The sequence below is a fragment of the Microbacterium sp. UFMG61 genome, from assembly GCF_015354505.1.
Taxonomy (GTDB): Bacteria; Actinomycetota; Actinomycetes; order Actinomycetales; family Microbacteriaceae; genus Microbacterium.
In genome coordinates this window covers 1-115,343 of the sequence record NZ_JACAFP010000002.1, presented here as the reverse complement: position 1 = coordinate 115,343, position 115,343 = coordinate 1, and the positions used below count along the sequence as shown (strand labels likewise).

The 115,343-nt window shown below is 68.0% G+C and carries 101 protein-coding genes and 1 pseudogene (1 of these 102 running past the window's edge); 43 read left to right on the top strand and 59 right to left on the bottom strand.

Annotation, left to right across the window (positions count from 1 at the left end):
* From IXW21_RS02440 to IXW21_RS02430, 3 genes are all read right to left on the bottom strand, one after another.
* On the bottom strand, window positions 1-861 hold the 5' portion of the coding sequence (locus tag IXW21_RS02440) for a dipeptide/oligopeptide/nickel ABC transporter permease/ATP-binding protein (protein WP_194762680.1). Its footprint begins 1,023 nt before the window's first position; 861 of the gene's 1,884 nt are visible here — the first part of the coding sequence; the start codon lies at window positions 859-861; its stop codon lies off the left edge, out of view.
* A gap of 80 nt (window positions 862-941) precedes the next feature.
* Entirely contained in the window at window positions 942-1,886 is a 945-nt protein-coding gene (locus tag IXW21_RS02435) for an ABC transporter permease (protein WP_194762679.1), read from the bottom strand.
* 56 nt (window positions 1,887-1,942) lie between these two features.
* Entirely contained in the window at window positions 1,943-3,508 is a 1,566-nt protein-coding gene (locus IXW21_RS02430; RefSeq protein ID WP_194762678.1) for an ABC transporter substrate-binding protein, read from the bottom strand.
* Between the two features lie 242 nt (window positions 3,509-3,750).
* Here IXW21_RS02430 and IXW21_RS02425 point away from each other — a divergent pair, with 242 nt between their 5' ends.
* Window positions 3,751-4,725: an alpha/beta hydrolase gene (locus IXW21_RS02425; RefSeq protein WP_194762677.1), complete on the top strand. Its 975-nt coding sequence runs from the start codon at window positions 3,751-3,753 to the stop codon at window positions 4,723-4,725.
* A 51-nt stretch (window positions 4,726-4,776) separates the two neighbouring features.
* Here the strand turns inward: IXW21_RS02425 and IXW21_RS02420 are convergent, their stop codons facing one another.
* From IXW21_RS02420 to IXW21_RS18180, 3 genes and pseudogenes are all read right to left on the bottom strand, one after another.
* Entirely contained in the window at window positions 4,777-5,079 is a 303-nt protein-coding gene (locus IXW21_RS02420; protein ID WP_323742157.1) for a hypothetical protein, read from the bottom strand.
* Between the two features lie 45 nt (window positions 5,080-5,124).
* Window positions 5,125-5,237 (bottom strand): annotated as a pseudogene (locus tag IXW21_RS18505) (fibronectin type III-like domain-contianing protein); the annotation flags it as partial.
* Window positions 5,238-5,308: 71 nt separating this feature from the next.
* Window positions 5,309-5,641, bottom strand: a complete 333-nt coding sequence (locus IXW21_RS18180) for a glycoside hydrolase family 3 protein (RefSeq protein WP_228528095.1) — start codon at window positions 5,639-5,641, stop codon at window positions 5,309-5,311.
* 226 nt (window positions 5,642-5,867) lie between these two features.
* Here IXW21_RS18180 and IXW21_RS02415 point away from each other — a divergent pair, with 226 nt between their 5' ends.
* Window positions 5,868-7,109, top strand: a complete 1,242-nt coding sequence (locus tag IXW21_RS02415; RefSeq protein ID WP_194762676.1) for a glycoside hydrolase family 1 protein — start codon at window positions 5,868-5,870, stop codon at window positions 7,107-7,109.
* 76 nt (window positions 7,110-7,185) lie between these two features.
* Here IXW21_RS02415 and IXW21_RS02410 read toward each other — a convergent pair whose 3' ends face one another.
* The 9 genes from IXW21_RS02410 to pcaH form a co-directional block, all read right to left on the bottom strand.
* The gene (locus IXW21_RS02410; protein ID WP_194762675.1) at window positions 7,186-9,465 is read right to left on the bottom strand and encodes a glycoside hydrolase family 3 C-terminal domain-containing protein; all 2,280 of its coding nucleotides are present in this window, start codon (window positions 9,463-9,465) and stop codon (window positions 7,186-7,188) included.
* Between the two features lie 77 nt (window positions 9,466-9,542).
* Entirely contained in the window at window positions 9,543-10,712 is a 1,170-nt protein-coding gene (locus IXW21_RS02405) for a thiolase family protein (RefSeq protein ID WP_194762674.1), read from the bottom strand.
* Window positions 10,709-11,344: a 3-oxoacid CoA-transferase subunit B gene (locus IXW21_RS02400; RefSeq protein WP_194762673.1), complete on the bottom strand. Its 636-nt coding sequence runs from the start codon at window positions 11,342-11,344 to the stop codon at window positions 10,709-10,711. The genes IXW21_RS02405 and IXW21_RS02400 overlap by 4 nt, the downstream gene beginning before the upstream one ends.
* A complete protein-coding gene (locus IXW21_RS02395; protein ID WP_194762672.1) occupies window positions 11,341-12,090 on the bottom strand; it encodes a 3-oxoacid CoA-transferase subunit A in 750 nt (249 codons plus the stop codon). The genes IXW21_RS02400 and IXW21_RS02395 overlap by 4 nt, the downstream gene beginning before the upstream one ends.
* The gene (gene pcaC, locus IXW21_RS02390) at window positions 12,087-12,479 is read right to left on the bottom strand and encodes a 4-carboxymuconolactone decarboxylase (protein ID WP_194762671.1); all 393 of its coding nucleotides are present in this window, start codon (window positions 12,477-12,479) and stop codon (window positions 12,087-12,089) included. Before pcaC ends, IXW21_RS02395 begins: the two co-directional genes overlap by 4 nt.
* A complete protein-coding gene (locus tag IXW21_RS02385; RefSeq protein WP_194762670.1) occupies window positions 12,479-13,249 on the bottom strand; it encodes an alpha/beta fold hydrolase in 771 nt (256 codons plus the stop codon). The genes pcaC and IXW21_RS02385 overlap by 1 nt, the downstream gene beginning before the upstream one ends.
* Entirely contained in the window at window positions 13,249-14,562 is a 1,314-nt protein-coding gene (locus tag IXW21_RS02380) for a lyase family protein (protein ID WP_194762669.1), read from the bottom strand. Before IXW21_RS02380 ends, IXW21_RS02385 begins: the two co-directional genes overlap by 1 nt.
* Window positions 14,563-14,592: 30 nt before the next feature.
* Window positions 14,593-15,153: a protocatechuate 3,4-dioxygenase subunit alpha gene (gene pcaG / locus IXW21_RS02375; RefSeq protein WP_194762668.1), complete on the bottom strand. Its 561-nt coding sequence runs from the start codon at window positions 15,151-15,153 to the stop codon at window positions 14,593-14,595.
* A gap of 1 nt (window position 15,154) precedes the next feature.
* Entirely contained in the window at window positions 15,155-15,973 is an 819-nt protein-coding gene (pcaH, locus tag IXW21_RS02370) for a protocatechuate 3,4-dioxygenase subunit beta (protein WP_194762667.1), read from the bottom strand.
* Between the two features lie 120 nt (window positions 15,974-16,093).
* Between pcaH and IXW21_RS02365 the strand changes: the two genes are divergently transcribed.
* From IXW21_RS02365 to IXW21_RS02330, 9 genes are all read left to right on the top strand, one after another.
* Window positions 16,094-16,846, top strand: a complete 753-nt coding sequence (locus tag IXW21_RS02365) for an IclR family transcriptional regulator (RefSeq protein ID WP_194762666.1) — start codon at window positions 16,094-16,096, stop codon at window positions 16,844-16,846.
* 92 nt (window positions 16,847-16,938) lie between these two features.
* Window positions 16,939-18,120: a 4-hydroxybenzoate 3-monooxygenase gene (locus IXW21_RS02360; RefSeq protein ID WP_194762908.1), complete on the top strand. Its 1,182-nt coding sequence runs from the start codon at window positions 16,939-16,941 to the stop codon at window positions 18,118-18,120.
* A 124-nt stretch (window positions 18,121-18,244) separates the two neighbouring features.
* Entirely contained in the window at window positions 18,245-18,400 is a 156-nt protein-coding gene (locus tag IXW21_RS18175) for an NAD(P)-binding protein (RefSeq protein ID WP_228528093.1), read from the top strand.
* Window positions 18,372-19,502: an FAD-dependent monooxygenase gene (locus IXW21_RS02355; protein WP_323742156.1), complete on the top strand. Its 1,131-nt coding sequence runs from the start codon at window positions 18,372-18,374 to the stop codon at window positions 19,500-19,502. Before IXW21_RS18175 ends, IXW21_RS02355 begins: the two co-directional genes overlap by 29 nt.
* Complete coding sequence (locus IXW21_RS02350) at window positions 19,499-19,996, top strand: MarR family winged helix-turn-helix transcriptional regulator (RefSeq protein WP_194762665.1); 498 nt, start codon at window positions 19,499-19,501, stop codon at window positions 19,994-19,996. The genes IXW21_RS02355 and IXW21_RS02350 overlap by 4 nt, the downstream gene beginning before the upstream one ends.
* Window positions 19,993-20,466: a DUF3237 domain-containing protein gene (locus IXW21_RS02345; RefSeq protein WP_194762664.1), complete on the top strand. Its 474-nt coding sequence runs from the start codon at window positions 19,993-19,995 to the stop codon at window positions 20,464-20,466. The genes IXW21_RS02350 and IXW21_RS02345 overlap by 4 nt, the downstream gene beginning before the upstream one ends.
* 278 nt (window positions 20,467-20,744) lie before the next feature.
* The gene (locus IXW21_RS02340; RefSeq protein ID WP_194762663.1) at window positions 20,745-21,911 is read left to right on the top strand and encodes an IS481 family transposase; all 1,167 of its coding nucleotides are present in this window, start codon (window positions 20,745-20,747) and stop codon (window positions 21,909-21,911) included.
* 115 nt (window positions 21,912-22,026) lie between these two features.
* Window positions 22,027-22,314: an alpha/beta fold hydrolase gene (locus IXW21_RS02335; RefSeq protein ID WP_194762662.1), complete on the top strand. Its 288-nt coding sequence runs from the start codon at window positions 22,027-22,029 to the stop codon at window positions 22,312-22,314.
* 75 nt (window positions 22,315-22,389) lie between these two features.
* Complete coding sequence (locus tag IXW21_RS02330; protein ID WP_194762661.1) at window positions 22,390-23,244, top strand: LysR family transcriptional regulator; 855 nt, start codon at window positions 22,390-22,392, stop codon at window positions 23,242-23,244.
* A gap of 165 nt (window positions 23,245-23,409) precedes the next feature.
* On the opposite strand, the gene IXW21_RS02325 is transcribed toward IXW21_RS02330, so the two are convergent.
* Genes IXW21_RS02325 through IXW21_RS02315 form a run of 3 tightly spaced genes read right to left on the bottom strand, consistent with a single transcriptional unit; the run spans window position 23,410 to window position 26,101 of the window.
* Window positions 23,410-24,201, bottom strand: coding sequence for an amino acid ABC transporter ATP-binding protein (locus IXW21_RS02325; protein ID WP_323742142.1), 792 nt, complete (start codon window positions 24,199-24,201; stop codon window positions 23,410-23,412).
* On the bottom strand, window positions 24,198-25,175 hold the full coding sequence (locus IXW21_RS02320; RefSeq protein WP_194762660.1) for an amino acid ABC transporter permease: 978 nt from the start codon (window positions 25,173-25,175) through the stop codon (window positions 24,198-24,200). Before IXW21_RS02320 ends, IXW21_RS02325 begins: the two co-directional genes overlap by 4 nt.
* Window positions 25,172-26,101 carry an ABC transporter substrate-binding protein gene (locus IXW21_RS02315; protein ID WP_194762659.1) on the bottom strand — a complete coding sequence of 310 codons (930 nt, stop codon included), beginning with the start codon at window positions 26,099-26,101 and terminating at the stop codon, window positions 25,172-25,174. Before IXW21_RS02315 ends, IXW21_RS02320 begins: the two co-directional genes overlap by 4 nt.
* Window positions 26,102-26,403: 302 nt before the next feature.
* Here IXW21_RS02315 and IXW21_RS02310 point away from each other — a divergent pair, with 302 nt between their 5' ends.
* Genes IXW21_RS02310 through IXW21_RS02295 form a run of 4 tightly spaced genes read left to right on the top strand, consistent with a single transcriptional unit; the run spans window position 26,404 to window position 31,194 of the window.
* Complete coding sequence (locus IXW21_RS02310) at window positions 26,404-27,564, top strand: M20 family metallopeptidase (RefSeq protein WP_323742141.1); 1,161 nt, start codon at window positions 26,404-26,406, stop codon at window positions 27,562-27,564.
* Window positions 27,548-28,363 (top strand): GNAT family N-acetyltransferase, encoded by an 816-nt coding sequence (locus tag IXW21_RS02305; RefSeq protein WP_194762658.1) that lies wholly within the window; start codon window positions 27,548-27,550, stop codon window positions 28,361-28,363. The genes IXW21_RS02310 and IXW21_RS02305 overlap by 17 nt, the downstream gene beginning before the upstream one ends.
* Window positions 28,360-29,484 carry an o-succinylbenzoate synthase gene (gene menC, locus IXW21_RS02300; RefSeq protein WP_194762657.1) on the top strand — a complete coding sequence of 375 codons (1,125 nt, stop codon included), beginning with the start codon at window positions 28,360-28,362 and terminating at the stop codon, window positions 29,482-29,484. Before IXW21_RS02305 ends, menC begins: the two co-directional genes overlap by 4 nt.
* Before the next feature lie 51 nt (window positions 29,485-29,535).
* Window positions 29,536-31,194: a PucR family transcriptional regulator gene (locus IXW21_RS02295; RefSeq protein WP_194762656.1), complete on the top strand. Its 1,659-nt coding sequence runs from the start codon at window positions 29,536-29,538 to the stop codon at window positions 31,192-31,194.
* A gap of 601 nt (window positions 31,195-31,795) precedes the next feature.
* Here IXW21_RS02295 and IXW21_RS02290 read toward each other — a convergent pair.
* The 7 genes from IXW21_RS02290 to IXW21_RS02260 all read right to left on the bottom strand — a co-directional run bounded on the left by IXW21_RS02290 (window position 31,796) and on the right by IXW21_RS02260 (window position 39,868).
* On the bottom strand, window positions 31,796-32,092 hold the full coding sequence (locus IXW21_RS02290) for a hypothetical protein (RefSeq protein ID WP_194762655.1): 297 nt from the start codon (window positions 32,090-32,092) through the stop codon (window positions 31,796-31,798).
* A 134-nt stretch (window positions 32,093-32,226) separates the two neighbouring features.
* On the bottom strand, window positions 32,227-34,266 hold the full coding sequence (locus tag IXW21_RS02285; RefSeq protein WP_323742140.1) for a beta-galactosidase: 2,040 nt from the start codon (window positions 34,264-34,266) through the stop codon (window positions 32,227-32,229).
* Complete coding sequence (locus IXW21_RS02280) at window positions 34,259-35,155, bottom strand: ABC transporter ATP-binding protein (protein WP_194762654.1); 897 nt, start codon at window positions 35,153-35,155, stop codon at window positions 34,259-34,261. The genes IXW21_RS02285 and IXW21_RS02280 overlap by 8 nt, the downstream gene beginning before the upstream one ends.
* The gene (locus IXW21_RS02275; protein ID WP_194762653.1) at window positions 35,152-36,042 is read right to left on the bottom strand and encodes an ABC transporter ATP-binding protein; all 891 of its coding nucleotides are present in this window, start codon (window positions 36,040-36,042) and stop codon (window positions 35,152-35,154) included. Before IXW21_RS02275 ends, IXW21_RS02280 begins: the two co-directional genes overlap by 4 nt.
* Window positions 36,039-37,061, bottom strand: a complete 1,023-nt coding sequence (locus IXW21_RS02270) for an ABC transporter permease (RefSeq protein ID WP_194762652.1) — start codon at window positions 37,059-37,061, stop codon at window positions 36,039-36,041. Before IXW21_RS02270 ends, IXW21_RS02275 begins: the two co-directional genes overlap by 4 nt.
* Window positions 37,062-37,122: 61 nt before the next feature.
* A complete protein-coding gene (locus tag IXW21_RS02265; RefSeq protein WP_194762651.1) occupies window positions 37,123-38,112 on the bottom strand; it encodes an ABC transporter permease in 990 nt (329 codons plus the stop codon).
* 52 nt (window positions 38,113-38,164) lie between these two features.
* Window positions 38,165-39,868 (bottom strand): ABC transporter substrate-binding protein, encoded by a 1,704-nt coding sequence (locus IXW21_RS02260; protein ID WP_194762650.1) that lies wholly within the window; start codon window positions 39,866-39,868, stop codon window positions 38,165-38,167.
* A gap of 163 nt (window positions 39,869-40,031) precedes the next feature.
* On the opposite strand from IXW21_RS02260, the gene IXW21_RS02255 reads away from it, so the two are divergent.
* The gene (locus tag IXW21_RS02255) at window positions 40,032-42,308 is read left to right on the top strand and encodes an alpha-galactosidase (protein ID WP_194762649.1); all 2,277 of its coding nucleotides are present in this window, start codon (window positions 40,032-40,034) and stop codon (window positions 42,306-42,308) included.
* An 80-nt stretch (window positions 42,309-42,388) separates the two neighbouring features.
* Here the strand turns inward: IXW21_RS02255 and IXW21_RS02250 are convergent, their stop codons facing one another.
* Complete coding sequence (locus IXW21_RS02250) at window positions 42,389-44,875, bottom strand: glycoside hydrolase family 2 protein (protein WP_194762648.1); 2,487 nt, start codon at window positions 44,873-44,875, stop codon at window positions 42,389-42,391.
* 102 nt (window positions 44,876-44,977) lie between these two features.
* Here IXW21_RS02250 and IXW21_RS02245 point away from each other — a divergent pair, with 102 nt between their 5' ends.
* Window positions 44,978-46,147 carry an ROK family transcriptional regulator gene (locus IXW21_RS02245; RefSeq protein WP_323742139.1) on the top strand — a complete coding sequence of 390 codons (1,170 nt, stop codon included), beginning with the start codon at window positions 44,978-44,980 and terminating at the stop codon, window positions 46,145-46,147.
* Window positions 46,148-46,177: 30 nt separating this feature from the next.
* Here IXW21_RS02245 and ykgO read toward each other — a convergent pair whose 3' ends face one another.
* Window positions 46,178-46,300, bottom strand: a complete 123-nt coding sequence (ykgO, locus tag IXW21_RS02240; RefSeq protein ID WP_036311902.1) for a type B 50S ribosomal protein L36 — start codon at window positions 46,298-46,300, stop codon at window positions 46,178-46,180.
* 72 nt (window positions 46,301-46,372) lie between these two features.
* On the opposite strand from ykgO, the gene IXW21_RS18500 reads away from it, so the two are divergent.
* Window positions 46,373-47,383, top strand: coding sequence for a GTP-binding protein (locus IXW21_RS18500; protein ID WP_194762647.1), 1,011 nt, complete (start codon window positions 46,373-46,375; stop codon window positions 47,381-47,383).
* A gap of 73 nt (window positions 47,384-47,456) precedes the next feature.
* Here the strand turns inward: IXW21_RS18500 and IXW21_RS02230 are convergent, their stop codons facing one another.
* Genes IXW21_RS02230 through IXW21_RS02215 form a run of 4 tightly spaced genes read right to left on the bottom strand, consistent with a single transcriptional unit; the run spans window position 47,457 to window position 51,064 of the window.
* Complete coding sequence (locus tag IXW21_RS02230; RefSeq protein WP_194762646.1) at window positions 47,457-48,080, bottom strand: DUF1684 domain-containing protein; 624 nt, start codon at window positions 48,078-48,080, stop codon at window positions 47,457-47,459.
* A gap of 4 nt (window positions 48,081-48,084) precedes the next feature.
* Window positions 48,085-49,170 (bottom strand): Gfo/Idh/MocA family oxidoreductase, encoded by a 1,086-nt coding sequence (locus IXW21_RS02225; RefSeq protein ID WP_323742138.1) that lies wholly within the window; start codon window positions 49,168-49,170, stop codon window positions 48,085-48,087.
* Window positions 49,167-49,859 carry a ThuA domain-containing protein gene (locus IXW21_RS02220; protein ID WP_194762644.1) on the bottom strand — a complete coding sequence of 231 codons (693 nt, stop codon included), beginning with the start codon at window positions 49,857-49,859 and terminating at the stop codon, window positions 49,167-49,169. Before IXW21_RS02220 ends, IXW21_RS02225 begins: the two co-directional genes overlap by 4 nt.
* Window positions 49,856-51,064: a Gfo/Idh/MocA family protein gene (locus IXW21_RS02215; RefSeq protein ID WP_194762643.1), complete on the bottom strand. Its 1,209-nt coding sequence runs from the start codon at window positions 51,062-51,064 to the stop codon at window positions 49,856-49,858. Before IXW21_RS02215 ends, IXW21_RS02220 begins: the two co-directional genes overlap by 4 nt.
* An 87-nt stretch (window positions 51,065-51,151) precedes the next feature.
* Here IXW21_RS02215 and IXW21_RS02210 point away from each other — a divergent pair, with 87 nt between their 5' ends.
* The 8 genes from IXW21_RS02210 to IXW21_RS02175 all read left to right on the top strand — a co-directional run bounded on the left by IXW21_RS02210 (window position 51,152) and on the right by IXW21_RS02175 (window position 59,131).
* Window positions 51,152-52,174 carry a LacI family DNA-binding transcriptional regulator gene (locus IXW21_RS02210; protein WP_194762642.1) on the top strand — a complete coding sequence of 341 codons (1,023 nt, stop codon included), beginning with the start codon at window positions 51,152-51,154 and terminating at the stop codon, window positions 52,172-52,174.
* A gap of 294 nt (window positions 52,175-52,468) precedes the next feature.
* Complete coding sequence (locus tag IXW21_RS18495; RefSeq protein WP_194762641.1) at window positions 52,469-53,389, top strand: AEC family transporter; 921 nt, start codon at window positions 52,469-52,471, stop codon at window positions 53,387-53,389.
* A 35-nt stretch (window positions 53,390-53,424) separates the two neighbouring features.
* Window positions 53,425-53,898: a hypothetical protein gene (locus IXW21_RS02200; RefSeq protein WP_194762640.1), complete on the top strand. Its 474-nt coding sequence runs from the start codon at window positions 53,425-53,427 to the stop codon at window positions 53,896-53,898.
* 116 nt (window positions 53,899-54,014) lie between these two features.
* Window positions 54,015-55,493, top strand: a complete 1,479-nt coding sequence (locus IXW21_RS02195; protein ID WP_194762639.1) for a cell division initiation protein — start codon at window positions 54,015-54,017, stop codon at window positions 55,491-55,493.
* A gap of 78 nt (window positions 55,494-55,571) precedes the next feature.
* Entirely contained in the window at window positions 55,572-56,450 is an 879-nt protein-coding gene (locus tag IXW21_RS02190; RefSeq protein WP_194762638.1) for an ABC transporter ATP-binding protein, read from the top strand.
* Window positions 56,447-57,280 carry an ABC transporter permease gene (locus IXW21_RS02185; protein WP_194762637.1) on the top strand — a complete coding sequence of 278 codons (834 nt, stop codon included), beginning with the start codon at window positions 56,447-56,449 and terminating at the stop codon, window positions 57,278-57,280. Before IXW21_RS02190 ends, IXW21_RS02185 begins: the two co-directional genes overlap by 4 nt.
* Before the next feature lie 16 nt (window positions 57,281-57,296).
* Entirely contained in the window at window positions 57,297-58,481 is a 1,185-nt protein-coding gene (locus IXW21_RS02180) for a sensor histidine kinase (protein ID WP_194762636.1), read from the top strand.
* Window positions 58,478-59,131 carry a response regulator gene (locus tag IXW21_RS02175; protein WP_194762635.1) on the top strand — a complete coding sequence of 218 codons (654 nt, stop codon included), beginning with the start codon at window positions 58,478-58,480 and terminating at the stop codon, window positions 59,129-59,131. Before IXW21_RS02180 ends, IXW21_RS02175 begins: the two co-directional genes overlap by 4 nt.
* Window positions 59,132-59,190: 59 nt before the next feature.
* On the opposite strand, the gene IXW21_RS02170 is transcribed toward IXW21_RS02175, so the two are convergent.
* From IXW21_RS02170 to IXW21_RS02140, 7 genes are all read right to left on the bottom strand, one after another.
* Complete coding sequence (locus IXW21_RS02170; RefSeq protein ID WP_416361085.1) at window positions 59,191-60,309, bottom strand: fatty acid desaturase family protein; 1,119 nt, start codon at window positions 60,307-60,309, stop codon at window positions 59,191-59,193.
* A gap of 144 nt (window positions 60,310-60,453) precedes the next feature.
* Window positions 60,454-60,738, bottom strand: a complete 285-nt coding sequence (locus IXW21_RS02165) for a hypothetical protein (RefSeq protein WP_194762633.1) — start codon at window positions 60,736-60,738, stop codon at window positions 60,454-60,456.
* A 201-nt stretch (window positions 60,739-60,939) separates the two neighbouring features.
* Window positions 60,940-61,356, bottom strand: coding sequence for a Sec-independent protein translocase subunit TatA/TatB (locus tag IXW21_RS02160; protein ID WP_194762632.1), 417 nt, complete (start codon window positions 61,354-61,356; stop codon window positions 60,940-60,942).
* A gap of 4 nt (window positions 61,357-61,360) precedes the next feature.
* On the bottom strand, window positions 61,361-62,173 hold the full coding sequence (gene tatC / locus IXW21_RS02155; protein ID WP_323742137.1) for a twin-arginine translocase subunit TatC: 813 nt from the start codon (window positions 62,171-62,173) through the stop codon (window positions 61,361-61,363).
* A gap of 3 nt (window positions 62,174-62,176) precedes the next feature.
* Window positions 62,177-62,392 (bottom strand): twin-arginine translocase TatA/TatE family subunit, encoded by a 216-nt coding sequence (locus IXW21_RS02150; protein ID WP_194762631.1) that lies wholly within the window; start codon window positions 62,390-62,392, stop codon window positions 62,177-62,179.
* Between the two features lie 67 nt (window positions 62,393-62,459).
* Complete coding sequence (locus IXW21_RS02145; protein WP_194762630.1) at window positions 62,460-63,452, bottom strand: intradiol ring-cleavage dioxygenase; 993 nt, start codon at window positions 63,450-63,452, stop codon at window positions 62,460-62,462.
* A gap of 87 nt (window positions 63,453-63,539) precedes the next feature.
* Window positions 63,540-64,670, bottom strand: a complete 1,131-nt coding sequence (locus IXW21_RS02140; RefSeq protein WP_194762902.1) for a low temperature requirement protein A — start codon at window positions 64,668-64,670, stop codon at window positions 63,540-63,542.
* 351 nt (window positions 64,671-65,021) lie between these two features.
* On the opposite strand from IXW21_RS02140, the gene IXW21_RS02135 reads away from it, so the two are divergent.
* A complete protein-coding gene (locus tag IXW21_RS02135; RefSeq protein ID WP_194762629.1) occupies window positions 65,022-66,554 on the top strand; it encodes a sugar transferase in 1,533 nt (510 codons plus the stop codon).
* 4 nt (window positions 66,555-66,558) lie between these two features.
* Complete coding sequence (locus IXW21_RS02130; protein ID WP_194762628.1) at window positions 66,559-67,725, top strand: DUF1972 domain-containing protein; 1,167 nt, start codon at window positions 66,559-66,561, stop codon at window positions 67,723-67,725.
* A gap of 22 nt (window positions 67,726-67,747) precedes the next feature.
* Here the strand turns inward: IXW21_RS02130 and IXW21_RS02125 are convergent, their stop codons facing one another.
* Complete coding sequence (locus IXW21_RS02125; protein WP_194762627.1) at window positions 67,748-68,341, bottom strand: hypothetical protein; 594 nt, start codon at window positions 68,339-68,341, stop codon at window positions 67,748-67,750.
* Window positions 68,342-68,484: 143 nt separating this feature from the next.
* Here IXW21_RS02125 and IXW21_RS02120 point away from each other — a divergent pair, with 143 nt between their 5' ends.
* The 4 genes from IXW21_RS02120 to IXW21_RS02105 all read left to right on the top strand — a co-directional run bounded on the left by IXW21_RS02120 (window position 68,485) and on the right by IXW21_RS02105 (window position 73,670).
* Window positions 68,485-69,648, top strand: a complete 1,164-nt coding sequence (locus IXW21_RS02120; protein ID WP_194762626.1) for a glycosyltransferase — start codon at window positions 68,485-68,487, stop codon at window positions 69,646-69,648.
* A gap of 73 nt (window positions 69,649-69,721) precedes the next feature.
* Window positions 69,722-71,140, top strand: a complete 1,419-nt coding sequence (locus IXW21_RS02115) for a polysaccharide biosynthesis tyrosine autokinase (protein ID WP_194762625.1) — start codon at window positions 69,722-69,724, stop codon at window positions 71,138-71,140.
* On the top strand, window positions 71,137-72,459 hold the full coding sequence (locus IXW21_RS02110; protein ID WP_194762624.1) for a lipopolysaccharide biosynthesis protein: 1,323 nt from the start codon (window positions 71,137-71,139) through the stop codon (window positions 72,457-72,459). Before IXW21_RS02115 ends, IXW21_RS02110 begins: the two co-directional genes overlap by 4 nt.
* Complete coding sequence (locus IXW21_RS02105) at window positions 72,456-73,670, top strand: hypothetical protein (RefSeq protein ID WP_194762623.1); 1,215 nt, start codon at window positions 72,456-72,458, stop codon at window positions 73,668-73,670. Before IXW21_RS02110 ends, IXW21_RS02105 begins: the two co-directional genes overlap by 4 nt.
* 144 nt (window positions 73,671-73,814) lie before the next feature.
* Here IXW21_RS02105 and IXW21_RS02100 read toward each other — a convergent pair whose 3' ends face one another.
* The 4 genes from IXW21_RS02100 to IXW21_RS02085 form a co-directional block, all read right to left on the bottom strand.
* Window positions 73,815-79,487, bottom strand: coding sequence for a PKD domain-containing protein (locus IXW21_RS02100; protein WP_194762622.1), 5,673 nt, complete (start codon window positions 79,485-79,487; stop codon window positions 73,815-73,817).
* Between the two features lie 158 nt (window positions 79,488-79,645).
* Window positions 79,646-80,329 carry a hypothetical protein gene (locus IXW21_RS02095; protein ID WP_194762621.1) on the bottom strand — a complete coding sequence of 228 codons (684 nt, stop codon included), beginning with the start codon at window positions 80,327-80,329 and terminating at the stop codon, window positions 79,646-79,648.
* A gap of 47 nt (window positions 80,330-80,376) precedes the next feature.
* On the bottom strand, window positions 80,377-81,315 hold the full coding sequence (locus IXW21_RS02090) for a glycosyltransferase (RefSeq protein ID WP_194762620.1): 939 nt from the start codon (window positions 81,313-81,315) through the stop codon (window positions 80,377-80,379).
* Window positions 81,308-82,021 (bottom strand): CDP-alcohol phosphatidyltransferase family protein, encoded by a 714-nt coding sequence (locus IXW21_RS02085; RefSeq protein ID WP_228528091.1) that lies wholly within the window; start codon window positions 82,019-82,021, stop codon window positions 81,308-81,310. The genes IXW21_RS02090 and IXW21_RS02085 overlap by 8 nt, the downstream gene beginning before the upstream one ends.
* Window positions 82,022-82,170: 149 nt before the next feature.
* On the opposite strand from IXW21_RS02085, the gene IXW21_RS02080 reads away from it, so the two are divergent.
* Entirely contained in the window at window positions 82,171-84,381 is a 2,211-nt protein-coding gene (locus IXW21_RS02080) for a glycosyltransferase family 4 protein (RefSeq protein WP_194762618.1), read from the top strand.
* Window positions 84,378-86,051, top strand: coding sequence for a polysaccharide deacetylase family protein (locus IXW21_RS02075; protein ID WP_194762617.1), 1,674 nt, complete (start codon window positions 84,378-84,380; stop codon window positions 86,049-86,051). The genes IXW21_RS02080 and IXW21_RS02075 overlap by 4 nt, the downstream gene beginning before the upstream one ends.
* Before the next feature lie 49 nt (window positions 86,052-86,100).
* Here the strand turns inward: IXW21_RS02075 and IXW21_RS02070 are convergent, their stop codons facing one another.
* Window positions 86,101-88,632, bottom strand: a complete 2,532-nt coding sequence (locus IXW21_RS02070; protein ID WP_194762616.1) for a right-handed parallel beta-helix repeat-containing protein — start codon at window positions 88,630-88,632, stop codon at window positions 86,101-86,103.
* Between the two features lie 199 nt (window positions 88,633-88,831).
* Complete coding sequence (locus IXW21_RS02065) at window positions 88,832-90,016, bottom strand: glycosyltransferase (protein WP_194762615.1); 1,185 nt, start codon at window positions 90,014-90,016, stop codon at window positions 88,832-88,834.
* Window positions 90,017-90,173: 157 nt separating this feature from the next.
* Between IXW21_RS02065 and IXW21_RS02060 the strand changes: the two genes are divergently transcribed.
* The gene (locus tag IXW21_RS02060) at window positions 90,174-90,647 is read left to right on the top strand and encodes an adenylyltransferase/cytidyltransferase family protein (protein ID WP_194762614.1); all 474 of its coding nucleotides are present in this window, start codon (window positions 90,174-90,176) and stop codon (window positions 90,645-90,647) included.
* 54 nt (window positions 90,648-90,701) lie between these two features.
* On the opposite strand, the gene IXW21_RS02055 is transcribed toward IXW21_RS02060, so the two are convergent.
* Window positions 90,702-91,094, bottom strand: coding sequence for an SIP domain-containing protein (locus IXW21_RS02055; RefSeq protein ID WP_194762613.1), 393 nt, complete (start codon window positions 91,092-91,094; stop codon window positions 90,702-90,704).
* Window positions 91,095-91,178: 84 nt separating this feature from the next.
* Here IXW21_RS02055 and IXW21_RS02050 point away from each other — a divergent pair, with 84 nt between their 5' ends.
* From IXW21_RS02050 to IXW21_RS02040, 3 genes are all read left to right on the top strand, one after another.
* Window positions 91,179-91,442, top strand: coding sequence for a glutaredoxin family protein (locus IXW21_RS02050; protein WP_194762612.1), 264 nt, complete (start codon window positions 91,179-91,181; stop codon window positions 91,440-91,442).
* Window positions 91,443-91,533: 91 nt separating this feature from the next.
* A complete protein-coding gene (locus IXW21_RS02045) occupies window positions 91,534-92,943 on the top strand; it encodes an MFS transporter (protein ID WP_194762611.1) in 1,410 nt (469 codons plus the stop codon).
* Between the two features lie 28 nt (window positions 92,944-92,971).
* Window positions 92,972-94,795, top strand: a complete 1,824-nt coding sequence (locus tag IXW21_RS02040; RefSeq protein WP_194762610.1) for an aldehyde dehydrogenase family protein — start codon at window positions 92,972-92,974, stop codon at window positions 94,793-94,795.
* A gap of 16 nt (window positions 94,796-94,811) precedes the next feature.
* Here the strand turns inward: IXW21_RS02040 and pip are convergent, their stop codons facing one another.
* Together pip and IXW21_RS02030 are read right to left on the bottom strand one after the other, a co-directional pair.
* Window positions 94,812-95,774 carry a prolyl aminopeptidase gene (gene pip / locus IXW21_RS02035; RefSeq protein WP_194762609.1) on the bottom strand — a complete coding sequence of 321 codons (963 nt, stop codon included), beginning with the start codon at window positions 95,772-95,774 and terminating at the stop codon, window positions 94,812-94,814.
* A gap of 10 nt (window positions 95,775-95,784) precedes the next feature.
* Entirely contained in the window at window positions 95,785-96,669 is an 885-nt protein-coding gene (locus IXW21_RS02030; protein WP_194762608.1) for a neutral zinc metallopeptidase, read from the bottom strand.
* 103 nt (window positions 96,670-96,772) lie between these two features.
* Here IXW21_RS02030 and IXW21_RS02025 point away from each other — a divergent pair, with 103 nt between their 5' ends.
* Complete coding sequence (locus tag IXW21_RS02025; RefSeq protein ID WP_194762607.1) at window positions 96,773-97,762, top strand: malate dehydrogenase; 990 nt, start codon at window positions 96,773-96,775, stop codon at window positions 97,760-97,762.
* Between the two features lie 52 nt (window positions 97,763-97,814).
* Complete coding sequence (locus tag IXW21_RS02020) at window positions 97,815-98,285, top strand: recombinase family protein (protein WP_194762606.1); 471 nt, start codon at window positions 97,815-97,817, stop codon at window positions 98,283-98,285.
* Between the two features lie 82 nt (window positions 98,286-98,367).
* On the opposite strand, the gene eccCa is transcribed toward IXW21_RS02020, so the two are convergent.
* The 8 genes from eccCa to IXW21_RS01980 all read right to left on the bottom strand — a co-directional run bounded on the left by eccCa (window position 98,368) and on the right by IXW21_RS01980 (window position 109,002).
* The gene (gene eccCa / locus IXW21_RS02015; RefSeq protein WP_194762605.1) at window positions 98,368-102,342 is read right to left on the bottom strand and encodes a type VII secretion protein EccCa; all 3,975 of its coding nucleotides are present in this window, start codon (window positions 102,340-102,342) and stop codon (window positions 98,368-98,370) included.
* A complete protein-coding gene (locus IXW21_RS02010) occupies window positions 102,339-103,598 on the bottom strand; it encodes an RDD family protein (protein ID WP_194762604.1) in 1,260 nt (419 codons plus the stop codon). The genes eccCa and IXW21_RS02010 overlap by 4 nt, the downstream gene beginning before the upstream one ends.
* A complete protein-coding gene (locus tag IXW21_RS02005) occupies window positions 103,598-104,956 on the bottom strand; it encodes a hypothetical protein (protein WP_194762603.1) in 1,359 nt (452 codons plus the stop codon). Before IXW21_RS02005 ends, IXW21_RS02010 begins: the two co-directional genes overlap by 1 nt.
* A gap of 61 nt (window positions 104,957-105,017) precedes the next feature.
* The gene (locus IXW21_RS18380) at window positions 105,018-106,472 is read right to left on the bottom strand and encodes a hypothetical protein (RefSeq protein ID WP_194762602.1); all 1,455 of its coding nucleotides are present in this window, start codon (window positions 106,470-106,472) and stop codon (window positions 105,018-105,020) included.
* A complete protein-coding gene (locus IXW21_RS01995) occupies window positions 106,462-107,796 on the bottom strand; it encodes a S8 family serine peptidase (RefSeq protein WP_194762601.1) in 1,335 nt (444 codons plus the stop codon). The genes IXW21_RS18380 and IXW21_RS01995 overlap by 11 nt, the downstream gene beginning before the upstream one ends.
* The gene (locus IXW21_RS01990; RefSeq protein WP_194762600.1) at window positions 107,796-108,233 is read right to left on the bottom strand and encodes a hypothetical protein; all 438 of its coding nucleotides are present in this window, start codon (window positions 108,231-108,233) and stop codon (window positions 107,796-107,798) included. The genes IXW21_RS01995 and IXW21_RS01990 overlap by 1 nt, the downstream gene beginning before the upstream one ends.
* 126 nt (window positions 108,234-108,359) lie before the next feature.
* Complete coding sequence (locus IXW21_RS01985) at window positions 108,360-108,641, bottom strand: WXG100 family type VII secretion target (RefSeq protein ID WP_082298072.1); 282 nt, start codon at window positions 108,639-108,641, stop codon at window positions 108,360-108,362.
* A gap of 43 nt (window positions 108,642-108,684) precedes the next feature.
* Window positions 108,685-109,002, bottom strand: coding sequence for a WXG100 family type VII secretion target (locus IXW21_RS01980; protein ID WP_067115405.1), 318 nt, complete (start codon window positions 109,000-109,002; stop codon window positions 108,685-108,687).
* 285 nt (window positions 109,003-109,287) lie between these two features.
* Between IXW21_RS01980 and eccD the strand changes: the two genes are divergently transcribed.
* Genes eccD through IXW21_RS01965 form a run of 3 tightly spaced genes read left to right on the top strand, consistent with a single transcriptional unit; the run spans window position 109,288 to window position 113,339 of the window.
* Window positions 109,288-110,622: a type VII secretion integral membrane protein EccD gene (eccD, locus tag IXW21_RS01975; RefSeq protein ID WP_194762599.1), complete on the top strand. Its 1,335-nt coding sequence runs from the start codon at window positions 109,288-109,290 to the stop codon at window positions 110,620-110,622.
* A 3-nt stretch (window positions 110,623-110,625) separates the two neighbouring features.
* Window positions 110,626-111,975 (top strand): type VII secretion protein EccB, encoded by a 1,350-nt coding sequence (gene eccB, locus IXW21_RS01970; protein ID WP_194762598.1) that lies wholly within the window; start codon window positions 110,626-110,628, stop codon window positions 111,973-111,975.
* On the top strand, window positions 111,975-113,339 hold the full coding sequence (locus IXW21_RS01965; protein ID WP_194762597.1) for a S8 family serine peptidase: 1,365 nt from the start codon (window positions 111,975-111,977) through the stop codon (window positions 113,337-113,339). Before eccB ends, IXW21_RS01965 begins: the two co-directional genes overlap by 1 nt.
* A 39-nt stretch (window positions 113,340-113,378) precedes the next feature.
* Here IXW21_RS01965 and IXW21_RS01960 read toward each other — a convergent pair whose 3' ends face one another.
* The 3 genes from IXW21_RS01960 to IXW21_RS01950 form a co-directional block, all read right to left on the bottom strand.
* A complete protein-coding gene (locus IXW21_RS01960) occupies window positions 113,379-114,047 on the bottom strand; it encodes a hypothetical protein (protein ID WP_194762596.1) in 669 nt (222 codons plus the stop codon).
* Complete coding sequence (locus IXW21_RS01955; RefSeq protein ID WP_194762595.1) at window positions 114,044-114,874, bottom strand: PP2C family protein-serine/threonine phosphatase; 831 nt, start codon at window positions 114,872-114,874, stop codon at window positions 114,044-114,046. The genes IXW21_RS01960 and IXW21_RS01955 overlap by 4 nt, the downstream gene beginning before the upstream one ends.
* Window positions 114,871-115,343, bottom strand: a 473-nt coding sequence (locus IXW21_RS01950) for an FHA domain-containing protein (protein ID WP_194762594.1), incomplete at its 5' end; no start/stop codon positions are given. The genes IXW21_RS01950 and IXW21_RS01955, both read right to left, overlap by 4 nt.

Below are 115,343 nucleotides of genomic sequence, written 5' to 3'. Positions count from 1 at the left end.
CGCGTCAGCTGCATGACTTCTGGGAGCGTTCTCGACCGTCGCGCCAGTCTTCTTGCTCTTCTTGCGACGCAGGGCGACCAACGGCGGCGGCACGGCGGTGCCGCCGGCGAGCACGTCAGCAAGGGAGTTCGCGGCGATGATCGTCAGCGACAGCATCACCCCGGTGGGCACCATCATCCATGGCTGCTGAAAGATGAAGCGCGATGCGGTCTGGATCATCCCACCCCACGTCGGCTCGGGCGGCTGAGGGCCGAATCCGATGAACGCCAGGCCGGCCTGCACTCCGATGCCCGCACCGAACAGCAACACGAACTGCACGATGACCGTCGTGGACATATTGGGCAGGACATGTCGAAGGCTGGCGATCATCGGACGCACACCGTCGACGGCCGCAGCCTCGACGAAGAGTTGCCGGTGGAGCGACTTGGACTGTCCGAAGAGAACCTTGTAGATCGCACCGGTGATGAGGAGACCGAAGATCGCCATGAGAATCGGCATGTTCGCACCGAACGCCGCGATGAACGCGAGGATGATCACCGTCCCCGGCAGCGACAGCACGATCTCGGAGATCCTGTCCATCGCGTTCTCCGCCCACCGGCTCCGCGATGCCCACAGGGTGAGCGGAATTACCACGCCGATCGCCACTACGGGCACGATAAGCGCGATGAAGACCGTGGGGGCCGCAGCGCTAATCAGACGTGCCAGTAGATCGCGCCCGAGTTCATCGGTGCCAAGCAAGTGAGCAGCGGATGGGCCCTGCAGGACAACTGACAGATCCTGATCAAGCGGGCCGTACCGAAGCCACAAGGGTGAAGTCAGCGAGGCGAGCACGAGGCCGAGTAGCCAGACGATCGAGATCACCGCAGTAGGAGACACCAGAACTCGGCTCTTCAGTCGGCGCTCAGTGCGAACGGGCCGCACGATGGATGTGGTGGAAACGGTCATGATGCACGCAGCTTCGGATCGAGGGTCTTTGTCAGCAGCTCAAGACCCAGGTTGACGATGACGACCACGAGAGTCGCTACCAGAACGAGGGCCTGAACGAAAGGCAGGTCTGCGGTTCCGGTTGCCCCCTGCATGGCCTGGCCGATTCCCGGTAGTGCGAAAAGGACCTCGATGATGACTGAGCCGCCAAAGAGCAAGATGAACTGGATCGCCACGCTCGCGATGATCGGCAAGCTTGCTCCACGGAGCGCATGCACATAGATGATCCGCGGCGTCGGGGTACCGATCGCGCGAAGCATCCTGATGTGCTCCTGGGTGAGGGTCTCCGACATCGATGCGCGTGTCTGACGGGCGATTCCCGCTGCGGACGTGATGGCGATTGTCAGGACCGGAAGTGCGATCGATCTCGCCCAAGCACCCGGATCAACATCTAGGGGAACGTACCCGGTAGCGGGAAATACTCGGAGCTGAACAGCGAAAACGTAAACCAGGAGAACACCCACCCAGAAGGCGGGGACCGAGAGGAGTATGCCCGAGAGCGCAGTGATGAACCGGTCTAAAGCGCCACCGCGTACAGCCGCAACTACCCCAAGCACGATACCGACGCCAGAGCTGACCACAGTACCGAAGAACGCGAGGGCAGCGGTCACCGGCAATCTCTTCGCGATGTCGTCACCGATCGACCGCCCGTCTATGAGAGACGTTCCGAAGTCGCCCCGCAGAACCGGCGCTACCCATGAAAAGAACTGCGGAATCCATGGGTCATACCATCCGATGGCTTCGTTGTAAGCCCTGATCTCTTCAGGGGTGCCGCCCTGGCCGAGCGCCACGCCGCCGGGCGTGGAGCCCGAGAGATGGACCAGCATGAACGCGATCCATGAGGCGATCAGCAGCGTAAGGATCGCCCAGGCGACTCGCTTCAGTATGAAGATGAGCATCATCACTCCTTGCGATGTCGGTGCCGACAGTCGCCCATAGGCACCGACATCTGATTAGGTCAGGACGCGGGCTGCAGCGTCGCGAGGAGCGGGAACACCTCTGCCCCCACGAACGAGGGTTCGGCAACCTTCGTGTCGTTGTATCCCCATGGAGCGATCTGCTCGAACAGCGGGATGAGCCAACCGGAATCGACGATCGACCGGTTGAGATCTTGAAGCGCGGCCTCCTGCGCAGCTTCATCGTCACCGGCTGCACTGTACGCACCCGCTGCCGCCTGGATATCAGCGTTCTCGGCGCCGTGAAAATTGGCAAAACCGAAGAGTGCGCCGTACACCGGGCCGACGGGGTTGGTCCACTGGAAGGGGATCGGACCGCCAAGGCCCTCTGTGGAGACCGCGCCGAAGAGCTCCTCGGTCGTCGCCGCGTTCTTCAGATTGACAGTGACGCCGATCTCGCCCCAGTACTTCTGGATTGCTTCCATATCACGCTGGCTACCCGTGCCGATGGTGAAGTCGAACGTGAACCCATCGGGATAGCCGGCTTGCGCGAGAAGGTCCTTTGCCGCATCAGGGTTATACGCGTACTCCTCGTCGAGCTCAGCCAAGTATCCAGGGCTGTCCGCCGGCAAGGCGTTGGCTGTGGGGATCTCACCAGGATGTACTGCAGCAATGTACTCCTCCCGATCGATCGCCATCGACAGCGCCTGGACGACCCGAGGGTCACCCCATTGGGGGGCCGTCGCGCCGACCTTGTCCCATGGAATGAGGTTCTGGACCGTGCCACCGTTCGTGGCCACTTCGACTCCAGCGGATTCGACCTGAGGCACGGAATCCGCGGTGAGCAGTGCCAGGTCCACTTCGCCTGAGATCACGGCATTCGCGCGCGCTTGCGGCTCGGCGATAGGACGAAACTCGTACGAGTCGAAAGCATAGGCGTCCGCTCCGGGGTGCCCGTCCTTCTTCACGAGAAGGTAGGAGTTCCCCTTGATGGTGGCCTTGCCATCGATCGCAAGGGGCCCTGAGCCGTCAGGCGTGGACAGCAAACTCTCGCGATCGGCGGCACCTGCAGGCCCGACGATCATGCCTGCGGGCGCCGTGAGGTTAGCCTCGAAGCCAGGTTTCGCGGTGGCGAACACGAGCGTGACGGTATCCTCGTCCACGACGATCACGTCCGTGATCTCGTTTTCCCCGCCCGCAGCGAACGCGCTGTAGGCGCTCAGATCGGGATTGCCGCGCGCGGCGAGATTCTCCTTGACTAGTTCGGCGCTGAGTGTGGATCCGTCGGCGAACGTCGCCTCGGTATCGAGATCCATGGTCAGCTGTGTCTGATCGCCGTTGAACTCGAACTTCGTGACGAGCTGAGGAACGACCTTCCCATCGTCATCGAGCACGAAGAGGGAGTCATAGATCCCCTCGAAGAACATCCTCTGACCCGAGCCATAGCTAGCGGGGTCGTAGCCGAGCGCCGCCTGATCGGAATCGGACGCGATAACGAGCTTCGCCGTGTCCGGGGCTGCGCCGGACTCCCCGCCGCCTGACCCGCCTGTGCAGGCGGTAAGCGCGAGCGCCGACACGGCAACTGCCGCAACGGCGCCGCTCATGCGGGCGGTACTGAATCGAGACATCTGGATCTCCTGTGATCGATGTGAGTATGGACAACGGTGTCGACGGATGGCTGTCAAGAACGATCCGTTTCGACCTAGCGTGGGTGCAGAGCGACTCTTTGGCAATTCGGATTCGCTCGGGTTAGCGTTAGCAAATGCCTAACATGCCCTTCTGCTCTAGTCTTCACCAGTGAAACCGGGTTTCATAGAATGAACCCCAACGTAGCTGCTGCAGAGATCCGATCACAGAGGAGCGACGACGAATGAACCTTGATAACGCTCGTGGTGAAACGGTAGATGATCAGCCAGCGCGCGTCATCGGCCCTCCCACCTTTCATCCCCCAGGGACTGCTGAACGGCAGCAGCCGAGAGATGCCCACATCTTTCCCTCGCTGACATACTCGATCCCCGACGGTTACCGGCCGCTCCACCTCGACGTCTATACCCCGAAGGCGGCGTCAGGACCGAGTCCGTGCGTTATCTGGGTCCACGGAGGGGCCTGGCTGTTCGGTAGCCGACAGATGCCGCCGGAATATTGGCCCGAAGGCATGCTGTTCCAAAAAGCGATAGACGCAGGGCTAGCCATAGTGGCGATCGACTATCGGCACTCCAGGGAAGCACCGTTCCCGGCACAGATTCATGATGCGAAAGCTGCGGTGAGATACATCCGTCACTTCGCTGTTGAGCTAGGTATCGATCCCGATCGAATAGGCGCATGGGGCGAGTCGGCCGGAGGCCATCTCGTCGCCCTTCTGGGGCTAGCTAAGGATCCCGCACTCGAAGGTTCAGAAGGCATCACCGGACCGAGCAGCGCTGTGTCACCTGTCGTCGACTTCTACGGAGTGTCCGACGTCGACACGATGCCCTCGCTCTTCGATTCGCTCCCCGCTGAAGTCGTCGAGATCTTGCTCAGCGCTGGGGGCCGCGAGCACGCAGATCCCACGACCGTAGTCCTGTCGAACTCGCCCTTGCCTGCAGCCGATGCAAGACGCCTGCTTTCGCCCATCAACAACGTGGGCTCCACTCCGCCGCCGTTTCTCCTGGTGCACGGCGAGGATGACTCACTCGTGCCGATCTCGCAGAGTGAGCAACTATTGGCAGGGCTCAAGGCCGCCGGCGGCGACGCTGAACTCGTTCGAGTGCCGGGAGCTAAGCATGTTTTCGAAGGCTCAGACCCGGAACCGCCGATCGAACGCGCGGTAGCTTACCTCCGCGCTCGGCTCGGCGAAGGAGCTTAGCCAACGCAGCGAGTCGACCGGCTCGACAGTCTCGAGCCGGTCGACTCGCTCTCATTCCGCGCGATACGACTCGATGATCGCGTCGAGCACCTCTGGCCGCAGGGCACCGCCGGCGATCCGTGCGAATCGCACCAGCGGGAAGTCACCCATGATCGCCACGATCCTGTCTGCGTCCCCCATCGCGAGGAATCCAGATGGGGCTTCCTCGTCCAAAATCGCACGAAGCGCCGGCCCGACTGTGGGGTGCACGATCGCCTCGGCGAGTGTCGACTGGTGCGAGACCGTCGGCACGTAGGCGTCACCCTCGACGTGCAGTGACGCAGTCGAGCGGATGTCGCGGCTGGATGCCGCCACATCGAAGACGTACTCGCCGGCCTCGACGACCCATCGCTGCGCAACCGAGTTCCAGTAGGCGAGGTCATCGCGGCGGACGTTAGCACCACCTCTCGGCTCGCACCCGCAGGAATCTCCGCGATCGCGAATGCCTTCAGTTCGCGCGGCGGTCGCTGCACCGACGAGCCCGGAAGGGATGTGTACACCTGAACGATCTCCCTCCCATCGCGGTCTCCGACATTGGTGATCGTCACGCGGACCTCGATGTCGCGCGATGCGCTCGCGGACGCCACCGTCGCCTGGCCGTAGTCGAACGAGGTGTAGGAGAGGCCGTGCCCAAACGGGTACGCGACCTCCAGCCCGCGCGCGTCGTACCACCGATACCAACGAAGAGCCCCTCGCTGTATCGGACGGCTCCGTCGTCGACGTCGACGTCGACATCAAGAGAGGCGGGAGAATCCTGCAAGCGGATCGGAATCGTCTCCGGGAGCTTGTCCGAAGGATTCACCTCGCCGTAGAGGACGTCAGCGATCGCAGTGCCGCCAGCCTGACCCAGCCGCCACGCCTCGACGGAGTTCGGCATCTTTCCCTGGATCGTTGTCTTCGACCAGGAAGCCTGCAGAGAAAGACACCCTCGCCCCGCGTGCGTGGCCCTGAATGCCGAGGTAGCGCCGGTCGAATCGTGCGTCATTGCGGCTTCCGATCTCTTGAACCAAGACCAAACACCCGACTATGGTTGACTCACTGAGTGAAAAATACTTTCATTCAATGAATTCAGAAGGCAAGACAAACGGTTGGAAGGATCAACGATGACCACCACAGATTTCCCGAAGGACTTCCTCTGGGGCGTCGCGACCGCCGGCCACCAGAACGAGGGCGACAACGTCCATAGTGACACCTGGTTCCTCGAGAACGTGACGCCGACGATCTTCCAGGACCGCTCTGGCAAGGCCGCCAACGGCTGGGAACGCTGGGAGTCGGATCTCGACATCGTCGCGGCGATGAACCTGAACGCCTACCGCTTCTCCGTGGAGTGGGCCCGCATCGAACCCACGGAGGGCGAGTTCTCCGAAGATGCGCTCGCGCATTACGAGGCGGTCGTCGACGGATGCATCGCGCGCGGCCTGGCGCCGATCGTGACGTTCAACCACTTCACCTCACCGCACTGGTTCGCCGCCCGCGGCGCCTGGCTCGACGAAGGCGCCTCCGAGCTCTTCGCTCGGTACTGCGGCGTCGTGATGGAGCGTTTCGGCGACAGGATCGCCCTGGCCGTCACCTTCAACGAGCCCGACCTGCCGGAGATGCTCACGTGGGCGGGACTTCCGGACTTCATCGTGGATCTTGAACGAAAGACCCTGGAAGCCGCGGCAATCTCAGCTGGTGTCGAGCGTTATCGCGCAGGCAACGTCATGCTGCACGAGGACTTCCCCGGGATGCGCGCAGGAATGACCGCAGCTCATGCCGCGGGAAAGGCAGCTATCAAGGCACACCGCCCCGATCTCCGCGTCGGACTCTCGCTGGCGATGTGTGATGACGTGGCGGCACCGGGCGGGGAAGCGATGCGCGACCGCAAGCGTGCCGAAGTCTACGACTATTGGCTCGAGCTGGCCCGAGGTGATGACTTCATCGGCGTGCAGAACTACGAGCGCCTTCACTACGGTCCCGACGGAGTGCTTCCTCCCGTCGAGGGTGCGGTGGTGAACGGGATGGGCACCGCCGTCGACGCGGATTCTCTGCGAGGCGCTGTCGAGTACGCCTACGAGGTGAGCCGCGTGCCTGTGCTCGTGAGCGAGCACGGCGTCAGCACGCCCGATGACAGCATCCGTGCCGACTTCATCGCGCCGTCGCTCGCGGGGCTTGCGAAGGCGATCTCGAACGGCGTGCCGGTACTCGGGTATTGCCACTGGACCCTCATGGACAACTTCGAGTGGATCTTCGGATACAGCCCGAAGCTCGGACTGCATGAAGTCGATCCCGACACCTTCGAGCGCACGGCCAAGCCCAGTGCAGACGTGTACGCCGGACTCGTGGCCGCGGCGCGCGGCGTGTGAGACGACGCGCGATCGAGTGATCTCAGCATGACGAAGGATGCCGCGACGCTGCAGCGCCGCGGCATCCCTCGTCTTTTCAGGCCTCAGCTCTGGGAGCGTTTGCCGTCGCGATGAGCCGATCGATCGTCTCCGTGGAGAAGTCATCACCCGGGAACATCGCCATGCGTCCGAGCGGCATCGACTCGATCATCTTCATCATGTCGACGTCTTCCGGCATGATCGACGCCGCATCGCCGGGTCCGTTCGCCGCCATGATCTTCTGCACGATCGGTCCCGCGATGGGGTGTGCGAATGCCTCACCCAGTGAGGACTGACGCGTCAGAGGCAGCGAGAGGACATCACCCTCCATCGGCGCCGTAGCCCGCGCGCGCAGATCCCGACTCGACGCAGCAATATCGAACGTGTAATCGCCACCCTCCACCACCCACCGCTGCGCGGTGACATGCCAATACGCCAGATCGTCGCGGCGCACGACCTGCATCACATCGCGGGTCTCCCCCGGGTCGAGTGCCACTGATGCGAACGCCTTGAGCTCGCGAACGGGCCTCTGAATGGTTGACTCTGCCAGCGAGGTGTAGATCTGCACGACCTCGCGCCCTGCGCGGTCCCCAGTGTTCGTGATGCGGACCCGCACTTCGACGTCTCCGTTTGGCCCGACGGACGCCACGGCGTCGGAATACTCGAACGTGGTGTATGAGAGTCCGTGCCCGAACGGGAACGCCACATCCAGATCTCTCGCGTCATACCAGCGGTAGCCCACGAACAAGCCTTCGCCGTAGCGCACGTGCCCGTCGGTGCCGCCGAAGTTCAAGTACGACGGGTTGTCCTGCAACCGCAGCGGGATCGTCTCCGTGAGCTTCGCCGAAGGATTAACCGCCCCATAGAGCACGTCGGCGATCGCGCCACCGCCCGCTTGACCGAGCAGCCACGCTTCGATGATCGCGGGCACACGGTCGGCGAACGGCAGTGCGACCACACTGCCGTTGGAGAGCACTACGACGACGTTCGGGGTCACCCCGAGAACAGCATCGAGCAGCGCCAACTGGTCGTCCGGAAGGTCGATGTGCTCACGGTCGTAACCTTCGGCTTCGGCCGCTTCGGGAAGTCCGAGGAAGAGCACCGCAACATCCTTCGCCGCCGCGAGCTCTACGGCCGCTCGACGCAGCTCTTCGGAGTCTGCGTCGTCTCGCGAGCTGACCTTGTAGCCCTGCGCATAGAACGAGTTGCCTTGACCGGCGTATTCAGCGATCTCATCCCGGGCGTTGTCAAGCCGCGTGGGAGTGACCTTCGAGGAGCCTGCACCCTGGTAACGCGGCTTCTCTGCGAAGAGCCCGATCACCGCTACCGATGCCGTCGAGCTGATCGGCAGAGTCTCCCTTTCGTTCTTCAGCAGCACGATCCCTCGACCCGCCGCCTCGCGAGCGAGCGCATGGTGAGCGTCGACGTCGAGCGGACCCGCGACGTCACCAGCGCCGGCCTGCGACTTCTGCACAAGATTCACGATGCGGGTCGTCGCGACATCCACAACCGATTCGGCCAACGTTCCATTGCGCACGGCAGCGATGATCTGCGCGTCCGTCTCCCCGCCGTTGGACGGCATCTCCAAGTCCATCCCGGCGGCGATCGACGCAACGCGCTCGTTCACGGCCCCCCAGTCAGAAACTACAAGACCGTCGAAACCCCACTCGTCGCGGAGCACGTGGGTCAAAAGCCACGGGTCTTCCGATGCGTAGACTCCGTTGATGCGGTTGTACGAGCACATGACCGTCCACGGCTGCGCATCCTCGACGACGCGCTGGAATCCCCGTAGGTAGACCTCTCGCAGCGGCCGCTCGTCGACATCGCTCGACGCGCGCATGCGATCGTTCTCCTGATTGTTCGCGGCGAAGTGCTTCACCGAGGCACCGACGCCCTTCGACTGTATGCCGCGCACCAGGGCGGCACCGACCTCTCCGGACACAATCGGGTCTTCCGACACGTACTCGAAGTTCCGTCCGCAGAGAGGCGAACGTTTGATGTTCAGGCCAGGGCCGAGCAAAACCGCGACGTTCTCGATCGCTGCCTCGGTGCCGAGTGCCTCTCCGACGCGCTCCACCAAACCCACGTCCCACGAGGAGCCGAGCCCGACCGCAGGCGGAAAACAGGTGGCTGGAACGCTGTCACCGATCCCGAGGTGGTCACCGGTCTCGCGTTGCTTGCGCAGACCGTGCGGTCCATCCGTGAGCATGATCTTGGGAATACCGGCGCTCTCTACTCCCTTCGTCGTCCAGAAGGTTCCACCGCTCGTGAGCGCGGCCTTCTCTTCGAGAGTGAGCCCGGCGACGATCTCGGCGGGCAGAGGAGTGGATTCAGTCATGGTCTCTCCAGACGTTAGGGTCGGCCCCACCGTGCGTGGACCTGTCTTTCTTGTTTCTTACGGGCATGGTCAGTTGGTCATCTCTCCAAGACGAGCGCGAGCCCCTGTCCTACTCCGATGCAGAGCGCGACGACAGCCACCCCTCCACCTCTCCGGCGCAGTTCGTGAGCGGCTCGGGCGATGACCCGTCCACCTGATGCGCCGAGCGGATGCCCGATGGCGATCGCCCCGCCGTGCACGTTCAGGCGTTCAGGATCGAGGTCGGGCCACCCAGCGAGACACGCCAGAGACTGAGATGCGAACGCTTCGTTCAGCTCGACGAAGTCGACGTCAGCCCAGGAACGACCGGCGCGGGCAAGAGCGCGGTTCGCTGCCTGCACGGGAGCGACGCCGAACACCTCCGGATCATTGCCGAAGACCCCTCGTCCGGCGATGCGCGCGAGTGGCTCAGCGTCGATCGCACCCTCCGCTCCGAGCAACACGGCTGATGCGCCGTCACTGATCGGCGACGAGTTGCCCGCCGTGACAGTCCCGTGCTCGGCGAACAATGTACGCAGTCCGCCCAGCTTCTCGAGAGTCGTGTCGTCGCGGATCCCCTCATCCCGGGCGAGATCGACGCCAGCAACGGAGACGATCTCTCCGCCGAACACACCCTCGGCCCATGCCTGCGATGCCAGCCGATGGCTGCGCAGGGCGAAGGCATCCTGTTGCTCCCTCGTGATCCCGTAGATCGTCGCCAGCTTCTCGGCCGACTCGCCGTTCGAGATCGTCCACTTCTTCGACAGCGCGGGATTCGTCATCCGCCACCCGATCGCGGTGTTCCACATCGTCTGGTTGCCGACGGCGGGCCACGGCTTGGCAGACTTCTCGACCACGAAGGGCGCTCTGCTCATCGACTCGACACCGCCCGCGAGGATGATCTCGGCATCACCCACCTCGATCGCCCGAGAACCCTGGATCACGGCCTCGAGACTCGACCCGCAGAGGCGGTTCACCGTGGCGCCGGGCACGGAGGTCGGGAATCCGGCGAGCAGGGCCGCGAACCGGGCGACGTCACGGTTATCCTCCCCCGCCTGGTTCGCATCGCCCAACAGCACATCATCGATGTGCCCGGGGTCGACTCCCGTGCGCTCGACGATCGCACGGAGCGTCACGGCAGCCAGATCATCGGGACGGATGCCCGACAGCGCACCGCCTGCGCGACCGAAGGGCGTCCGAACGGCATCGTAGATGAACGCTGCGGTCATGAGAGCTCCAGTCCGGTCAGAGTGCGCAGCGTCTCGACGGTGTTGTCGCCGAAGGCCTGCCGCACGACGAAGCGAGCGTCGACGACGTCGAAGACAGCGTGGTCGGTGTAGACCCGGGTCACGCATCCGACACCGGTGAGCGGATAGCTGCACTCGGCGACGAGCTTCGATGAGCCGTCCTTCGCGAGCAGGTCCGTCATGACGAACACCTGCTTCGCACCTATCGCCAGGTCCATCGCGCCACCCACCGCCGGGATCGCGCCGGGCGCCCCCGTCGACCAGTTGGCGAGGTCGCCGTTCTGCGCGACCTGGAAGGCGCCGAGCACACAGACGTCGAGGTGGCCGCCGCGCATCATCGCGAACGAGTCGGCGTGATGGAAGTACGCGGCCCCGGGCAGCGCGGTGACAGGCTGCTTGCCCGCGTTTATCAGGTCGGGGTCGATCCGGTCCGGCTCGGGCGCGGGCCCCATCCCGAGCAGACCGTTCTCGGTGTGCAGGATGATCTCGAGGTCGGCGGGCAGGAAGTTCGCGACGAGGGTCGGTGCGCCGATGCCGAGGTTGACCACGGCGCCCTCGGGAATGTCGGACGCGATGCGTGCGGCGAGCGCGGCGCGGGTGATACGAGTGGTCATCGCGCGACCTCCTCGACAGCATCCAGCGGCCGTCCCTCGATGTCGACTCCGCCGATGAACCCGTCTTCGTCGAGCCAGGCGCGCCGGCCGACCGCGACCACGCGGTCGACGAACAGCCCAGGAGTGACGACGGTCTCCGGATCGATCGACCCGAGCGGCACGATCTCGTCGACCTGCACGATGGTGGTCGCCGCAGCAGACGCCATGACGGGACCGAAGTTCCTGGCGGTCTCGCGATAGACGAGGTTGCCCCATCGATCGGCCGTGCGAGCGCTGATCAGCGCCACATCCGCCGCGATCGGGTACTCGAGCACGTATCTCCGCCCGTCGATCGTGCGCTCCTCCTTGCCCGCGGCGAGTTCGGTGCCGACCCCCGTAGGTGAGAAGAAGGCACCGATGCCGGCACCCGCAGCCCTGATCCGCTCGGCGAGATTGCCCTGGGGCACGATCTCGAGCTCGATCTCGCCCGCTCGGTACAGGCCGTCAAACACCCACGAGTCGTGCTGCCGCGGAAACGAGCACATGATCTTGCGCACGCGGCGCTCCGCGAGCAGGGCGGCGAGCCCCGTGTCCCCGTTCCCGGCGTTGTTGGCGACAATCGTCAGGTCGCCGGCGCCCTGGGCGATCAGAGCATCGATGAGCTCGACCGGCTGCCCCGCGCGCCCGAATCCGCCGATCATCACTGTCGCACCGTCGCGGATCCCCGCGACGGCTGTGGCGGCATCCGGCACGGTCTTGTCGATCACGATGCGCCATCCGCGAAGAAGACCTCGCCGGCGATGCGGAACGCGGTGTTCGCCGCGGGCACCCCCGAGTAGACCGCGGACTGCAGGATGACCTCGCGGATCTCGTCGACGGTCAGCCCGTTGCGCAGAGCCGCGCGCAGATGCATCGCGAGCTCCTCGTGGTGACCATGTGCGATGAGCGATGAGAGCACGGCGATCGACCGCGAGCGTCGATCCAAGCCGGGGCGCGACCAGACCTCTCCCCACGCGACGCGGGTGATGAAGTCCTGAAAGTCGGCGTTCAGGTCGGTGGTCGCGGCGATCGCGCGGTCGACGTGCGCATCCGAGAGCACCTCGCGGCGCACCGCGAACCCCTGTGCGCGACGTTCGTCATCGGTGAGACCGGCCATCACCGGCTCCTCTCATTCAAGAAGTGATCGAGCAGGGCCGAGACCTCGGCGGGGGCGTCGACCGGCGCGAGGTGGGATGCCTCGGGTATCCGCGCCGAGCGTCCGTCGCGCACGCCGTCGGCGATCTCCGCCGCGGAGCTCTCCGGTGTCACCTGATCGTGCTCACCCCAGACCGCGAGCACCGGAGCACCGATCTCTCGCAGGCGCGCGCGCACGTCGTACTCGGCGAGCGCCTCGCAGCATCGTGCGTAGCTCTCGTCATCCGCATCCTGCAGCGCATGCAGAAGTCGCCCCGTCAGATCCGGATGCCGCGCGATCGAGCCCGGTGCGAACCATCGCTGCGCGGATCCGATGATCAGCGCCGAGGTGGACTCCGCCCGCACCGTCGCGGCGCGCTCGTGCCAGCCCGAGGGCTCACCGATCGATGCACCGGAACAGAGGATCGCCGATCGCTCCACGAGAGCAGGATGCCGCAGCAGCAGTTCGAGGCCGACCGCTCCTCCGAGAGAGACGCCGGCGTAGCAGATGCTGCCGGAACCGGCGTCCCTGGCCGCAACGGCTACAGCGTCAGCGAGGTCGCCCACCGAGAACGACTCGACCGCCGGGGACGAGGACCCGTGCCCGGGCAGATCCCACGCGATGACGCGGTGCGTCGCGGTGAGCGCGGGTGCGACCGACTCCCAGAGGATCGTCGACGTGCCGAGCGACGGGCCGAGAACGAGCAGCGGTGCGTCTGGGGGACCCACGGGGTCGGTGAACGAGAGATCCATCAACGCTCCCCGGGGAATTCCGAGGCAGGGTCCCTGCCGACATATCGTGCCGGATCGAGCAGGGCGTCGACATCGAGGTCGTTCGCCTCCGGAAGCGCGCGGATCAGGCTGCGCAGGTCCTGCCCACTGCGGGCTGCGGACTGGACGTCGTCGAACCGTGCTCGACCGATCAGTGGCTCGAGGACGATCGCCAGACGCTCCGTGATGACGAGCCCTCCGGTGAGATCCAGATTGCGGGTACCGGCCGCGACATCGATGCGCAGTCCCTCCACCAGCGAGCCCGCATGGGCAGACGCGCCCAGGGCGAGCCGGAGCATCTCCCGGAGGGTCGGCCACTCGGCGTGCCAGGCCCCATCGGGGCGCTCGTCTGCGGCCTGGGCCGCAGCGAGGTGCAGGGTCGCGGCGAGCTGCGGGGCGCGCAGCGATGCCGAGCGGATGAGCGTCGATTCGACCGGATTGCTCTTGTGTGGCATCGCCGACGACCCACCGCCAGCCCCCTCGGCCATCTCGCCGATCTCCGTGCGGGACAAGGTCGCGACGTCCGTCGCGACCTTCCCCAGCGCGTCGAGGGTCTGCACGAGCGCGTCACCCATCTCGGTGATCGGCCACCGGCTGACCTGCCACGAGCCCTCCGGCTCCTCGAGACCGGCATGCCTGGCGAACGATGCGGCGAGCGCCTGCGCTCCGGCGACCGAACCGGTGATCTGCACGAACGATGCCCGCGTACCCGCGGCCCCGGCGAGCTGCGCCGGGAACTCGAGCAGCGCGAGCCGGGAGACGGCCCGCTCGACGCCTCGGGTCCAGGTGTGCACACGCGTCCCGACGGTGGTCGGCACCGCGTGCTGAGTCAGGGTGCGGGCAACGACCACGTCTGCACCGTGTGTCTCCTCGAGCCTCGCGAGCCCGGCGAGGACTCGGTCGAGCAACGCCCTCAGGCGCCCGACCGCTGACACCGCCACGATCATCAGAGCGGTGTCGACAATGTCCTGGCTGGTCGCGCCCCGATGGATCCAGAGACGAAGGTGCTCGGGTACCCGATCTCGCAGCACGGCGACGAGCGGAATCACGGGATTCCCGCTGGATACCGACGCCGCTGCCAGTGATGCCCCGTCAATCGGACCACCGACCGGCTCCTTTCCGAGCGCGACGGCAAGTACCGCGTGGTCGCCATCCGTCAGCATCCCCGTCTCGCGATACGCCGTGACGAGCGCCAGCTCAGCGCGCACCAGAGCGTCGACCACTGCGTCATCGCGGACCGCGTCATCGAACCCGGTCGCGACCGGCGACAGCAGACCGTCGTCGAATGCGGTCATGGTCTCCCCCACGTGGTCACGCAGCACGCGTCAGTAGACAAGGAACACCGTCTCCCTCTCGCCCTGCAGCCGGATGTCGTGCTGAAGCCATCCGTCAGCGGTGCGCGTCGCGACGAGTGTCGCGCGCTCCTCGGATGAGAGCGAGGCGAGCAGAGGATCCGCATCGAGCTCGGCAGTGTTCTCCGGAAGGTAGATCCGCGTGTGCAGCTTGTCGGGCAGCCCTCGGGCGTAGACGATCGCGGCGAAGAACGGCGCTCGCGTGCCGGAGGTTCCGGGGTTGCGGGTCCAGAACTCGTAGCGCCCTTCGTCGTTCGTGAACGCGCGGCCGAACCCGGTGAAGGTGTGGTCGTCGCGCCGGAACGCCCCGCGATCGCGGGGCACGGATCCGTCGGCATCCGCACCGAAGATCTCGATGAACGCATCGGGGATCGGATCACCCGCACCGTCGCGCACGGTGCCGGCGAGCAGGATCGCGCCGGGCGAGTGCGGGAAGGCGACCTCGTGCATCTTCGGGTACTCCACGCCGTAGGCGAAGAACGGCCCGACCGTCTGGCCGGGGGTGGCACGGTGGGTCTTGGCGGGTGCCGCCATGTCAGTCCTCCTCCTGCTCGAACCAGGTGGCATCGGGTCCGTCGACGACGATGTCGAAGCGGTAGCCCGTCGACCACTCGGGCGAGGTCAGATCGTGGTCGTAGACGCCGATGAGGGCATCCCGGTCCTTCTGCCGCCAGATGGTGTTGTAGATCGGGTCGAGGGCGAAGAGCGGATCGCCGGGGAAGTACATCTGCGTGACCAGCCGCTGCGTGAACGACGAGCCGAACACCGAGAAGTGGATGTGCGCGGGGCGCCAGGCGTTCACATGGTTCTTCCACGGGTACGGCCCCGGCTTGACGGTGGTGAAGAGGTACTCGCCGGCATCGTTCGTGATCGCGCGTCCCGCCCCGGTGAAGTTCGGGTCGAGCGGCGCCGGGTGCTGGTCGCGCTGGTGGATGTAGCGTCCCGACGAGTTCGCCTGCCACAGTTCGATGAGCTGGTTCGCGATCGGCCTCCCCCACGAGTCGAGCAGTCGTCCGCGCACTGTCATGCGCTCGCCCAGCGGCTCACCCGCGTGCTGGATCGTCAGGTCGGACTCGATCGCGGCGACGTCGCGCTGACCGAACGCCGGAGAAAGGAGCTCGATCGTCTCGGGGTCGACCAGCCGGGGATTCTTCGTCGGATGCCGCAGGATGCTCGATCGGTACGGAGCGAAGTCGTGCATGGTCGCGGGCAGCGCTTCACCTGCGGCCTCGCGACGCCCGAGAGAGGCATGCAGGTCGACGATCTCGGTCGTGATCTCGGCCTGCGCCACCTGATCGGGCGATGCGAGCAGCGACTCGGGAGCGGCGGCCATCGTTCCGGATGAGACGGGCATGGGGTGTCTCCTTCGACACGGACGGACGGCGTTCACAGCATCCTCATCTCCTTCCATACCAAAAGGGGACAGAATCCCAATCAATGAGATACGAAGCAGCGACCGTGCCATGATCGATGCATGGCCAACTCCCCCTCGGGCGACTCCGTCACCGAACGCCTCATCCGAGTACTCGAGACGTTCACTCCGTCGCGCACCGTGCAGAGCGCCGCAGAGATCGGCCGCCGAGCTGGACTGCCCGCGTCTTCGGCCCATCGAATCGTGGGCGAGCTCGTCGACGCAGGCATGCTGGAACGCGATGATGACCGACGTATCCGCATCGGGATGCGCCTGTGGGAGCTCGCAACCCGGTCGTCGCATGCGCTACGGCTCCGCGAGGCGGCGCTTCCCTTCATGGAGCGCGTGCAGGCGCGCGTGCGTGAACACACACAGCTCGCGATCCTCGAGCAGGACGAGGCCCTGTTCCTCGAGCGCCTCAGCAGTCCGGATTCCGGATCGAACGTCACCAGAGTGGCTGGGCGGCTCCCACTGCACGCGTCGTCATCGGGGCTGATCCTGCTCGCCTATGCCGACCACGCATTGCAGGAACGCATCCTCGCCGGCCCCCTCACCGCCGTGTCGCGCGAGACCATCACGGACCCCGGAGAGCTGCGACGAAAACTCGCCGAGGTGAGAGCCGCCGGCCACGCGTCAGCCCCCGGCTATATCGAGGCGGTATCGACGGGCGTCGCCGTGCCCGTGCACGACGAGACCGGCGCGGTCGCGGCCGCACTGTCGGTCGTCCTTCGCCGAGAGGATCCGATCGATCCTGCGTTGCACGAGCTGCTCGCCGCAGCGCGCAGTATTGAGCGCGCGCTCGGCGGGCGCCACTGACACCGACTCTCATTGAACGGTAATGCTTCCTCGACAGGGACATACCGACCTGCACAATGGCTGGCGACACACACGTCGAAGGAGACGCCATGATCACCACCGTCCGCACTCGCGTCGCCATCGTCGGCGCCGGCCCCGCCGGCCTCCTTCTCTCGCACCTGCTGGCGGATGCCGGCATCGAGTCCGTCGTGGTCGACAGACGCAGCCGCGACGAGATCGAGTCGACGATCCGTGCCGGGATCCTCGAACAGGAGACCGTCCGTACACTCAGCGAGACCGGGGCGAGCGACCGGGTGCTCACGGTGGGCAATCGGCACGACGGCATCGAGCTGCACTTCGAGGGCGAGGGCCACCGCATCGACTTCTCCTCACTCACCGGCCGCAGCGTCTGGCTGTACCCGCAGCACGAGGCACTGAAAGACCTGATCGCCGCCCGACTCGCCGCAGGGCAGGATCTGCGATTCGAGACCGAGGTCACCGGTATCGGCGACGTCGAGACCGATCGTCCTTGGATTACGGCGACCGCAGGAGATGGCTCGGAGCTGCGGATCGAGGCGGAGTTCGTCGTGGGCGCCGACGGGTCGCGCAGTGGTGTGCGACCCGCAGTCACTGGATCATCCTCCGGTGGATATTTTCGCGAGTATCCGTTCGCATGGTTCGGCATCCTCTGCGAGGCATCGCCGAGCTCGCACGAGCTGATTTACAGCAACTCGCCCCATGGGTTCGCCCTGATCAGCCAGCGCAGCGCGACCGTGCAACGCATGTACTTCCAGTGCGACCCCGAGGCCGACCCGAGCGTTCTCTCCGAGGCCGAGATCTGGGACACCCTGCAGGCGCGCGTCCCTGGTACGACTCTGATCGAGGGCCCGATCTTCCAGCGTGATGTCCTGCGATTCCGCAGCTTCGTCGCGCACGAGCTGCGCCACGGCCGCGCGGTACTCGTCGGCGACGCCGCGCACACCGTGCCCCCGACCGGAGCCAAGGGCATGAATCTCGCAGTAGCCGATGTCGTGCTGCTCGATCGCGCCCTTCGGGCACTGCTACTCGAGAACGACACGCGTCTCATCGACACATTCGCCCAGACCGCCCTGAAGCGCATCTGGAAGGCTCAGCACTTCTCCTGGTGGATGACGAGCATGCTGCACACCGCAGCGGATGCATCCGCTTTCGATCGGCGTCGCCAGGTCGGTGAGCTGCGGTCAGTGGTCGAGTCCGAGGCCGGACAGACGTTCCTCGCCGAGGCGTATACGGGGTGGCCGCACACGGCTCAGTAATGAGCATCCTCGCTGCTGCGGCGGCGCACAGCACGGCGCGTGGGCGACATCGACTTGTCTTCTGAGTAATTTTGTTGCAAAGCTATGTGCGGGACGGGGATGAGCCGTCTACAGGGAGCGATCAATGAAGATCATCATCGTCGGCGCAGGCATCGGCGGACTCGCCGCAGCGATCAGCCTGCACGAGGCCGGACTGCACGACATCACCGTCTACGAGCGCAGCACCGCGATCCGCGGGCTCGGCGTGCGGCATCAACCTGCTGCCGCACGCACTGCGTGAGCTGACCGAGCTCGGCATCGCCGACACCATCGCCGAGCTGGGTGTCGAACCGCGCGCACTGGCGTACTACAACCGCTTCGGGCAGCCGATCTGGCATGAGCCGCGCGGCCTCGATGCCGGCTACCGCTGGCCGCAGCTCTCGGTGCACCGCGGTCGTCTGCAGCTCGCTCTGCGCGACCTCGCCGAGGCGCGTCTCGCCGAGCCCATCCGCCTCGATCACCGCCTGGTCGGCGTCACCACCCACGACGACGGCACCGAGACGGCGACCTTCGAGACATCCGCCGGCACGGTCGAGGCGACAACCGACGTGATCATCGGCGCCGATGGCATCCACTCCGCGCTGCGCGCGTTGCGGTACCCGACCGAGGGCGCACCGCCATGGGGAGGTCTCACGCTGTGGCGCGGAGTGACGCGCATCCCCGCGTTCCTCGACGGCCGCACCATGATCATGGCGGGTGACGCCGACCAGAAGTTCGTCGCCTACCCCCTCGCACCGGTCGACGCCGACGAGCGGATGGTGGTCAACTTCATCGCCGAACGCCGCGTGGAGGTCACAGGCGACGCCGACTGGAACCGGGCGATCGATCCCGCCCCGATCGCCGAGCTGTTCCGCGAGTGGAGCTTCGACTGGCTCGACGTGCCGACGGCGATCGCCACGGCCGACGAGATCCTCGAATACCCCATGGTCGACCGCGACGCCCTGCCGCAGTGGACGTTCGGGCGCACGACACTGCTCGGCGACGCCGCGCACGCGATGTACCCGAACGGATCGAACGGCGGATCCCAGGCGATCCTCGACGCCCGCACCCTCGCCTTCCACCTCGCGACCTCCGAGAGCATCGATGAGGCGCTCGCCGCCTATGAGCGGGCCCGCCGCCCGGCGATGACCGCGCTGCTCGCGGGCACGCGGGCCACGGGTCCCGAGCGCGTGATGCAGCTGGCTCGGGAGCGCGCGCCCCAGGGCTTCGCCGACATCGACGACGTGATCCCCCACGCGGAGCGCCAGCGGATCGCCGCTGACTACAAGACCGCGGCAGGCTTCCTCCCGGAGATCCTCAACGAGCGCGCCTCGCTCACGCCCCCGTCGGCGGTCGCCCGATGAACGAGTTCGATGCCACCAGGCTCGCCGCGGTCATCTCGCCCCTGCGACGCGCGCTGCTCGCAGCTACGCGTGCCCAAGCGCGGCTGCCCGAGCTGTCGGATGCGCAGATCGACGTGATCCGTGCGCTGCCGCGCGGCACCTCGCGGGGTCCGGCCGAGATCGCCGCCCGACTGCGGCTGAGCCGATCGACCGTGAGTAACCTGCTGGGCGCGATGGAGGGCGACGGGCTTGTCGAACGCTCCCCCGCCCCCTCCGATGGGCGCCGGGTCGTGGTGAGGGCGTCGGCGACGGCACTCGACCTGTTCGACCGGTTCGACTCCGCGAACTCCGCTCGCGTCGCTAAGGCGTCGGCGCAGCTCGACGATGACGAACGGGCAGTACTCACTGCGGCCATTCCTGTACTGGAACGTCTCAGCGACGTGCTCGGCGGCGGCACCGCCGAGTCGCTCTATGCCCTGGCCACACCGACCGACGACCCCGAGGAGACCCGATGACCTCGCACGATGCCCTGCCCCTGCCCACCCTCGAGTTCGCCTTCGACGTCACCGTCGATCTCGCGCCACTCGAGGACCACGGCGGCACGAGCGTCGGCCACCGTCGCGTCGTCCCCATCCTCGGCGGACGCGTCACCGGCGCCGTCGACGCCGAGGTCCTTGCCGGCGGCGCCGACTGGCAGATCGTGCGTCCAGACGGCACGATCGAGATCGACGGACGCTACTCGGTACGAACAAGTGACGGGGACCTACTGCTGCTGCACGCGAGGGGGCTCCGCACTGGCACTCCTGACGTGCTCGAGCAACTAGGCCGCGGTAACGACGTCGACCCCAGCTCGTACTACTTCCGCACCACCGTTCAGATCGAGACAGCGGCGCCGGTGCTCGCGCACCTGCAGCGCGCTCTCTTCGTCTCAGCCGCCCAGCGGCAGGCGGATTCGGTGCGCTATCGCGCCTACCGAGTTGGCTGAGGATGGCGGTCACCGTTCCACACGACGCAGGCGCTTCGCTTACGCAAGTCCGCTACTGAGCTGACCCCTAGTAGGCGTAGAACTCGTTACCGGTGCGTTACCGCTGGCATCGCCTCATACATGACGAAGGCCCCGCATCCCTGCGTTTCCGCGGGAATCGGGGCCTTCATGGTGGCGGTGACGGTGGTGTCTGGTTTCAGGACATCGTGAACGGCCGTCTCGGGACATCGTGAACGCCGCATCTGGTGGCGCGGGGATGTCTCGGGACATTGTGAACGGTGGCCAAGTACGAGATCCTGATCAAAGCCGTGACGGTGCAACACCTCTCCTACGGTGAGGTCGCGGCCCGTTTCGGCGTCTCGAAGACGCTGGTCCACAAACTCCATCACCGATGGCTCCTCGAGGGCGATGCCGCGTTCGAGCCCCGATCGCGATGCCCCCACTCCTCACCGACACGAACACCTACCCCGGTTCGTGAACGCGTCCTCGCGTTGCGGGACGAGCTCACCGCCCAGGGTCTCGACGCCGGCGCAGACACGATCAGCGAGCACCTCCACCGAGAACACCTCACCCTGTCCCGGGCGACGATATGGCGAATCCTCACCGCCGCCGGGAAAGTCACCCGTCAACCACAAAAGCGTCCTCGCTCGTCCTGGCACCGCTTCACCGCCGACCGCCCCAACGAGCTCTGGCAATCCGACTTCACCCACGTCACCCTCACCACCGGCACGGACATCGAAGTGATCGGCTGGATCGATGACCACTCCCGCTACCTGCTCCACCTCACCGCCCACCCCCGCGTCACCGGACGAGTCGTGACCGACACCTTCACCACCACCGCCCGCCAGCACGGCTACCCCGCCGCCACACTCACCGACAACGGCATGGTCTACACCACCCGCCTCGCCCGCGGCGGGCGCGGGCGAGGCGACGGAGCCGGGAACGCATTCGAGACCCTCCTCGCCACCCGGGGCATCACCCAGAAGAACGGCAAACCCTTCAAACCCACCACCCAAGGCAAGATCGAACGATTCTGGCAGACGCTGAAGACCCACCTCGCCGCACACCCCGCCGGCACCCTCCCGGAACTGCAACACACCCTCGACACGTTCCGCGACTACTACAACACCATCCGCCCTCACCGCGCTCTCGGGCGGAAAACCCCCGCATTCGCCTACACGCTCATCCCGAAAGCCACACCCACACAACCCGAGGACCCGAACATCTGGCGCGTCCGCTACGACACCATCGACAACGACGGCAAGATCACCCTCCGCCACCACGGCAGACTCCTCCACCTCGGCATCGGACGCGCCCACACCCGCACCGAGATCATCTGCCTCGTCCACAACGACGACGCCACCATCATCACCCTCGACACCGGCGAACTCCTCGCCGAATACACCCTCAACCCCACCAAGAACTACCAACGCAAAAACGGCTGAACCCCCGGATACCGGGGGTTCAGCCGTTCGTGATGTCCTGAGACATCACATCGATGATTTCCGCGCCAGGGTCGCTGCATCACGCTTCACCGGCAGCGCGCTGTACGCCGCCGGCTTGCCCGCAAAGGTGCAGCCGGAGGTGGTGCGCCCCATCTTCCAGTCGATGGTCGACCTCTCCGACAACGCGCCGCTGCTCGACCAGTTTCTCGCTCTGCCTTTCCCGAGGATGCTGATGTTCGGCCACCAGAATGCCGGACTCAGCTACCTGGACCGGCTCGCAGAAGGCGGCGTCGAACTGGCGGAGGTCCCGCACAGCGGACACTTTCCGATGTACTCCAACCCGCCGGCGATGTGGGAATTCATCAGTGACTTTGTGCGTCGTGTCGACCGCCGGATACCCTGAACGTATCGGAACGGCCACCAACGGGAGGGTTTTCGTCTCATCTTCGACCTTCGATCCGCCCGCTACTTCATCGCCGTGGCCGAAGAGCTCCACTTCGGACACGCTGCCGAACGGCTTCACATGTCGCAGCCTCCGCTGTCTCAAGCGATCAAGCAGTTGGAGCGTGACGTGGGAACGACGCTGCTCGAGCGCAGTAACCGAAGAGTCTCCCTCACGCCCGCCGGTGAGGCGTTCCTGACTGCCTGCCGTCGGCTTGTGGAGCACGCCCAAGAAGTGGCGGACATCCCGCGTGTGGTCGCACAGGGCTTCTCCTCGCAGCTCAGCATCGGGGCGGTGGCCTCCGCTCTGCGGTGGCCTCTGCCGCAGGCGATCGCCTTGCTCCGACAGAGTGCTCCGGGCCTGACGATCAGGATTCACGAGATCGACACCGACGAGGTGATCCGCGCACTCAACGACGGCAAGCTCGATGTCGCCGTCGCCCGCCTCGCTGCCTCCCGTGCAGGCATCCGCACCCGTGTCATACTCCGCGAGGAGTTCGTACTCATCACACCGTCCACGCACCCCTCGGTCGGCGAGAGCTCGCCCATCGACCTCGCCTCACTCTCCGACGAGCAGTGGGTAGGCATCTCTCGAGATGTCTCCCCCGACTATCACGATGAGATGGCTGCGGCTTTTCGCGCCGCGGGATTCAGCCCTCGAATGCACCACATCGCGAGATCGATCGCTTCGCAAGTCGCGATGGTCGCCGCCGGCGCCGGCATCTCCATCGTTCCTCGCAGCGCTTCGCGAGAGCTCCCGACGAGCGTGTCCACACGTGCAACGACGAGCGCGACCCAGACAGTGACTCTCGCCGTCTCGACGCGTGAGGACGCGAATCACTATGAGCGACTCCTCCAGGGGTGCATCGAGAGCGTCACCGGCGCCGTCTAGGTCACCTCGCTGACCGTCACACTTGTCTCAGAAGCCGAGCATCTCCGACTCCGCAGGCTCCTTCGCTATGAGAAGTTCGAAAGTGGTCGAGCGATGCGACCTGCTCTCGACCGGCGCCGTTGTTGGCGAGCGATCTGTCGATCTTGGCAAGCCCGAGGACAGACGTCACATCACGCTCTGCAGGAAGCTGCGCGTGCGTTGGCGTTGAGGGTTGTCGATCACGTCTGACGGCGGACCGGCCTCGACGACGACTCCGCCGTCCATGAAGACGACCTGATCGGCGACGCTCCGCGCGAATCCGATCTCATGCGTGACGACGATCATCGTCATGCCGTCGCGGGCGAGTTCCTTCATCACGTCGAGCACGTCTCCGACCAGTTCGGGGTCCAACGCGGAGGTCGGCTCATCGAACAGCATCACTCGCGGCTCCATGGCGAGAGCTCGAGCGATTGCGATGCGTTGTTGCTGCCCACCCGAGAGCTGGGCGGGGTAGTGATCGGCGAAATCGACGAGACCCACTCGATCGAGCAGGCCCCTGGCGCGATCTCGGGCCGCTGCCCGCGAGCGTCCGACCACCCCGACCGGTGCCTCGACGATGTTCTCGAGCGCGGTCATGTGCGGAAACAGATTGAACTGCTGGAAGACCATGCCGATCCCGCGCCTCTGCCTTGCGATCTGGCGCGCAGTCATCTCGTGGATCTTGTCACCCGCCTGTCGATAGCCGATCAGATCGCCGTCGACGACGATCCGACCCCCGTCGATGGTCTCGAGATGATTCACGCAGCGCAGCAGAGTCGACTTGCCCGACCCCGATGGCCCCAGGAGAACCGTGACGGTTCCCGCTTGCACTTCGAGCGACACATCGCGGAGCACCTGGTGCACGCCGAAGCTCTTGCGTACCCGACGAACCTGTACCAGCGCATCGGCCGGGACAGTCGGGTTCTCAACGGCGCTCATTCGGCGACCACCCTTGTGGCCTGCGTCGCCGGGGCCGGCTCGGCGATGTGACTGCGACGGTCCAGCCTCGACTGAAGCCACTGGAGAGGCGTAGGAGGTAGCACGTGGCTCGATCCTCGGCCGTATCGTCGCTCGAGGTAGTACTGCGGAATCGACAGCACAGTCGTGAGGAAGAGGTACCAGATGCTCGCGACGATGAGCATCTCCACCTGCTTGAGGTTCTGCGCCGAGATCATGGTCGCGGCCGTATAGACCTCGGGCACCGCGATCACCATCAGCAGTGAAGTGTTCTTCAACATGGAGATGGTCTCGTTACCCATGGGCGGGATGATCACGCGCATGGCCTGGGGCAACAACACACGTCTGAATGTGTATACGGGCGACATCCCGAGAGAATAGGCCGCTTCTCGCTGACCCCCGCTGACGGAGATCATCCCCGCGCGCACGATCTCCGAGGAGTAGGCCGCCTGGTTCAGCGTGAGTGCGAGAGTGCCCGCCACGAACGCGTTGATCAGGTCGTTCGTGTCCACCTGCCAGATGACGATGTCCGTCAAGGGGACTCCGAGCGTGAGCTTCTCATAGAGCAAGCCGAGGTAGCCCCAGAGCACGATCTGCACGATCTGCGGTGTGCCGCGGAAAATCCACACGTAGAACCACGCCACGCTCGAGAGAACCGGGTTCCTCGACAGTCGCATCGCCGCCACGAGCACCGCGAGGACGGTCGACACGACCATCGAGATGATCGTGATGAGCACTGTCAGGCCGACGCCCACCAGAATCCGCGGATCACCGACGAACCTGCCTACTGTGACGAGGTCGAGGTTCGGGTTGGTGACGACGGACCACAGGAGGCCCAGCAGAGTCAGCGCCACCACCAGAGCGCCGATCCAGCGAAGAGGATGCCGGAGCGGGACGGCGTCGACGTCGCCGGTGTCGGTGCGCAGCGAGTCCTCAGCCGACACGATGACGGTCATTGGCTCTTCCCACCCAGATTCGTCTCGGCCGAATCGACCGCGTATGCGCTCATACGGTTGCGATCGAGGACCTGCTGATACGTTCCCTCGTCCATGAGCGCCTGCAACGCCTTCTGCACCGCGTCGATCAGTTGCGTGTCCTCTTTCAGAACTCCTATCCCGCTGTAGACGGGGTTGAAGCCGGCAGGGTTCTTCGGGTCACGCACGATCTCGTACGTGTTGCCGTCGTCCGTCGTCGCAGCGACGTACTCGGCCACGAGGGCATCGGATGAGTAGGCATCGCTCTTCCCTGCCCTCAGCGCCGTCAGGGCGTCGGGGTCGGTAGGCAGCTCCATCACATCGATCGGATCACCGGGGCATTCAGTCGCTCGCAGCAGCTCTCCTTGGACGGTGGACTTCTGCACGGACACTGTCTTGCCACACAGATCGGTGAGGGTCTCGATGTTCGTCGGATTGCCGGATCGGACGAGAATCGCGAATCCGCCCAGGGAGTAGTCGACGAAGGTGATCGTCTTCTCTCTCTCCGGCGTATCGTTCATGCCGCTCATGATGATGTCGTGTTTGTTGGCTTGGAGCGAGGGGATCACGGAGTCGAACGGCTGCTTCGAGATCACGACGTCGATGCCGAGCTTCTGCGCGAGGAGCCGGCCGAGTTCCGGGTCGAACCCGACCTCCCGGCCGTTGTCGTCGTAGGAGGCGAACGGCGGATAGGGGATGTCGACGGCGATCCCGATGAAGCCCTTCTCCCGGATGTCTTCCGGCAGCAGCTTCGTGAGCGATGGATCGGGCGTTGTCTCGATCTCCTCACCCTGCGGGAGATTCGGTTCGCCCACGTCACCCCCGTCCGAGCCGCTCGTGCACCCCGAGAGGGCGATGCTGACGATCGCGAGGACACCGATCAACGCGCCATTGAGCGTCTTGTGCATGGATTCTTCCTTCTTCGTCGATGGGATCCAGACGTGCGGGTTCAGGTGAGTGGGACGGGTTCATGTCTTCGGCCGCGATCTCAACTGATTGTCAGAGCGTAGGCGCCGGGCACGGCCCCCGTTTCGTGCATTCGACACAAAGCACGAAGGCGGATTGGGAATCTTTCACCATCGGGAGCCAGTCGCCACTCGTCGTCGAATATTCCCAAACTCCATCCGACCGTTCGTGAGATCAGACATTCATAACCGGCACGCGGATCCTCACACTGAGAGTCACGTCCCCACCGACCCGAGGAGCACCCGTGCCCGCACCACTGACGTCCGCACAGCGTGGGCATCACCCGTTCGATGTCGATGTCATGGTCTCGGAGATACGGGAACTGGTGCGATGCGAATCACCGTCGGATGACCATGACGCCGTCGCCAGGAGCGCCCGACTCGTCGATGAGATCGGGGCTCGGTACCTGGGCAGACCCGCGGAGCGCATCGAGATCGACGGCGTCACCCATCTTCGTTGGCGCTTCGGCACTTCACCTCGTGTTCTCATCGTCGCGCACCACGACACGGTCTGGCCTATCGGCTCCATCCGTGATCATCCGGCGGAGGTGCGAGATGGCCTGCTCACCGGCCCGGGATGCTTCGACATGAAGGCGGGGATCGTCATGGCGATGCACGCGATCGCCGATCTGCCCTCTCCTGACGGGATCACCCTCTTCGTCTCCGGTGACGAGGAACCGGGATCCAAGACGTCCCGACCTCTCATCGAGTCGGAGGCGCGCACTCACGCCGCTGCCCTGATCCTCGAAGCATCCGCGCCGGGAGGCGCGTTGAAGACCGAGAGGAAAGGGGTCTCGCGATATCGGGTGAGGGTGCACGGGCGCGCCGCACACGCCGGACTCGATCCCGAGCGTGGCATCAACGCCACCGTGGAGGTCGCCAACCAAGTGCTCGCGGTCGATGGGCTCAACGCTCCTGCGCTCGGAACGACAGTGACCGTGACGCGAGCGGAGGCCGGCAGCGCGTCGAACACGGTGCCGGCGGTCGGCGAGTTCAGCGTCGATGTCCGAGCCCGCACACTCACCGAACAGCAGCGCGTTCACCGCGAGATCATGGCTCTGCTACCGCAGCTCCACGGTGCGACACTCGACATCAGCGGGGGCCCTACGCACCCGCCGTTGACCCGTTCGAGCTCGGCCGGGCTGTTCGCTCGATTCCGTCGAATCGCTGCCCGCTCCGGAGCCGAAGAGGTGATGGGAGCAAGCGTCGGCGGTGCGTCCGACGGCAACTTCACCGCAGGCGTCGGTACTCCCACCCTGGACGGCCTCGGTGCCGTCGGCGGGGGAGCTCACGCCGACGACGAGCACGTCGTCGTCGAAGAACTCGTCCCCCGCACTCGCCTGCTCGCCGAGTTGCTCCGCGAGCTGCAGCACGAGAAGGAGGCGACCAATGGTGCGCATTCCTGACGCCGTTCGGCAGATCGTCATCGACGCTGACCAGGACGCATCCCAGGCCGCACACCGTTCCGGTGTCGAAGTCCGCGAGATCGACGACATGCGGTCGCTCTCCGCTGTCCAACGCCTCTATGAAGCCGTGTGGAGGACAGGACCGACAGGCACCCCGGTGACCGCTGACCTGCTGCGGGCGCTCGTCATCTCCGGCAACCCTGTGTTCGGAGCGTATGAGGGAGGTGAGCTGCTGGGTGCGTGCTTCGGATTCTGCTCGCCACCCGCAACCCGTAACTTCCACAGTCACATAGCCGGGGTTCCGCGAAGCGCCCAGGGCCGCAGTATCGGACTAGCCCTCAAACTGCGCCAGCGCTCGTGGGCGCTCTCCGCTCATATGCAGACGATGACCTGGACGTTCGACCCGGCGATCCGGCGCAACGCCCACTTCAATCTGGCGAAGCTCGGCGCAGAGCCCGTCGAGTACTTCTCGGATCTCTACGGAGCGATGGACGACAGCGTCAACCGCGATGATGCGAGCGACCGACTGCTCGTGCGCTGGCGGCTCGATCGGCGTCTCCCGCACCACGGAGGACGACCTGCCGACCAGGCGTCACCGGCGGACCTCGTCCGCGTGCGAGTACCCGGCGACATCGAAGCGATGCGTCTCGAGGACCCCGTGCGCGCGGCTGCGTGGCGCCTCGAACTGCGCCGCGAACTGGGCGACCGTATGCGCGCCGGAGCTCGCATCGTCGGTTTCGAGCGCGACGGCCACTATCTGATCGACACCGCCACACCGAAGGAGCAGGAGATCGCATGAGACTCACTGGAGTTGAGACCCGAGTGGTGGAGATACCACTCGTTTCGCCATTCAGAACATCGTTCGGCACGGAGACGGTTCGGCAGGTGCTGGTCGTGCGTGCTGTCACCGAAGATGCCGAAGGATGGGGCGAGTGCGGCGCAAGCGAATCGCCGCTGTACTCGTCCGAGTACACGACCGGAGCGGCGGTCATGCTCGAGCGTTTCTTCCTGCCGGCGATTCGGACCGCACAGCAAGCACTCGGCGATGACTTCGCATCGCAGCACGTCTCGCCCGCGCTCGACGCGTTCAAGGGGCACCGACTCTCGAAATCCGCTCTGGAGACCGCGATCCTCGATGCCCAGTTGCGTGCTCAGGGCGTCTCGTTCGCGTCGGCGCTCGGCGCGGTGCGCGACTCCGTGCCGTGCGGAGTCTCCCTCGGCATCACCGACACGATCGATCAACTGCTGGACGACGTCGCCGCATCTCTGGACGCCGGCTACCTCCGGATCAAGCTCAAGATCGAACCGGGGTGGGACATCGGTGCGGTGCGCGCCGTTCGCGAACGCTTCGGCGACATCGATCTGCAGGTCGATGCGAACGCTGCATATCGACGCAGTGATATCCGCCTGCTCGCCGGCCTCGATGCCTTCGACTTGACCCTCCTCGAACAGCCCCTCCCCGCCGATGACCTTCTCGGACACGCCGCCCTCGCGAGAGCCATCTCTACCCCCATCTGCCTCGACGAATCGATAACCTCCGCGCGGGCAGCCGCGGCAGCGATCGAGCTGGGGGCCTGCAGCATCGTCAACATCAAGCCCGGACGAGTCGGCGGTTACCTCGAAGCGCGGCGAGTGCATGATCTGTGCGCGGCCCACGAGATCCCGGTGTGGTGCGGCGGCATGCTCGAGACGGGGATCGGGCGAGCGGCGAATGTGGCTCTCGCCGCGCTTCCCGGGTTCACCATGCCCGGCGACACCTCAGCTTCTGAGCGCTACTACGCGACGGATCTCACTGAGCCGTTCCGGTTGGTGAACGGAAGGATCTCGGTCCCTCAAGGTCACGGACTGGGCGTGACGCCGATCGCGGAGGTTCTCGAACGGTTCACCGTTCGTCGCGCTTGGCATCCCTTGTCCGCATGACGGTCGCTGCTAGCCTTCTAGCGGCGACCGCACGAGGCCGAGGAGTGGCTCATGTCATCGGAACATTCACACCTCCGACCCGAAACCACCGTGGGCCGCGTGCTGACGGAGTTCGGACCGACGATACTGCAGCCCGTGTGCGAGCCGCTGGACGTCCAGCGCCGCGTCAAGACGATCATCATCCAGGATCCCGAAGACGAGCTTGATGTCGGCGAAGGCGCTCTGGTGCTCGGGATCGGACTTCGTTCGAGCGACGCAGTCCGGAAGGCCATCGATGATCTGGGCGATCGATCCGCGGCGGGCCTCATCGTCCGCGCTCCGTTCGAGGCATCCGCTGCCCTCCGCGCCGCGGTGAAGAGTGCGGGGGTGCCCCTGCTTTCCCTTTCTCACGGGGCTTCTTGGGGTCACCTCGCCGCGATGCTGAGAACCCTCATGACACCGCGGAATCCTGACGGCGCTCGCGGGCGATCGTTCGGAGGAATCACCGCAGGCGACCTCTTCGCGGTCGCGAACTCGATCGCGGCTCTGTTGAAGGCTTCCGTGACGATCGAGGACAGACATTCGAGACTGCTCGCATTCTCCAGCGTGCGTGAGAGCGTCGACAGCTCCCGGACGCAGACGATTCTGGGTCGCCAGGTCCCCGCGCAGTACACCCGATTCCTCGAAGACGCGGGCGTCTTCCAGGCGATCTATCGCTCCGATGGCCCCGTGAATGTTGCTCCTCTCCCAGCGGCGGCGGGCGCGCCACCAGAGGAAACAGGGCGAGTGGCGATCGCCGTGCGCGCGGGCGATGAGATCCTCGGTACCATCTGGGTCGCCTCGGAGGGGCTGAGCTCAGAACAGGACCGAGTCTTGCGTGAATCCTCCGAGCTCGCCGCCATGCATCTCATCTGGCAGCGTGCCGATGCCGACATCGAACGCAGGATCAGCGACGAACTGCTGGCTTCGGTCCTCGGACGGGGCTCCGGGAGTGCAGAGGCAGCGCGCAAGCTCGGGCTCCGTGACGAGCCTTCGGTCGTCTTCGCACTGAGCGTCGGTGCCCCGGCGACCGCGGATCTTTCGTACGCCGACGTCGCCGCCGAACGCCGCAAAGTAGCCGATGCGTTCGCCACGCACTTCTCGTTCGCGCACCCCCGAGCGGCATCCTGCCGCGTCGAAGAAGTGACCTACGGGGTCCTGCCGATCGCAACGACGAACGCCGATGTCTCCGTCACGCGCCTCGCCGAGGAGTTCGTCGCCCGAGTGCGCACACCGCTCAGCCCACTTATCGGTATCGGTCGCGTCGTCCCGGTTCTCAGCGACCTTCCCCGCTCGCGCAGTCAAGCGGACAGAGCGTTGCATGTGCTCGAGTCTTCGTCACTGAGTGGCCAGGTGGCCCGCTTCGAGGATGTCTACGCCGAGGCGCTCCTGCTCGACATCCCCCGGGACGCCGTGGAACTCCCCTCCGGCCCCATCGCCCGACTGGTGGCATACGACGCGGAGCACCACAGCTCACTCGTCGACACCCTGAGCGCATGGCTGAACGCGTTCGGCGACGTCGCCGATGCGGCCAAAGCCACCTATGTGCACGGGAACACCTTCCGGTACCGCTTGCGACGGGTCATCGAAGTCAGCGGCATCGACCTCGAGGATCCTCGGGCACGCTTCGCCGCGATGCTTCAGATGAGACTCATCGATCTCGCGAGCGGACGGGAGGATTCCAATCCCTGATCCTCGAACAGCGCGAACGGAGATCCCGGTCATCGCGCGTCTGCGCAAGGACCTCCAGCGTTCCAAGCACGTCCGGGACGTACCGATGGGCATCCTTGCAATGGTCCGAGAAACCCTCGCCTAGCTTCTTCATGGCGGGAGGTTCTGCTTTGCCCTGGTGACGAACTCGACCACAGTGTGAGCACACCGCGCTGGCTGCCTCATCGAGACGACCATCCACGTGATCGAGATCGTTCTCGCGGCCGATGCGTGACCCAGTTCTGACTGCTCTGAGTTCCACGATGGGGTCATCCGGCCCTGCGCTTGTCTCGCTCACTGGACGGGTGGACTGCTGATCCTCGTCGCACTCGGCCGGATCATCCTCGAATCCCGCCTTGACGCCTGATATCCGCTCTTCCCCAGCAAGCGGCAGCTTCGCGAGCAACGGCGTGCGCTCTCGGCCCACCCACTTTCAGCGGACACTTTCGGCTATCGACGAACCGTGCCTACGGAGTTCAGGGCAACGCTGTACAAGGCGGCCGCACTGATCCCGGGGGTGACGATCACGGATCAGCAAGCGACTTTGAACGGAACCAACCCGAGCGCACCCTATCTCTCTGCACTACTCCGACGACTGGCGCACCCGCTGGTTGTGGAGGCCGATCGCGATCATCGCGGCGACCGGACCCGCGAGCAGGACCAGCACGGTCCAGTGCAGACCCTCGCCGCTCACCAGTCCCGCCCCGAGGATCATCAGGCCCGCGCCCGCTGCACGAAGCGCGACCGAACCGCGGGGAGACACCGTCGGGCGCCTCCCCGCCGGAATTCGATCCGCCGCATTCGCTCGCAGGGTCCTCCCGAGAGCGACGTGGAAGAGGACGATTCCGAGGACGGCGGCGACCACACCTGCGACGAACATACGATCGACGCTATCAAGCGCCCGCGGCGATCCCCCATGAAAGCCGAAGAGGACTCCGCCTCCCGGCGGATCGGCGATAACATTATCACCAGATCAGACGCCGATAATATGATCAGCATCGGATCCGACGCCCGTCAGCCGCCCCCATGCTCTCGGATGACCGCGACTCCTCCCGCAGCGATCGAGACGGTCCCCGAGTGCTCGGTACCGGTCAGAAGGTCGACTCCCGGAGATTCGGCCCATCCGTCCTCACCCGCGTGGTTGATGAGGAAGAGGTACGTGGCATCCTCCCCCACCCGTCGGACTGCTTCGATCCCGGGCGACACCGCAGCGGTCGACGCGATCCCCGTCTCATCGAGCAGCCGATCGATCAGCGCGCCCAGGCTCTCGGCGTCGAGGTCGACCGACAGGTAGTACGCCGTCCCGGCCCCGACTCGACGCCTCGTGAGCGCAGGCCCTCCGGCGAGCGCTCCCTCGGTGTGACGCGCCAGCACCTCGGTGCCGTCGTCGGGCTCGGGTTCGCGCAGCCGCTCGGCCCAGCGCCGCACCGTCCAGCCGTTGTCGAGTCGCAGGTTCTGATCGGCATCCAGCGGCGAGAACTCCTCGCTCGTGACCCCGAGCAGCTCTCGGAACGCTCCGGGGTATCCACCGAGACGCACCGTGTTGACCTCGTCGACGATGCCCGAGAACCAGGTGACGAGCACGGTGCCACCGGCCTCGACGAAGTCGTGCACGGCGCGCGCATCCTCGTCCGAGACGAGGAACAGTCCCGGCACGATCACCAGTCGGTAGGGGTCGAGAGCCGTCCACGGCGCGACGACGTCGGCCGTGACCGCCCGGGCGAACAGGGCGTTGTGCACGGACCGCGCGGTGTCGGCGTAGCGGAGGTCGTTGATCGGCTTGAGCCCCGACTTCAGCGCCCATCCGGCCTCGTTGTCGTGCAGGATCGCGACCTCGGCGGGCGCGACCGTGCTCCCCCTCACCTCGGCGAGCGCCTCGAGGTGCGCACCGAGGTCGACCACATCACGGAAGACGCGACTCTGCGGTCCCGAGTGCGGCAGCATCGCCGAGTGGAACTGTTCGGTGCCCGATCGCGAGGCGCGCCACTGGAAGTACATGACACTGTCTGACCCGCGGGCCACGTGCGCGAGGGCGTGCCGCGCGAGCTCGCCCGGCGCCTTCGGCTGATTGATGCGATGCCAGCTGGATGCTCCGGTGGCGTGCTCCATGAGCATCCACGGCTCGCCGCCGCTGAGCCCGCGCATGCGATCGCCGCTGAAGGCCAGGTCCTGGTGCCGCAGGGGGTCGGGTCCGAACGTGTAGTGATCGTTGGCCACGATGTCCATCTCGTCGGCCCACCGGGTGTAGTCGACCACGTCGGGCCCGAGACCGACCATGAAGTTGGTCGTCACCGGCACGCCGGGGGCGAGCCGCCGCAGCACGTCTTTCTCGGCGCGGTAGTGGTCGAGCAGCTCGGCGGATGAGAACCGCTCGTAGTCGAGGAGCTGGCCCGGGTTGTGCGCCGTCTCACCCCACGGCGTGGTCACCTCTTCGAACGACGAGTAGGTGTTGCCCCAGAACGCCATGCCCCACGCCGCGTTGAGCGCATCGACGGTGCCGTACTTCGCCGCGACCCATTCACGGAATCGTGCGTTCGAGACCGGGCAGTGGCAGCGCGCGTTGCCGCCGCCGAGCTCGTTGCTGACGTGCCAGAGCCGCACGGCCGGATGCTCGGCGACATGCTCGGCCAGACGCTCGACGATCCGCAGGGCGTAGCTGCGGAAGACCGGCGACGACGGGCACCAGCCGAGGCGGCCACCGGGCGCGAGCGGATGCCGGTTCCTGTCCTGCGGAAGGATCTCAGGATGCAGGCGATGCAGCCACATCGGCACGGCGGCCGTGGGCGTGGCGAGGTCGACCGCGATGCCGTTCTCGTGCAGGAGGTCGAGCATGCGGTCGACCCACGAGAAGTCGAAGACGCCCTCGCGAGGCTCGTGCACCGCCCACGAGAACACACCGAGCGTGACGAGGTTCACCCCCGCCTCGCGCATCAGCGCCATGTCTTCGAGCACCACCTCCCACGGCCACTGCTCGGGACTGTAGTCGCCGCCGAAGGAGATCCCCTCGGTCGGCCAGGGTGCGGACCCGCGATGCGATACGACGCGCTCAGACACCTGCGGTCTCCCGCTCCGCCGACTCCCACGACTGCGTGTAATGGTTGAAGCACACGGTGTTGTCGAGGGTCGACCGATCGGTGACCACCTCTCCCGAGACCACCTTTCCGATCTTCTCGGGGTCGGGTGCCGCGACGGCGAGCAGCCGCGTGTACGCGTGCTGCGGATTGAGGATCACGTCATCCGCCGGCCCGCGTTCGACGATGCGTCCGCGGTACAGCACGAGGATCTCGTCCGAGAAGTGCCGGGCGGTCGCAAGGTCGTGGGTGATGTACAGCAGCGCCAGATCGTCCTCGCGCTGCAGCCGCCCCAGCAGGTTGAGCACTCCGAGCCTGATCGACACGTCGAGCATCGAGACCGGCTCGTCGGCGATCAGCACCTCGGCGCCTGGAGCCAGCGCCCGGGCGATCGCGACGCGCTGCCGCTGTCCGCCCGAGAGCTCGTGCGGCCGCCGCGCCGCCACCTCCGCCGCGGGGTGCAGGTTCACCCGCTCGAGCATCGAGACGACCTTGTCGTGCACGGCCCGGGTGTTGCGATCGGGGTGATGGATGCGGATGGGCCGGGCGACGTGGTGCTCGATCGTGTGGAACGGGTTGAGCGAGGCGAACGGGTCCTGGAAGACCATCTGCACGTGCCGACGGTAGAGCGCGCGCGGCACCGGGGTGCCGTCGTCCCTGGTCACCTCGATGCGTCCCCCCGTCGGCTTCTCGAGACGCGAGAGGATGCGCGCGATCGTCGACTTGCCAGACCCCGACTCGCCCACGAGGGCGACCGTGCGCCCGGGGACCAGCTCGAACGAGACCCCGTCGACCGCGCGGAACGCGCTGCGGCGCAGCCCCTTCTTGATCGTGTAGTCCTTCGTCAGCTCGGACACGCGGATCGTGGTCATCGGTGGTCCCCCTGCCCTTCGTCGTCTCCGGTTCGGATGAATGCTCCGCGTGCCCCGCTCAGACTCGGGAACGACGAGAGCAGCTGCCTCGTGTACTCGTGCTCGGGCTCGCGGTAGATGCGCTCCGCGGTGCCGAGCTCGACGATCTCGCCGCGCAGCATGATCGCGATCCGGTCGCTGATCTCGAGGAGCAGCGGCAGGTCGTGGGTGATGAAGATGACGGCGAAGTCGAGCTCGTCCCGCAGCCGCACGATCTCGCGCAGGATGTCGCGCTGCACCACGACGTCGAGTGCCGTGGTCGGCTCGTCCATGATCATCACCTGCGGTTCGAGCAGCATAGCCATCGCGATCATCACGCGCTGGCGCATTCCGCCCGACAGCTCGTGCGGATACGACTGCAGGCGCGCACGATCGACGCCGACGCGTTCGAGCACGTCGCCCGCCCGCTCGACGCGCTGCCGCTTCGACAGCTCGGGCCGGTGCGTCAGCAGCACGTCGCACAGCTGCGCCCTGATGGTCGTGACGGGATTGAGCGCGTTCATCGCACCCTGGAACACCATCGACAGCTTGGTCCAGCGGAAGGCGCGGAGCTCGTCGTCCTCCAGTGCCATCAGATCGAGGTCGGAGCCGTCCCGATCATGGAACGTGATGGTTCCCGACGCGATGCGGGCCGGCGGCTTGTGCAGCCGGTTGATCGCATAGGCGAGCGTCGTCTTGCCGCATCCGGATTCGCCCGCGAGCCCGAGGATCTCACCGGGGGCGAGCGTCAGACTCGCATTCTTGACGGCCGTGACCGGGGTCTCGACCTCGTAGACCACCGAGAGATCGTCGATGGTGATGACGGCCTCGCGCTGGGAGCGGCGAGGGGGCGCTTCGGTGAGGGTCATGCCAGGGCCTTTCTCTCGCGGTTCTCGCGGGCGGCGAGGGCGCGCTCTTCACGGGCCGCGATCTTCGCGCGGCGGCGATGCAGCCGCACGTTCTTGAGCTTGGGATTGATGATCTCGTCGATCGAGAAGTTGACGAGCGACAGCCCCATGCCGAACAGGGCGATGATGAGCCCCGGCGGCACGAACCACCACCAGGCACCGAGCGACAGGGCGAAGCCGTTCTGGGCGTAGAACAGCATGGTGCCCAGGGTCGACGAGTTCGAGGCGCCGAGACCGAGGAACGAGAGCCCCGCCTCTCCGAGGATCGCCGCGATCACCGCGAACACGAACTGCGAGGCGAGCACGGGGAGCAGATTCGGCAGGATCTCGACGGCGATCACACGGCCGGCCTTCTCGCCCGCGACCCGGGATGCCGCGACGTAGTCACGGTTGCGGATCGAGAGCGTCTGCGCCCGGAGCACCCGGCTGGATGCCGCCCACCCCGTGATCGCGAGAACGACCGCGATGGTCCACAGGCCACGCTGCTCCTGCGGGACGAAGCCCGAGATCACGATCACGAGGGGCAGACCCGGGATCACGAGGAACACGTTCGAGAACAGCGAGAACGCCTCGTCGGCGAAGCCGCCGATGTACGCGCCCAGGATGCCGAAGAACGCCGAGAGCAGCGTCGCCAGCACGCCGACGATCAGGCCGATCTGCAGAGATCCGGCCGTCGCGTAGGCGAGCTGCGCGAACACGTCCTGCCCGGTCTGGGTGGTTCCGAGGATGTGCTCCGCACTCGGCGGCTGCAGACCCGTGTCGCGGATGGTCGTCGGGTCCTGCACGAAGAACGGGCCGATGACGCCGAAGAGGGTGATGCCGCCGATCAGGATCAGGCCGAAGGCGAGCCACGGCGTCATCGTCGGGAGCATCATCCGCCAGGCGGAGCGCGGCGGCTTGCCCCGCTCGGCCCGCGCGGTCGCGAGGGTCATCGTCGAGTCGGCGACGGTGGGCTCGGTGCGAGGTGAGAGGTTCGTCATGCGCCGGATCCTTCCGAGAGGTGGAGCGCGGATGCGGGGTGCGCGATGATCGCCCGGCCCATCATGCGTTCACCCGGGTGCGCGGATCGATGAGGCCGTAGAACAGATCGACGATCAGGTTGGCGCCGAGCACGGCGAGGGTGATGAACAGGAACAGGCCCTGCATGAGCGCGTAGTCGTTGTTCGTGACGGCCGAGAGCAGCTTCGATCCGATGCCCGGGTACGAGAACACCTGCTCGGTGACGATCGACCCCGAGACGACGAAGCCCAGCGAGATGGCGAACCCGGCGATCGAGGGCAGCACCGCATTGCGTGCGGCATAGCTGCGCAGGATGCGTCCGGGCGTGAGTCCCTTCGCCTGGGCGGTGACGATGTAGTCCTCCGACAGCGTCGACACCATCATGTTGCGCATGCCGAGCAGCCAGCCGCCGACCGACGCGATGACGATCGTGAGCGCAGGAAGGAATCCGTACTGGATCGCGGAGGCGATGAACTCCCAGCTGAACCCGGGATCGAGCACGACGTCGTAGCCGCCCTGCGACGGGAACATCTTGAGGGTCGAGGCGAAGAAGTAGACCAGGATCAGCGCCAGCCAGAAGTACGGCACGGCGGCGAGCAGGGTCGTGGCCGGCACCAGCGAGTCCAGCCAGGTGCCCGGCTTCCACCCGACGATCGCGCCGAGGGTGACGCCGATCACGGCGGCCAGCACGGTCGCCACACCGACGAGCACGATCGTCCACGGCAGCGAGGTGCTGATGACCTCGGTCACCGGGGTGGGGAAGTAGCTCACCGAGACGCCGAGGTCGCCGCGGAAGACGTTGACCAGGTAGTTCCAGTACTGCAGGAGCAGCGGCTGGTCGGAGTCGCCGCCGAGAAGGAGCTCGTAGGCCTCGCGGGTCGCGGGGGTGACGATGCCACCCCGCTGCTGCAGCTTCGCGAGCAGGATGTCGACCGGGTTGCCGGGCAGCAGCCTGGGGATGAGGAAGTTCAGGGTCAGCGCGGCCCAGAGGGCGACGAGATAGAACCCGAGCTTTCGAACGACGTAGTTCACGGCGTGCGTCCTCCGTCCCGACCGACGGGCTCCTTCGCGGCGACGATCACGATCACTCCCCCGTCGGCGTCAGCGACTTGAAGATCTGCGCGTTGTCCGGCGACGCCCAGATCGCCGGGAAGGCGTAGAGGTCATCGAGCGTCGGCCAGCCCGTGAACTTGTCGGCGTGGAACTCGCTCGTCGTGCCGCCGGTCAGCACCGGGATGTACGGCATCGACGTGACGATCTCGGCCTGGATGATGTCGAACTGCGCCTGGCGTGCGGCGGTGTCGGCCGGGTCGGTCGCCTTGAGCACGGCGAGCGCGGCGTCGACCTCGGGGTCGCTGAAACGCGCGACGTTCTGCGGGGCGACCTCGCCGACCGGGGCCGTGAACTCGGTGTTGAAGTACTTGTCGTACAGGTAGTAGGGGTCGGATGCCGCGCCCTGTCCGAGCGAGTCGATCGCCAGTTGGTAGGTGCCCTTGCCCTTCTTGTCGGTCCACTCGTTCCACGACGACTGCGAGACCTTCAGCTCGATGCCCGCGGCCTTGAGCTGCTGGGCCATCGTGTCGATGGCCGTGATGTAGTCGGTCCACCCGGTCACGACCTCGACGGTCAGCGCGAGCGACTCGCCGTCGCGGGCGTAGATGCCGTCGGCGCCCTTGGCCCAGCCTGCAGCCTCGAGGATCTCGGCGGCGCCCTCGGGGTCGGGCGTGCTCGGAGCGACCGGCTCGGCGACGGATGCCGAGATCAGGTCCTTCTGCGTGGTGGTGAGCGCGAACGTCGGCGAGATCTCGCTGGCGGTGTTCTGGAAGGCCAGCGAGTTGATCTGGTCGCGGTTCAGCGCCGCGTAGACGGCCTGCCGCACGGCGGGGTCGGTCTGCGGGCCCGTGCAGCCGAGCTCGGCGCTCGAGCAGGTGAGCAGGGCCACCTGGTTCTGCGGGATGGTGATCGCGTCGTAGCCCGGGTAAGTCGTCGACACGTTCTGGATGTCGGGCACGGGGCCGGTCTGCCAGTCGATCGTGCCGGCCTTCAGCGCGTCGGCACCCGCGGTGTTGCCCGACAGCGACAGGTAGCGCACGGCCTTCACCGCGGGCTCGCCGTCCCAGTAGTCGGGGTTCGACTCGAGCGTGAATGCCTGAGGCTTGAAGTTGCCCAGCGTGTACGGTCCGGTGCCGACCGGCTCGGCCATGACGTCGGTGGTGGGGTCGATCCCCGACCAGATGTGCTCGGGCACGATCGGCGTGCGGCCGAGGATCGTCGGGCCGCTCACGAACGCCGGGTAGTCCCAGGTGAACACGACCTGGGTGTCGTCGACGGCCTCGACCGTGCCGTCGAATCCGCCGTTGTTCAGCGAGGGGGTGTCGAGCATCATCTGGAACGTGTAGGCCACGTCCTTCGCGGTGAAGGCCTCGCCGTCGGACCAGGTGACGCCGTCGCGGATCGCCACGGTCAGCTGCGTGCCGTCGTCGTTCCACGTGTACTCGGTGCCGAGCAGCGGCACGTAGGGGTCATTGTTCACGTTCGTGACGAAGAAGAGCGATTCGTAGATCGTGCCGATGCCGCCGATCTGCGAGGGCGAGTACGGGTTGAAGTTGATCTGGTAGTCGCCGGACTGGCCGGTGTAGGCGACCAGGGTGTCGGCGCTCGACGACGAGGACGATCCCCCTCCGGCGGGCGCGCATCCCGACAGCAGGACTGCGGCGGTGGCAGCGGCCGCGGCGCCCGCGATCCAGAGCCGCGCGGACGGTCGTACGTGGTGCTTTCTGCGGAACATCGTTGGTCCTTTCTCAGGCGCGTCCGCTGAGAGCTGTCGGCGCCGACTGTGTGGTGGTGATCGAGGAATCTCACCTTCCGGCCCCATTGTTACTTAGCTAAACTATGTCCGTCAAGCGTTTTCCGAGAAGCTCTCCGAACGCACTCAGCCGCGAAAGGGCACCATGACCGACCTCGCACTTCCTCCCGCGCACAGCGAAGACGCTGCGCGCCACGACCGCACCGACGCTCTGCGTCCCGACAGCACCGACGCCGCGCGATTCACCCATCTGCGTCGTGATGGGGTCTCGCTGCTCGTCGAGAACTCCGCCGGCGATGCCTCGGATGCCGCGACCGCAGCCCTGCCTCAGGTGCTGTTCTGGGGCGCAGACCTCGGATCCCCGACGGTCCACGAGCTCGTCGATCTGGCCGCGGCGGTCAGCCGTCAGCACTCCTCGGGCGACCTCGACGCCGCTTGGCAGGCCTCGATCCTTCCGGTCGACCGGGATGGCTGGGCGGGCCGCCCGGGGCTCGCGGTCTCGCGCGGCGGCCTCCCCGTGCATCCCCGATGGGATCGGGTCGAGTGCACCCGGGATGACGAGGGCCACGTGCTCTCGATCGTCGCCGACGACACCCGCAACGGCATGCGACTCGAATCGACCATCGCGATGCAGGTCGGCGGACTCGTCACGGTGGAGCACTCCCTGACCTCGACCGCGCCCGACGAGCACGGCGACGACGGCGGCTCCCCCGGCGCCCTCTCCGTCGGCTGGCTCGAGGCGACGCTTCCCACCCCCAAGGCCGTCGACCACCTGACCTCGTTCTCGGGCCGGTGGACCCGCGAGAAGGCGCCGCACACGACCGCTGTCCCCCGCGGATCGACCGTGCGGCAGACGCGGCGAGGCCGGGGCGGGCACGACTCCCCGATGCTCTATCTCGTGTCGATCGATGCTCCCCGCGACCGTGACGGCGAGCTCTGGGGCGTGCACCTGGGCTGGAGCGCCGACGTCACCTACCGCAACGATCGACTGCCCGACTCGGTCGACGTCCTGGGTGCGGGCGAGCTCCTGCGCACCGGCGAGGTCACCCTGCGACAGGGCGAGACCTACACGACCCCCACCGCCTACTTCGCCTGGTCGGGCGCCGGCCTCGACGGTGTGTCCGAGCGATTCCACCGGTTCCAGCGCGCCCGCCCGCAGCATCCGATCCGCCCGCGTCCGCTCGTGCTGAACACCTGGGAGGCCGTGTACTTCGATCACGATCCGGCGTTCCTGCAGACGCTCGCCGACCTCGCGGCACACGTCGGCGTCGAGCGCTTCGTGCTCGACGACGGCTGGTTCCTCGGTCGCCGCCATGACCGCAGCGGCCTCGGCGACTGGATCGTCGACCGCACGGTCTGGCCCGACGGGCTCGCCCCGCTCGCCGACCATGTTCACGAGCTCGGCATGGAGTTCGGCCTCTGGTTCGAGCCCGAGATGATCAACCTCGATTCCGACCTCGCCCGCGAGCATCCCGACTGGCTGCTGCATCCCGCCGATCACCTCCCGACTCCGGCGCGACTGTCGTGGCGGTCGCAGTACGTGCTCGACATCGCACGGCCCGAGGTCTACGACCACATCTTCGGGCGCATCGACGCGCTGGTGACGGAACTCGGCATCGACTTCATCAAGTGGGATCACAACCGCGATCTGGTCGAGGCGGAGCACGCGGGCGCACCGGGCACACATGCGCAGACCCTCGCGACGTACCGCATGATCGGCGAGCTCAAGTCCCGGCATCCGGGGCTCGAGATCGAGTCGTGCTCGTCGGGCGGCGCCCGCAGCGATCTCGGTGTGCTGAGCGTCGCCGACCGCGTGTGGGCGAGCGACTCGAACGATCCGATCGAGCGCCAGGACATCCAGCGCTGGACCCAGCTGCTGCTCGCCCCGGAGCTGGTCGGAGGACACGTCGGCCCCACGACCGCGCACTCCTCGGGCCGCACGACGTCGCTCGCGTTCCGCCTCGCGACGAGCCTGATGGGATCCGCAGGGTTCGAGTGGAACATCGCCGAGTGCACCCCCGACGAGGTCGAGGTCCTGCGCCGGTGGGCGGCGCTCTACAAGGAGCTCCGCCCGACGATCCACACCGGTACCGCCGTGCACGCCGACGTCCGCGACCCTGCGCTTCGGGTCGTCGGCGCCGTGAGCGTCGACCGCACCGAGGCCGTGTTCACGATCGCGAGCGTCGCCACTCTGGAGGATTCGCTGCCCGAGCGCATCCGCCTGCACGGACTCGACCCCGACGCTCGGTACCGCCTCAGGGTCCGCGATGAGATCGGCGCGGCACCGCACGGCTTCGCGACGCCCGAGTGGTTGAAGTCCGGGGGCGTGACCCTGTCGGGGACCGCGCTCGGCACGGTCGGGCTGCAGATCCCCCCGTTCTGGCCCGCTCAGGCTGTCGTCCTGCACCTCGTGCGCGTGTGACGACCACCCCGGACGCATGAGAATCGCCCGGCCGGTCGCTCGTCGCGATCGGCCGGGCGTTGCCCCCTCCGTGGGTTCGACTACACCGCGGCGGCGCGTCCGCGATGCAGCGCGTTGCCGTGCTGAAGCACGGCGGGATCCTGCAGCGTGGCCGGATCCGCATCACCCCCGCCGGCGACGCGGAACACCGCCGTCTCGCCGGCGAGAAGCGTGACGAGTCCCTGATCGACGGTCGCGTCGGGCGCGTACCGATCGACGAGCAGGGTGATGTCGCGCACATAGGCCCGAGCCGTGACCTGCACGAGCGTCACGCCCGGCTCGTCCGCCGCGGGGCGGACCTCGACGTCGAGCGCATCAGGGTCGAGTCTCTGAGCGACGAGCTCGACCGGGTTGTGCACGGCCGTGGCGAAGCCGTCGAGCCGCGCGACCACGATCTCGCCGGCGGCGTCGGCGTGGTCGGTGAACTCGGGGTCCAGGCCGATCGTCGCCTCTCCGCGCGCCGCGATCGACAGCGTCTGCACCGACTCGGCGAGCACTCGGCCGTCGAAGGTCGTCCGCTGCAGAGCGACCTCGCCCCGCCAGGGCTCGTCGGTGTCGTTGAGCACGATCAGTGCGAGCCCGGACTCGCGCGGCTGGAAGGTGGCCAGTCGCGGTTCGTACACGTCGCGCAGAGCGAACCAGAGCGGCTTGCGTCGCTCGGCGAAGTCGACCGCCGCCCATGACACCACGGGCCAGCTGTCGTTCAGCTGCCACACGATCGCGCCGGTGTTGCGCGGCGAGAGCGATCGGAAGTGCTCGATGCCGAAGCGCACGGCGGCGGCCTGGTTCAGCTGGGTGGCCCAGTGCCACTCCTCGATCGACCGGGGCTCGGGCAGGTGGCCCGCCATGCCGCGCTCGAGCTTGAGGTTGCCGTCGGCGGCCTTCTGGTGCACGAGCATCTGGTGCCCGTAGGGATCGAGCGGCTCATCGTGCACCGCGTCGACGAGCGTCGTCCACGCGGGCGGCCCCTGGAACCCGAACTCCGAGGCGAAGCGCGGGCGATGACGCCGGTACTCCGAGTAGTCGAGCGTGTTCCACACGTCCCAGATGTGCATGGTGCCGTGCGACTCGTCGTTGGGATGGATGCCCTCGGCGAACGAGTACGGGCTGGCCGGCGAGTAGAAGCGCGTCGGATCGAGTTCGGCGACGAGCGATGGCAGGAGGGAGAGGTAGTACCCGAGTCCCCAGGTGCGACCGTCCAAGGGCTCCTTCCAGCCCCAGTCCTCGTGCCCCCAGATGTTCTCGTTGTTGCCGTTCCAGATGACCAGCGAGGGATGCGGGCTGAGCCGCACGATCGCCTGCGTCGCCTCGGCCTCGACCTCGTCGGCGAGCCACGCCTCCTCCGCATACGCGGCGCACGCGAAGAGGAAGTCCTGCCAGACGAGGATGCCCGCCTCGTCGCAGGCGTCGTAGAAGTCGTCGGACTCGTAGATGCCTCCGCCCCACACGCGGAGGAGGTTCATGTTCGCCTCGACGGCATCGCGGACGCGACGCCGATAGCGGTCCACATCGATCTCGGTGACGAACGCGTGGTCGGGGATCCAGTTCGCCCCGCGCACCTGGATCACCTTGTCATTCACCCGCAGCACGAACGGTGTGCCCTCGGCATCCGGCGTCGTATCCACCGCCACCGTGCGGAATCCGACCCGCGACGACCAGTGATCGACGGCCTCGCCGGCCCGGTCGAGCGCGACCTCGACGGAGTAGAGCGGCTGCTCGCCGTGGCCTGCGGGCCACCAGGGCTGCACATCGGGCACTCGAATGCTCACGACCACCCCGGCGGCGCCCTGGGCCACCTGCTCGGAGATGCTCGTTCCGCCGACCGACACCGTCACCCGCACCGGCTCACCCGTGGAGACCTCCGACCAGTCCAGGTCGATGTGCGCATCGAGCACCCCGTCGACACCGTCGTCGCGGCGGGCGAGATCGACGAGCGGCCGGACGGCGGCGATCCGCACTCCGGTCCAGCTGTCCAGGCCGATCGGCCGCCAGATGCCACTGGTGGCGACGTCGATGCCCCAGTCCCAGCCGAAGTTGAAAGCGGCCTTGCGCAGCGCGTTGTACGGGTGGTGGTTCACGTGCGGGCGCGGCCCGTGCTCGGCGCTGCGCGCCTCGGCCTCGTCCACGGGCGCACGGAACGTGATCGCGAGCGTGTTCGTTCCGTCGCGCAGATGCGCGCCGAGGTCGAAGCGGTACCCCCGGTGCTGGTTCTGAGTCTCGGCGACCACGCGCCCGTTGACCTCGATCGCCGCGACCGTGTCGAGTCCGTCGGCGACCAGGTCGTGACGATCCGATCCGTCGTCGTGCCAGTCGAACTCGGTCTCGTAGCGCCACAGGGTGCTGCCGATCCACTGCTGCGCCGACTCGTTGTCGTCGTCGAACGGAGCGGCGATCAGGCCGACTGCGTGAAGATCGGTGTGCACGCATCCCGGCACGGTCGCAGCGACCGCCGCCTGCGCGACCTCCTGCGGGATCGGGCCGGAGACGGCGGTCAGGGTCCAGTTGTCGTGAAGAGGTCGAAGTGCCATGAGCGTCCTTGCGTTGAGCTACTTTATTACCTAAGTTTACAAAGTGAGGCCAGTATAGCCCGGAGGTATGATCCGGGTGTCGATGAACCGAAAGCAGGACAGGTGACCGAGCACGACGCGGGCGCGATGATGCGCACCTGGCCCCATCTGACGGGCGTCGAACGCGGTGCCCTCCGCGAGCTGCTGATCCACGGGCCCCTGCCACGGGCCGAGCTGGCGCGGCGCCTTCAGGTGTCGCGGGCGAGCATGACCCGCGCCACGCGCCTCCTCGTCGAGCACTCCCTGATCGCGGAAGACGAGATCACGCTGCGCGGGGCGATGGGTCGCCCCAGCGAGATGCTCGTCGTCAGCGACGACGCGCATCACCTTCTCGGCATCAAGCTCACCGGCGACGCGGTCTTCGCCGTCGTGACCACCCTCGGCGCCCGGCTCGTCGCCTCGATCGAGGAGCCCCTCGTGTCGAACTCCGTGGAGGACACGGTCGATCAGATCGTGCGGATCCACGCGCGCTTCTCCGAGACTTTCGATGACATCCATGCCGCCGGCGTCTGTCTGGCCGGTGACCTCGCGACCGTCGACGGCCAGCAGATCGTGGTGGCCTCGTTCTTCCTGCGCTGGCGCGATGTGCCCCTCGCCGCCCTGCTCAGCGAGCGCCTCGGCATCCCGGTGACCGCCGACAACGACGTGCGCGCACTGACCGCCGCCGAGCACTGGTTCGGCGCCGGAGCGGGATGCGATTCGCTGGCTCTCGTCACCGTGGGTGCCGGCATCGGCTTCGGACTCGTCGTCGACGGGCGCGTGGTGACCGGGCACAACGGCCGGGCCGGGCAGCTCGACCACCTGCTGGTGGACACGACCGGGCCGACATGCGGACTCGGGCATCACGGCTGTGCGAGCGCCTACCTGCCGAGCGCATGCATCGTGCAGGCCATCGCCACTGCGGGCGAGGGGGGCACCGACCTGGACTACGACGGCGCGGTCGCGCGGGCGCGCGCGGGCGACCCGATCGCCCTGCGCGCCTTCGGCGATGCGGCGCGCGCGCTCGGCATCATCATCGGCACCGTCCTGAACGGTCTCGACCCCGAGAAGATCGTGCTGACCGGCGACGGCCTCGCCCTGATGGAACTGCAGGGCGAGACCGTCATGGAGACGATCGAGTCCACCCGCGTGCCGAGCGCGCTGCCCGCACCGCTCGACGTGCAGCCGTTCGAGTTCACGGAGTGGGCACGCGCGGGCGCGGTTCTCGCGATCCGCAGCCTGCTGCGCTTCTGACATCGACCTTCGCGCTCATCCCCGCACTGCTCAGCCCTGTCGACCTTTGAACCTCGGGTTGAGCTTGTTGATCACGAACACCCGGCCGCGCCGCCTGACGACCTGCGCACCCGGCTGATTCTTCAGCGACTTGAGCGACGCTCGAACTTTCATTGCACCCTCCTTATTGAGAACCGTTATCATCTTCACGATAGGCCCCGAAGCGCCTGAACGGAAATGAGAAACGTGAGCACCACCCAGATCACCGTCGTCACCGGACTCCGACCGGAATCCCGGTCGGCGGTCGCACGACGTGTCGCGCGACGCCAGCGCTGCTCCCATGTGCCGGCCGACGCGCTGGCGGATTCCCGAGCGGATGCCGCACTCGCGACCGTCCACGCCACCGGATCCGCCGCATCACTCGACAGGATGGTGATCGAGCTGCCCGCGGACGCCTCGGTGGAGACGACCATCGGAGTCTTCGATGAGGCGGAGGACATCGCCCTCGCCGAACTCGTGTGCGTCGTCGAAGCGGCGTCCTTCTTCGACGATCTCCTGGTCGACGACTACGTGACGGTCGCGAACAGCCGGCCGCCGCTGTTCGTCGCACGCTCGCTCCGGATGGTGCAGCACATCGAGCACGCGAGCACGATCCTGATCACCGGGTGGGACGACGTCGCGACCAGAGACCTGTCGGTGCTGCTCGCGACACTCAGCCACCTCGCTCCGGCCGCCAGACTGCGCCTCGATCGAACATCGGATGCCGCGCCGCCGTCCGCGTTCTCGCAGTTCGAGAACCAGCCCGGCTGGGTGCATCTGCTCAACGACGAACACCGACCGCACATGAGCGACCTCCGGGTCAGCGCCTTCCGCTACGAGCAGCTGCGGCCCTTCCACCCCGGCCGTCTGCACCAGCTGCTGCAGGACCAGTTCCCCGGCGGTGACTTCGGAGCCATCCTGCGCTCCGCAGGCTTCTGTCGGCTCGCCACCCGCCCCGGCATCGTCGGAAGCTGGGACCACGTGGGGCAGATGATCTCGCTCGAACCTCTGGCGCGCGACGAGGGCCTCGAGGGCGAGGTGCTCGCTCTCGGACAGGACATCGGATTCATCGGCGTCGATCTCGATGCCGCCGCGCTCGCCGCCGCGCTCGACCGGGCCGTGGTCTCGGACTCCGAGTTCCTGGCGGCAGGGGCCGACTGGTCCGGGCTCGACGACCCCTTTCCGCGCTGGCCGGCGTCCGGGCACACGGCGGAGTGAGCGCGGAGCACCGATCGCGGCAGCCGGGGTCGCGGCGCGCCCGGGCGTCGTCACGCGGGCCGCAGCCGGACGCTCACGCGCCGTAGAGCTCTCCGACCGGCACCGCCACGTCGAGCACGTTTCCCGACTGCGCGAGCGGGCATGCCCAGGCCGGGTCGTAGGCGCACGAGGGGTTGTAGGCGAAGTTGAAGTCGAGCACGATCGTGCCGCGACGCGCGTCGGATCCGAGGTCCGCCCCCTTGATCGTGTCGATCAGGTAGCGCCCTCCGCCGTAGGTGCCGCCGGGCTTCCCCGCCAGCGAATCGCGCAGCGGGATGAACAGACCTCCGCCATAGGTCGTGAGCCGCCACACGTCGAGCATGCCCGTGTCGGGGATCTCGACCCTGCCGATCCGCTCGAAGGGCACCACCCCGTCTGTACCGGTCGCGAAGTCGAATCCCCCGGGCTCCGCGTCGAGGATCGGCAGCTCGAAGCGCCAGGCCGGATCGTACGAGGCGATCGGCAGCCCCTCGAACATCACCCGATCGTCGGCCAGCAGCGGCGTCGCCGGGTGGTGCAGCAGAAGCTCATCGCGCTCGATGCGCCAGAGCTCGTGCGCCTCTTCAGGAGAATCGGCGTGCCGCACCGCGGAGTACAGGGCGAAGACGCGACGGCGCCAGTCGGCGACCTCGAGAGTCGTGCGGGCGGAGGTGGTCATGCCCTCAGGCTACGCCCGCCCGCCACACGTCCGCGGCGGTCAGCGGCACGAGCGGCGGCCTCGAGACCGTCGTCGAGAGCGATTCGCGCCGACCTGAGCGCGCGGACGTCGCGAGCGCCGTCATCACCTCGAGCACGTGCAAGGCCATCGCACCGTCGGCGCGGGCCTCGCCCCTCGCGAAGTCGATCAGACCGACTCCCCGCCCGGAGTCCTTGAATCCCGCCGAGGGCTCGAGCGCGCTCCACTCGCCACCGCGCGGATGCACGCGCACCTCGCCGGCGAAGCCGTTGGGGTCGGGCACCACGAGAGACCCCTCGGTGCCGTGCACCTCGATCGGCGATGCCACGGAGCGCACTCCGTCGAAGCTCATGGTGACTGTCGAGATCGCGCCCGAGCGATGGTGCAGGATGCCGGTGAGATGCGTGTCGACCTCGACCGGGATGGACTCTCCCGCTCGCGGCCCCGACCCGATGACGCGCTCGTCTCGCGACCGCGATGCGGCGCCCGACACCGCCTCGACGGGGCCGAGCAGCTGTACCAGCGCCGTCACGTAGTACGGCCCCATGTCGAGCAGCGGGCCGCCGCCCACGCGGTAATAGAAATCCGGATGCGGATGCCACGCCTCATGCCCCGCGGATACCCACATCGCCGCGGCGGATGTCGGGCTGCCGATCGCCCCGCCGTCGATCGCGGCGCGCGCCGTCTGCAGACCTGTGCCGAGCACCGTGTCCGGTGCCGCTCCGATGCGCACGCCGGCGGCGTCCGCGGCATCCATGACCGCCCTCGCTTCGTCGAAGGTCGCGGCGAGTGGCTTCTCGCCGTAGACGGCCTTGCCCCGGGCGATCGCGGCGAGCGCGACCTCGGCGTGCGCGCCGGGAACGGTGAGGTTCAGCACGACGTCGACGTCGGGGTCCTCGAACAGCTGTGCGGACGAGAGAGCACGGCATCCCGGGATGCGGTCGGCCACCGCCCTGGCGCGGTCGGCATCGAGGTCGGCGACCGCGACGATTCGTACGGCGGGTGCCGCCAGCAGAGTCGAGAGGTACTGCTCGGAGATGACGCCGAGGCCGACGATGCCGACGCCGGTCACCGCGCCGCCCACAGCATCCCCCGCTCGATGATCGTGCGCACGTCGGCGTGCTGCAGGACGTCGATACTGTGCCCCGGCGTCGAGACGAACACCCGCCCCTGGCCCCAGTCCCTCGTCCAGATCGCGGGCGACACGATGGGCCGATGCCACGGGTGGTAGGGCTGCACGGGATGCGTGGTGGTCGCGAGCACGTCGATCAGATCGTCGTGCAGTACCCAGTACTGCTCCGTGGTGAGAGTGAAGTCCTCGATGCCTCGCGTGATCTCGTGGGTGCGCCCGAGCTCGGAGATCTCGACGGTGTGCTCCAGGTAGTTGTCGGTCTGATCGCCGACGACCAGGTCGGGGTGCTTCGACGGGTGGGTCGCGAACTGTCCGCCCACGAGCTGCAGGTAGTCGGAACTCGCGCGGAACGAGTCGGCGATTCCGCCGTGCCAGCCCGCGAGTCCCGTGCCGGCGGCCACCGCGTCGCGCAGCCCGCGCACGGCCTCGTTCGAGCACTGCGACATCGTGACCGACTGCACCACGAGGTCGACCTCCGCCATACGGGCCGTGTCGGCGTACACCTCGGGGTCGTCTTCCACAGAGACGTCGAAGCCGTTCTCACGGAGGAAGGGCAGGAACAGTTCTGTCGCTTCGACGGGGTGATGCCCGTCCCAGCCGCCTCGGACGACGAGAGCAGTGCGTGTCATCGGAGATCTCCTTCGATCGGATCAGGTTTCACAGCGGTGCGGATGCTGTCATGCTCGGCGCTGCTCTCGACGGCCGCGAGCACCCGCTGCACCTGGGCGGCTTCGGCGAATCCCGGAGTTCCCGTGGGCTCGCCGGCCACGGCCCGCACGACGTCGACGGCCTGGTGCGTGAAGAGGTGCTCATAGCCGAGCCCGTGCCCCGCGGGCCACCACGCACCGGCGTACGGATGCTGCGCTTCGGTGACCTGCACGCGTCGGAAGCCCTGGGCTGCGTCGGCAGCCGCGTCGTACACCTCGAGCTCGTTCATGCGCTCGAAGTCGAACGCGATCGACCCGCGGTCGCCGTTGATCTCGATACGGTTGGCGTTGCGGCGTCCGGTGGCCATGCGCGTGGCCTCGAACACTCCCAAGGCTCCGCCGTCGAATCGAGCGGTGAATGCCGCGGCGTCGTCGACCGTGACGGGCAGCCGGTCCGACGCATCGTCGGCGCTGCCCCCGAGTCCCTCGACGCTCGAGCGCCGGGGACGCGAATCGACGAAGGTCCGCAGCGCGGCCGAGACCGCCGTGATCCGCTGGCCCGCAAGCCACTGCGCCGTGTCGATGCTGTGCGCACCGATGTCGCCGAGAGCCCCTGTTCCTGCCCGATCGCGGTCGAGGCGCCAGGTGTGCGGAGAGTCAGGATCACTCAGCCAGTCCTGCAGGTACTGCGCGCGCACGTGACGGATCTCACCGATCCGGCCCTCCTCGATCAGCTGCCGGGCGAGGGCGAGCGCGGGCGTGCGCCGATAGCTGAAGCCGCACATCGCGACGGCGCCGGTCCGCTCGGATGCCGTGCGGGCGGCCGCCGTCATTCGCTGGGCCTCGGCCACCGTGTTGGCGAGGGGCTTCTCACACAGCACGTGCTTGCCTGCGGCGAGCGCCGCGAGGGCGATCTCCTCGTGGGTGTCTCCCGGGGTGCAGATGTCGATCACATCGATGTCGTCGCGGCCGACGGCCTCGCGCCAGTCGAGCGAGTGATCCGCCCACCCCCAGCGCGCTGCGGCCTCCGCAGTCGCGTCGGGGCGGCGCCCGACCAGCAGCGTGAGCTGCGGCGCAAGCGGCAGCCCGAAGAATCGCGGGGCGGTGTTCCAGGCCTGCGAGTGCATCCGCCCCATGAAGCCGGTGCCGATCATCGCGATCCGCAGTGGTGGTGTCGTCGTCGTCATCTCACTCTCCTGACCTCGACGATGCCATTCGAGGACTTCGACGTCGAGAAGTTTGCGCAAAACCGCGCACTGAGCGAGAGTGGTGCGATGCCCCCTGTCGACGGATCCACGACGCCGCGGCGTGCGACTCTCGCCACCGTGGCCGACGCCGCCGGGGTGAGCATCGCGACGGCATCCCGTGCCCTGACGGGCCGGGGAGATCTCGCCTCGGCCACCCGGCGCCGCGTGCACGTCGCCGCGCGCGAGGTCGGTTACGTCCGTGAGCCGTCGGCCGGCGGCCGCCCTCTCGGATCGGCGCGACTGCTCGACCTCGTGCTGGGCTCGTACGGCGACGACTACTCCGACGAGGTCACGGCGGGCGCACGCACCGCGGCCGCCGACGCGGGATACGATCTCGTCCTCACCGAGGAGCGCGACACCCCCGACGACGACTGGCCGCTGCGCATCCGCCGTCGGGGGTCCGCGGGCGTCGTGCTCGGCTTGATCTCCCCCACCGCGGCGCAGCTGAGCTCCCTGGCCGACGCGTCGATCCCGGTCGTGCTCATGGACCCGCGATCCGACTCCCCGCGGGGACTCACGAGCGTGCAGACGACCGATCACGAGGGCGGACGCTCCGCCGCTGTGCACCTCGTCGAGTGCGGTGCGACGAGCTTCGCCGTGCTGCTCGGCCGGCCCCGCTATCGGTACGGACGCACCAGACACGCGGGATTCCGCGAGGGTCTGCGCGCCGCCCTCCCCGCCGCCGCCATCACCGTCGTGCAGGCCGGGTGGCGCAGGGCTCAGGCACGGGACGCCATGATCCCGCTGCTGCGCGATCTGGCCCCCGGCGAACGCCTGGGCGTGTTCGCGTGCTCCGACGAGCTGGCCGCCGGCGTCTATGCGGCGGCTGCCGCGACCGGACGGCGGATCCCCGACGACGTGCTCGTCGTCGGGTTCGACGACCTCCGCGGTGCGCGATGGCTCACCCCCGCATTGACGACCGTGCGCCAGCCCATCCGCGAGATGGCCGCAGCGGCCGTCGACGCCCTCGCCGGCGCCGCGGCGGGAAGCGAGCTGTCGGGCGCGCCGATCGTGCTCCCGACTCGCCTGGTGATCCGCGCGTCGACCTGACGGCTGCTGTCAGGCGCGGACGCACAGCACAGACGCAGAAGGATGTGGTTCCGGTCCCCCATGCCCGAACAGGGGGACCGGAGCAGTCGTGTTGAGAAGGCACGCAGGCGCGCCCACCCCCATCTGCGTGCCCGAGACCGAGAGAACCCGAGGACGACGTCTGGTTCGACCGACGGAGAGCGGCGCAAGGCGGCTCGACGTGCTCTCAGCGTACGGCGGATGACTCGCGGGCGTCGATGAGGGCTCGACCGTTGACTCGCGGCCCTCAGGTTGCTAGGGGGATAACCTCGAAGGGTGCTCGAAACTCTCACCGGATTCGCCGTCGTCGGAGTCGCGATCATCCTGGGCTACGTCATCGGGCGCATCGACCTGCTGGGCCCGCATGCCCGCCATGTGCTCGGCCGTCTGATCTTCTTCGTCCTGTCGCCGTTCCTGCTGTTCACGGTGCTCGCGCACGCCGACGCGAAGATGCTGTTCTCCGCCCTGCTCCCGGTTTCGGCGATCGCGGCGGTCGCGGTGATCCTGATCCATTCCCTGATCGCCCGACTGTGGTGGAAGCGTTCGACCGGCGAGACCCTGATCGGTGCACTGTCGGCCGGCCAGGTCAACTCGAACAACATCGGCATCCCGCTGTCGCTCTACCTGCTCGGCAGCGCTGCCTACCCCGCGCCCGTCGTACTGATGCAGCTGCTGGTGTTCACGCCCATCTCGCTCACGATCCTCGATGCCGTCACGAGCGACCGGGGATCCCTGCGCAAGACGCTCGTGCGCACCGCGACGAATCCGATCATCATCGGGTCCGTGCTCGGCACGCTCGTGTCGGTGTTCGACATCTCCGTGCCCGAGATCGTGATGCAGCCGGCGCAGCTCATCGCCGATGCCGCGGTGCCCGTGCTGCTGATCAGCTACGGCATCTCGCTGCACGGCCAGCGCGTGCTGGGAGCCGCCGGGCGACGCCGCGATGTGATCGTCGCGAGCATGCTGAAGCTCATCGCGATGCCGCTGATCGCCTGGGTCGTCGCCGAGTTCGTGTTCGGCCTCTCCCCCGCCGAGGTGCTGATCGTGGTGGTGCTCGCCGCCCTTCCGACCGCACAGAACGTCTTCAACTACTCTCAGCGCTACGACATCGGCGAGACCATCTCGCGCGACACGGTGTTCCTCACCACGGTCGGGTGCCTGCCGGTGCTCGTGCTCATCATGGTGCTGCTGGGCTGAGCGCGAGCCCGAGCCCGACGGCCTAGGTTGTAACGGTGGACAACCCGCTCATCTTCATCGTGCTGATCGTCGCGGTGATCGTGCTCGCGATCTTCCTGCCGCGATGGGTACGGCGCTCGACGACGTCGGCGGGCGAGAGAGAAGAGCACCGCATCGCTGAGTCGCGCCGGGCCGAGTCACTTCGCGACCTCGAGACGACGATCGTCCTCCGGGCACCCGAGCCCGTCGTCCGCGAGCTGGTCGATGCGATCGTGCTGCAGCGCCCGCGTGAGTTCACGATCCTCGGCGACGGCGGCTACGGCATCCGCTTCGTCGAACCCGACGATGCGACCGTCGTTCTCGTCTCCGACGGCTCGGTCACACGGTTGCAGGTCGCGCACTCCCGCGAGTATCTCGGCATGCCACAGGGCGCGGCGTTCTGGAACGAGCTGCGAAAGCTCGTCACCGCGCGCGCGACGGCCGAGGGCATCGTCGTCACGAGCGAATCCGGGCGAGCGAACTCCGCCTGACGCAACTAGGCTGTCGTGTGCCGACGACCACCGATCCGTGCCCGCGATCGGATCCTGACGGCATCACTTCTCCTCACAGTTTCCGTGTCTGTGACCTGCGCCGGAAAGGCTGACCCATGAGCGAATCTCCCTCGAACGATCGCACGCCCGACTTCTTCGACAAGCTGATCGAAGAGACCCCGCGCGAGCAGGCGGGCTTCACCGCCTCGTTCCGCGGCTACGACAAGGCCGAGGTCGACTCCGCCCTGAGCGCGCTGCGCAACCAGCTGCAGCAGGCGAAGGCCGATCTCGCCGCGGCCGAGGCCGCGCACGAAGACACGCTCGAGTCGATCCGCGACGAGGAGCGCGCGGCCCGCGAAGAGCTCGAGGCCGAGCTGACCACGATCAAGGCGAAGGCCGCCGAGACCGAGCAGCAGGTGCTGACGCTCACCAACGAGCTCGTCGACACCCCGCGTGCCGACGGCCAGGACGCCCCCTCGCGCGAGCAGTTCGAGACGATCCTCCGCGTCGCCGAGGATCAGGCCAACGTCCTGATCCAGAACGCCGCCGTGCAGGCCGACCGCCTGATGGCAGCCGCCCGCGAAGAGGTCACCACGCAGCGCGCCGAGGCCGACGCCGATGTCACGCGCATCATCGCCCAGGCCCAGCACGATGCCGACCAGATCCGCCTGAAGATCGACACCGAATACACCGCGCATGAGGCGACGATCGAGCGCGAGGCCGCGCACGCCGCCGAGAAGGTGCACCAGGCCACGCAGGAGGCCACCGCCATCCGCACCGAGGCCGAGAAGGGCGCCGCCGCGCTCCGCTCGCTCGTCACGCGCGAGACGACCCAGCTGCGGACCGATGCCGAGCGCGAGGTGCGCGAGATGAACGCCCGCGTGCTCGAGTTCGAAGAGACCCTCACCCGCCGGCAGGACGACGCGCAGCAGGAGTTCCTGGTGCTGCACAACCAGGCCGTCGCACACGCCGAGCGCATCACCGCCGACGCCAACGAACAGGTCACCGCATCGCTCGAGCACGCGCAGCGCATCTCGGGCAAGGCCGATGACTACGAGCGCCTGATGCGTTCGCAGGCGCAGACCATCGAGGCGGATGCCCAGGTGCGTGCCCGCGACACGCTCGACCGCGCGCGCGTGAAGTCGCAGAAGATCGTCGACTCCGTCACCTCGCACACCTCGCAGGTGCTTCGCGACGCCGAGGACCAGGCCCGCCAGCTGCGCTGGCAGCAGCAGCAGCTCGCCAGCTTCATGGCCGAGGTGCGCGAGCTGATCCGCCCGGACGGCATCTTCAGCGACACGGCGCCCTCCGCGGCCTCCGGCTCGGCCGCCGCCGCCGGATCCTCGGTCGCGGCACTCGACGACGCCGACGAGGTCATCGCCGACGGAACCTTCGCCGACGACGCCGACGACATCGAGACCGTGCACGCCGAGGTCGTCGACGAGTCGGATGACGAGTACGACACCGACGCGCGAGTCGAGGAGTTCCGCGGCGACGAGGCTCTCGATGACGAACTGCTCGACGACGACGCCGCCACGATCGACGGCAAGATCACGATCGAGGTCGTCGAGGCCGACGGCAAGAACTCGCGCTGACCCTCAACCGATCGGTGGATGCGGAGATCATCCGCTCCACGGCTACCGCCCGCGCGCCGCGGAGGGCACGCTGGAGACATGACAGACAGCGTGATCGAGGTCCGCGACCTCCGCAAGGACTACGGCGGGTTCACCGCGGTCGACGGCATCAGCTTCGACATCCGCAGGGGTGAGACGTTCGCCCTGCTCGGCCCCAACGGCGCGGGCAAGTCGACGACCATCGAGATCCTCGAGGGCTATCGGCACCGCACCTCCGGTGAGGTGCGGGTGCTCGGGATCGATCCGCAGCGCGGTGGACTGGACTGGAAGGCCCGGCTCGGCATCGTGCTGCAGTCGACCGGCGAGGCGGGCACCTTCACGGTGCGGGAGCTGCTGACCGAGTTCGCCGGCTACTACCCGAACCCCAGGGACATCGACGAGGTCATCGCGGCGGTGGGGCTCGAGCAGAAGCAGCGTTCCCGCGCCGGCAAGCTCTCGGGCGGGCAGCAGCGACGGCTCGACGTCGCGCTGGGCATCATCGGTCGTCCCGAGCTGCTGTTCCTCGACGAGCCGACGACGGGCTTCGATCCCGAGGCACGGCGCCAGTTCTGGGAGCTGATCCGGTCGCTCAAGGCCGAAGGCACCAGCATCCTGCTCACCACCCACTACCTCGACGAGGCAGCGCAGCTCGGCGACCGCGCGGCCGTCATCGTCGGCGGGCGCATCGCCGCGATCGGCGAGATCGACGAGATCGGCGGCCCCGAGGCCCGGACGCCCGTGGTCCGCTGGATCGATGCGGCCGGTGCGGTGCAGGAGCGGCGCACGAGCACCCCCGGGGCGGTCGTCGCCGAGCTCCACCGGGATGCGGGCGAACCACAGGGCCTGGAGATCGTGCGGCCCACCCTCGAGGACATCTATCTCGGACTCATCCGGGCGCATGGCGCCGCCGCACTCACCGACGTCACGGAGCCGGCATGACCACCACGACCGCACCCGCCCGCTTCGGCCTGTCGCGAACGATCCGTCTCGGCGTGCGCCGCATCGGCTTCGAGCTGCGGCAGTACTTCCGCGCCGGAGACCAGGTCTTCTTCACCTTCCTGTTCCCGACGGTCATGTACCTGATCTTCGCGACGATCTTCACCGGCGACATCGGCGGCGGACCGGACACGATCAGCATGGCGACGTACTACCTGCCCGGCCTGATCGCGGGAGGCATCTTCCTCTCGGGCGTCCAGGGCCTGTCGATCGAGATCGCCGTCGAGAAGAGCGACGGCACGCTCAAGCGCCTGGGCAGCACTCCGATCTCGCCCGTCACGTACTTCATCGGCAAGATCGGCGAGGTCTTCGTCACGGCGATCCTGCAGATCGCTCTGCTGCTCGTCGTCGCGGTGGTCCTGTACCGCGTCGAGCTGCCCACCGATGTCCACGCCTGGGGCCGCTTCGCCTGGGTGTTCGTGCTGGGCCTGCTGACATGCACGCTGCTCGGCGTCGCCCTCTCGGCGGTGCCGCGATCGGGCAAGACGGCGTCAGCGGTCGTCATCCCGGTGGTCCTGCTGCTGCAGTTCATCTCGGGCGTCTACATCGCCTTCACGTCGCTGCCCGAGTGGCTGCAGAACGTGGCCTCGGTGTTCCCCCTCAAGTGGATCGCCCAGGGCATGCGCTCGGCGATCCTGCCCGACTCGTTCAAGGCGGTCGAACCCGGAGGGGAATGGGCGCTCGGTATGGTGGCGATCGTGCTGGGCATCTGGTTGATCGTCGGGATCATCCTGAGTCGCGCGACCTTCCGGTGGATCCGGCGCGACGGATGACGGGACGAGTGTCGGCATGACGCGTGGAATCCGCAAGGAGCGGTGGGGGTGGGACATCGCCGCGACCGTGCTGGTGCTCGCGGTGGGCGGCCTCTCGCTCTCACTCCCCGAGAGCTTCGCGGGATCCCGATGGGTTCTGATCGGGATCGCGGTCGGCGTCTTCCTCGTCTACGCCCTCGGCGCGCGTCCCTACGTCGGCATCAGTGACGGCATCGAAGACCCGTCGCCCGCCGGCTCCGCGACGATCCAGGTGCTGCTGATCACGCTGCTCGCGGCGGGAGTGGTGCTCGAGCCGAACATGCTGCTTCTGCAGACGCTCGTCCTGCCCCTCATCTGGATGACCTCCCGGTCGACCCTCCAGGCGATCCTGGTGACCATCGGCAACGGCATCGTCCTCGCGCTCGCCTATGCCGCGTGGGGCGGGTGGGTCGCCGAGGCCTTCGCGGGCGGCTTTCTCACCGCGGGCCTGTCGACGGCGTTCAGCCTGGCGCTCGGTCTGTGGATCACGCGCATCGCGGAATGGGGCACCGAGCGCCAGACCCTGCTCGCCGAGCTCACGGCTGCGCAGGCGGGCCTCGAGACCGCCAGCCGCGAGGCCGGGGCGATGGAGGAACGGGCTCGGCTGGCGCGCGACGTGCACGACACGATCGCGCAGAGTCTGACGAGCATCGTCATGCTCGCCGAGCGGGCGCGTCTCGACGGGTCGCCCGCTGCGGTCGGACTGATCGAGGATGCCGCGCGCGAGGCGCTGCTCGAGGCCCGGGCACTGGTCGCGGTGACCTCGCCGGCTCCGTCCGCCGATTCGCTCGGCGATGCCCTGCGCCGCCTCGGCGAGCGGTTCGCCCGCGAGACGGGGATGCGCGTCGAGGTCGCAGCCTCCGATGCCACGCTCGCCCGCGACGTGCAGGTCGTGCTGCTGCGGTGCGCCCAGGAGGGGCTCGCGAACGTCCGCAAGCACTCCGAAGCGGCTGCGGCCCGCATCACGCTCCTGACGGCGGATGCCGCAGAGCTCCGCATCCGCGACGACGGGCGAGGCCTCGGAGGCGTGTCGATCGACGACGACCGTGGCTTCGGCCTCGCCGGCATGCGGGAACGCGTCGCCCTCGTCGGCGGCACACTGACCGTCACGGACAGCGATTCCCGCGGGACCGACCTGACGGTGCGCATACCGCTCGTCCGAGAGAAGGAGAGCGCTCCATGATCCGCGTGATCGTCGCCGACGACCATCCCATCGTCCGCTCCGGCATCGTCGGTCTGCTGGCCCTGGATCCCGGACTCGACGTCGTCGGGGAGGCGTCCGACGGCGCGGAGGCCGTGGCACTCGCCGCGCGGGTGCAGCCCGATGTGGTGCTGATGGATCTCCGGATGCCCGGCTTCTCGGGCATCGAGGCGACCGCCCGCATCGTGGCGGAGCACCCCGCCGTGCGGGTGCTGGTGCTCACGACCTATGAGACGGACGACGACATCCTCGGCGCGATCGAGGCGGGAGCCAGCGGCTACCTGCTCAAGGCGGCGCCGCAGGAGGAGATCGTGGCCGGCATCCGCGCCGTCGCCGAAGGACACACCGTGCTCGCGCCCGCGATCGCGGCGACGCTCGTCACCCGCATGCGCGGCGACCGGCGGGAACGCCCTCAACTGAGTCCGCGCGAGCTCGAGGTGCTGCGGCTCGTGGCCGCGGGACGCAGCAACCCCGAGATCGCGCGTGACCTCTTCATCGGCGAGGCCACGGTGAAGACCCACCTGCTCCATGTCTTCGAGAAGCTCGGTGTCTCGGATCGCACACGCGCCGTCACTCTCGCCCTGGAGCTGGGGCTGCTCTCCTCTCGTGCAGATCGAGCCGCACGCGGGTAACGCGCGAAAGGCCCCCATCCCGAAGGATGAGGGCCTTTCGACTCAGGCGCGGCGTGTGACTATGCGCGACCGAACTGCGACACTGCGGGGCAGTCGAACGGGTCGGCACCGGCGGCGAGGCCGACACGATTGAGGTACTCGATGACGATGGCGTATGACCGGCCGAGGCTGGTCTCGGTGTAGGGCACGTCGTTGGACGCGCAGTAGTCGCGGACGATCCCACGAGCCTTCGACAGATGCGGGCGGGGCATGTTCGGGAACAGGTGGTGCTCGACCTGGTAGTTGAGACCGCCCATGAGCCAGGTGGCCCACCATCCGCCGCGGATGTTGCGCGAGGTGCGCACCTGCTTCGAGAAGAAGTCGAGGCGGGCGTTCGGGTCGATGATCGGCATGCCCTTGTGGTTCGGGGCGAAGGACGCTCCCATATAGACGCCGAAGACGGCGAGCTGCACGCCCATGAAGGCGAATGCCATGCCGAGCGGGAGCATCATGAACACCGGTACGAGGACGATCGCGAAGCGGAGGGCGATGAGGCCCAGCTCGATCCAGCGGCCCTTGGCCTTCTTGCTGGTCACGAGGTGCTTGACGCCGAGGTAGTGCAGGTTGAGACCCTCGAGCGTCAGCAGCGGGAAGAAGAACCATCCCTGCTTGCGCGTGATGAGGCGCACGAGGCCGCGCGACTGCGCGGCATCCGTCTCGAGGAACGAGATCGTGTCGACCTCGATGTCGGGGTCCTTGCCCACCTGGTTCGGGTTTCCGTGGTGCTTGGTGTGCTTCGAGTCCCACCAGGAGTAGCTGATGCCGACGACACCGGCGGCGAGGATGCGGGCGAGACGGAAGTTCGCGGGACCCGACGAGAGGATCTGGCGGTGCGCCGCCTCATGGGCGAGGAACGCGACCTGCGTGAGGATGATGCCGAGTGCTGCGGCCATGAGCAGCTGGAACCAGCTGTCGCCGAGCAGGATGAATCCGGTGATCACGCCACCGAGGGCGACCGCAAGAGCGGCGCCGACCATGACGTAGAACCATCCGGCGCGACGGAGGAGGCCGGTCTCCTTCACCACCTGCGACACCTGCTTGTAGGCCTGCGCCATGGGAGGGAATTCTGCGTTGCCGGAATACGTCTGGCGTACCGGTCCGAGCGTGGCGGTCGTTTCGACCTGTGCAATGGAGATGATGCTCTCCTGTCGATTGGAGCCCTTGAGCTGTGGAAGCCCAAGGCAGATCGCCCAACGCTTAACTCAGGCTAACCCTCCCCGCATGCAGTGCGCGGAATACGTCGCGATGCCCTGACAACTCTCAGGTCGCGGGCTCCGCGGGCGTCAGGCGCGGGCTCGCCGCGGACGCCTCCGGAGCATACGCGGCAGCGTGAAGGTGAAGCTCAGCGGCGGCTTCTCGGGGGCGTGCGCGCCCTCGAGAGCATCCTGCGCGTCGTCGAGCGACGCGAAGGTGCCGAGCTCGAGACCGCGCTGGTCGCGGACGAGGTGGGTGGTGCCGTCGAACTCGACGAACCCGGCGAATTCGCCGGCACGGGTCGCGACGTGCACATCGGTGTCGGCCTGTTTCCAGGTCAGCGGATCGGAAGCGGGAAAGGTGGTCGTACTCATGGTGATACTCATTGCTGTGCGGCGGGCACGCAGGATGCGGCTCGCGAAGATGTGAGATCGAGGGCGGATCGCGCGCGTCGATGCGCGTGGTCCGTGATGGCCCTGATCAGTGGCGACGCGGCGGCCTGGAGGGAGGCCATGTCACACGTAGCTCATACAGTCTAACAGATGTCGCCAGCAGACGGTGTGGAGCCATTCGGGTCACTCGGTGGGGACCCACACCCGACGCGGGTGACCTGAGGAGCCGACCGTCACCCACTCCCCTGCGATCTCGCGTTCGACGTCGGCGTCGGCGTCGGCGTCGGCGTCGGCGTCGACGGATGCGACGTCGTCATCCGGGATGGGCACGACAGCCCCCGCCGTGCTGCTCGCCGCCCACGCCTCGCGGATGATGCGTCGCGGGTCGTACTGCCGCGGGTCGAGCTCGGCCCAGTCGTCACGCAGGGCGGCTACCCCGGTCTCGCGCTCGACGCGGCGGGCCGCATCACTCGCCCGCGCCGTGAGATGCCGCACGAGCGTGGCGAGACGGCTCGCGTAGTCCGGCAGGCGCCGCGGCCCGATGATGACGGTGGCGAGCAGAGCGACGACGAAGAGCTTCTCGATCGTGAGTCCGAACATGTGGTCACTCCCGGTGTTCTGCGGCCGGTGAAGGGGCGTCCGACGACTCCGAGGCGCGGCGCGCGCGGCGGCGGTCGTGCACCCAGGCGAGAAGCAGCGCGGCGGCGAAGAGCACGGTCATGGGCTCCGCGATCAGGAACATCGACAGCACGTCGGCCGCCGGCGTGACGGTGGCGCTGAAGAGCACGATCGCGACGACCACGATCCGCCAGCTGCGGGCGAGGGAACGCGCAGACAGCACGCCCAGCAGATTGAGGACCACGAGGAACACGGGCAGCACGAAGGCGAGTCCGGTCGCGAGGACGATCTTGAGCACGAAGTCGACATAGTACGAGGCCTGCAGCAGGGTGCTGTCCTCGGTCGAGGCGAACCCCGCGAGCAGTTCGACCATCCGCGGGAACAGCAGCAGCCCCGCCACGCACCCGGCGACGAAGAGCGGGACGGATGCCGCGAGGAATCCGAAGGTGTACCTCTTCTCGCGCCGCTCGAGCCCCGGTGCGAGGAAGGCGAGGAGCTCGTACATCCAGACCGGGCTCGACAGCGCGACGCCCGTGAAGAGGGCGATCTTGATCCTGAGGTCGAACGCGCCCGTGATGCTGTCGAAGTTCAGGCTGGCATCGCGGGACTCGGCGAGCGCGACGATCGGCGCCCGCAGAACATCCATGACCTGATCGGAGACGAGGTAGCCGATGACCACCCCCACCAGAAGCGCCGCCGCCGCACGGGCGGCGCGGACGCGCGCCTCCCGCAGGTGCGACGACAGCGGCATCCCGGTCGAGATCCGGGCCGCTTCGGATGTCGGAGCGAGGGTGGTCATCATCTACTCCGGCTGGTGCGAGGCCGCGGTCGGAGCCGCGACGGGGTGGCCGACGGGTGCGGCGACAGACTCAGCGACGGGTTCGGCGACCTCGGTCTTGAGGATGCGCATGGACTGGCCGACGCTCTTGGCGAGCGCGGGGAGCTTCGCGGCGCCGAAGATCAGGACGACGATGGCGAGGATGATCAGGGCGTGCCAGCCCGTGAGGTTCTGCAGCATTTCTCTCTCCTTCTCTCTGTGGGATCTCTTGCGGGTGTTCGCTGCTGGTTCCGGCCGTCGCGACGCGTCAGTTCGCCGGCGGCTGACCACCGGGTCCGCCATCGCCGCCCGAGGGCGCGGAACCGGCCGTGGGGGTGGTCGTCGTGTCGACGCCGACCACGAGCGTGGCGGTGTACCCGGCCGTCACGTCGCCCGTGATGGTGGCAAGTTGCAGGGCCGCGGAGTCGTCGCCGAAGACGTTGTCGCTCGCGAGGCTGGTCTGTGCGAGGTTGCGGGCTGACCCGTCGTAGCGGGAGTCGGCGTACACCGCGGCGCATGCGTCTTCGGGCAGCGCCATCTGCGAGGTGGCGATCGTGTTCGCAGAATCGGTGATCGAGTCGACGTCGGGGTACACCTCGAAGTGGATGTGCGGCCAGCGCCCCGAGTAGCACCCGGGGAAGATCGACGAGAACGAGACCCTGCCGTCGGCATCCGCCACCTGCACCCCGCGCAGGTACGTGACGTCCTCGAGCCCCGAGGAGTACATGGAGTACTCCCCTCCGGCGGTGCAGTGCCACGCGTAGACAGCCACCCCGGCGAAGGGGATGCCGCCGTTCGCCATGTCGAGCACCTCGAACTCGAAGGTCAGCGGGATGCCGTCGGCCGTCGCCGACCCGTCGATCGAGGTCGTGATGTCCTGCCGCACGATGCCCGACTCCTCGAGCACGTCGGGCCCGTTCGACCCGTCACCGGGATAGGGACCCGCGGTCTCGTCCGGGATCTCGCCGTCGGCTGTCGCCGTGGACCCCGACGAGCTGTCCGTGCCGGAGTCGCCGGTCGACGCATCCGTATCGCCGCTGCTGTCGGTCGTCGCCGTCCCGGTCGCCGCCGGGGCGCAGGCGGCGAGCACGAAGGCCCCGACGCCGAGACCGGCGAGCCCCAGCACTCCTCGACGCGTCACGAGTGTGCGGATGTCGAAGGCGGCGCCCTGGTCGACGACCTCCTCGTCGACGCGATCGAGCAGGCGGCCCTCGTAGGTGGGACCCTCCGGCGTCTGGACGGGCTCGGGGATGCGGCTCATGATCGTGCTCCTCTCGGATGGCGGGTGTCGTTGCACCCATGGTCACCGAGGGGGCGATCAGCGAGCTATGCCTCGCCTATGCGAACTCTATGAGCGCTGGGGAACTGGCGGACGGAGCACCAGGATCACGACGATCACGACCAGCACACCGGCGGTGATGGCGACGGGAATCGGCAGGATCGGATCGAGGAGCACGAGCACAGCGCCCACCGGGATCACCGTGTTGACGATGCGGTCGGCGTTCTCGCGGATCGCGATCCACCAGATGCCGAGCAGGAAGACCGCGATCGGGATCGTCACGGTGAACGAGGCCGCGACGTTCGAGAGGTGACTCTCGCCGATCAGCACGTCGAGCTCGACCTCGATCCCCGCCGAGAACGCGGCGGCCGCCGCGAACACGAAGTAGTGCGTGTAGCCGTAGCGCAACGATCGGCCGAAGGTCGTGATCGCGCGATGGTGGGGCGGCCAGAAGTAGACCCACCACAGGGACGCCGTCACGACGAGGGTGAGCACCGAGATCGAGATCAGCGGCACCAGCGATTCCAGTTCGTGACTGGCGTCGATGATCGCGTTCGCCGACGCCAGCAGGCTCTCGCCCAGCACGATCAACGTGAAGAGACCGTAGCGCTCGGTGATGTGATGCGGATGCCACGGGGTCTGCCGTCGGTACTCCGCGAAGACCGGCACGCTCACCTCTATCACGGCGAACACCACGAACGCCGCGATCTGCACGGGACCCGAGGGGATGAGCAGGAACAGTACCCAGAGCACCTGCACGGCGGCGATGCCCAGCGCATAGCGGCGGGTCGCCGGACGCAGCTCGCCGGCGCCGCGCGACGCGCGCAGCCACTGCGCGACCATCGCGATGCGCATCACGATGTACCCGAGCACCGGGATCGTGAAGTCGCCCTCCTCGAACGCCGCGGGGATCCCGGCCGCGAAGACGAGCACGCCACCCATCTGCACGATCGTGGTGACGCGGTAGAGCCAGTCGTCGGTGTCGAAGGAGGTCGCGAACCAGGTGAAGTTCATCCAAGCCCACCACACGGCGAAGAACACCATCGCGTACGACGTGATGCCGTGCACGAAGTCGCCGTGACTCAGCGCATGATGCAGCTGCGCCGACGCGATGCTCACCGCGACGACGAACACGAGATCGAAGAAGAGCTCGAGCGTGCTCGCTGTGCGATGCGGCTGCGCGGGGTCGCGCGGCTGCATGCGGCTCAGGAGGAAGCGGGGCGGTGCGGGCGTGGTCACGCGGTCAGGATATCGAGGACGCTCGCGCTGTATTCACGAGTATTGGAATACCGGTTCGTCCACTCGCGTGAATTACCTTCCCCTGAACGCCCGGTTCCGCTAGAGTGAACGAAGTCTGCAGTACCTGCTGCCAGCAACACCGTGTGGGACGGTGATCGCAACCCGTGATGTGGGATCACGGACGCGGCAGGACCCGAGGGGTCGGGATGCAGACGATGCTGGGGACGTGGGGTCCCTGGTCTGGGGAAAACATGGGGAAAAAATGGCGCACTGGGGAATTCTGCGTACATACACGGCTCACGAGGCCTCGGCATGACTTCCGTCGAGGATGCTCTGAGCATCACTCGCGCGGGTTCGGTCTTCACGCCGGTCGCCACACCGCGAGCCGCCAAGCCGGTCACGCACTCGGCGGTCACGCCGCGCGTGTCCGCGACGCTGGAACGACGCCGTCAGTGGGAGCGGCGTTATCGGATGCGACTGCGGATCACGGATGCTGGGGTCATCCTGTCCGCCGTCGGGATCACAGCAGCGGTTCAGCTGATGACCGGTGTCGCAGGGGAAGAGGCCCTGCGCACCGCCATCCCGTTGGCCGCGCTCTGGTTCCTCATGCTCAGCGCTCTGCATACACGTGATGCAGCGCTGTTCCGTGCCAGCGCCACCGAGTACCGCGGAGTGGTGCATGCCAGCGGACTGGCGTTCGGGATCATCGCCATGTTCGGTGTCGTGCTCGGTTGGCAGACGATGCAGCTCGTGCTCATCGTCGGCCTGCCGCTCGGCGTACTCACCCTGCTCGTCACCCGCTGGGCGTGGCGGCACTGGCTGACGGCGCAGCGTGCGCGCGGGCGTTTCGCCTCGCGCACGCTCGTCGTCGGCAACAGAGACGACGTCGAGTACGTCGTCCGCACCCTGCACCCGATCGGAGCCTCGGGCTACCAGGTCGTGGGTGCCACGCTGCTCGACGGCAACGCCCGCGACGTCGAGATCGACGGGGCGTCGTTCCCCGTGCTCGGCAACGTCAACTCCGTCGCGCTCGTCGCGACCGAGCTCGGCGCCGACACGATCATCGTCGCGAGCCGACCCGACGGAAACCCGGACTTCGTGAAGCAGCTCAGCTGGCAGCTCGAGGGCACCGCCGCCGAGCTCGTGCTGTCGAGCCGGCTGACCGATGTCGCCGGCCCGCGCATCTCCTTCTCGTCGGTCGAGGGTCTTCCGCTCATCCAGGTGCAGATCCCGACCTACGAGGGCGGGCAGCACCTTCTCAAGCGAGCTCTCGACATCATCGTCGCCGCCGTGGCGCTCATCCCGATCGCTCTGATCACCCCGCTGCTGGCGCTTCTCGTGAAGCTCGACTCGCCGGGACCTCTCTTCTTCCTCCAGGAGCGCGTGGGTCGCGACGGCCGCACGTTCAAGATCGTCAAGTTCCGCTCCATGAAGACGGATGCCGAGCAGCAGCTCGCCGCCCTCAAGGAGCAGAACCAGGGCGCGGGACTTCTCTTCAAGATGAAGGACGACCCGCGCGTGACACGTATCGGCCGGGTGCTGCGCAAGCTCTCGCTCGACGAGCTGCCGCAGTTCTGGAACGTGCTCGTGGGCGACATGAGCGTCGTCGGGCCGCGTCCGCCGCTGCCCAGCGAGGTCACCGCCTATGACGGCACCGTGTACCGCCGCCTGTACATCAAGCCCGGCATCACGGGCCTGTGGCAGGTGTCCGGTCGCAGTGACCTGTCGTGGGACGAGAGCGTGCGACTCGACCTGCGCTACGTCGAGAACTGGTCCGTGATGAACGATCTGCAGATCATGTGGCGCACCGCCAAGGTCATGGTGCAGCCCGCTGGAGCATACTGATTTCATGAGCAAGGGGAATGCCCTCACCATCGCGATGGTGGGGACACGGGGGGTGCCTGCGGCCTACGGAGGCTTCGAGACCGCGGTGGAAGAGGTCGGACGACGACTGTCGGACCGTGGACACGACGTCGTCGTGTACACGCGCGGGTCGGAGAGTCGCGCGAAGAAGTATCTCGGCATGCGCGTGGTGCATCTGCCCGCGGTGCCGGTCAAGCAGATCGAGACGCTGAGCCACACCGGCTTCTCCGCACTCCATCTGATCTCCCGACGGCGTCCTGACGCCGCCTTCGTGTTCAACGCGGCGAACTCTCCGTTCCTGCCGTTGCTGCGGCTGCGCAGAGTGCCGACGGCTCTGCACATGGACGGGCTCGAGTGGCGTCGATCCAAGTGGGGCCCCCGCGGCAAGGCCTACTACCGGTGGGCCGAACAGTTCGGGGTGCGCACGGCCGATGCCCTCATCGCCGATGCACCCGGGATCGCCGACTACTACACGCACCAGTTCCAGGTGCCGACGGAGATGATCCGCTACGGCGCACCGATCCTCGACGCCGTCGCCGACGGCCGCATCGAGGAACTCGGACTCGCGCCGGGCGGCTACCATCTCGTCGTCGCGCGCTTCGAGCCCGAGAACCACGTGCGAGAGATCGTCGAGGGTTATCGCCGCAGCACGGCCGCGCTTCCGCTCGTCGTCGTGGGCTCAGCTCCCTACAGCAGCGACTACACGCAGAGCATCCATGATGCCGCTGCCGGCGATGACCGCATCCGGCTGGTCGGCGGGGTGTACGACCAGGAGCTCCTCGACGCTCTGTACTTCCACGCTCTCACGTACGACCATGGCCACTCGGTCGGCGGCACGAACCCGTCGCTGCTGCGCGCCATGGGCGCCGCGACCGCGGTGATCGCCTTCGATGTGCCCTTCAATCGCGAGGTGCTCGCCGACGACGGCTGGTTCTTCACGAGCGTCGACGATGTCGCCGCCTCCTTCGAGTCGGCCGAATCCGATGCCTCAGGAACCCGCGCGGCGGGCACGCGAGCGCAGGAGCGTGCGCGCGATGCGTTCCGCTGGGACGACGTCGCCGATGCCTACGAGAACCTCGCGCGATCTCTCGCGGCGAAGAAGTCCATCCATCGCCTGGCGCGGAAGGCCCGTCGTCGCGCGGAGGAGTGGTGAGCCCGGCCCCGTATTCTGCGGGTCAGGAGCGAGGGGCGAGCTCTTTCCGGAGTCGCGAGGCGAGCAGCCTCGTATCCACGGCGGCCGCCTCCAGCCCCTTCCGATGCGCCCTCATACCGAACTGGTGCACATCGACGATGTCGAGAGGGCTCGGCGATTCTCGACGCAGGAATCGACGTGACGGAGTCGGCAGGTCCAGTGTCCCGCGCCGAGAATCCAGAACCGTCGCGTACTCGGCCAGCGATGACGCGGACGTGCGTTCGTCGCCGAGCCGGAGCGCCTCGCGCAGAGTGAACGTACGCGTCCGAGCGCTCGGTCGGAGCCGCGCGATCAACGAGCGCTCTTCGAGAGACGCCGCGATGACGAGGTCCGCCGCATCGAGCGCATCCGCTTCGAGCCTGACCGAACGGTGCGATGCGGCTTCGGGCTCGACCTCGACCGCCACTCGGCACGCCCGCCTTCCCTCCGACGCCTGCGTGCCGACCGAGTCCACCTCCCAGGTGGGAGACTCCAGTCCGAGTTCGCCCTCGGCGCGCAGCGTGTGCCGGAACACAGCCGCCATCAGCGGCGAACGGCAGACGTTCTGCGCGCATACGAACAAGACGCTCTCAGCCATCTCGATCACCATCCCCAGTCTCCGTCGTCGGATCCCCAGAACCCGACGGCTACCTGTCGACCACGTCGACACGGTAAGAATGATCTCACACGACACCTGCGCCGTCCTCGGCGGGATGTCTGACGAAGGGAACGGGGGTCACCGTGCTCGTGCTCATCGTGCATCCCGGCGCTGAACTCTACGGCGCAGATCGCGTGACACTGGAATCGGCCACGGGTCTGGTGTCGGCGGGACACGACGTCATCGCCGCGCTGCCTGAGTCGGGCCCCCTCGTCAGCGCGCTCGAAGAGCGGGGAGTGCGGGTGATCGTCTCCCCCATGTTCGTGCTCCGTAAACAGCTGCTGCACCCTCGACGATGGCCACGGCTCATCGGATCCGCTGTCAGCGGCTTCATCGGCTCGTGGCGGCTGGTCACTCGCCTGCGCCCCGATGCGGCGTACGTGAGCACCGTGATCCTCCCTCAGTGGCCCGTGCTCCTGCGACTCAGACGCGTGGCGACGGTCACGCATGTGCACGAGGCGGAGTCCGCCTCTCCCTGGGCGCTGCGGGCCTTCCTCTACATCCCCCAGCTGTGGGCGCACGTCGTCGTCGCCAACAGCCGCTTCACCGCCGACCTCATGCGGCGATCGCTTCCGCTGCTCGGCCAGAAGATCAGAGTGATCCTGAATCCCATCCCGGGGCCTTCCGATGTGTCGGCTCCGCGGGCGAATATGAACGGCATCCGCCTCGGCTACGTGGGCCGCCTCTCGCCGCGCAAGGCACCCGACGCGGTGATCGCCGCTCTCGCCCTGCTCCGCGCGGGCGGCCGGGATGCTCGGCTCGAGATCATCGGTGACGTCTTCCGGGGCTACGAGTGGTACGCAGCCGAGCTCGAGCAGCAGATCATCGCCTCGGGGCTGACGGAATCCGTCACGATGCACGGATACGACGTCGACGTCTGGCCGCATCTTGCGGCGTGCGATGTGATGGTCGTCCCGTCGCGCACCGACGAGTCCTTCGGCAACACCGCCGTGGAGGCGGTGCTCGCCCAGCGGGCGATCATCGCGAGCGACATCAGCGGTCTTCGCGAGGCGGTCTCGGACTACCCGACCTCCCGAGTGGTGGCCCCGGGCGACCCCGCCGCGATCGCCGGAGCCGTCGAAGATCTCGAGCGGAGCTGGTCGGATGTGGTGCGCGATGCTCCGGTCGCCGCGGCCACCGCCTCGGCCCGGCATTCGGTGACCGGCTATCACCACAGGGTGGCCACCGCGGTCGACAGTGCGATGGCGCGCAGAATTCATGGGTTCAGGGCGGATTCACGGTCCTGAACAGGGGAGAATGGGCCTCGGTGAGCATTCCGTTCTCGGAAGACGAACGCTCGCACGGGGGAGAGGGAAGATCATGACACTGCAGGACTACATCGATGCCCTGCGTCGGCAGTGGATCGTCATCGTCGCGCTCACGGTGATCGGCGCCGGTGCGGCATTCGGCTACTCGCGCACCCTTCCGTCCGAATACAGCTCGACGGCCGCGGTGATGGTCATCCCGCAGCGCGGTGACAGCACCAACGAACTCGTACAGGGATCGAGCTACGTGCAGAGCCTGGTGCAGACCTACGCGGTCCTCGCCTCGTCGCCCCTCGTGCTCACCCCCGTCATCGAAGACCTCGGACTCGAGGAGACAGCTACTCAGCTCGCCAACCGCGTGGCCGTCGTGAACACCCTCAACACGGTCGTGATCGAGATCTCCGTCACGGACACCGACAAGGAACGCTCCCAGGAGACTGCGGCGGCCATCACCGACTCGCTCATCGACGCGGTGGCGGACGTCTCCCCCAGCGACGCGGAAGGCCAACCGGCCGTGCGCCTCGAGACGATCGCACCCGCCCGGATGCCGCAGGCTCCCATCGCCCCGAACACTCGGCTGTTCGCGATGATCGGCGCGGCGATCGGGTTCGGACTCAGCGTCGCGTATGCGCTGTTCCGTCGTGTACTCGGAACCCGGCTCACCGATAGCGCGGACATCACCGCCATCACGGATGCTCCCGTCATCGGTGAGATCGTCGCCTGGCGACGCAACTACACGATCCTCTCCACGATGCTGCGCAGCAAGGACAGCCGCTCGGCGGAGTCGTTCCGAGCGCTCGCGGCGAACCTCAAGTATGTCGCCGTCGACCGTGATCTCCGAGTGGTGATGATGACCTCGTCGGCGCCTCACGAGGGCAAGTCGTCTGTCAGCATCGGGCTCGCCGCCGCGCTCGCCGAGTCCGGGCACAAGGTGGTCGTGATCGACGCGGATCTGCGTCGATCCTCGGTCGCGAATGCCCTGCAGCTCGAGGGATCCGTGGGGGTCACCTCGATCCTCGTCGGTGATGTCACCTTCGAAGAGGCCGTGCAGCGCTCCGAGTCGATGAAGATCGACGTCGTGGCGGGTGGAGCGACAGCGCCCAACCCCGGCCAGCTGATCACCTCGCACCGCCTGCGCGACCTCGTCGACGAGGCCCGCGACAAGTACGAGTACGTCATCATCGACAGCGCGCCCGCGCTCGTCGTCTCCGACGCGCTGTGGCTCGCCGACCTCGCCGACGGCGTCCTCGTGGTCGCGCGATCGGGTCGGACTCGGCGCAAGCAGATCTCCGCCGTCCTCGCGACCCTCAAGTCGACGCGCAAGGACGTCGTCGGAATCGTGCTCAATGCCGTGAAGCGCAACGAAAGCAGCCCGTACTACGCTCCCGACGCACCCTCCAGGCGACGCTTGCGTGCACCCAAGCAGAAGAGCACGCGCGCCCAGGCGAAAGCCGGCAGCGCGTCGGACGAATGAGCGTTCTCCTCTCGCTGCTCGCCAGGGCCGCCTCGATGGCCATCTCCCTGGTGTGCGGCGTTATGACCGTCCGCCTGATCATGGGCGGCGCCGGGGTGGAGTATTACGCGCTGTACACGCTCGTGGCGTCGCTCCCCGGCCTGATCTCCTTCTCCGATCTGGGTTCGGGGGCGGTGCTGGTCAACAGCATCGCCATCAGCGACTCACCGCGTGAGGACCGCACGATCCGAGCGCAGCTCACCACCGTCGGACGCATCATGGTCGGATTCGCCGGCACGGGGATGGTCGTCAACGCGATCCTCTACCTCAGCGGGGCGTGGCGAGTCGTCCTCGGCGAGGCCGGGAGCATCCCGGGCGCAGACCTCGCGGCGTTCGTCTCTCTGACGATCTTCTGCGCCGGCATCCCGCTCGGCATCTGGCAGCGGGTTCTGCTCGGTCTCCACAAGAACCACTGGATCATCCTGATCCAGGCCGCACAGGGGCCCCTCAACCTCCTGCTCGTCTGGGTGCTGGTGTCTTTCGCGCCTCCCTCCGCCGCGACGTTCCTGGCTCTGTCGTCGATGCTCTCGGGGATCGTCGTCGCCGGCGTCGGCTTCGGCGTCGCGTTCGGCGCGCTCCGTCCTTTGGTCGGCGCCGCGCTTCGCGACATCCCCCGGCCTCGCCGCGCCCCCGGCGTGCGGGTCATGCACATCGGCTGGCCGATGCTGGTGCAGCTGATCTCCGCCCCACTCTCGGTCGCCCTGCTCCGCTACATCCTCGCTCAGTCCGGAACGACGCAGGAGGTCGCGGAGTACGGCGCCGTGGGACAGGTGTTCTTCGCGATCAACGGAGTGATCGCCGCCGGTGGTCTCGCGCTCTGGCCCCTGTTCACGCGGTCTCGCGCCCGGGGAACGCTCACGCGCGGCCCGTATCTGATCTCGGCCGTCTTCGCGGCGGGTGCCGCTGTGATGTGCGCTCTCGTCTGGGCCTTCTCCCCCTGGCTCTTCGACTTCATCACGGACGGATCGCTCGACGTCTCAAGCGCCACGGTGATCGCATTCGGCCTGATGGTCGTCTGCCAGGCGGCACTGTACCCGCTGGGGATGTTCCTCATGGATGAGGCCGGGATCCGCTTCCAGATGATCCCGGTCGCACTCATGACGATCTCCACGATCGTGCTCGCCCTCAGCATCACGCCCGCGCTCGGAGCGGGTGGTCCCGTGATCGCGAACGCCGCGTCGGTCCTCGTCTTCCAGGTCATCCCCTTCGCCGTCTACATCGCTCGACATCGCGATCGCCTGATGGGCGTGCCCACCCCGCCGGATGAACCCGCATCATGAAGATCATCGCCGCGCTCGTCTGCGTCATCCTCGCCGCTCGGATCACGCTCCTCCAGGGGGTGACCGCAGGGATCCTGCTGAGCATCCTCCTGCTCCCGGTGTGGGCCGTGGCGCTGTGGCGTCTCCGTGGCGGTTCGGCGATCATGACCCTCGGCGCGCTCTCGATCGTCAGCGGGATGGTACTCACCGACTTCTTCGCGGTCGACCACCCCACGAGCGACTCGCTCCTACAGCAGAACAGCCTGTCGCTCGTCAGCCTGATCGGCGGCATCGGTGTGCTCGTCTGGGTGCGCAGCCTCATCGGCTCAGCGGCCACCGCTCTCTGGTACGGCTTCGGCCTCCTGGCCGGAGTGGTCCTGCACGGACTCAACATGGACAACGTCTGGAAGTTCGATCTCTCGGTGCCCGCCACGGTGATCGTGCTCGCGCTGTGCATGCTGAGTCGCAAGCCCTGGCTCGAGGCGGGGGCGCTGCTCCTCCTCGCCGTGGTCTCCGCGCTGAATGACTCGCGGTCGGCCGGATCCATGCTCCTGGTCGCGGCCGCACTCGTCGCGTGGCAGGCGGTCAGCGCGCGGCTGACGAAGAGCTCGAACACAGTGCGCACTCTGGCCGTGTTCGGGTTCACAGCCGTCATCGGCTACGCCGCGCTCCAGGCCTTCATCCTCGAGGGCTGGTTCGGCAAGGCTGCCGCCGTCCGTTCCGAGGAGCAGATCGCCCAGTCAGGCTCATTGCTGCTCGGTGGTCGCCCGGAGCTGGGTGCCTCCACAGAGCTCATCGCAGCCAATCCCCTCGGACTCGGGTCGGGGACGCTCGCGAACGGGACTGATCTCGTGATCGCGAAGACGGGCATGGCTCGCCTCAATTACGATCCCAACAACGGTTACGTCGAGAAGTACATGTTCGGAAACGGGTTCGAGGTCCACTCGATGCTCGGCGACCTCTGGATCCGCTTCGGTATCTTCGGCGCCGCGACCCTGCTGGTGATGCTTCTGGTGATCGGACTCGGTACGGCGGGCCAGGTGGCCAAGCGCCGAGCGAGCGGACTCATGATCTTCCTCGCGATCCAGGTGTTCTGGGACTCTCTCTTCGCCCCCTACTTCTCGACGTCCATCTCGACGCTCGCGCTCGGAGTGGCGCTCGCCATGGTGCCGCGCACCCGGATCACGACGTCCCGGGCGGACCGCATCGAGTTCGTCAGCTTCGAGCGCTGACCGGTTCCTCGACAGGCCATCGGCGCTGAGGCACGACTCAGCGTCGGGCGGTATGGCTCGACCTTCGAGCACAGACGACAGTGCCGGGACCCGATGCTCCGGGTCCCGGCACGGTCGTCTGTGGTGCGCTGTCAGGTGGTGAGATCAGGGCTTGGTGATCGTGAGGTCGTCCCAGCGGAAGACCGTGGTGGGCACCGTGGATGCGGACGAGACCGTGTTCATCAGGCCGACTGTACCCGCCGCCTGCATGGCGGCGGTGGTGTCGTTCGCCGTGGTCTGCCAGGTGGCAGGCTCCGTCGTCCCCGCAACCCAGACCTTGGCGGCCAACGCCGTCGGCGCCGTGCCCGTCGCCGAGAACGCCACGTTGAGCGCCGTTCCCGGAGTGTAGGTGAATCCAGGCATCAGGTACGACCCGAGCGCGACCTCGTCGCGGAGCAGGTAGAGCCGAACGCCTCCGCCGACCTCGAACCGCACGCGGGCCGAGTAGTTGGATGCGCCGACCTGTCGGCCGATGACCGTCGCGGTCGCCGCGCCGCCCGTGGCGGCCGCGTCAGCCGAGATCGACACGCGGATCACGGCGTCCGTGCCGGAAAGCCCGAGTCGGGCCGTCCTCGTCGAAGCCGGAGCAAGGGATGCGATGCCCTTGCCGTCGGCGACGCTGTATGCGGCCGCCCCGCCGGAGAGCGTCCAGGCGCCGCCGAGATCAGCCGACCCCCACCCGCCTGCGGCGACCGTCCGTCCGAAGGCGTCCGTGGCCAGAGGCTGGTTGGCCGGAGGCGCGGTGACCGTGACCTGCTTGGTCACGGCCGTGGTCGTCCCCGAGTTGTCGGTGACCGTGAGCGTCACGTCGAACGTGCCCGCCGCCAGGTAGGTGTGCGATGCGGTCGCCCCCGTGGCGGTGCCGCCGTCACCGAACGTCCAGGCGTGAGACTGGATCGTTCCGTCCGGATCGGACGACGCGGCTCCGTCGACTGCGACGGAGAGGCCCGTCACCGTCGGGGTGAACGCTGCAACCGGTGCCTGGTTGGGCGCCGGAGCCACCGTGACGTCGATCTTCTTGGTGCTGACGCCTCCGCGGTCGTCGGTCACGGTCAGGGTGACGGGGTACGTTCCTGCAGCAGCATAGGTGTGGGTCGCCGTCACGCCCGTGGCGTTCGAGTTGTCTCCGAAGGTCCACGCGTAGGACTGGATCGTTCCGTCCGCGTCGGTGGATGCCGCCGCGTCGACAGACACCTTCAGCCCCGCCGTCGTGGGCGTGAACGCCGCAGACGGGAGCTGGTTGGGTGCTGTCGGAGCGCTGGGATCGACCACGGAGAACGAGCGCACCTCCATGGTCGCGTTCGGAGTGACCGAGCTGCCGCCCAGGTAGGTCAGCAGACCGACCGACCCCGGGTTCTGCAGAGCCGCGGTGGAGTCGGTGCCCGAGAGCTGCCATGCCGTCGGCTCCGCGCTCGCGGATGACCAGACCTTCGCGCGGACGGTCGTCGGCGAGGTGCCGGTGACCTGCAGGCGAACCGACAGCTCCGTGCCGGCGGTGTAGGTGCCGGGCAGGACCAGCGAGGATCCGATGGCGGTCTCACCACGCAGGATGTACAGACGCATGGTGTTGCCCGCCTCGAAGCGCACACGCGCCGAGTAGTTGTCCGATCCGACCTGTCGTCCGATCAGCGTCCACGAATAACCGGCACCCGTGCGGTCCACCGTGAACTTCACCGTGAGATCGGAGTTCTTCGACGAGACCGAGTTGAGCATGGCTCCTCGGGTGTCGTAGATGTTCGAGACGATCCGTCCCGCGGTCCCGGTGGAAGAGAAACTCGCGTTGCCACCGGACGTGGTCCAGGCTCCGCCGACCTCGGCCGTTCCCCATCCCGGAGACACCGTGCGTGCGAACTTGTCGTTCGCGATCACGGTGAACTTCGGCGGCTCGACCGCAGTCAGGGGCTTCGAGGCCGTCGCGGTTCCGCCGCGGTTGTCCGTGACGGTCACGGTGACGGTATACGCCCCGCCGGCGGCATAGTCATGCGTCGTCGTCGGCGTCGTGGTGGTCGTCTGAGGCGTCGAGTCACCGAAGTCCCAGGCATACGAGACGATCTGGCCGTCGGAATCGGCCGACGCCGAGGCGTCGAGCGAGGCTGCCAGGTTGTTGATCGTCGCTGCGAGCGATGCTGTCGGGAGCACGTTGGGTGCGAGATCCACGACGACCTGCTTGGTGGTCGTGGCGCTGCCGCTGCGGTCGTCCGTCACCGTCAGGGTGACGGTGTACTCGCCGGGCGTCGTGTAGGCGTGGGTCGTGGTCTTGCCGCTTCCCACCGCACCGTCACCGAACGCCCACGAGTACGTGGCCAGTGTTCCGTCGGAATCGGTGGAGGCCGAGGCGTCCACCGCGACGCTCATGTGAGTCGTCACGGCGTCGAATGCCGCCGTCGGCATCACGTTCGCCGCCTGCACGGTCACTGGCTGGGTGACCGTGGCGGTGGCGCCGCGGTCATCGGTCACGGTGAGCTTGACCTGGTAGGTTCCCCCCGCCGCATAGGTGTGTGCAGCCGCCGGCCCCTCGGTCGAGGTGGCGTCGTCGCCGAAGTCCCACCTGTACGAGGCGATCGCGCCGTCGGGATCGACCGAGGTCGACGCGTCGAAGGCGACATCGAGGTTCGTCGGGATCCCGCTGAACGCAGCCGTCGGCACCTGGTTCACGGAGCCGAACGCGCCGAGCTGATAGTGCTCGTTGACCTGGTCGGCCGTGAGCGCGGTGCTGTACACCGCGACCTCGTCGATGGTGCCGGTGAACGTCGTCGCACCGCCCCATCCCGTGTCGTTCCCGACTCTCCAGTAGCCGTTGTAGTTCTGAGCCGTCTTGTTCGGATTCGTTCCCACGAGGGCTCCGTCGACGTAGAACTTCATCCCGTCGCCCGAGAGCTGGCCGACCACATGGTGCCACTGGCCGTTGTTGTACGAGCCCGTGGTGGAGATGAGGTTCTGCGCCGTGGTGTAGACACCGAAGTTCAGCTTGCCGTCCGGCGTCATGTAGATGTGACGATCGTTGCTGCTGCTCAGGCCGCTGTTGCTGTCACCGAAGCCGACGATCTTGCCGCCCGCCGAGGTCGTGGTCTTGAACCAGGCCTCGACCGAGAAGATCTGCGGGTTCGGGTACTGCTTGGTCCCCGCGAGGCGAGCTGTGGTCGTGCCCGTGGTCGGGGCCCACCGCACCGCGGTGTTCGAAAGACCGGAGATCGCTCCCGTCTGCCCCTTGACCAGCACGCTCGAGCTGCCCGTGTACGTACCGGTCGACTTGTTCATGCCGGAGTCCGCGGCGGTCGTCGCGGTGCCGGTCTCGCTCAGACGCCAGAACAGCGTCGGGTCGAGGTCGAACACCGACTTGCCGTACGCATCGGCCGGAGCGGCAGGGATCGTCGTCGTGCGGCCGCTGGCCACCCAGTGCGCGTCGATCTCGCTGCGGGTGAGTGCCCGGTCGTAGACGGCGACGTTCGAGATCGCGCCGTTCAGGTACGAGCTCGCGCCGACGCTCGGCCAGGAGCCGAGGTTGTCGCCGCCGATCCGCCAGTACCCGGTGTAATCCTGCGCCGCGACCGTGTCGGTGCGATCGCCGATCTTCACGCCGTCGAGGTAGAGGACTTGGCCGGTCGCGCTGAGCGACGCCACGACGTGGTGCCACTTGTTGTCGTTGAAACCGGTTGCGCTCGTGATCGTCTGCGTGGAGCCCGTGTAGACGCCGAACGTCACACGCCCGGAGTTGTCGAGGTAGACGTGACGGTCATAGCTCGAGGAGTTGCCCGTCGCCGAGGATCCGAAGCCGACGATCTTGCCGCCACGAGTGCTGTTCGTCTTGAACCACGCCTCGACTGTGAAGGTCTTCGGGCCGACGACAGAGGTCGTCGTGCGCGCGGCAGAGCTGCTCGTTCCGCTGAACGTCGTGGCCGTCGACGGGGTCGCGAGGTTCGGACCGGCCGTCCCGCGAGTGCCGCCCGCGACCACGAGGTCGTTTCCGCCTGCCCAGTCGAACGAGGTGGTGCCGCTCGGTTCGGTGAGCGGCCAGTAGTCCACGGCCCCACTCGCGAGGATCGCCTCGTCGTAGGCGGTCGACACACCGGCAGCCGCCGTCGTCACCGGTGTCCAGTCACTCTGCGTGCTGTTGCCGAACGAGTCCACCGCACGGATGCGGTAGTTGTAGGTGGTGCCGGGCACCGCGGTCGAGTCCTTGTACGACATCGCGGGTCGCGTCCAGAAGTTCGATACCTGATCGGTCTCGAAGATCGGGGTCGTCATGCCCTTGTCCTGGCGGAAGACCAGGTAGTGCAGGCTCTGGTTGTCTCTGTCGTAGTTCGCGTTCCACGACAGACGGTTCACACCGGTCTGGAACGACGTGGCGCTGAGGGTCCATGCTCCGCCCTGCACCTGTGGCCCCTGCTTGTTGGGTGCCACAGTCTTCTTGGCGAAGCGGACGATGCCCTGCTGGGCTGCGCCGTTGACCTTGAGGAACTCTCCACCGATCAGCAGGTAGTCGCCCGCGGCCGTGACCTGCCAGGGCCCCTGGGACTGCCCGGTGTACGTCCCGGGCACGTACTCCGGATACCACTGGAGCAATGATCCCGACGGCTGACCGGCGAAGTTGCGGTAGCCCTGAGTGTCGTTGGTGATGAGCTGCCCGCTGGGGGCCTTCGCGAACGCGAGCGAGTGCTTGTAGGACCGCGGGTTCGTCTCGGGGAAGCCGGCGACGTTGCCGCAATAGTGCGGGTGTCCGACCACGTAGATGGTGTCTCCGGTGGGGGCGATGTCATAGCTGTCGCCGTGGCAGTCCTCCATCCAGACGAGGCTGCCGTCGCTCCAGTTGGCGCGGAATCCACCCTCGAATCCGTCCTGTGACGTTCCGCCGTAGTCGAAGCCCGTTCCGTAGACGCTGTCGCCGTCGGACGACAGGGAGTACATGGCGGCGACGGTGCCGGCATTTCGCAGCACGCTGTTCATGGCCCACGGCATGAGCGTGCCGGTGTTCGCGTCGAGTGCGGTGATGCCGCGTCCCGGGTTCGTCGATCCGTTCACCGATGTGAAGGATCCGGCGATGACGACCTTGCTGTTGTCGGGCGAGACGACGACGCCCTTCGCGCCGTATCCGCCCTGCACGTCGGCGGTGAAGCCGGTGATCGATCCGTTGGCCGGGGAGACCGACGCGACCTTCGTGCGCTGCGTGCCGTTGATGGTCGTGAACTCACCGGCCATGTAGATCGCGCCGTCGGTGACGGCGAGAGAGTCGATACGTCCGTTGGCCTCCGGAGCCCATGAGGTGATCAGTGCTCCGGTGGCGGTGTCGAAGGCCGCGACGCGGTAGCGCCACACCCCGGCCGCCTGTGAGAACATGCCCGCGACGTAGATGCGCGAGCCGTCGGCGGACTTCTTAATGTCGAGGACGGTGCCGTTGGTGCCGGGGTTCCACGAGGTGATCAGAGCACCGGTCGTGAGGTCGTAGGCCAGCAGGTTGGCTCGCGGGGTCTCGTTCGTGCCCGCCGCGGCCCCGGCGGGACGCGCCTTCGCGAAGCTGCCGCCGACGTACACGGTGTTTCCGACGACCTCTTGCGCATAGACGACGCCGTCGATCTGAACGGTCGGCAGCGCGTCGGCAGCGAAAGTCTCGGGCGTGCCCGCTGCGGGCGTCGTGTCTGCCACGGCGGCGACCGGAACGGTGAGCGCACCGACGGTCAGAGCCAGAGCTGTGGCGATCGCTCCCAACAGCGATACGCCGCGCGAACGACGGACGCCGCGCTTTTCGGCCGCAACGATACGGCCACCCCAATTGATGTGCACTTTTGTCTCCCCAGAGTTCTGCACAGCGCACGTCGAAACGCCGCTTGATGAAGACCGTCTCCCACAGACAGCCTTTTCCCCTGCGCTGAGCCTAGGGCATACCGCTCATCTCGGCAAGACGCAAGTCCAGCGGAGATGTAGACCTTCGTCCGAGCAGCTCATCCCACTCGGCCGCGGAAGACGAATGCGGGCTCGCCGGCGCGATAGTCGACGGTCAGAGTGACGTCGTCGCGCTGGTCCTCCGGGATCGTGTACACATACACACCCTCGGTGCTATCCCCCACGTCCAGCGTGCCCTCGAACGGGGCGGCGCCCGGCTTGACGAGGCCACCCGCCGGGGTGCGCTCTTCGCCGATGTAGGCGTTGACCGCGATGAGGCCGAGATCGACCGGGGCATCCGTGTCGTTCGTCAGCGTGAGGGTGAACTGCACGGCCGGTCCGCCGATCTCGCCGGCTTGGACCGCCTCCCCGTCGACGGCTTTCATCGCCGAGATCTCGGCGACCAGGCCCGCGCGGTTGTCGGCAGGCTCATCCGGGGCGACAGGTGGGAGCTCCGGCATCGTCTCTGATGTCGCCGACGGATCGGGCGTCGGCTGTGCGCCCGGGTCGGCACTGGGGTCGGCATCGCCCGGTTCCTCGGACGGAGTCGCTGACGGAGTCGCTGACGACGACGTCGACGAGGTCGGACTCGGCGACGGCTTCGCGTCGTCCCCCGACCCCGAGGTGACGGCGAAAGAGATGATCGCTGCGACCACGACGATCGCGGCCGCGATCCCGACCCACAGCCACTTCCTGCGAGACGATCCCTGTCCGGTTCCATCCGATGCGTCGACCATGATCATCCACTCCCCTGATGCCGGCCGTCGAAGCCTCGACGGACGGGGTGATTCTATCCGACGGGGGTTCCAGCGGAACCGGCGCGCCCGTGCCGCGCGATCCGCCGTCCGTCGCGCCATCCGCGCCAGACCGCCGAGACCGGGCGCCACGGGCGCAGCAGTTGGCGACGCCCACCACGCAGCAGGATCTCCCGAGCCGCCGCGGTGGCTCGGGCATCCCAGCGGCGGACAGTCTCCGCGTCGAAGAGTTTGTCCGCCAGAAGCATCCGGTTCCGGACGTTGTAGTAGTAGTACAGCGGCGACTTGGCATGCACATCGGGGTCGCCGATCCCCTGGGTGCCGCCCTCGTCGTGCAGCGCTTTCGCCGCCTCGACCAGCACGAGTCGGCCACCGGCATCCTCGATGCGGAGCGAGAAATCGACATCCTCCCAGTAGAGGAAGTAGTCCTCCTGGAACCCGCCGACGCTCACCCATGCCGCGTCGTTGATCATCAGCGCGGCGCCCGTGAGCCACCGTCGCACACGCGCACCGGGGTTGCGCTCGGCCCATACCCGTCCGTGAGTCGCTCCGTCCTCGAGGTCGAGCACGTGACCCGCCGACCAGACGCGCCCTGCGCCGTCCTCGACCACGGGAGCCGCCACGACCCGCTCATCGGAGTCGACCGCCGCAAGCAGCAGGTGCACGGCTGCCGCCCCGATCGATGCGTCCGGGTTGATGAGAAGGAATCGCGTTCGCCCCTCACGCCTCGCGGCTTCCACTCCTCGGTTCACGCCCGCTCCGAACCCGAGATTCTCGGGCTGCAGCAGCGCGACCCACCCCTCTCGTTCCACCAGATCCATGACCGCACGGGCTTCGGCGTCGGTCGAGCGGTTGTCGACGACGTACACCTGCGCGTGCGCCAGCTCGCGGGCTGCGGTGACCAGGTTGCGCTCGATCAGCGCTGACGAGCCGTAGTTGACCACGACGATCGCGAGCGTCGCATCGTCAGGCATTCGCACCGCCGGTTCCCAGGCTGCGCATCGCGCGGAACCAGCGAACGGCCGCGAGCAGACAGAAGGCTGCCGCGGCGGCAAAGAAGAACGCGTAGGCCAAGGCGAAGACCGTCGCCCAGCCCCACAGCACGTACACCAGGCACACGATCCCGTAATCGACCGGCAGCAGAATGATCGAGCGCAACGCCCCGCCGCCTCCGGTCTCCGCAGACGAGGCGATCCCCTTCGACGACTTCAGCAGATCGTTGAGGATCATGCCGAAGAACGTCGCGGTGGCGACGATCGCGAACGCCAGCGGGACGAGCACGTACGGCATCGGCAGGTCGGAGAAGCGGTACAGCCCGATCGCCGTCGCGATCGGCAGCGAGACGATCTTGATCGCGTCGATGAAGTGATCGAGCCATTCACCGGCCAACGACCCCCCGCCGCGAAGCCGGGCGACCTGACCGTCAGCGGAGTCCAGCGCGTAGCCGATCGCCAGCAGAAGCCAGACCACGATGCCCGTCCACCACGACGGGTCGACGAGCGCGAGCACCAGGATTCCCGAGAACGTGAACGCCGCACTGACTGCTGTGACACCGTTGGGCGAGAGCCCGATCGTGTGCGCAGCCGCCGCGAACACCCGTCCCACAGGGCGGTTCACATAGACGCTGTAGGCGGGAGCGCCCTTGGCGCGCCCCTTCTGTGCGGAGGCCAGACGCCTCATGGAATCGGTAAAGCTCGCAGTGGCCATTCGGCGCGTCCCCTCTGTCGAACCCCGGTGAGGGCCCGCATTCACCAGATAGAGTATGCCTTGCTGAGGGGGCCCGCATCTGGGGAGCGACGCCGACGCCTCAGCGAAGGGGAGGACTTTTCATGACCGTCGTCGACCCTCTGAACGGGGCGCGCAGGCCTCGGATCCTGATCAGCGCGTATGCCTGCGGCCCCGACCAAGGGCCCGAGGCGTCGGCCGGATGGGCGGTTGCGCGTGCGGCCGCGGAGACCGGCGACGTGTGGATCCTGACGCGCGAGCGCTTCCGGGACTCGATCGCCGCGGCACTGGCCGCCGCGCCCGAGCTCGCAGAGCGGGTGACGGTGGTCCACATCGATCTGCCCGCGAGGGTGATGCGCTGGAAGCGGCGCGGCTGGGACCTGTACTGGTACTACGCGCTGTGGCAGCGGCTGGCCGGCAGGACTGCGGCTCGGCTGCATGCCGACCTGGCGTTCGACCTCGCCCACCACGTGACTTTCGCGAACGACTGGATGCCGTGCGGCATCGCGGGACTCGAGGCTCCGGTCGTCTGGGGGCCCGTCGGCGGCGCGAGCAGGGTGCCGATCTCGAAGCTGCGCCGCTGGCTCGGAGTACGCGGCACGGTGACGGAGGTGGCACGCTCCGCGCTCACCGCGATTCCGAGAGCGGTATGGGGCGACACCACCGCACGCCGCGCAGCGCTGGTCGTCGCGCAGAACCCCGATGTCGCCCGACGCTTCCGCCGGGCGAGGAACATCGTCGTCGAGCCCAACGCGGCATTCGGCACGGAGATCCCCCCGCACCGGGGAAGCGGCTCTGGTCGAACGGCGGTGTTCGCAGGACGCCTTCTCGCATGGAAGGGCGCCGCACTCGCGATCGAGACGATCTCGCGCCCGGCCGCTGACGGTTGGCGCCTGCAGATCCTCGGAGAGGGCTACGAGAAGCGTCGCCTGCAACGGCTCGTGGGGGATCTGGGCATCGCTGACCGCGTCGACTTCCGCGGACATCTCTCACGGGACGAGACCCTCGACACCCTCGCCTCTGCCGATGCGCTCCTCTTCCCCTCGATGCACGATCAGGCAGGATGGATCGTCGGCGAGGCGAGCGCGATGGGGCTCCCTGTGGTGTGCCTCGACCTGGGCGGTCCGCCGACGCTGGCCGACATCAACGCTCGCGTCGTCAGCGCCGTCGCCCCGAACCTGCCCGATCGTCTGGCCGAAGCTCTCCGCGACACGAGCACGACGCCGGGCCACCCGCACTCCCGCTGGTCCGAGAGTCGGCTCCCACAGGTCGTCCGCGGGTGGTACTCGCTGGCACTCAGCACGCGACGGCGCCCGCTCGTGGTCATGGAGTCCCTCACCCGGCTCCGCCCGACGACCAATCCGTACCTCGTGCAGCTCTGCACCTCTCTGGACGAGACGCCCGGCATCGACCTGTCGTTCTTCAGCTGGCGGCGCGCCGTCCTCGGGCGCCTCGATGTCTTCCACGTGCACTGGCCCGAACTGCTCGTGGGCGGACACAAGCTCTCGGGACGGATCGCGCGACGACTGCTCACGGTCGCGTTTCTGATCCGGCTGCGCCTGACCCGCGTCGCCGTGGTGCGCACGCTGCACAACCTCGAGCGCCCGTCGGACATGTCGCGGCTCGACCTCGCACTGCTCGACCGGCTCGACCGTCTCACGACGTTGTCGATCGCCCTGAACGACGACACCCCCGTGCCGGTCGGACAGGCGAGGAAGACCATCCTCCATGGGCACTACCGCGACTGGTTCGCCCAGCATCCCGCGCCTCCGGCGACGCCGGGACGGATGGGGTATGTCGGTCTGATCCGGCGGTACAAGGGGGTGGAGCAGCTCATCGAGGCCTTCACAGCTCTGGATGCCGAGGGCTCGACTCTCGCAGTCGCCGGACGACCCTCCACCGACGATCTCGCGAGCGAGCTCACGGCCCTCGCCGGCGGCGACGAGCGCATCGAGTTCGACTTCCGGTTCCTCGACGAATCGGAGCTGGTGCGCCGCATCGCCGAAGCCGAGTTCATCGTTCTGCCCTACCGGCACATGCACAACTCGGGGACCGCGCTCGCGGCGCTCTCGGTGGCACGCCCCGTATTGGTCCCCGACAATGAGGTGAACAGGGCGCTCGCCGTCGAGGTGGGTGATGGGTGGGTCCATCTGTTCGACGGCGAACTGGCCGACGACGACCTCGCCCGCGTACGCGACTCGATCGGAAACCTCGGCGGCACACCCGATCTGTCCCAGCGCGACTGGTCGACCGTCGGCTCTGCACACGCGGAGGCGTTCCGATCCGCGCATTCCCTGCGTCGGGCATCACGATGACCGAGGGAATCCGCATCGCCGTCGCGATCCCGACCTATCGCAGACCCGAGCGACTCGCCGGTCTGCTGGCCGTTCTCCCGGAGAGGTTCGCCGAGCTGGACGATGGCATCCACGCCGAGGTGTTCGTGATCGACAACGATCCGGCTGGAAGCGCCGAGCAGGTCGCCACGGCGGACGGCCTTCCCGTGCTCGTGACGTATGCGCCCGAGCCGACTCCGGGGATCGCCGCAGCCAGACAGCACGCTCTCGACGTCACCGCGGGCTTCGATCTGCTGGCATTCATCGACGACGACGAAGTGCCTCACCCGCACTGGCTCAGCGCACTCGTCGAGACCTGGCGCAGCACCGGCGCCGCAGCCGTCGCGGGTCACGTGCATACCGAGTTCCCGCCCGGCACCGACCCGTGGGTTCTCGCCTCCGGGCTGTTCGCCCGCCCCCGACGCGCTGAGGGCGAGTCGCTCCCCGCCGCCGGCGCCGGGAACCTGCTGCTCGATCTGGCCCAGATCCGGTCGGCGGGTATCTCCTTCGACACGTCCCTCGGTCTCTCGGGCGGAGAGGACACCCTGTTCACTCGCGCTATCGTCCGCTCCGGCGGTCGTGTGGTCGCCTGCCCGGAATCCGTCGCCGAGGATTCGCTCGAAGACGGCAGAGCGACCCGGAGTTTCGCTCTGGCTCGCGCTCGCCACCATGGCCAGACGCAGTCGGTGGTCGAGCTCCGACTCGCCGACGGCTCACGTGCGCGGGCGACATCTCGCGCGCGGAACCTCGTCAAAGGCGCCGGTTGGGCCGCCCGGGGAGCCACCCGCCGAGTCGCGGGTACGCTGTCGGGGTCGCTCGGGCGACGCGCGACCGGCGCCCGCGAAGTGCAGCGGGGCATCGGCCTGGTGGAGGGCGCTCTCGGCGCTGCCGCGCCGGAGTACGCCCGCGAGACCAAGCGGACGTCTCAGAGCCGTCGGGCGCGCGCAGCGCTGCGCCGCGTCGCCCGCGGCGCATCCCCCGTGTTCCGATCAGCGGTGGGAGTGCGTACCGCAGAACCCGTCGTCGTACTCACCCTCGATGACGGTCCCGATCCCGAATGGACGCCCCTGATCCTCGATGAGCTCGCCGCCCGAGGCGCGACCGCGACGTTCTTCGTACTCCTGACCCGGATCCGCCAGCACCGAGAGCTGTTGGACCGCATCGTGTCCGAGGGTCATGAGATCGCCCTGCACGGAGCAGATCACCGCCGCCTCACGTCGTTCTCTCGCGCGGAGGCCCAGCGGATGCTGATCGATTCCCGTGCCGAGCTGGAGCGCAGCACCGGCGAGACGATCCGCTGGTACCGGCCCCCCTACGGTGCGCTCTCCGTGCCGACGTGGTGGGCGGTTCGTCGCGCCGGGATGACTCCGGTGCTCTGGACGACGAGCGTGCTCGACGGTCGCGATGCCGCGCACTCGGAGCGTCTCGCCCGCGCGATCTCCGGAGTCGGTCCGGGCACGGTGCTGCTCGCGCACGACGCCCGCGCCGGTCGAGCCGACGGCGTGGACGACCCCGCGATCACGCCGTTCGACCGCGTCGCCCTGATCGCGGATGTGCTCGACGAATACGAACGGCGCGGTCTCCGCGCCGTATCACTCGAGCAGGCGCTGCGGTCAGGACGACTGCGACGACGCATGGTGCTCGTCGGCTGAGCCCGCCCGAAGGCGAGCTCAGCCGACGACTATCGCTTTTGGTTCTCGATCAGCGCGCAGCCACGGGCGGCTGAAGGGCACCGACCTTGCGGGTGTCGGTCCCGACTCCCAGGGCGCTCGCGACGTTCGACGGCAGCGGGTATGCGCCGGTCACGGGGCTCGCAGCCGTCAGCTGCCACGTACCCGCGTCGACGACCGGCGAACCCTGGACGAGAACGGACTTCGTGTCGCCGCCCGTGTGCGAGCGGAACTCCTCGATCGTCGTGAACCCTCGCGTACCGCTGGACCCGGCAGCCCAGCAGGCGAAGTTCGCCGGGGCCGACGCCGAGGCCCGGTGGTACAGGTTCGCGTCCTGAGAGATCCCGAAGTCATTGCCGAACCAGCGGTTCGTCAGATCCTGCGAGAGCATCGGGCAGGCCTGCCCGCCGTAGGAGAGAACGTTGTTGCGGACCACGACATCGCGCGTGATCCACGGAATCGTCGACACGAGGCTCGAGACCTCCTGACGGCGCTCATCCTGCATGTAGGTGATCGTCCGCCCGTTGCCCACCAGAGTGTTGTTCCAGATGTCGACATCGGCGGTGTCGAACACGAAGATGCCGCTGTTGAGATTGTTGACGATGTAGTTGCCGGCGACCACAGCGGTCTGGCTCAGTTCGATCTCGAGTCCCTCACGACCGTTGCCCTCGAACACGTTGTCGATGACCTTCACGTTCGAGCTCGATACGTCGAACCACAGGCCGGTCGATCCCACGTTGTCGGAGATGATGCTGTCCTTCACCGTCACGTTCGTGCCGCGCGAGATCTTCACTCCACCGGCGACCGGCGCGTAGTTGAACTTCGACGTGTTGTTCCCGGTGACCACCGAGTTCTCGATGGTGAAGTTCTTCGCGGCGTTCACGCCGATCCCGAGCAGACCGTTGCCTGTGACCGTGAGGTTGCGGAACGTCTTGTCGTTGTTCCACGCGAAGAGCCCGACGGTGGCGTTGTCGCGGATCACCATGTTCTCGAGCGTGATCCCGTCGACCTCGGCGCTGACCGTGCCGAGAAGGGCCGTGGTGGTCGCGTACCGCTGGACGCCGATGCCGCGCACCGTCGTTCCCGCGCCCTGGATCTTGATGGCCTTCGACAGAGCGCTCGCCTCGACGCCATGTCCGTTCGGGTCCGATCCGATGACGAGCTGACGTGCCGACTGATCGACGAAGAAGGTACCCGAGGTGACGGCCGAGCGGCTGCCGACCTGCGTCAGCGGCTGCCCGTCGAACCACACCTGGTCGGGGAATCCGGCCATGGGGTTGGATTTGTTGACCCATGAACCGGTCTCGTCCTGGTTGACGCTGAAGGAGACACGGGAGTCGAAGAACGTGCTCCATGGGGCGGCCCAGGTACTACCCGACTGCGCCCATCCGGTCACCGGACGTGAGCCGTCGAACCACACCGCCTCACCGGGCGCGGACTGGATCGTGAGCTTCTTGTTGAACGGAACCGCGATGCTCTCTCGGTAGGTGCCGGCGCGGAGCACGATGGTCGAGCCGCTGGGAGCCGAGTCGATCGCCTTCTGCGCCCCGGCCACAGGGCTCGATGCAGAGCCGGTGCCCGAGGCCCGGGATCCCGCCGGCACGGCGTAGATGGCGCCAGCCGGTGCCGGATAGCTGGCCTGTCCGACCGGCACCGATCCCGCGGCCGTGCCGCTGGGAGCAGGAGCGGGCGCAGGAGCCGGAGCAGGGGCAGGAGCAGGCGCAGGAGCAGGGGCCGGAGCGGGCGCCGGAGCAGGAGCCGGAGCAGGCGCCGGAGCAGGAGCCGGAGCAGGCGCAGGGGCCGGAGCAGGAGCAGGTTCGGGCTCGGGCTCGGGCTCGGGCTCGGGAGCAGGCGTGACCTGCAGGTCCTCCGCGTCGACCGTGAGGTCGTCGACGCGGACGAAGAGCGCACGGTTGCCGCCCGACATGTACGTCTGGACGCCGGGAGTTCCGGAGGTCGTCACCGCGTCGGCCGACCTGTCGGTCGCGAAGACCTGCCAGTCGGGCTGAGGCTGACCGACGATCCAGGCTCGGGCGCGCACTCGCACGTCGTCGACGCCCTCGGTGTCGATCTCGACCCGGATCGATGCGTTCTGGGGGACATCGCCGATGAGGAGAAGGTCTTGCCGCAGGACGGTCTCGGAATCGTCCGCACCGTACCGCGCAAGCGACAGGACTCCGCGCGACTGGGTGTCGAGGCGGAAGCGTGCGCCGTAGTAACCGGAGTCGCTGTTGCGCGTCGTGACGATGGCGGTCGCGCCGTTCCCGTTCGTCGGGACAGCGGAGAAGCTGACGGTTGCGCCGACCGTTCCGTCCGTCGATCGGGCGTCGGTCGCCTCGTGGATGGAGCGCTTGCCACCGTCGACGCGAATGCGCCCGACATCATCAGACACCGACGCATCCGCGGCCGGGGTCGAGACGTATCCGTCTCCCCATCCGGCCTCGGTCGTTCGGCTGAACGTATCGGTCCATGTGGTCGGCTGCACGTCATCGGGCGTCGTCGACGCGCTCGCTGTGTACGGAGTCAGGATCAGCGCACCGATGAGGAGCGCTGAGGAGGGCAAGAGGGCATGACGATGTCGGGAGTTACGCATTCGGGCACCTATTCGGGAGGGGGCAGCCGCCTCGGGGGACGAATCGTAAAACATATAGATTCGGTAACGGCCGGACTCATCCAATACCGCTCTCGGCCGTTCCTCAAACCTCTGCCATGGTTCTTTCGGGAAGTTACCAGGTTGTATATCGGTTTGTGGAACCGGTTGTCTAGAGCTCGCCGGGTTTCATCGCCTCGGCGTCGATCGCCCTGATGACGCGCAACGTCGCGGTGTCGGGCTTCGGTTCGGCGTCCGTGGCACCCTTCCGGTCGCGCCTCGCCGGCGCGTAGACGACGAGCGAGTGGAACAGGAATCGCGCGAAGAAGGCGACGATGAGAGAAAGTCCGGTCGCGAGCACGCTGGATATATGCCAGGTCTCGACCATGAGCGCCATCACGGGGATGCGCAGCGCGGCCTCGACGTTGTTGAACGTGAACGAGGCGGCGAAGCGACGGCCGAGCCCTCGGGCGTCGGTGCGCATGTCGGCGAAGACGAACTTCTCCTGAAGGATGAAGTTGCCCACGATGGTGACCTCGGCGCCGATGATCGCCGCCCAGATATAGGGCACCCCGAGGGCCGTGAGCGCCCACATGATGCCGAGGTTCGCGGCGGCGCCGATCGCGCCGATCAGCGCGAAGAGCGACATCTTGCCGAATCGCAGTCGCGTCAGGTGCGCGACGAACGTCGCGCCCTGACGGAAACTGGCTTTTGAGGTGCCGTGCCGCCTCTCGGCGAACTCCATGGGCACCTCGGCGATGCGCAGATCGGTGCGGGCGAGGATCTCGAGGAGGATCTTGAAGCCCTGCGGCTTGAGCGCGTCGAGGTCGAGGCGACTCCGGTCCACGAGGAAGAACCCTGTCATCGGGTCGGTGCTGCGGGCGAGCCTGATGGGGAACATCGCCCGGGTCAGCCAGGTCGCGGCTCGGGAGACCCCGAAGCGCACAGCCGTGCCGAGACCGCTCGTGTCTCCCCCGCCGACGTACCGCGAGGCCGCGACCACATCGGCGTCGCCCTCCGCATGGCGCGCCAGGAGGGCTGCGAGGAGCTCGGGCGGATGCTGCAGATCGCCGTCCATCACGATGCAGAGGTCGGATGCCGCCGCCTGCAGTCCCACGACGACCGCGCCGCCCAGACCACCGGTGTTCTCGGTGCGGTGGATCCCCCGGACGGGGATCTCGGCGTCGGCGGCCACGCGCTCGACCTCGGCCGCGGTGTCGTCGCTGCTGTCGTCGACGAACAGGATCTCGGCGTCGAAGGCGGCGAGCGCCGTCGCCGTGCGCGCGACCAGCTCCGCGACGTTCTCGCGTTCGTTGAAGGTCGGCACGATGACGGTGACCGCTGTCGCCACGAGCATCCCCCTTCGCCTGTGCACGCAACCGCTGCGGCATCCATAGTTCCATGTGCACCTGTGGGCGACGAAACCGACACCTGCTAGACTGCCCGAGTGCGGCTGTGGGAGTCGCTGAGCGGATGGGGATCCGCTCCTGGGGAATCACTGATCTGGGGAGATCATGGGGACGCGCATCGGCTATGCCGTTGGTGCCTTCGACCTGTTTCACGTCGGGCATCTGAACCTTCTTCGTCACGCCAAGCAGCACTGCGACGTCCTCGTCGCGGGTGTCGTCAGCGATGAGATGCTGCGGCAGGTGAAGGGCATCGAGCCCGTCATCCCGACCGCGGAGCGGGCGGAGATCGTCCGCCACATCTCCTTCGTCGACGACGTGTACGTCGAGACCACGCCATCGAAGATGGACTCCTGGCGAGACGTGCAGTTCACGCACTTCTTCAAGGGCGACGACTGGCGCGGAACCGACAAGGGCCTGCGCCTCGAGCGCGAGTTCGCGGTGGTCGGGGTCGAGGTCGTGTACTTCCCGTACACGGCGCACACCTCGAGCTCATCGCTGCGGCGAGCGCTCGACGCGATCACGGCGGGCGCCACCCTGGGCGGCACGGCGATGGGTGGCGCGGCACTCGCCACGGTCTGACGGACCGCTGCGCACCGATGTCACGGTCTGACGCAACGCGCCTGCCGCGCCCCGTCAGTTCGCGACGCCGAGCAGGCTGCGCGCCATGCGCGCGACATGCGGCGGGGTGTGCGGACCGAGCCAGACGGTCCACTGAGCCGGCGGCTCGGAGCACGTCCACTCGATGAGCCAGGAGTGCACGGCGTTGGCGAGCCGCTCGCCTTTGGCGTGCTGACGCGCGCCGTCGCCCCGGAGCAGCCACCGCACCGACACGCCCTCGGGCACGTCGATGTGGCGGAACTGGATGCGCGCGGCCGCTTCGAGGAGGATGACTCCCTCGGCATCCCAGGGCATTCGAGCTGCGATACCGGCGATCACTCCGGCGTCGGCGGCATCGCCGGCGATCAGCACGGCGCCCTCGATGTTCTCCCAGTCCGGATCGTCGAGATGCTCGCACGCGTGATTCATGCAATCAGTATAGGTAAGGCTACCCTTACTCTTCAATGTCGCGTTTCCGGTCCACCGTCAGCTGCGCCGCTTTAGGCTTGAGGTATGACCACTGCCGCAGATTCCGCGATCACCATGTTCGGCGCCGACTGGTGCCGTGACTGCATCCGCACCAAGAAGCAGCTCGACGCCCTCGGTGTCGAGTACACCTACGTCGACCTCGTCGCAGAGCCCTCTGCCGCGGACGTCGCGAAGGAGATCTCGGGACGCACGAACATCCCGGTCGTGGTCTACCCCGACTCCTCTCACCACGTCGAGCCGTCGAACGCCGACGTCGAGGCGAAGCTGCGCGAGCTCTCGCTCATCTGATCCCGCTCGACTGATCCCGCTCGGCGGAGAGCCGATCGGACGCCGCGATCCGAGCCCGGGGTCTGCTCCACCGCACCGCTACACTGGCGCGATGAGCACCCCGGCTCGACCTGAGCGCGCGTCCGTCCGCCCGTCCGGCCGACTTCCGGGTCGCCTGTCCCGCCGAACAGTGGCGCTCTACGCCGTCGGCTCGCTCGGCTCGGGCGGCTATGCGACGCTGCCGGGTCTGGTCCTGACGTATTTCCTGACCGACAACCTCGGCGTCTCCGCGCTCGTGGCCGGTCTCATCGTGACCGCCGCGAAGATCTGGGACGTCGTGATCGATCCCGTGATCGGCGCGGCATCCGACCGACAGCTCGCCCGCACCGGATCCCGTCGCGGATTCATGGTCGCGGGAGCTCTCTCCCTTCCGTTCTTCTTCGCGGCCACGTTCGCCGTGCCGCCGTCGTGGGGCCCGGCCGCGGGAGCGGTGTGCGTCCTGCTCGCCTTCCTCGCGACCGCGACGGCGTTCAGCCTCTTCCAGGTCCCGTACATCGCCCTGCCCGCCGAGCTCACCTCCGACTACGACGAGCGCACGAGACTTCTCGGATGGCGCGTCGTGGTGCTCACCGCCGCGATCCTGCTGTTCGGTGCGGGTGGCCCCGAGCTGCGGAGCGCCGCATCGGATCCCGTGCTGGGCTACCTGCTGATGGGCGCCGTGGCCGGCATCGCGATCGGCCTGGGCATGTGGGTGGCATCGCGGACGGCGGATGCCCCCGCCGAGGCGCCCGCCGACCACACCGCTCCCCCGGCGGGCCTGCGCGCGCAGTACGCGGCCGGTCTGCGAGTCCTGCGTCGGAGCCAGCCCTTCCGAGCCCTGCTCGGCACCTACCTGCTGCAGGCATTGGCCACGGGCACGATGCTGGCAACCGCACAGTACGTGGCGACCTGGGTGCTGGGATCAGAGGACGCCGTGACGCTCGTGTTCATCGCTCTCGTCGGCCCCGCCCTCATCGCGACGCCTGCGTGGGCGGCCCTGGCCCGGCGCGTCGGCAAGGAGCGCGCATTCGCGATCGCCAGCGTTCTGTTCCTGATCGCCGCCGCATCCCTGACCCTCGCCGTGTGGTCGCCGGGCGCCTGGATCTACGCCTCGGTCGCGGTCGCCGGCGTGGCATACGCGGGGCTGCAGGCCCTGCCGATGGCGATGCTCCCCGACGTGATCTCACACGACGAGCGGGCGAGCGGTGGAGGTCGCGGGCAGGCGGGGACGTTCACGGGTGTGTGGACCGCCGGCGAGACGGTGGGATTCGCGCTCGGCGCCTCCGCCGTGGCGCTGATGCTCGCCGCGACCGGGTACGTCTCGACGGTCGCGGGAGCCTCGACCGCGCAACCGGATGCCGCCGTCGCGGGCATCGCGCTGAGCTTCAGCGTGCTTCCCGCCGCGCTCATGGCCGCGAGCCTCATCACACTGCGGCGATATCGTCTGCGTCGATCCGACATCGACGTCGCACCGCCCGCATAAGCTGGGACCCCGTCCGAAGGAGCCGCCGATGACCTCTGCGACCACGCCGTCCACCTCGACGAAAGCCGCCGCCTCGAAGCCCGCCGCGAAGAAGCCCGCGCCACGGAAGCCCGCGAGCGATCCCGCGGAACTCGGCGACGGGGAGCGCGCACGGCTCGACGCCGCGATCGGCGAGCTGCACATCGGCTCCCGCACCTGGGCCGCCCTGTCGCTCGCGCAACGCGTCACACTGCTTCGCGGTGTGCGCACCAGCACCGCCGCCGTCGCGGAGGACTGGGCGACGACCGCGGCATCCTCCAAGGGTCTCGATTCCCGTCATCCACTGCGCGGCGAGGAATGGCTGAGCGGTCCGTACAGCGTGCTCGGCGCGCTCGACGCCTACATCGAGACGCTCTCGCGCCTGTCGTCGGGCACCAACCCGCTCGACGGCATCCGACTCGACCGCGCTCCGGGTGGGCGCACGCGCGTGCAGGCCTTCCCTCTCACCGGGATCGACCGGTTCTTGCTCTCGGGCTTCACGGGAGAGGTCTGGCTCGAGCCCGGAGTCACGCCGAACGCCGCGCGATCCGCCGCGGGACTCGCGCAGCGCACCCCCGGCGACTCGGGAGGCGTCGGACTCGTGCTCGGCGCGGGCAACGTCACCTCCATCCCCGTGCTCGATGTGCTCTACGAGCTGCTGGCGCACAACCGCACCGCTCTGCTCAAGGTCAATCCGACCCAGGACTCGCTGGTTCCCGTGTACAAGCGCGCCTTCGCGCCGCTCATCGCCCTCGGACTGCTGCGCATCGTGCGCGGCGGCGCCGCCGTCGGCGCGTATCTGACCGCCCATCCCGACCTCGCGCACGTGCACATCACCGGCTCCGCCGCGACGTTCGATGCGATCGTCTGGGGCACGGGATCGGCCGGCACCCGGCGCCGCCGCGAGAACCGCCCGCAGCTGAAGAAGCCGATCACCGCCGAGCTCGGCGGGGTCTCGCCCATCATCGTGGTGCCGGGCGACTGGACCGACGCCGATCTCACCTATCAGGCAGAGCACATCGCGACCATGCGCCTGCAGAACAGCGGACACAACTGCATCGCCGGCCAGGTCGTCGTCCTGTCGTCGGACTGGGCGCAGGCCGACGCTTTCCGGGCCGCGCTGCGCCGAGCGTACGCGAACGCCCCCGAGCGACCCACCTGGTACCCGGGGTCGTCGTCCCGCATGGATCGCGCGGCGCACGACTACCCGGATGCGCTCGTGCTGGGCGATCGGATGCTGGTCGAGATCGGGGCGGACGACGACGCCACCGCGCTGCAGAACACCGAGTACTTCGCACCGGTGCTGGGAGTCGTCTCGCTGCCCGGTCACGGACAGGAGTTCCTCGACAGGGCCGTCTCGTATGCGAACGAGCGCCTGCAGGGCACGCTCGGCGCCAACCTGCTGATCGATCCGGCCACCGAGAGGTCGCTGGGCAACGGCTTCGAGAGGGCGATCGCGGCCCTGCGCTACGGTTCGATCGCCATCAACGGCTGGACCGCCTTCGCCTTCATCACGCCCACGCTGACCTGGGGCGCCTTCCCGGGCAACACGATCGACGAGGTCGGCAGCGGGATCGGTGTCGTCCACAACGCCCTGCTGCTCGACCGCGTGGAGCGCTCGGTGCTGCGCGCGCCGTTCCGCCCGTTCCCACGCTGGGTCGGCGGCGCAGTGCGCCCCGCGGGGCGGGGCAGCCGCCGGACGATCCTGCCGAAGCCCCCGTGGTTCGTGTCGGCTCGCACGGGTGCGGCCGTCAGCGAAGGTCTCACGCGGTTCCGGGCGCACGGCGGCGCCGTCGGATTGATCACGACGCTCGCCGCGGCGCTCCGCGCCTGAGCGACCGCGGAGCGGGTCAGCCGGCGAAGCGGTCGGTCGCCGCTCGCAGCGCGACCTGGATCCCGGGCTCCGCCGCGGAGTGGCCGGCGTCGTCGACCACGACGAAGTCGGCCTCGGGCCAGGCCCGATGCAGATCCCAGGCGGTCATCATCGGCGTGCACACGTCGTGACGCCCCTGCACGATGACGGCGGGGATGTGGCGGATGCCTTCGACGCCGGCGATCAGCTGCCCCTCGGTCCACCAGCCGCGGTGCACGAAGAAGTGGTTCTCGATACGGGCGAACGCGGTGGCTGTGCGCGGGTCGGACATCGACTCGATCTGCGCGGCATCCGGTCGCAGCGTCACGGTCGACGCCTCCCAGCGCGACCACGCGACGGCGGCCGGCGCGTGAACGGCAGGGTCCGGATCGAAGAGACGGCGGTGATACGCATCGATCATGTGAGAGCGCTCGAGGATCGGGATCGGAGCGAGGAACTCCTCCCACAGATCGGGGAAGAGCGCTGCCGCACCGCCCTCGTAGAACCATTCGAGCTCTTCGCGACGCAGCGTGAAGATACCCCGGAGCACGAGCTCGCTGACGGCATCCGGATGCGCCTGCGCGTAGGCGAGAGCGAGGGCGCTGCCCCACGACCCGCCGAAGACCTGCCACGCCTCGATGCCGAGATTCCGGCGCAGCAGCTCGATGTCGGCGATCAGGTGCGCCGTAGTGATGAAACGCAGGTCCGCGTCGGGAGCACTCGCGTGCGGGGTGCTGCGACCGCATCCGCGCTGATCGAAGAGCACGATCCGATACCGCTCCGGATCGAAGAAGCGGCGCTGCCAGGCCGAGGTGCCGCTCCCCGGGCCTCCGTGCAGGAACACCACGGGCTTGCCCTCGGGGTTGCCGCTCACCTCCCAGTAGACGCGGTGCCCGTCTCCGACGAGCAACTCCCCCGTCTCGTGGGGTTCGATCGGCGGATACAGCGCGTCGAGGTTCATGGGTCCAGCCTCACAGGTCACCGGCCGAGGCGGTGAGAGGCTCGGCGCACGTGTCGAGACCGTTCTGGTAGCCGTTCGCGAACCAGTACTTGCGCTGCTCGCTGGTGCCGTGCGTGAAGCTCTCGGGATTGACCGAACCGGACGACTGCTCCTGGATGTTGTCGTCGCCGACCGTGTTCGCGGCGTTCAGCGCGTCTGCGATCTCCGCCTCGGTCGGCTCCAGCAGGTAAGGGACGCCGTCCGAGTCCTTCTCCTGCGTCATCTGACCGATCCACGCTCCGGCGTAGCAGTCGGCCTGCAGCTCGATGCGCACACCGTTGCTGTCGGGACCGGTGCCGTTGTTCGGATACCGCTCCATGTCGCCGGTGATGTACTGGATGTGGTGGCCCCACTCATGGCCGACGATGTACAGCTGGGCGAGGTTGCCGGCGGATGCGCCGAACTGCTGCTGCATCAGCTGGAAGAACGACGGATCGATGTAGACGGTCTCATCCGGCGGGCAGTAGAACGGCCCGACCGCGTTCGAGGCGGTTCCGCACCCGGTCGCCGTCGCCCCGTCGACGATGATGAACCCCGGGGCCCGGTACCCGTCCACGTGATCTTCCCAGAAGCCGTCGAGCGCCAGTTGCGAGCTCGCCACCCGGCAGTCGACGTTCTCGTTCGCGTCCTCGCCGGTCAGACAGTTCTCGATCACGCTGCCCTCCGACGGCTCCGCGCCGCCGCCGGTGCCGCCTCCCCCGCCCAGCAGACCCGTCAGGTCGATGCCGAGCAGCGGGCCCGCGATCAGGGCGATGATGCCGAGCAGCCCGACGCCACCCGCCCCGGCGACCACGGCACCGCGCCCGCGGCGACGGGCGGTGCTTCCGGAGACATCGGCGTCGGGATTGAAGGTCATGCCATGAGGGTACTCTGCACACCGTCGCCCCGGAGCGCGCGGTTCTTCGCGGGTCGTGCTCATCTCCGGTCACACCGGCATCCTGGCGTCGTAGGCTCATGTCATGACGACCACGATCACCATCAGCGGCGCAGGCGGACAGATCGGGTACGCGCTGCTCTTCCGCATCGCCGCAGGAGACCTGCTCGGCCCGGACGAGAGGGTGCGGCTGCGGCTGCTGGAGATCCCCCAGGGGATCGGCGCCGCCGAGGGCGCGGCTCTCGAGCTGCAGGACGGCGCTTTCGGTCTGCTCGAGCACGTCGAGGTCACCGACGACGCCGCCGTCGGCTTCGACGGCTGTGATCTGGCTCTTCTGGTCGGCGCGCGTCCGCGAGGACCCGGAATGGAGCGCGGCGACCTGCTGGCCGCGAACGCCGGCATCTTCGGGCCGCAGGGCGCGGCGATCGCCGCCCACGCCTCGTCGGACGTGCGGGTGACCGTCGTCGGGAATCCCGCGAACACCAACGCTCTCATCGCCTCCGCGTCGGCCGACGGCGTGCCCGCCGAGCGTTTCACCGCGCTGACACGACTCGATGAGAACCGCGCCAGGGCCCAGCTCGCGCAGACGCTCGCGGCGCCCGTCGACACGATCAGGCGTGTGCCGATCTGGGGCAACCACTCCGCGACGCAGTTCCCCGACGTCTCGCACGCGACCGTGGCCGGACGCCCCGTGACCGAGGCGCTCGAGGCGATCGTCGGCGATGTGCCGGCGTGGCTCGCCGACACCTACATCCCGCGGGTCGCCAAGCGCGGGGCGGAGATCATCCAGGTGCGCGGCTCCTCGTCTGTCGCCTCCGCCGCGAACGCCGCCCTCGACCACGTGCGTGACTGGGTGCACGGCACCGAGGACTGGACCTCGGCGGGTGTCGTGTCGCACGGCGAGTACGGTGTGCCCGCCGGACTCATCTCGTCGTTCCCGGTGCGGGCCGTCGACGGCGAATGGCAGATCGTCGATGGCCTCGAGGTGAGCGAGTGGGCACAGGCGCGCATCGACGCGTCGGTCGCCGAGCTGATCGAGGAGCGCGACGCGGTCAGGGCTCTCGGGCTCTTGTGAGTGCTCCCCGTTCCGACCGCTGACAGGGCAGAATGGATGCCGGAGGTGCGCGATGAGCGAGACGATCGATCCACTGAAGGCCACGGCATCCGTCGATGAGGCGCTGACCAGCCCGCTGCATCTGCCGCATGCCGCAGCGGAATGCCCGAAGTGCTTCACCGAGCTGCAGCAGAACCGCGATTTCTGGTCTGCCCGCCCCGACGGCTCTCGACTCGTGGGACTCGTCGTCTCACGCGAGGGCATGCCGTCGGTCGTCGAGCAGCGCGACGACCTGACCCGGTTCGGAGTCCCCATCGAGGGCTTCCGTCACCCGGCTCCCGACATCCTCGAGAGCTGGAGCGACCGACTGTCGCGCCTCATCGCGACGCTGAACAAGGGCGACGTGCTCGTCGTGGCGAACATCAACGCCCTGGGACGCGACGCCGATGAGGGCGTGCGCGCCGCCGCCGAGCTGCGTCGCCACGGCATCATCGTCAAGGTGCTGAGCCACGACGCCCGGCACCTCGCCGACGCGGTGCGCTGAGCTGAGCTGCGGTTCGCTGAGCCGACACGCAGAAGGGCCCGCCGACGTCGGCGGGCCCTTCTTCGTGTTCATCGTGGGTCGATCACTGGTACTTCGGCGGCACCCACAGGAGCTGAGCGGATACGAGCCCACGATCGCGGCTGACGATCTGCGCACGACCGGGGATCGCGGGAATCGCCTTGACCTTGCCGATCAGCTGGCCCTCCTCCGGGCTGCCGGAGAGCAGGATGCCGGTCGCGCCGAGGTCGGTCATGCGCTGGATGATCGGGTCGTAGGCGGCGCGGCTCGCACCACCGGTGCGCCTCGTCAGGATGACGTGCAGGCCCAGGTCCGCCGCCTGCGCCAGCAGCGGAGCGAGCACAGCGATCGGGTTGCCCTGCGACGTCGACACGAGGTCATAGTCGTCGATGAGCACGAAGCCCTCGGCGCCCGTCCACCACGATCGTGTGCGCAGCTGCTCGGGAGTGACGTCGGCACCGGGGGTGCGACTCCGGAAGAACTGCGCGAGCTCGCTCATGCCCCCCTCGGTCATCTCGTGCGAGGTCAGGTACGCACCGAGGTACTCCTGAGGGATCTCGCCGAGCAGAGCACGTCGATAGTCGACCACGAAGATCTTCGCCTCGTTCGGACCGTACAGACGGGTGATCTCGTGCACGACTCCGCGCAGCATCGAGGACTTGCCGGAGTCGGCGTCGCCGTAGAGGTAGAGCAGCGGCTCGGCGATCGGGTCGATCGAGAACGGAGCGAGATTCGCCTCGTCGATGCCGAGCAGGATCTCGCGCGGCTCCGATCCGTCTGACGATGCGGCCGCGGCGACGGCACGCAGGTCGGCATGTCCGATCTGCGAGGGCAGCAGACGCAGCTTCGGTCCTGCGGGGCCGTGCCAGGCCGCCGCGACCCTGCCTGCGAGATCGTCGATGCCGTCGGAGAGCGACGACGCGTCGTCGACGCCGTCGATGCGGGGCAGCGCGGTCAGCATCTGCAGACCGTTGTCGTTGAGGCCGCGACCCGGGAGCGAGGTGACGTTCTCGGCCGCCTTGCGGTTGACCTCGGAGTCCGAGGGATCTCCGAGACGCAACTCGATGCGCGTGCCGATGAGGTCCTTGAGGTTCGCACGGACCTCCATCCAGCGCGCCGCCGTGATCACGACGTGCACTCCGTACGTGAGACCTCGCGCCGCGATCGCCTGGATCTGCGGCTCGAGCATGTCGAACTCGGCACGCAGGGTGCCCCAGCCGTCGACCACGAGGAAGATGTCGCCGTAGCCGTCGTCGGCCATGCCCTGGGCGCGCCGCTGCCGGTACGTGTCGATCGAGTCGATGCCGTTCTGACGGAAGTACACCTCACGCGCGTTGAGGAGGCTCGTGACCTCGGCCACCGTGCGGCGGACGATGTCGGGCTCCGACCGGGTCGCGACACCGCTCACATGAGTGAATCGCTGCAGGCCGGCGAAGCTGCCGCCGCCGAAGTCGATGACGAAGAACTGCACCTCCTGCGGAGTGTGCGTGAGCGCCAGGGCGACGAGCGCCGTGCGAGCGAGGGTGCTCTTTCCGCTGAGCGGTGCACCGACGATCGCCATGTGGCCCGCGGCGCCGCCCAGTGACACCGCGAGGGTCTCGCGGCGCTGCTCGAGCGGCACGTCGACGATGCCGAGAGGAACCGTGAGCGCCGCCGCGCCTCGCCACCGCGGCGAGATCAGCCCGAGCGCGGGGTCCTCGACGAGGTCGCCGAACAGCTGGTCGAGCGTCGCCGGAGTCTCGAGCGGGGGCAGCCAGACCTGATGCGCGGACGGCCCGCGACCGCTCATCATCTCGACCGCGATCTCGAAGGTGTTGCGCTTCTCTTCGGGCTCGGCGTCGACGACGGCCTCGGGCTCGTCGACCGGCGCCTCGGCGCGCCACACCGGGGCGGCAGTGAAGAGCTCGACCGCCGTCGAGCCGGAGCTCTGCGTCGAGCCGGACGATGCCCGGCGCCGGCGTCGGGGCGGCGGTCCCGACACGTACGAGGCCCGGAACTGGGTCATGGTCTCGGTGTCGGACTTCAGGATGCCGGCACCCGGCTGCGTGGGCAGGTGGTAGGCGTCGGGCACCCCGAGCACGGTGCGGGATTCGGCGGCCGAGAAGGTGCGCAGACCGATGCGGTACGACAGGTGCGTGTCGAGACCGCGCAGCTTGCCCTCTTCGAGTCGCTGCGAGGAGAGCAGCAGATGCACCTGCAGGGATCGTCCGAGACGACCGATGTTGACGAAGGTGTCCACGAACTCGGGCTTGGCCGAGAGCAGCTCGGAGAACTCGTCGGCCACGATCAGCAGCGCGGGCAGGGGTGCGAGGTCGGTGCGTCCGCCCCGACGGGCCTTCTCGTAGTCCGCGACGTTGGCGAACGGCCCCGTCGCACGCAGGAGCTCCTGGCGTCGGACCATCTCGCCCTGCAGTGCGTCCTGCATGCGGTCGACGAGCGAGATCTCCTCGCCGAGGTTCGTGATGATCGCCGACACGTGCGGCATATCCGCCATGCCGGCGAAGGTCGCACCACCCTTGAAGTCGACGAGCACGAAGTTGAGCTGCTCGGGCGAGTGGGTCATCGCGAGCGCCAGCACGAGCGTGCGGAGCACCTCGGACTTGCCCGAACCGGTCGCACCGATGATGAGACCGTGCGGACCCATACCCTGCTGAGCCGATTCCTTGATGTCGAGAATCAGCGGGCTGCCGTCTTCGGTCTGACCGATCGGTACCCGCAGGCGATCGCGCTCCAGGCGCGGCGACCAGGCCGCATCCAGGTCGATGTCGCGGACATCCGGGAGCCCGAGGAGCTCGACGAGCTCGGCCTGGTCGGTCGAGCTCTTCTTCTTCGCGATGGCGGTGCCGCCGGAGTACAGGGGCATGAGACGACGCGCGGTGGCCTCGGCTTCGACGATGCTGATCCCGTCGGCCTCGAAGGGGCGGGTCGACACCTGCAGGCTGACGAGCTCGGCATGCGAACCCTTCGTCGCGGGGTCGAAGGCGATGCGGAGCGCGTGCGGGTCGTCGAGGTCGGCCCATCGCGATGGCAGATCGATGACCGTGACGCCCTGGACTCCGTCGCCGCTCACGAGCACGTCGTTGAACGAGGTGCTCGCGCCGTCGGTCAGGATGACGATGTGCGGAGCCTGGGGAGTCGAGCCGTCTCTCGCGTATCGCGGGCGCTCGCGCACCTCTGCGGGCAGCATCTCCTCGAGCTCCGACAGCTGCGAACCGATCATGCGGGCAGCGCCGAGTCCATCGCGGACCGTGCGCGAGTGCGTGTGCGGGAGCCACTTCGCCCACTCCCACTGCGGCAGCACCGCGGCATCCGCGGCGACGACGATCTGCACCGTGTCGGGGTCGTGCATGGTCGCGGCGTGCAGCAGCATCGCGCGGGCGAGCGCCCGCGACTCGTTCTCGTCACCGGTGATCTCGATCCGCGCGTAGTCGCGGAGCGTGATGCCGACGGGAAGGTTCCTCTGCACCTCGTGCGTGAGCATGAAACGGTGTGCTGCCGACGCGGCCACCGGGTCGAGCTGCGCGAGCGGAGGGAGTTCGGGCGCCTCGAGCGTGATGCAGAGCGGCTGATCGCTCGTACCGACACGGACCGAGAGGAAGTCGGGGTCGTTGAGGCTGCGCTCCCACACGCGGGTGCGTTCCTCGGCGATGTAGGGAAGGGCCGAAGGTGCCGGCAGATGCCAGTTCGCGGCACGACGCTGCTGACGCGCCGCGACACGCACGGTCTGCCGCAGCTCGGTGAGGTACGCGAGATACTCGCGACGCGCACCGAGCGTCGCAGCCTGACGCTGCGAGCGCTGCCGCCATCCGTTGACCGCCACGAACCCGAGCGACGACAGCAGGAACATGCCGCCGGTGAGAAGACCGGTCGCCGACTGGTTCGACATCGTCACCATGACGATCGCGCCGACGCTGCCGAGCATCGGCAGCAGAGACCCCAGAACGCCCATGCCGCCGTCGTTCGGCTGCAGCTCGGGCGGAGCCTGGACGGGGACCTTGCCCGAGGGGACGCGGGGCGGTGCGAGACGGGGTCCTGTCATGCTCTCTCTCCGGCGCTGCTGTCGGTGCCCAGCAGGAGGCTGATCGTGAAGCTGCGGTTCCCGATGCGCACGCGGTCGGCGTCGTCGAGGAGCATCCGCTCACCCGCGACGAGTTCGGTCGTCTGCCCGTCGTCGGAGCGGACATCCGACCCGTTCGTCGAGCCGAAGTCGGTGACCCAGGTGCGGCCGCGGGAGTGCTCGATGCGCAGGTGCGTCTTCGACACCGAGGAATCGGGATCGGTCACGATCACGAGGCGGTCGTCGTGCGCGCTGGCGACAGGGCCGCGGCCGAGGTTGGCCGCGAGCGGGAGGGGCAGCTGCACACGCTGACCGGTGTCGAAGATGAGCAGCAGCGCTCCCGTGTCGGAGGCCGACCGGGATTCGGCGGTCGGCTGCTGCCCCGTCTGCGGCGCGACGCTGAACAGCGGCTTCTCGGCGCTGGGCCCGGCGTCGTTCTGAGGCTCGGCGCGGTGCGACGCGGCGCGCGCATCGGTCGGCTCGGAGTCCTCGTCGATCACCGCGGGGTGAGAGCCGAGAGCCACGACCTGCGGCGGAGCCAGGGACTCGGCGACGGCAGCCGGCGGGGGCGGTGACACGGCATCCGTCGGTGCCGCCTCGGCAGCACGCGGGGGCACGGACACGACGACGGTTCCGGCGATGCGGTCGGCCCAGGTGCGGCGCCGGCCGTCGCGATCCCAGGCGCTGGAGGCGACGACGACCCAGCTGCCCACTGCCACGAGGAACCCGGCGCCGGTGATCGCACCGCGCACGAACTGCCGACCGATGCCCGGAGAGTACGGGCGATCGCCCCGCGCGCTGCGCAGCCGCAGCACCAGGTTGCCGAGAGTGAGCCCGGTGCGCGCCTCGAGCACCCAGAAGAAGATGGCGAGCTCGGCGACCGTCACGCCGGCGAGCAGCACGCTGCGGGTGGTGATCAGCACCACGGCTGCGGCGAGGATCACGACCGCGGCATCGAGCGTGAAAGCGGCGATGCGCTGTCCGGTCGAGGCCGGCGCACCGACGAAAGCCGGGCCGAGGCCCTCGGCAGGACGCCGCTCACGCGCTCGGGAGGTCACCAGGGGGGTGGGCGCGGCGACCGCCGGGGACTGCCGGAGCGGAGCGCCGTCGACGCCCGGAGGCGCCGCGATCAGCGCAGGGGGCAGTGCGGGCACCGCACCGGGTTGACCTGCACCGGGGTTCACCGGAGGGATCGGGCCACCTGCCGACCGAGGCTGTGGTTCGCCGTTCCCGCTCATCACGCCATCATTCCACGGAGAAGCGACAGCGAATCCGCGAAGAGCAGCGCGGCGGGAAGAGAGAGCGCCACGGCCAGCCACTCGAACGCGTCGCCGAAGCGCGACCAGATGAGCGAGCTCGAGCCGCGCGAGATCGGAACGACGACCGCGACCGCGACGAGGGCGATCGCGAACAGCGCCGTCGCGCCGAGCACCTGGAATCCCGCGCCGAGCGCGAGGGCGGTCTGGATCGCGGCGACGACGAAGACCGCACCTGCGGCGGCCCGTGGCAGCCAGCGGAGAACCCGCGAGGTCGTGTGACGCGGGGTGAGCAGCAGAGCGAGGATGACGCACACGAGCAGCGCGATGCCGCCGGAGACGACGATCGGATCGGCGGACCAGGGACGCAGGAAGGCGACCGGAGCCATGACCGCCGCCACGACGCTCAGCACGGCGGTGCCCGCCACGAGCCGGGCCGACGAGTCATCGACCACCGCGGTGATGCGCTCGGTCCGCAGGATGCCGACGGAATCGGGAATCGCCCCGCGCACCGTCCACCGACTGGTCATGAAGTGCTTGTAGTCGATGAAGTAGCCCTCGGGCAGGTTGACGAGGCTGCTCGGCAAGGCGCGGAGGCCGAGTGGCACGAGCCCCAGCGAGATGGCGGCCGCATCGGCGGGTCCCCAGCGCAGCAGGAGCGCGAGCCCCCATACCGCGGCCAGGCTGACGAGCAGTACGGTCGCCGTTCCCGCGGCAGCGCGCATCGGACGTGCGCGCGCCGAGACGGCGACGATCGCGGTGGTGATGCCCGCGGCGAGGAAGCCGGATGCGGTCGAGAGGTGAGCACTCGACCCGAGGGACGAGGGGATCAGGAGAGCACCTGCAGCGAAGGACATGAGCACCGGCGCGAGAACGCCGAGGATGCCGCGCACGCCGGCCATCGAGTCACGACGTGCCCAGGCGATCGCTCCTCCGAGCGTCCCCGCGACCAGGATCAGCGCGACGACCAGACGCAGGAGCGGGTCACCGCCCCCCTGGGCGAACACGGCGACGAGCAGAAGTCCGCTGACCGCGAGCATCCACCATCGAGCACCGTGGTCGGCCCGGGTGGGCGCGTGCCTCGCGGCGTTCGCTGCGCGCGGCGCGAGTGCCGAGCGATCGATCAGCGCATAGAGGCCGCCGTCGATGAGATCCTCGCACTCCGTATCTCCGGGGATCTCGAATCCTCCGGGCCCGACGGTCACGAAGCGATCCTCCGTGGACAATCCGCTGAGCGCCAGCGCGTCGTCGAGAGTTTCGTCGAACGGCAGGGACAGGTCGATACGCCGATCTTCGCTCTGGAGCACGATGCGGCGCCGCTCTACGATCTCGACAGACACACCTGCACCCTATCGACCGCGTGCGACCTCGACCGCACGCCCCCTCTTCCGCTCACGCGGATCAGCCTGCGTGATCGTCGCGAGAGCCCGCCTGTGCACTCTTCGCGCGCGGTCCCCGCTCTTCCTCGTCCTCGAGCTTCGGGGCGACCGGGCCGCCGAGTCCGGAGCGCTTGCCCTTCTCCTCCTCGTCGGCACCGCCGGCGCCGCCCATCATGCCCATTCCCGGACGCATGCCGGAGCCGGCAGCGCCCGATGAACCGGACGCACCACCGGCACCACCGACACCCCCGACTCCACCGACACCGCCGACGCCTCCGGCACGGCCTGCTGCACCGCCCGCGCCGCCGGCACCGCCGGCCGCGGAATTGCCCAGCAGGCCGCCGCCGGCCTTGAGGCCGGCTCCTGAGGCACCGCCGAGACCGGAGCCTCCGAGGGCTCCCATGCTGCCGATGCCCGCGATCTTCGATCCCGCGGCGATCGCCGCGGCTCCGGCACCGCCACCGACGACTCCGCCGATACCGCCGCCGATTCCGCCGATACCGCCGCCTCCTCCGGGGAGGTTCCCGCCCGGAAAGGTGTTGCCAGGCGTGAGTGGGTTGCCGCCCCCGGTGCCTCCCGGACCGCCCGGCAGGACGCCTCCGCCCGGGAAGTCGACGGTCGGGTCGCCACCGTCCGACCCACCGGGGCCTCCGGGCCCGTCGGGGTCGTACTCCCAGTCCGGGCCGTCGGGGAACGTCGGAGAGGTCGGCGGTGTGAAGTCCGTCGGATACGTCGGATAGGTCGGATAGGTCGGCGTGGTCGGGTTCGTCGAGATCGGGGGCTCATATTCGCCGACACCGCCGGTCGGAGGCTGGTAGCCGCCTGCCCCGGGCGTGTACCCCGAGGGCCCGCCGGTGAACCCGGGTGTTCCGCCGATGTTCGGGGAGTCGACCTGGGTGCGCGGGAACGGGTCTTCGGCTCGCTTCGAAGGGTCCGATCCGGTGTATTTGTAATCGTCCAGTCGTCTGGTCGCTGACTCCAACCTGTCTGTGGGCTCGACGAGCGAGCTCTCCACGTCGTTCACGATCTGCCGAGCACGTTCTTCTCGCTGGTTTCCGAGGAAGTCACCGATCGCATCGAGGGCGGTGTCGGCCGCCAGCGGCCCCAGCACGGGGTGGACCACGAACGACGCGCCCTTCGCGGCGTTCGCCCAGAACGGATCGACCGACGCCGAGGGCAGCTCGGCCGCCGCGATCTCGCGTCGTGCCGAGTTGCCGTCGGCGATCGCGGTGTCCACCGCCTTCACGGTCTCGAGGATTCCGGAGACGTTCGCGCGGATCTCGTCGATGTCGGCCGTGGCACCGTCAGCCGAAGACCCCTCCCAGTGCTCTGACAGCCGCACCGCCGACAGAGCGCGATCGAGCGAGGTGAAGGCGTTGATCACCGCCGACATCCTCGGGATCATCGCGTCATCGAGCGTGCGGAGGCGCTCGAGCTCAGCCTCGAATCCGCCGCCGCCCATCTGCTTACCGGCCATGGTTCCCCCCTTGTTCGGTGGTCTTGCGTCGTGACGATCGTGTCAGCACGATCGCGAGGATGATGCCGCCGACGACCAGCAGCACCAGCAGGATTCCCCCGCCGATCAGCCAGGGGGCCAACGACGACTCCTGTGCCTGCGGCACGTCTGCCTCGGGCTGGGTCGTCGGAGCCACCGTCTGAGCACCGTCACCCATCGCCGCTTTCGCTTCGTTGACCTCTCGGAGCGACGGCTGGGCGTACGGGTCTTCGGTGTCGAAGAGCGGATTGACGTCCGGGTACTTCGTCGGGTCGACCGAGAGCATCCCGATGAGCGACGCGGCGCCGTAACCGGTGCTGTCGTTCCACTCGGGCTCGTGCTCGCCTTTGGTTCCCGTGTTGTGGATGAGGCTCTGGATCAGCTGCGCCCCGGTCGCCTCCGGATACTTCTGCTTCACGACCGCGAGGAACCCCGCCACGATCGGCGTCGCGAACGACGTTCCCGACCCGATCTCCTGCTCGTCCCACGAGGCGGGCGACCCGGGAAGCAGCAGACCGAGGCCGGGGGCTGCCACGACGACGTCATCCGTGAGATTGGGCTTGCCGTTGCTCCCGTTCTGGATCTTGCCGTCCTCGCCGAAGGCCTGCACCGCCACCACGCCGTTCAAGCCCGCGGGCCACAGCGTGACGCCGTCTTCGTTCGACATGCCGGCGACCACGACCGCACCGGCGGCGTAGGCGTCTGCCAGCCCCTTGCTGACGGTCGTGGTGCTCTCGGACGAGATCGAGATGATGTCGGCGCCGTCGGCCACCGCATCCGAGATCGCGCGATCGAGAGCGAATCGTCGGTCATCGCCCTGCGCCTCGCCGTTGGACTGCAGGCAATCGATCGACTCGCCGTCCGCGTCGTCGATGACGCCCCCGGAGGAGTAGTAGAGCACCTCGGCACCGGGCGCCACGCCCTTGATCGGCGTACCCCCCGCAGGAGCCTCGCCGGTTCCGGCGATCATCGACGCGACCCGCGTGCCGTGGGACGCGGCGGCGAAATCGGTGGAGACGGCGGGATACGGCGCTCCCGACGCATCGACGCAGTACGAAGGCTCGTCGATCGTGAGATTCGCGCCTCGGAGCCCGACGACGTCGGGGTTGATCTGGCTGTCGATCACCGCGATCTTGACGCCGTCGCCATCGAATCCCGCGTCGTGCGCCTCTTGGATCCTTCCTCGATCGAACCACCACAGCCCCGACTCCGAAGACGCCGCCGTCGCGCTCGATGGCACGAGGAACGCTGCGGACAGCGCCACAGCACCGACCGCCGCCATCAGTCCGCGGCGCGCTCGCCTCATCAGTAGTCGGCCTCGGCGGGCTCGTCCGCGTCGGAGATCGTCGGCGCAGACGCGTCGACTCCGGCCGAGGCGCCGCCCTGCGCGCCCGTGGATGCCCCCGTCTGCGCGGTCACCTCGTCTTCACCCTGCGCGACCGCGGAGTCGAGAAGGGAGGCGATCAGCTTCGCCTCGTCGGCGAGGGACGCATCCTGCTCGGCGATCTGCTCGACGGCCGCTCTGATCGCGTCGTGCGTGTCCTGGAGCTTGTTGAGCGTCCTGTCTGTCACCTCACTCATCGCGCCCGCGGCGCGCGCGACGGCGGTCCGGAACTCGAACGTGGCTTTCGACGATCCCCCTTCGGAGACTCCCACCTCGGCCGGGCTGGGGAACTCCTGCAGTTCGCGCAGAAGTCGCTTCAGCTCGGCGAACACTCCATCGAAGTCGATTGCGATGCTCATCGACGCCCCTCCTCTTCACAACGGCAATGATCCCGAATCATCTGCTCTGCTCTCCGGCGATTCGGACGAACAGCACAGCAGACGGCGCGGACCCGGGCATCTCTGCCGCGGGCCCGCGCCACGGGATCAGGCCCCGAACCGCCCGGCAGCCGACTTGTCGGTCTGCACGTACTGGCCCGAGATCTCCTCGGTCTTTCCTGCGATCTGCGTGAGCAGCTGCTGCATCTCACTCAGCGAGCGGTTCCACTTCGCCTGAGCCTGGTCGTAGGCCTGCTGGGCGGAACCGTCCCAGGCTGCGCGGAGCTTGCTCACCTCGGACTCGAGACGGTCGAGCTCGGAGCGAATGCCCTGCGAACCACTGCGGATCTGAGCTGCCAGAGCGTTGACCTGCTCCGGGCGAACTGACATCGACTGCATCATGTTCTCCTTATTGTCCTGTGAATGCGCGCGCTCAGGCGCCCGACATCATCGAGCCGAGGCCCGAAATGGTCTGCTGGTGCGCCTCTTCGGTCGCAGCCTGGTCACGCTCGGTGCCGGCGAGGGCATCTTCGAGCGTCACGAGGACCTCGTTGAGCTGACGAGCCTGCTCGTCCCAGCGGGACATCAGCGTGGTGAACGATGCGGCTGCCGCACCCGTCCAGAAGCCGCGCAGCTGCTCGATCTCGCTGCGGACCTTCTTGGTCTGCTGGTCGATCCCGGACTTGGTCTCCCGCACCGCCTGGGCTCCGCGGCGCAGAGCCCCCTCTTCTGCGGAGATGACATCAGCCATAACTCACTCCCTCCGGTCCTCACGGACACACGTGCGGGGAGCGCATCCCAGTGTTGGGACGACTTCGAAACAACCCCCCACGATTCGTTTCAGGTGCCAGGTTAGATCAGATCCGCACGGATCGCCAGAATTCCGTGAGCATCCGCAGGGAGATTGTGCACTCGATGGAGAAATCCCTCGCCCGCGCGACTACGCGTTGTCGCACGGCTCAACTAGGGTGAGAGGCGGAATGCGCGGCCACTTGTCCTCCTTCGTGGCTGCACACCATGGAGGGGGCTTCGTTCCATGACTCAGAGCAGCGCCACGGCAGGCACCGTGCTGCGACTTTCCGTCGTCAGCGACGATCGGCGACTCGATGTGGGCGTGCCCTCGCAGGTTCCGCTGATCGAGATCATCCCGGGCTTCGCGCGCAGCCTCGGCGTGCTCGACCCCACGCTCACCCACGGCGGCTACGCGCTGCAGCGCGCCGACGGCACCGCCCTCGACCCTGCACGCGGCGCTGCTGCGCAGGGCGTGCACGAGGGCGAGCTCCTCACTCTCGTGCGCGGCGGACTGACCAGCGAGCCGCGCGTCTACGACGATGTCGTCGAAGCCGTGATCGACGCGACCGCCGAGCAGCACGGGTCGTGGACCCCGGCCGACAGCTCGCGCACGGCGCTCTTCATCAGCATGACCTTCCTGGCGCTGTGCGCGCTGCTGCTGGTGGCCACACCGCCCACATCGCTGATCCCCGCCATCATCGCGGGATCCGGTGCGGTGGTGCTGAGCGTGGCCGCGGCCGTGCTCATGCGCCTGCGTCAGCCCGAGGCGGGGCACGCGCTCGGCCTCGCCGCCGCCGCATACGGCGGCCTCGCCGGGTACCTCGCCGTCCCCGTGCAGAGCATCTGGGGCTGGCCCCTCGCCGCGATGGGTCTCGGCCTCGTGATCGTCGGCGGCCTCAGTCTCGCCGTCACGCAGGACAAGCCCGAGATCCATCTGGTCCCCATCGCTCTCGGCGCCTCCATCGGCATCACGGCGACGGCGGCGGCGCTGTTCGGCGACGCGCTCTCCCCGTACGCGATCATGCTGGCCACGACGGCACTGCTCGCGAACGGCATCCCCTGGCTCGCCCTCAGCTCGACGCGCATCCGGGTGATCTCGCCGCAGAGCGACGCCGACATGTTCTCGGCCCCCGAGCCCATCGACGCCGACGAAGTCAAGCGCCGTGCGGCGGCGGGCACCCGCACGCTCATCGCGCTGCGGGCTGCGCTCGGTCTCGCCGCATTGATCGCGACCCCTCTCGTGGCCGCGAGCGGAGCGTTCGGCGCTGTGCTGTGCGTGCTCGCGTTCGTGGGCATGATGTTCCAGTCACGGCAGATCCACGCGCGCCTCGGCGTGCTGGTGCTCATGGCGATCGGCGCGATCGGCCTCGCGGCGACCGGCACCACCGTCGCACTCGCACTGCCCGACGTGCGCACCTGGATGCTGCTGGTGCTCGTCGTCGCCACGGTGATCCTGGTCGGACTGACGCTGCTCACACCGCGCGCGCGGCTCCGACTCACGCGCCTGGGCGACACGGTCGAGGTCGTCGCTCTCGCGCTGCTGCTGCCTCTGGGCGTCATCACGGCAGGGCTCGTCTGACCGATGGCGACCAAGAAGGATCTGATCGAAGCCCAGGGCTTCAGCCGCCGCCGCCTGCTCTCCGCCTTCACCGGCGGCGCCCCCGGCGGCAAAGAGCTCGATCCGGCCAAGCCGCTGCGCGCGGTCGTGGCGGGAGTCGCACTGACGGTCGGCGTGATCCTCGTCGGCGTCTTCTGGGGCATCATGCAACCCGGCCTGCCCGGCGACTGGCAGAACAACCGGCTGATCGTGGCGACGGACACCGGTTCGCGCTATGTGTCGGTCGACGGCACGCTGTATCCGGTGATCAACACGGCCAGCGCGCGCCTGCTGATCCCGGCGGGCGAGTTCAAGGTCGTGCGCACCGACCAGGCGGCGCTCGACGGCATCCCGATCGGCCCTGCCATCGGCATCCTCGGCGCTCCCGATGATCTGCCGGCGCCGAAGGCGCTGATCAACTCGTCGTGGACCGCCTGCATCGATGACGGAACAGGAGCTGCCGTCACCGTCTCAGACGACCCGGTCGCCGCGATCGCGACGGATACGGGCGCCGTCGTGAAGCGCGGAGAGGATCTGTTCGTCGTCGCCGACGGCCTGCGGTACGCGGTCGCCCCGGGCGATGCGAACGCCGTCCTGCGCGCCGCCGGGCTCGGCGCGAGCGACATCCTCGAGGTCGACGGACGCTGGCTCAACCTGTTCGCGTCGGGCGACGAGCTCGGGCCCATCCGCATCAACGGCTTCGGCGCCGCGGTGCCGGGCACAGATCTGACGGCCGGCACGATCGTGCACACGCAGGGCAAGCCCGCCGAGGAGCGGTACGTCGCCCTCGCCTCGGGCGAACTCGCGCTCCTGAGCCCCCTGGCGTACCAGCTCTACCTGCTCGGCAGCGGCGAGCAGGCACGTGAGGTCGAGGTGTCTCCCGCCGAGGTGGCCGATGTCCCGACGCTTCAGAACCTCGGCGGCACCGACTGGCCCGCTCAGCCGCTCGCCACCCTCCCGGCGGATCAGACGCCCTGCGCGGTCCTGTCCGGCGACGCCCGCACCGTGCTCGGTGCGACCACGGCCGAACTGCCCGAAGACCGTTCCGGTGTCGACGTCACCGTCGGCGGCGGGGCGCTGATGCAGGTGACCGGCGGCTCGGAGGACGCGGTGGGCATGGCCGTGCTGATCGACGAGTCCGGCACCGCGTACGCGATTCCCGGTGCGACGCTCGATGAGAGCTCCGAAGACGCCGCGACCGGCGCGATCGCCCAGCTCGGATATTCGCTGTCCGACGTCGGCCGGGTGTCGGATGCCTGGATCGAGTTCTTCGCCGCGGGGCCCGCTCTGAGCGCAGAGGCAGCGCGCGAGACCCCGGGCTCCGGATCGAACTGATGCGGCGCCGCCTGACAGCCCTCGCCACGCTCGTGCTGGGCGCCGCCGTCTTCGGTGCCGCAGCCCCCGCCACCGCCGCAGCCCCGCCTCACGCGGTCGCGCATTCGAGCACGACGCTGCCCACCCTCGTGTCGACCGCGACCGCAGCGGAGGCCTGCACGCCCGGCAACGCCGTGTACTCGCCCGAGGCGCCCTCGGCACTCGCGCGACTCGACGCGGAGCAGGCGAACCGTCTCGCCACGGGAGAAGGGGTCGTGGTCGCGATCGTCGATTCCGGGGTGGATGCGAGCAACCCGCACCTCGCCGGCACCGTGATCGGCGGAATCGACCTCGTCGGCGATGGAGAACGCGCCGACGGACTCACCGACACGACCGGACACGGCACCGCCATCGCGGGTCAGATCGCCGCGCAGCCTGTGGCCGGCTCGGGGGTCGTGGGCCTCGCCCCGGGCGCGAAGCTGCTCTCGGTCAGGGTGTTCCGCAGCACCGACAAGCAGGACATCGACAAGGGCTTCGGGCCGAGCTCGCAGCGGCTGGCCGACGGCATCCACTGGGCTGCCGACAACGGTGCCGACATCATCAACGTGTCCATGTCGCAGACATCGGATTCCGCAGTGCTCCGGGCCGCGGTCGAGCACGCGGCCGCTGTCGGCGCTCTCGTCGTCGCGAGCGCGGGCAACCGGGAATCCGACGCGGATGCCGAGGATGCCGCGAGGTATCCGGCGGCCTACGAGCAGGCGCTCGGCGTCAGCGCCGCAGACCCGCGGGGACTCGCGACGGACTCATCGATCCACGGCCCGCAGGTCGACGTGACGGCACCCGGCAGTGACGTGCTGACGGCCTTCCCCGGCGGCGGTGACTGCGTGTTCGCTCCGGATGCCCCCGCGTCGAGCTTCGCCACGGGGTACGCGAGCGCGGCGGCGGCCCTCGTCGCCGAGGCCCACCCCGAGGATCCCCCTGCAGGCTGGGCCTACCGACTCGCCGCCACGGCTCTGCGCGCCGATGCGGACAATCGCGACGACGTGAACGGCTGGGGTTTCATCCAGCCCACCGCCGCGATCGAGCTGCTGCCCGACCAGACGACCAGGGGCCCCGCCAGCCCGTTCTTCGACACCGTCGAAAGCGCAGCCCGACCGCCCGCGGCGGCTGTGAGCCCCGACCACGGAGCCTCACCGTTCCTGCTGACCCGCGACGCCGCGCTGCTGACCGCGATCGGCGGCGCGAGCCTGCTCGGTGTGCTCGGCATCCTGATCGTCCTCCGACGCCGCACAGAGGATCCCGTCGTCGACCAGGCCGAGGTCGAGCGTGAGGGCGGCCTGCTGAACCGTGCGGATCCCCACGCGGAAGCCACCCGCATCAGCTGACGACCGACGCCAGCCGTCACCAGCCGCCGTAACCCGTCGTCACCCGAAGACGAGGAAGCCGACTCCGACGAGCCCGGCGGCCGACACCGCACATGCCACCGCGAACGCGGCGAGCGTGAGCGTGCTCCATCGTCGAGAATGCTTCGCGACGGAAGGGCGCTCGGCATCCTGAACCCGTGTGGGCGGTACGCCGCCGATGACGACGGGAGGGGCGCTGGGGCCCAGCGGCGCCGGACGAGGCTTGTAGATGGCAGGCTCGGGAACAGCGGGGGCGGCGAAGGCCTCCGCCACGACGTCTCGGGCCTCGGGCTCCGACGGGTCGGGATCTGAGGGTTCGGGCGCCGGAGGGTCGGCAGCCTCGGCGCGACGGCGCGAACGACCGGGCGTGCGGGCGACGACGACCGTCGCCTCCTCCAGCGGTTCGCTCGCAGGTCTCGGTGAGCGATCGACCACGACGGTGGCCTCGTCCACCTGCTCACCGGCGTGCTGCGCCTCGTCGTCGGACGGCTCCGGCGGAGCAGCAGGAACATCGGTCGTGGCCGGGGGTGCCGGTGAGCGGTCGACGACGACCGTCGCCTCGTCGTCGGACGCGAGACCCGTGCTCTGAGCATCCGTTCCGTCCGTCGCGGACGCTGCGTTCGCTGCAGCTCGACGTCGATCACGCCGCGTGAGCATGACCGTCTCTTCGACGCTCTCCTCGCCGGTCATCGCACCCGCACCGGAATCGTGGTTCCTTCGAGCATCGAGTCGGTCAGCGCGGATGCTGCGGCGAGCCCTGCCTCAAGGTCTTCGGCGGGCCGGGTGCGTGACCCACCCGACACGACGTCGATCACGACGACGGAGACGTTGTCACGGCCACCGGCCTGCAGGGCACGTCGGATGAGAGCCGCCGCCGCGGTCTCGGGGCGTCCGTTCATCGTGAGGATCGCGCGGATGCCCTCGTCGCTGACCTCCCCCGTGAGCCCGTCGGAGCACAGCAGCAGTCGCTCGCCGTCGATCACGGGAATGAGCCAGCTGTCGGCGGTGCTGTCGGGACCCCCGATCGCCCGGGTGATCACGTTGCGCTGAGCGAAGGTCGCGAGGTCCTCGGGGCGCAGCTCTCCGGCATCCACGAGCTCCTGGCCGAGCGAGTGATCGATCGTGAGCTGCGTGAGCTCGTTGCCGTGGTGCCGATACACCCGCGAGTCACCGACGTTGAAGAGCAGCCAGTGCGGAGTCCCCTCATGCTCGAGAAGGGCCACGCCCGAGACGGTGCTGCCCGCTCCGCGCTTGTGCTCGGCGGCGATGCCCTCGACGACATCCGCCGCGCGGCCCAGCGCCTCGCGAACGTCGTCGACCTCGATCGTCGCGCCGGTCAGCGGCTCGAACGCCGCGACGACCGCCGCGCTCGCACGGTCTCCGGCCTCATGCCCGCCCATCCCGTCGGCGACGAGGAAGACGGGGGCGGCAGCGAGCACGGAATCCTCGTTCGCGGTGCGCGTGAGCCCCGTGTCCGAGAGCGCTGCGACGTTGAGCACGACGGAGGCGACGGTCACGAATCGCGCTCCGCGACCACGTGCATCCCGACCTCGCCGAGGATGAAGCGGCCGTTGCCGGTGACGCTCTCGCCCGGGTCGAGAAGGGTCTCGGTGCCGTTCTCCTCGACCACCACGACGCCGTTCGTGGCGTGCAGGTCGGTCAGTCGCCATTCATCGTCGTGAACGACCAGCCGCGCGTGGGTCTTCGACAGGGTGCGCGTGGTGTCGGAGATCGCCAGACGCTGCTCGCCGGGGTCCCCCATCGGGTTGCGTCCGATCACGACGCTCGCACCGGAGAGGGCGAAGGTGCGTCCGTCGTCGAGCACGAGCGATCGCCGCACCCCGCGTTTGCGGGCGACGACGACGGTCGCGTCGAGGTCGTCGTCGGTCGGACGCGGGCTCACGACCGTCTTGTCGACGTCGCCGGCGAGTCCGTCCCCGGTGAGCACGTCCGTCGGCGGCAGGGGGGCGGGAACCGCAGCGGGGG

Bases quoted from the DNA above. Each gene is read 5' to 3' on its own strand.
- IXW21_RS02435 (WP_194762679.1), bottom strand. From the start codon at position 1,886: ATGATGCTCATCTTCATACTGAAGCGAGTCGCCTGGGCGATCCTTACG.
- IXW21_RS02430 (WP_194762678.1), bottom strand. From the start codon at position 3,508: ATGTCTCGATTCAGTACCGCCCGCATGAGCGGCGCCGTTGCGGCAGTT.
- IXW21_RS02425 (WP_194762677.1), top strand. From the start codon at position 3,751: ATGAACCTTGATAACGCTCGTGGTGAAACGGTAGATGATCAGCCAGCG.
- IXW21_RS18180 (WP_228528095.1), bottom strand. From the start codon at position 5,641: ATGCCGAACTCCGTCGAGGCGTGGCGGCTGGGTCAGGCTGGCGGCACT.
- IXW21_RS02415 (WP_194762676.1), top strand. From the start codon at position 5,868: ATGACCACCACAGATTTCCCGAAGGACTTCCTCTGGGGCGTCGCGACC.
- IXW21_RS02410 (WP_194762675.1), bottom strand. From the start codon at position 9,465: ATGACTGAATCCACTCCTCTGCCCGCCGAGATCGTCGCCGGGCTCACT.
- IXW21_RS02405 (WP_194762674.1), bottom strand. From the start codon at position 10,712: ATGACCGCAGCGTTCATCTACGATGCCGTTCGGACGCCCTTCGGTCGC.
- IXW21_RS02400 (WP_194762673.1), bottom strand. From the start codon at position 11,344: ATGACCACTCGTATCACCCGCGCCGCGCTCGCCGCACGCATCGCGTCC.
- pcaC (WP_194762671.1), bottom strand. From the start codon at position 12,479: ATGGCCGGTCTCACCGATGACGAACGTCGCGCACAGGGGTTCGCGGTG.
- IXW21_RS02385 (WP_194762670.1), bottom strand. From the start codon at position 13,249: ATGGATCTCTCGTTCACCGACCCCGTGGGTCCCCCAGACGCACCGCTG.
- IXW21_RS02380 (WP_194762669.1), bottom strand. From the start codon at position 14,562: ATGACCGCATTCGACGACGGTCTGCTGTCGCCGGTCGCGACCGGGTTC.
- pcaG (WP_194762668.1), bottom strand. From the start codon at position 15,153: ATGGCGGCACCCGCCAAGACCCACCGTGCCACCCCCGGCCAGACGGTC.
- pcaH (WP_194762667.1), bottom strand. From the start codon at position 15,973: ATGCCCGTCTCATCCGGAACGATGGCCGCCGCTCCCGAGTCGCTGCTC.
- IXW21_RS02365 (WP_194762666.1), top strand. From the start codon at position 16,094: ATGGCCAACTCCCCCTCGGGCGACTCCGTCACCGAACGCCTCATCCGA.
- IXW21_RS18175 (WP_228528093.1), top strand. From the start codon at position 18,245: ATGAAGATCATCATCGTCGGCGCAGGCATCGGCGGACTCGCCGCAGCG.
- IXW21_RS02350 (WP_194762665.1), top strand. From the start codon at position 19,499: ATGAACGAGTTCGATGCCACCAGGCTCGCCGCGGTCATCTCGCCCCTG.
- IXW21_RS02345 (WP_194762664.1), top strand. From the start codon at position 19,993: ATGACCTCGCACGATGCCCTGCCCCTGCCCACCCTCGAGTTCGCCTTC.
- IXW21_RS02325 (WP_323742142.1), bottom strand. From the start codon at position 24,201: ATGAGCGCCGTTGAGAACCCGACTGTCCCGGCCGATGCGCTGGTACAG.
- IXW21_RS02320 (WP_194762660.1), bottom strand. From the start codon at position 25,175: ATGACCGTCATCGTGTCGGCTGAGGACTCGCTGCGCACCGACACCGGC.
- IXW21_RS02315 (WP_194762659.1), bottom strand. From the start codon at position 26,101: ATGCACAAGACGCTCAATGGCGCGTTGATCGGTGTCCTCGCGATCGTC.
- IXW21_RS02305 (WP_194762658.1), top strand. From the start codon at position 27,548: ATGGTGCGCATTCCTGACGCCGTTCGGCAGATCGTCATCGACGCTGAC.
- menC (WP_194762657.1), top strand. From the start codon at position 28,360: ATGAGACTCACTGGAGTTGAGACCCGAGTGGTGGAGATACCACTCGTT.
- IXW21_RS02295 (WP_194762656.1), top strand. From the start codon at position 29,536: ATGTCATCGGAACATTCACACCTCCGACCCGAAACCACCGTGGGCCGC.
- IXW21_RS02290 (WP_194762655.1), bottom strand. From the start codon at position 32,092: ATGTTCGTCGCAGGTGTGGTCGCCGCCGTCCTCGGAATCGTCCTCTTC.
- IXW21_RS02280 (WP_194762654.1), bottom strand. From the start codon at position 35,155: ATGACCACGATCCGCGTGTCCGAGCTGACGAAGGACTACACGATCAAG.
- IXW21_RS02275 (WP_194762653.1), bottom strand. From the start codon at position 36,042: ATGACCCTCACCGAAGCGCCCCCTCGCCGCTCCCAGCGCGAGGCCGTC.
- IXW21_RS02270 (WP_194762652.1), bottom strand. From the start codon at position 37,061: ATGACGAACCTCTCACCTCGCACCGAGCCCACCGTCGCCGACTCGACG.
- IXW21_RS02260 (WP_194762650.1), bottom strand. From the start codon at position 39,868: ATGTTCCGCAGAAAGCACCACGTACGACCGTCCGCGCGGCTCTGGATC.
- IXW21_RS02255 (WP_194762649.1), top strand. From the start codon at position 40,032: ATGACCGACCTCGCACTTCCTCCCGCGCACAGCGAAGACGCTGCGCGC.
- IXW21_RS02250 (WP_194762648.1), bottom strand. From the start codon at position 44,875: ATGGCACTTCGACCTCTTCACGACAACTGGACCCTGACCGCCGTCTCC.
- ykgO (WP_036311902.1), bottom strand. From the start codon at position 46,300: ATGAAAGTTCGAGCGTCGCTCAAGTCGCTGAAGAATCAGCCGGGTGCG.
- IXW21_RS02230 (WP_194762646.1), bottom strand. From the start codon at position 48,080: ATGACCACCTCCGCCCGCACGACTCTCGAGGTCGCCGACTGGCGCCGT.
- IXW21_RS02220 (WP_194762644.1), bottom strand. From the start codon at position 49,859: ATGACACGCACTGCTCTCGTCGTCCGAGGCGGCTGGGACGGGCATCAC.
- IXW21_RS02215 (WP_194762643.1), bottom strand. From the start codon at position 51,064: ATGACGACGACGACACCACCACTGCGGATCGCGATGATCGGCACCGGC.
- IXW21_RS02210 (WP_194762642.1), top strand. From the start codon at position 51,152: ATGCCCCCTGTCGACGGATCCACGACGCCGCGGCGTGCGACTCTCGCC.
- IXW21_RS02195 (WP_194762639.1), top strand. From the start codon at position 54,015: ATGAGCGAATCTCCCTCGAACGATCGCACGCCCGACTTCTTCGACAAG.
- IXW21_RS02190 (WP_194762638.1), top strand. From the start codon at position 55,572: ATGACAGACAGCGTGATCGAGGTCCGCGACCTCCGCAAGGACTACGGC.
- IXW21_RS02185 (WP_194762637.1), top strand. From the start codon at position 56,447: ATGACCACCACGACCGCACCCGCCCGCTTCGGCCTGTCGCGAACGATC.
- IXW21_RS02180 (WP_194762636.1), top strand. From the start codon at position 57,297: ATGACGCGTGGAATCCGCAAGGAGCGGTGGGGGTGGGACATCGCCGCG.
- IXW21_RS02175 (WP_194762635.1), top strand. From the start codon at position 58,478: ATGATCCGCGTGATCGTCGCCGACGACCATCCCATCGTCCGCTCCGGC.
- IXW21_RS02165 (WP_194762633.1), bottom strand. From the start codon at position 60,738: ATGAGTACGACCACCTTTCCCGCTTCCGATCCGCTGACCTGGAAACAG.
- IXW21_RS02160 (WP_194762632.1), bottom strand. From the start codon at position 61,356: ATGTTCGGACTCACGATCGAGAAGCTCTTCGTCGTCGCTCTGCTCGCC.
- tatC (WP_323742137.1), bottom strand. From the start codon at position 62,173: ATGACCACCCTCGCTCCGACATCCGAAGCGGCCCGGATCTCGACCGGG.
- IXW21_RS02150 (WP_194762631.1), bottom strand. From the start codon at position 62,392: ATGCTGCAGAACCTCACGGGCTGGCACGCCCTGATCATCCTCGCCATC.
- IXW21_RS02145 (WP_194762630.1), bottom strand. From the start codon at position 63,452: ATGAGCCGCATCCCCGAGCCCGTCCAGACGCCGGAGGGTCCCACCTAC.
- IXW21_RS02140 (WP_194762902.1), bottom strand. From the start codon at position 64,670: ATGCAGCCGCGCGACCCCGCGCAGCCGCATCGCACAGCGAGCACGCTC.
- IXW21_RS02135 (WP_194762629.1), top strand. From the start codon at position 65,022: ATGACTTCCGTCGAGGATGCTCTGAGCATCACTCGCGCGGGTTCGGTC.
- IXW21_RS02130 (WP_194762628.1), top strand. From the start codon at position 66,559: ATGAGCAAGGGGAATGCCCTCACCATCGCGATGGTGGGGACACGGGGG.
- IXW21_RS02125 (WP_194762627.1), bottom strand. From the start codon at position 68,341: ATGGCTGAGAGCGTCTTGTTCGTATGCGCGCAGAACGTCTGCCGTTCG.
- IXW21_RS02115 (WP_194762625.1), top strand. From the start codon at position 69,722: ATGACACTGCAGGACTACATCGATGCCCTGCGTCGGCAGTGGATCGTC.
- IXW21_RS02110 (WP_194762624.1), top strand. From the start codon at position 71,137: ATGAGCGTTCTCCTCTCGCTGCTCGCCAGGGCCGCCTCGATGGCCATC.
- IXW21_RS02105 (WP_194762623.1), top strand. From the start codon at position 72,456: ATGAAGATCATCGCCGCGCTCGTCTGCGTCATCCTCGCCGCTCGGATC.
- IXW21_RS02095 (WP_194762621.1), bottom strand. From the start codon at position 80,329: ATGATCATGGTCGACGCATCGGATGGAACCGGACAGGGATCGTCTCGC.
- IXW21_RS02090 (WP_194762620.1), bottom strand. From the start codon at position 81,315: ATGCCTGACGATGCGACGCTCGCGATCGTCGTGGTCAACTACGGCTCG.
- IXW21_RS02085 (WP_228528091.1), bottom strand. From the start codon at position 82,021: ATGAGGCGTCTGGCCTCCGCACAGAAGGGGCGCGCCAAGGGCGCTCCC.
- IXW21_RS02080 (WP_194762618.1), top strand. From the start codon at position 82,171: ATGACCGTCGTCGACCCTCTGAACGGGGCGCGCAGGCCTCGGATCCTG.
- IXW21_RS02075 (WP_194762617.1), top strand. From the start codon at position 84,378: ATGACCGAGGGAATCCGCATCGCCGTCGCGATCCCGACCTATCGCAGA.
- IXW21_RS02065 (WP_194762615.1), bottom strand. From the start codon at position 90,016: ATGCTCGTGGCGACAGCGGTCACCGTCATCGTGCCGACCTTCAACGAA.
- IXW21_RS02060 (WP_194762614.1), top strand. From the start codon at position 90,174: ATGGGGACGCGCATCGGCTATGCCGTTGGTGCCTTCGACCTGTTTCAC.
- IXW21_RS02055 (WP_194762613.1), bottom strand. From the start codon at position 91,094: ATGAATCACGCGTGCGAGCATCTCGACGATCCGGACTGGGAGAACATC.
- IXW21_RS02050 (WP_194762612.1), top strand. From the start codon at position 91,179: ATGACCACTGCCGCAGATTCCGCGATCACCATGTTCGGCGCCGACTGG.
- IXW21_RS02045 (WP_194762611.1), top strand. From the start codon at position 91,534: ATGAGCACCCCGGCTCGACCTGAGCGCGCGTCCGTCCGCCCGTCCGGC.
- IXW21_RS02040 (WP_194762610.1), top strand. From the start codon at position 92,972: ATGACCTCTGCGACCACGCCGTCCACCTCGACGAAAGCCGCCGCCTCG.
- pip (WP_194762609.1), bottom strand. From the start codon at position 95,774: ATGAACCTCGACGCGCTGTATCCGCCGATCGAACCCCACGAGACGGGG.
- IXW21_RS02030 (WP_194762608.1), bottom strand. From the start codon at position 96,669: ATGACCTTCAATCCCGACGCCGATGTCTCCGGAAGCACCGCCCGTCGC.
- IXW21_RS02025 (WP_194762607.1), top strand. From the start codon at position 96,773: ATGACGACCACGATCACCATCAGCGGCGCAGGCGGACAGATCGGGTAC.
- IXW21_RS02020 (WP_194762606.1), top strand. From the start codon at position 97,815: ATGAGCGAGACGATCGATCCACTGAAGGCCACGGCATCCGTCGATGAG.
- eccCa (WP_194762605.1), bottom strand. From the start codon at position 102,342: ATGACAGGACCCCGTCTCGCACCGCCCCGCGTCCCCTCGGGCAAGGTC.
- IXW21_RS02010 (WP_194762604.1), bottom strand. From the start codon at position 103,598: ATGAGCGGGAACGGCGAACCACAGCCTCGGTCGGCAGGTGGCCCGATC.
- IXW21_RS18380 (WP_194762602.1), bottom strand. From the start codon at position 106,472: ATGGCCGGTAAGCAGATGGGCGGCGGCGGATTCGAGGCTGAGCTCGAG.
- IXW21_RS01995 (WP_194762601.1), bottom strand. From the start codon at position 107,796: ATGAGGCGAGCGCGCCGCGGACTGATGGCGGCGGTCGGTGCTGTGGCG.
- IXW21_RS01990 (WP_194762600.1), bottom strand. From the start codon at position 108,233: ATGAGCATCGCAATCGACTTCGATGGAGTGTTCGCCGAGCTGAAGCGA.
- IXW21_RS01985 (WP_082298072.1), bottom strand. From the start codon at position 108,641: ATGTCAGTTCGCCCGGAGCAGGTCAACGCTCTGGCAGCTCAGATCCGC.
- IXW21_RS01980 (WP_067115405.1), bottom strand. From the start codon at position 109,002: ATGGCTGATGTCATCTCCGCAGAAGAGGGGGCTCTGCGCCGCGGAGCC.
- eccD (WP_194762599.1), top strand. From the start codon at position 109,288: ATGACTCAGAGCAGCGCCACGGCAGGCACCGTGCTGCGACTTTCCGTC.
- eccB (WP_194762598.1), top strand. From the start codon at position 110,626: ATGGCGACCAAGAAGGATCTGATCGAAGCCCAGGGCTTCAGCCGCCGC.
- IXW21_RS01965 (WP_194762597.1), top strand. From the start codon at position 111,975: ATGCGGCGCCGCCTGACAGCCCTCGCCACGCTCGTGCTGGGCGCCGCC.
- IXW21_RS01960 (WP_194762596.1), bottom strand. From the start codon at position 114,047: ATGACCGGCGAGGAGAGCGTCGAAGAGACGGTCATGCTCACGCGGCGT.